This is a genomic window from Chitinispirillales bacterium ANBcel5 (assembly GCA_029688955.1).
Lineage (GTDB): Bacteria > Fibrobacterota > Chitinivibrionia > Chitinivibrionales > Chitinispirillaceae > Cellulosispirillum > Cellulosispirillum alkaliphilum.
In genome coordinates this window covers 57672-148007 of record JARUKZ010000009.1, presented here as the reverse complement: position 1 = coordinate 148007, position 90336 = coordinate 57672, and the positions used below count along the sequence as shown (strand labels likewise).

At 39.1% G+C, this 90336-nt stretch carries 88 protein-coding genes and 1 tRNA gene (1 of these 89 cut by a window edge); 46 read left to right on the top strand and 43 right to left on the bottom strand.

The window, feature by feature from the left end:
- On the bottom strand, positions 1-1521 hold a 1521-nt coding region (locus QA601_07175; protein MDG5814851.1), incomplete at its 3' end, for a hypothetical protein.
- 669 nt (positions 1522-2190) lie between these two features.
- Between QA601_07175 and QA601_07170 the strand changes: the two genes are divergently transcribed.
- The 4 genes from QA601_07170 to QA601_07155 all read left to right on the top strand — a co-directional run bounded on the left by QA601_07170 (position 2191) and on the right by QA601_07155 (position 4751).
- The gene (locus QA601_07170) at positions 2191-2694 is read left to right on the top strand and encodes a ferritin family protein (protein ID MDG5814850.1); all 504 of its coding nucleotides are present in this window, start codon (positions 2191-2193) and stop codon (positions 2692-2694) included.
- Positions 2695-2750: 56 nt separating this feature from the next.
- Positions 2751-3302 (top strand): 8-oxo-dGTP diphosphatase, encoded by a 552-nt coding sequence (locus QA601_07165; GenBank protein ID MDG5814849.1) that lies wholly within the window; start codon positions 2751-2753, stop codon positions 3300-3302.
- A 305-nt stretch (positions 3303-3607) separates the two neighbouring features.
- Complete coding sequence (locus tag QA601_07160; GenBank protein ID MDG5814848.1) at positions 3608-4036, top strand: peptidylprolyl isomerase; 429 nt, start codon at positions 3608-3610, stop codon at positions 4034-4036.
- Between the two features lie 142 nt (positions 4037-4178).
- Positions 4179-4751 carry a hypothetical protein gene (locus QA601_07155; GenBank protein ID MDG5814847.1) on the top strand — a complete coding sequence of 191 codons (573 nt, stop codon included), beginning with the start codon at positions 4179-4181 and terminating at the stop codon, positions 4749-4751.
- An 11-nt stretch (positions 4752-4762) separates the two neighbouring features.
- On the opposite strand, the gene QA601_07150 is transcribed toward QA601_07155, so the two are convergent.
- The 3 genes from QA601_07150 to QA601_07140 form a co-directional block, all read right to left on the bottom strand.
- Positions 4763-5389, bottom strand: coding sequence for a hypothetical protein (locus QA601_07150; protein MDG5814846.1), 627 nt, complete (start codon positions 5387-5389; stop codon positions 4763-4765).
- A 108-nt stretch (positions 5390-5497) separates the two neighbouring features.
- The gene (locus tag QA601_07145; GenBank protein MDG5814845.1) at positions 5498-8692 is read right to left on the bottom strand and encodes a tetratricopeptide repeat protein; all 3195 of its coding nucleotides are present in this window, start codon (positions 8690-8692) and stop codon (positions 5498-5500) included.
- A gap of 38 nt (positions 8693-8730) precedes the next feature.
- Entirely contained in the window at positions 8731-9693 is a 963-nt protein-coding gene (locus tag QA601_07140) for an HAD family hydrolase (protein ID MDG5814844.1), read from the bottom strand.
- 293 nt (positions 9694-9986) lie between these two features.
- Here QA601_07140 and QA601_07135 point away from each other — a divergent pair, with 293 nt between their 5' ends.
- Entirely contained in the window at positions 9987-10877 is an 891-nt protein-coding gene (locus QA601_07135; GenBank protein MDG5814843.1) for a hypothetical protein, read from the top strand.
- Between the two features lie 39 nt (positions 10878-10916).
- Positions 10917-11150, top strand: a complete 234-nt coding sequence (locus QA601_07130; protein ID MDG5814842.1) for a hypothetical protein — start codon at positions 10917-10919, stop codon at positions 11148-11150.
- A gap of 59 nt (positions 11151-11209) precedes the next feature.
- On the opposite strand, the gene QA601_07125 is transcribed toward QA601_07130, so the two are convergent.
- Positions 11210-11458: a SemiSWEET transporter gene (locus tag QA601_07125; GenBank protein MDG5814841.1), complete on the bottom strand. Its 249-nt coding sequence runs from the start codon at positions 11456-11458 to the stop codon at positions 11210-11212.
- 228 nt (positions 11459-11686) lie between these two features.
- On the opposite strand from QA601_07125, the gene QA601_07120 reads away from it, so the two are divergent.
- Together QA601_07120 and QA601_07115 are read left to right on the top strand one after the other, a co-directional pair.
- Positions 11687-13654: a tetratricopeptide repeat protein gene (locus tag QA601_07120; GenBank protein MDG5814840.1), complete on the top strand. Its 1968-nt coding sequence runs from the start codon at positions 11687-11689 to the stop codon at positions 13652-13654.
- A gap of 10 nt (positions 13655-13664) precedes the next feature.
- Positions 13665-15554: a DUF5011 domain-containing protein gene (locus QA601_07115; protein ID MDG5814839.1), complete on the top strand. Its 1890-nt coding sequence runs from the start codon at positions 13665-13667 to the stop codon at positions 15552-15554.
- Positions 15555-15598: 44 nt separating this feature from the next.
- Here the strand turns inward: QA601_07115 and QA601_07110 are convergent, their stop codons facing one another.
- A complete protein-coding gene (locus tag QA601_07110; GenBank protein ID MDG5814838.1) occupies positions 15599-16138 on the bottom strand; it encodes a hypothetical protein in 540 nt (179 codons plus the stop codon).
- A 221-nt stretch (positions 16139-16359) separates the two neighbouring features.
- Here QA601_07110 and QA601_07105 point away from each other — a divergent pair, with 221 nt between their 5' ends.
- Positions 16360-16884 (top strand): hypothetical protein, encoded by a 525-nt coding sequence (locus tag QA601_07105; GenBank protein ID MDG5814837.1) that lies wholly within the window; start codon positions 16360-16362, stop codon positions 16882-16884.
- A 325-nt stretch (positions 16885-17209) separates the two neighbouring features.
- The gene (locus QA601_07100) at positions 17210-17788 is read left to right on the top strand and encodes a hypothetical protein (GenBank protein ID MDG5814836.1); all 579 of its coding nucleotides are present in this window, start codon (positions 17210-17212) and stop codon (positions 17786-17788) included.
- A gap of 14 nt (positions 17789-17802) precedes the next feature.
- Here the strand turns inward: QA601_07100 and QA601_07095 are convergent, their stop codons facing one another.
- Positions 17803-18669, bottom strand: coding sequence for an RNA polymerase sigma factor RpoD/SigA (locus QA601_07095; GenBank protein MDG5814835.1), 867 nt, complete (start codon positions 18667-18669; stop codon positions 17803-17805).
- 113 nt (positions 18670-18782) lie between these two features.
- Here QA601_07095 and QA601_07090 point away from each other — a divergent pair, with 113 nt between their 5' ends.
- Both QA601_07090 and QA601_07085 read left to right on the top strand, forming a co-directional pair.
- Complete coding sequence (locus QA601_07090) at positions 18783-19799, top strand: helix-turn-helix transcriptional regulator (protein ID MDG5814834.1); 1017 nt, start codon at positions 18783-18785, stop codon at positions 19797-19799.
- Entirely contained in the window at positions 19799-21163 is a 1365-nt protein-coding gene (locus tag QA601_07085; GenBank protein MDG5814833.1) for an aspartate kinase, read from the top strand. Before QA601_07090 ends, QA601_07085 begins: the two co-directional genes overlap by 1 nt.
- 247 nt (positions 21164-21410) lie before the next feature.
- Here the strand turns inward: QA601_07085 and rapA are convergent, their stop codons facing one another.
- Together rapA and QA601_07075 are read right to left on the bottom strand one after the other, a co-directional pair.
- Positions 21411-24320, bottom strand: coding sequence for an RNA polymerase-associated protein RapA (gene rapA / locus QA601_07080; GenBank protein ID MDG5814832.1), 2910 nt, complete (start codon positions 24318-24320; stop codon positions 21411-21413).
- Between the two features lie 83 nt (positions 24321-24403).
- On the bottom strand, positions 24404-24637 hold the full coding sequence (locus QA601_07075; protein ID MDG5814831.1) for a ferredoxin: 234 nt from the start codon (positions 24635-24637) through the stop codon (positions 24404-24406).
- A gap of 169 nt (positions 24638-24806) precedes the next feature.
- Here QA601_07075 and eno point away from each other — a divergent pair, with 169 nt between their 5' ends.
- From eno to QA601_07060, 3 genes are all read left to right on the top strand, one after another.
- A complete protein-coding gene (gene eno / locus QA601_07070) occupies positions 24807-26069 on the top strand; it encodes a phosphopyruvate hydratase (GenBank protein MDG5814830.1) in 1263 nt (420 codons plus the stop codon).
- 164 nt (positions 26070-26233) lie between these two features.
- Positions 26234-26473 carry a DUF2795 domain-containing protein gene (locus tag QA601_07065; GenBank protein MDG5814829.1) on the top strand — a complete coding sequence of 80 codons (240 nt, stop codon included), beginning with the start codon at positions 26234-26236 and terminating at the stop codon, positions 26471-26473.
- A gap of 120 nt (positions 26474-26593) precedes the next feature.
- Positions 26594-27016 (top strand): response regulator, encoded by a 423-nt coding sequence (locus QA601_07060; GenBank protein MDG5814828.1) that lies wholly within the window; start codon positions 26594-26596, stop codon positions 27014-27016.
- A gap of 6 nt (positions 27017-27022) precedes the next feature.
- Here QA601_07060 and QA601_07055 read toward each other — a convergent pair whose 3' ends face one another.
- The 4 genes from QA601_07055 to QA601_07040 form a co-directional block, all read right to left on the bottom strand.
- Positions 27023-27808, bottom strand: coding sequence for a DNA-formamidopyrimidine glycosylase family protein (locus QA601_07055; protein MDG5814827.1), 786 nt, complete (start codon positions 27806-27808; stop codon positions 27023-27025).
- 48 nt (positions 27809-27856) lie between these two features.
- On the bottom strand, positions 27857-29308 hold the full coding sequence (gnd, locus tag QA601_07050; protein ID MDG5814826.1) for a decarboxylating NADP(+)-dependent phosphogluconate dehydrogenase: 1452 nt from the start codon (positions 29306-29308) through the stop codon (positions 27857-27859).
- Between the two features lie 2 nt (positions 29309-29310).
- A complete protein-coding gene (locus tag QA601_07045; GenBank protein MDG5814825.1) occupies positions 29311-29826 on the bottom strand; it encodes a gluconokinase in 516 nt (171 codons plus the stop codon).
- Between the two features lie 95 nt (positions 29827-29921).
- Positions 29922-31064 carry a 4-phosphoerythronate dehydrogenase gene (locus tag QA601_07040; protein ID MDG5814824.1) on the bottom strand — a complete coding sequence of 381 codons (1143 nt, stop codon included), beginning with the start codon at positions 31062-31064 and terminating at the stop codon, positions 29922-29924.
- A 215-nt stretch (positions 31065-31279) separates the two neighbouring features.
- Here QA601_07040 and QA601_07035 point away from each other — a divergent pair, with 215 nt between their 5' ends.
- Positions 31280-32215, top strand: a complete 936-nt coding sequence (locus tag QA601_07035) for a sugar kinase (protein ID MDG5814823.1) — start codon at positions 31280-31282, stop codon at positions 32213-32215.
- Positions 32216-32226: 11 nt separating this feature from the next.
- On the opposite strand, the gene QA601_07030 is transcribed toward QA601_07035, so the two are convergent.
- The 8 genes from QA601_07030 to rfaD all read right to left on the bottom strand — a co-directional run bounded on the left by QA601_07030 (position 32227) and on the right by rfaD (position 42581).
- Complete coding sequence (locus QA601_07030; GenBank protein ID MDG5814822.1) at positions 32227-33795, bottom strand: TonB family protein; 1569 nt, start codon at positions 33793-33795, stop codon at positions 32227-32229.
- 14 nt (positions 33796-33809) lie between these two features.
- Positions 33810-35180: a HAMP domain-containing protein gene (locus QA601_07025; GenBank protein MDG5814821.1), complete on the bottom strand. Its 1371-nt coding sequence runs from the start codon at positions 35178-35180 to the stop codon at positions 33810-33812.
- Between the two features lie 33 nt (positions 35181-35213).
- A complete protein-coding gene (locus QA601_07020) occupies positions 35214-36569 on the bottom strand; it encodes a sigma-54 dependent transcriptional regulator (GenBank protein ID MDG5814820.1) in 1356 nt (451 codons plus the stop codon).
- A 30-nt stretch (positions 36570-36599) separates the two neighbouring features.
- Complete coding sequence (locus QA601_07015) at positions 36600-37850, bottom strand: ATP-binding protein (GenBank protein ID MDG5814819.1); 1251 nt, start codon at positions 37848-37850, stop codon at positions 36600-36602.
- 2 nt (positions 37851-37852) lie between these two features.
- On the bottom strand, positions 37853-38128 hold the full coding sequence (locus QA601_07010) for a hypothetical protein (protein MDG5814818.1): 276 nt from the start codon (positions 38126-38128) through the stop codon (positions 37853-37855).
- A 157-nt stretch (positions 38129-38285) separates the two neighbouring features.
- Entirely contained in the window at positions 38286-40208 is a 1923-nt protein-coding gene (locus tag QA601_07005) for a tetratricopeptide repeat protein (GenBank protein ID MDG5814817.1), read from the bottom strand.
- 4 nt (positions 40209-40212) lie between these two features.
- Positions 40213-41595, bottom strand: a complete 1383-nt coding sequence (locus QA601_07000; GenBank protein MDG5814816.1) for a FapA family protein — start codon at positions 41593-41595, stop codon at positions 40213-40215.
- A gap of 11 nt (positions 41596-41606) precedes the next feature.
- The gene (gene rfaD / locus QA601_06995; protein MDG5814815.1) at positions 41607-42581 is read right to left on the bottom strand and encodes an ADP-glyceromanno-heptose 6-epimerase; all 975 of its coding nucleotides are present in this window, start codon (positions 42579-42581) and stop codon (positions 41607-41609) included.
- Between the two features lie 317 nt (positions 42582-42898).
- Between rfaD and QA601_06990 the strand changes: the two genes are divergently transcribed.
- A complete protein-coding gene (locus QA601_06990; GenBank protein ID MDG5814814.1) occupies positions 42899-43645 on the top strand; it encodes a YIP1 family protein in 747 nt (248 codons plus the stop codon).
- Positions 43646-43690: 45 nt separating this feature from the next.
- Positions 43691-43954, top strand: a complete 264-nt coding sequence (gene fliN / locus QA601_06985; GenBank protein ID MDG5814813.1) for a flagellar motor switch protein FliN — start codon at positions 43691-43693, stop codon at positions 43952-43954.
- Between the two features lies 1 nt (position 43955).
- Here fliN and QA601_06980 read toward each other — a convergent pair whose 3' ends face one another.
- The 7 genes from QA601_06980 to QA601_06950 all read right to left on the bottom strand — a co-directional run bounded on the left by QA601_06980 (position 43956) and on the right by QA601_06950 (position 51058).
- Positions 43956-45023 carry a hypothetical protein gene (locus tag QA601_06980; protein MDG5814812.1) on the bottom strand — a complete coding sequence of 356 codons (1068 nt, stop codon included), beginning with the start codon at positions 45021-45023 and terminating at the stop codon, positions 43956-43958.
- A gap of 4 nt (positions 45024-45027) precedes the next feature.
- On the bottom strand, positions 45028-45435 hold the full coding sequence (locus QA601_06975; protein MDG5814811.1) for a secondary thiamine-phosphate synthase enzyme YjbQ: 408 nt from the start codon (positions 45433-45435) through the stop codon (positions 45028-45030).
- Positions 45436-45616: 181 nt separating this feature from the next.
- Complete coding sequence (locus QA601_06970) at positions 45617-46549, bottom strand: M23 family metallopeptidase (GenBank protein MDG5814810.1); 933 nt, start codon at positions 46547-46549, stop codon at positions 45617-45619.
- 306 nt (positions 46550-46855) lie between these two features.
- Entirely contained in the window at positions 46856-47857 is a 1002-nt protein-coding gene (locus QA601_06965; GenBank protein MDG5814809.1) for a DUF21 domain-containing protein, read from the bottom strand.
- Between the two features lie 105 nt (positions 47858-47962).
- On the bottom strand, positions 47963-48955 hold the full coding sequence (locus QA601_06960; GenBank protein MDG5814808.1) for a phosphotransferase: 993 nt from the start codon (positions 48953-48955) through the stop codon (positions 47963-47965).
- A 1-nt stretch (position 48956) separates the two neighbouring features.
- Positions 48957-49880, bottom strand: a complete 924-nt coding sequence (locus tag QA601_06955; GenBank protein MDG5814807.1) for an NDP-sugar synthase — start codon at positions 49878-49880, stop codon at positions 48957-48959.
- A complete protein-coding gene (locus QA601_06950) occupies positions 49877-51058 on the bottom strand; it encodes a DUF1343 domain-containing protein (protein ID MDG5814806.1) in 1182 nt (393 codons plus the stop codon). Before QA601_06950 ends, QA601_06955 begins: the two co-directional genes overlap by 4 nt.
- A gap of 187 nt (positions 51059-51245) precedes the next feature.
- Here QA601_06950 and rpsU point away from each other — a divergent pair, with 187 nt between their 5' ends.
- The gene (gene rpsU / locus QA601_06945; GenBank protein MDG5814805.1) at positions 51246-51455 is read left to right on the top strand and encodes a 30S ribosomal protein S21; all 210 of its coding nucleotides are present in this window, start codon (positions 51246-51248) and stop codon (positions 51453-51455) included.
- Between the two features lie 78 nt (positions 51456-51533).
- On the opposite strand, the gene QA601_06940 is transcribed toward rpsU, so the two are convergent.
- On the bottom strand, positions 51534-52094 hold the full coding sequence (locus QA601_06940) for an RNA methyltransferase (protein ID MDG5814804.1): 561 nt from the start codon (positions 52092-52094) through the stop codon (positions 51534-51536).
- A gap of 187 nt (positions 52095-52281) precedes the next feature.
- Between QA601_06940 and QA601_06935 the strand changes: the two genes are divergently transcribed.
- From QA601_06935 to QA601_06895, 9 genes are all read left to right on the top strand, one after another.
- Positions 52282-53250: a transposase gene (locus QA601_06935; protein ID MDG5814803.1), complete on the top strand. Its 969-nt coding sequence runs from the start codon at positions 52282-52284 to the stop codon at positions 53248-53250.
- A gap of 334 nt (positions 53251-53584) precedes the next feature.
- Complete coding sequence (locus QA601_06930; GenBank protein ID MDG5814802.1) at positions 53585-54850, top strand: glutamate-5-semialdehyde dehydrogenase; 1266 nt, start codon at positions 53585-53587, stop codon at positions 54848-54850.
- 299 nt (positions 54851-55149) lie between these two features.
- Complete coding sequence (gene hisI / locus QA601_06925) at positions 55150-55506, top strand: phosphoribosyl-AMP cyclohydrolase (protein ID MDG5814801.1); 357 nt, start codon at positions 55150-55152, stop codon at positions 55504-55506.
- The gene (gene alr, locus QA601_06920; GenBank protein ID MDG5814800.1) at positions 55476-56663 is read left to right on the top strand and encodes an alanine racemase; all 1188 of its coding nucleotides are present in this window, start codon (positions 55476-55478) and stop codon (positions 56661-56663) included. The genes hisI and alr overlap by 31 nt, the downstream gene beginning before the upstream one ends.
- An 18-nt stretch (positions 56664-56681) precedes the next feature.
- Positions 56682-57125 (top strand): hypothetical protein, encoded by a 444-nt coding sequence (locus QA601_06915; GenBank protein ID MDG5814799.1) that lies wholly within the window; start codon positions 56682-56684, stop codon positions 57123-57125.
- A 43-nt stretch (positions 57126-57168) separates the two neighbouring features.
- Complete coding sequence (locus QA601_06910) at positions 57169-58749, top strand: tetratricopeptide repeat protein (GenBank protein ID MDG5814798.1); 1581 nt, start codon at positions 57169-57171, stop codon at positions 58747-58749.
- 4 nt (positions 58750-58753) lie between these two features.
- On the top strand, positions 58754-59341 hold the full coding sequence (locus QA601_06905) for an epoxyqueuosine reductase QueH (protein MDG5814797.1): 588 nt from the start codon (positions 58754-58756) through the stop codon (positions 59339-59341).
- A gap of 56 nt (positions 59342-59397) precedes the next feature.
- A tRNA-Pro gene (locus tag QA601_06900) sits at positions 59398-59471 on the top strand.
- Positions 59472-59661: 190 nt separating this feature from the next.
- On the top strand, positions 59662-59823 hold the full coding sequence (locus tag QA601_06895) for a hypothetical protein (protein MDG5814796.1): 162 nt from the start codon (positions 59662-59664) through the stop codon (positions 59821-59823).
- A gap of 174 nt (positions 59824-59997) precedes the next feature.
- On the opposite strand, the gene QA601_06890 is transcribed toward QA601_06895, so the two are convergent.
- On the bottom strand, positions 59998-61164 hold the full coding sequence (locus QA601_06890; protein ID MDG5814795.1) for an HD domain-containing protein: 1167 nt from the start codon (positions 61162-61164) through the stop codon (positions 59998-60000).
- Positions 61148-61615 (bottom strand): dual specificity protein phosphatase family protein, encoded by a 468-nt coding sequence (locus QA601_06885; GenBank protein ID MDG5814794.1) that lies wholly within the window; start codon positions 61613-61615, stop codon positions 61148-61150. The genes QA601_06890 and QA601_06885 overlap by 17 nt, the downstream gene beginning before the upstream one ends.
- Positions 61616-61883: 268 nt before the next feature.
- Between QA601_06885 and QA601_06880 the strand changes: the two genes are divergently transcribed.
- The 9 genes from QA601_06880 to QA601_06840 all read left to right on the top strand — a co-directional run bounded on the left by QA601_06880 (position 61884) and on the right by QA601_06840 (position 73148).
- Positions 61884-62495, top strand: coding sequence for a DUF445 family protein (locus QA601_06880; protein MDG5814793.1), 612 nt, complete (start codon positions 61884-61886; stop codon positions 62493-62495).
- Complete coding sequence (locus tag QA601_06875) at positions 62495-63469, top strand: hypothetical protein (protein MDG5814792.1); 975 nt, start codon at positions 62495-62497, stop codon at positions 63467-63469. Before QA601_06880 ends, QA601_06875 begins: the two co-directional genes overlap by 1 nt.
- Complete coding sequence (locus QA601_06870; GenBank protein ID MDG5814791.1) at positions 63459-64463, top strand: VWA domain-containing protein; 1005 nt, start codon at positions 63459-63461, stop codon at positions 64461-64463. Before QA601_06875 ends, QA601_06870 begins: the two co-directional genes overlap by 11 nt.
- A 9-nt stretch (positions 64464-64472) precedes the next feature.
- Entirely contained in the window at positions 64473-65495 is a 1023-nt protein-coding gene (locus QA601_06865; GenBank protein MDG5814790.1) for a VWA domain-containing protein, read from the top strand.
- Positions 65492-66292, top strand: a complete 801-nt coding sequence (locus tag QA601_06860; GenBank protein ID MDG5814789.1) for a tetratricopeptide repeat protein — start codon at positions 65492-65494, stop codon at positions 66290-66292. Before QA601_06865 ends, QA601_06860 begins: the two co-directional genes overlap by 4 nt.
- A gap of 2 nt (positions 66293-66294) precedes the next feature.
- Positions 66295-67065 (top strand): alpha/beta fold hydrolase, encoded by a 771-nt coding sequence (locus QA601_06855; GenBank protein ID MDG5814788.1) that lies wholly within the window; start codon positions 66295-66297, stop codon positions 67063-67065.
- Positions 67062-69644 (top strand): BatD family protein, encoded by a 2583-nt coding sequence (locus QA601_06850; GenBank protein MDG5814787.1) that lies wholly within the window; start codon positions 67062-67064, stop codon positions 69642-69644. Before QA601_06855 ends, QA601_06850 begins: the two co-directional genes overlap by 4 nt.
- A 257-nt stretch (positions 69645-69901) precedes the next feature.
- Positions 69902-71791: a response regulator gene (locus QA601_06845; protein ID MDG5814786.1), complete on the top strand. Its 1890-nt coding sequence runs from the start codon at positions 69902-69904 to the stop codon at positions 71789-71791.
- Positions 71792-71924: 133 nt separating this feature from the next.
- Positions 71925-73148 carry an LL-diaminopimelate aminotransferase gene (locus QA601_06840; GenBank protein MDG5814785.1) on the top strand — a complete coding sequence of 408 codons (1224 nt, stop codon included), beginning with the start codon at positions 71925-71927 and terminating at the stop codon, positions 73146-73148.
- 18 nt (positions 73149-73166) lie between these two features.
- Here the strand turns inward: QA601_06840 and QA601_06835 are convergent, their stop codons facing one another.
- Positions 73167-73514, bottom strand: a complete 348-nt coding sequence (locus QA601_06835; protein ID MDG5814784.1) for an STAS domain-containing protein — start codon at positions 73512-73514, stop codon at positions 73167-73169.
- Between the two features lie 231 nt (positions 73515-73745).
- Here QA601_06835 and QA601_06830 point away from each other — a divergent pair, with 231 nt between their 5' ends.
- Complete coding sequence (locus QA601_06830; GenBank protein MDG5814783.1) at positions 73746-74354, top strand: L-threonylcarbamoyladenylate synthase; 609 nt, start codon at positions 73746-73748, stop codon at positions 74352-74354.
- A gap of 30 nt (positions 74355-74384) precedes the next feature.
- Positions 74385-75164, top strand: coding sequence for a nucleoside triphosphate pyrophosphohydrolase (gene mazG, locus QA601_06825; protein ID MDG5814782.1), 780 nt, complete (start codon positions 74385-74387; stop codon positions 75162-75164).
- A gap of 20 nt (positions 75165-75184) precedes the next feature.
- Here the strand turns inward: mazG and QA601_06820 are convergent, their stop codons facing one another.
- Positions 75185-75703: an isoprenylcysteine carboxylmethyltransferase family protein gene (locus QA601_06820; protein ID MDG5814781.1), complete on the bottom strand. Its 519-nt coding sequence runs from the start codon at positions 75701-75703 to the stop codon at positions 75185-75187.
- A 197-nt stretch (positions 75704-75900) separates the two neighbouring features.
- Between QA601_06820 and QA601_06815 the strand changes: the two genes are divergently transcribed.
- Genes QA601_06815 through QA601_06800 form a run of 4 tightly spaced genes read left to right on the top strand, consistent with a single transcriptional unit; the run spans position 75901 to position 79899 of the window.
- A complete protein-coding gene (locus QA601_06815) occupies positions 75901-77118 on the top strand; it encodes a U32 family peptidase (protein ID MDG5814780.1) in 1218 nt (405 codons plus the stop codon).
- A gap of 35 nt (positions 77119-77153) precedes the next feature.
- Positions 77154-77411 carry an acyl carrier protein gene (gene acpP, locus QA601_06810; GenBank protein MDG5814779.1) on the top strand — a complete coding sequence of 86 codons (258 nt, stop codon included), beginning with the start codon at positions 77154-77156 and terminating at the stop codon, positions 77409-77411.
- The gene (locus QA601_06805) at positions 77408-78763 is read left to right on the top strand and encodes a beta-ketoacyl-[acyl-carrier-protein] synthase family protein (protein ID MDG5814778.1); all 1356 of its coding nucleotides are present in this window, start codon (positions 77408-77410) and stop codon (positions 78761-78763) included. The genes acpP and QA601_06805 overlap by 4 nt, the downstream gene beginning before the upstream one ends.
- A gap of 56 nt (positions 78764-78819) precedes the next feature.
- Positions 78820-79899: a type III polyketide synthase gene (locus QA601_06800; GenBank protein ID MDG5814777.1), complete on the top strand. Its 1080-nt coding sequence runs from the start codon at positions 78820-78822 to the stop codon at positions 79897-79899.
- A gap of 2 nt (positions 79900-79901) precedes the next feature.
- On the opposite strand, the gene QA601_06795 is transcribed toward QA601_06800, so the two are convergent.
- The 7 genes from QA601_06795 to QA601_06765 form a co-directional block, all read right to left on the bottom strand.
- Positions 79902-80648 carry a tetratricopeptide repeat protein gene (locus QA601_06795; GenBank protein MDG5814776.1) on the bottom strand — a complete coding sequence of 249 codons (747 nt, stop codon included), beginning with the start codon at positions 80646-80648 and terminating at the stop codon, positions 79902-79904.
- Between the two features lie 76 nt (positions 80649-80724).
- Positions 80725-81045, bottom strand: coding sequence for a hypothetical protein (locus tag QA601_06790; GenBank protein ID MDG5814775.1), 321 nt, complete (start codon positions 81043-81045; stop codon positions 80725-80727).
- A gap of 59 nt (positions 81046-81104) precedes the next feature.
- Positions 81105-81452 (bottom strand): STAS domain-containing protein, encoded by a 348-nt coding sequence (locus QA601_06785; GenBank protein ID MDG5814774.1) that lies wholly within the window; start codon positions 81450-81452, stop codon positions 81105-81107.
- Positions 81453-81514: 62 nt separating this feature from the next.
- A complete protein-coding gene (locus QA601_06780; protein MDG5814773.1) occupies positions 81515-81697 on the bottom strand; it encodes a hypothetical protein in 183 nt (60 codons plus the stop codon).
- The gene (locus tag QA601_06775; protein ID MDG5814772.1) at positions 81697-82359 is read right to left on the bottom strand and encodes a hypothetical protein; all 663 of its coding nucleotides are present in this window, start codon (positions 82357-82359) and stop codon (positions 81697-81699) included. Before QA601_06775 ends, QA601_06780 begins: the two co-directional genes overlap by 1 nt.
- 591 nt (positions 82360-82950) lie before the next feature.
- The gene (locus QA601_06770; GenBank protein ID MDG5814771.1) at positions 82951-83382 is read right to left on the bottom strand and encodes a hypothetical protein; all 432 of its coding nucleotides are present in this window, start codon (positions 83380-83382) and stop codon (positions 82951-82953) included.
- Between the two features lie 584 nt (positions 83383-83966).
- Positions 83967-84779 carry a carboxypeptidase-like regulatory domain-containing protein gene (locus QA601_06765; GenBank protein MDG5814770.1) on the bottom strand — a complete coding sequence of 271 codons (813 nt, stop codon included), beginning with the start codon at positions 84777-84779 and terminating at the stop codon, positions 83967-83969.
- A gap of 569 nt (positions 84780-85348) precedes the next feature.
- Here QA601_06765 and QA601_06760 point away from each other — a divergent pair.
- Positions 85349-86365 (top strand): hypothetical protein, encoded by a 1017-nt coding sequence (locus tag QA601_06760; GenBank protein ID MDG5814769.1) that lies wholly within the window; start codon positions 85349-85351, stop codon positions 86363-86365.
- A gap of 534 nt (positions 86366-86899) precedes the next feature.
- The gene (locus tag QA601_06755) at positions 86900-87421 is read left to right on the top strand and encodes a hypothetical protein (GenBank protein ID MDG5814768.1); all 522 of its coding nucleotides are present in this window, start codon (positions 86900-86902) and stop codon (positions 87419-87421) included.
- A gap of 35 nt (positions 87422-87456) precedes the next feature.
- On the opposite strand, the gene QA601_06750 is transcribed toward QA601_06755, so the two are convergent.
- On the bottom strand, positions 87457-88860 hold the full coding sequence (locus QA601_06750) for a TolC family protein (protein MDG5814767.1): 1404 nt from the start codon (positions 88858-88860) through the stop codon (positions 87457-87459).
- A 288-nt stretch (positions 88861-89148) separates the two neighbouring features.
- Between QA601_06750 and QA601_06745 the strand changes: the two genes are divergently transcribed.
- The gene (locus tag QA601_06745) at positions 89149-90009 is read left to right on the top strand and encodes a polysaccharide deacetylase family protein (protein ID MDG5814766.1); all 861 of its coding nucleotides are present in this window, start codon (positions 89149-89151) and stop codon (positions 90007-90009) included.
- Positions 90010-90042: 33 nt separating this feature from the next.
- On the opposite strand, the gene QA601_06740 is transcribed toward QA601_06745, so the two are convergent.
- Both QA601_06740 and mtnA read right to left on the bottom strand, forming a co-directional pair.
- Entirely contained in the window at positions 90043-90255 is a 213-nt protein-coding gene (locus QA601_06740; GenBank protein ID MDG5814765.1) for a cold shock domain-containing protein, read from the bottom strand.
- Positions 90248-90336 carry the 3' portion of an S-methyl-5-thioribose-1-phosphate isomerase gene (gene mtnA, locus QA601_06735; GenBank protein MDG5814764.1) on the bottom strand. It continues 961 nt past the right edge of the window, so 89 of the gene's 1050 nt are visible here — the last part of the coding sequence; its start codon lies off the right edge, out of view — the gene reads right to left on this strand; its stop codon occupies positions 90248-90250. The genes QA601_06740 and mtnA overlap by 8 nt, the downstream gene beginning before the upstream one ends.

Genomic DNA, 90336 nt, shown 5'->3' with positions numbered 1-90336 from the left:
ATCATCTATCAAAAGATAGGAGAGAGGTATTGGTTCTGGTAAGGGGCTTGTTAAAATATCGATGGTGTAATCTTTATCGATAAATGTAAAAACATAGTGATCCAGGGGACCCATAGAAACAGAATCAATAATCACATCTTCTATTAAATGCGACGAAATCGCTTCGAAATTAATCAGATAACTGGTGCTTTCGGGCAAGGTATAAACTTGTTGCGACGGAGAGATAACTGTTGAGTCATAATTAAAAGTTAATGACCATGTTACTGTATCAAATACAGCATGTAGTTCATGTGAGGCAACAACATTCTCAAAAACAAACGTGTCTGTGACCATCACAGGTAGGCTGTCTACAAGCAACTCTTTTAGGTAAGGTTTTAGCAGGTTTTCGCGTACTTCTGTAATGGCAAAACTCTGATCAACTCCCTCAGGTACCGAAACATTTCCCTGTGGAGTTATGGTGCCAGATCCGGAGGTGCTTGTGGTTATAGTATGAATATTTAAAGAATCTTCAATGAAAAACGCCTCAATGTCGTAATCATTTGAAATATCTGTCAGTGTGAATTCAGTGACCGCCCCATAGTGCATCCCATTTACCACAAAATCTAAAACCTGAAAACCTGAATCAGGAATTATCGATATCGGGACATCGGTTCTGGTTTCTACATCATAAACAATGGATCCTGTATCTTGTATGCTACCATGGGCGGTAAGTGCATTGATACCGGCATCATCAATGTGATGAATTTCTACAGTTCCGTTTTGACCGGAATTTAGCGTGATTTGACGGTATATTGGTACAGATGAATATGCGTAAATATTATCGATGATAACAGTGTAGTTCTGATCGTAATTAGTAGAGGTGCCAATTTCAAAGGTTAAGGCATCAACGTTTTCTGGTACAACATCGGGAGTAGAAGGAGGGAATACAATGTGTGGTGAAAAGGAGGAATAAGGGATAGTATAAGTATTCCATTCCGGTCCAACTTCTATTGAAGTTGCGAATATTTCCAGATGTCCCGGTGTTAAATGAACAAGTATCTCTGCTGAACTATCTGAATATGCCTGAAATGTAATACCCTCTGTTCCGGAAAGATTAACACCTGTATTGATTTGGCTGTATAGATAATAATCATCACTTATGATACCGGTGACGTGGTTAATGCTTTTTCGAATTTGATATCCTATGTAACTTGACCAGACTCCCTGGGTAGAAGAGTGTTGATCCAATGGGTTTGTACCGCTTGCAAAACTAAGGCTTGTTGAACTGTTGCCTGGTTGTACAGTATTCCAGCATAATCCCACTGAAGCATCATTTACTCTAATCCATCCTCTACCAATACCTGTTGTACCACCACTCTCGAAATCATCTATTGTAATCAGGTATAAAGGAGTATCGGTGATCTCCGCCCCGAAATAGCCATTATGAAGCTGTAATACCTGTGGTGCACTGGTAAGTTCGCTTGAGTGTGCGAAGATAACACACAACAGAAAGAGCAACGCAGTCGCTTTAACTGGGTTCATAGTTTATTCTCCTATTTTATTAGTACACACGATCGACTTACAACACCCAACGTTTTAGTTATAAAATTTGCATGTAATTTATTTCAGAGTAATAATAGTTCACCAGCTTAGTAAACAAAAATTCCTTCTCACTATGGCAACACATTTAAATTAATAATAAAAGCATCATTTGGAAACAAACCAGATTGTTAAAAATTGTTAAAACTTTATTTCTCCTGTAATATCAACTACTTGCAATGTGTTTCGGATAAAAAAAACGGTGATATCAGGATGCAAACTATCCCAGCGTGAATAAACTGCTCGTGAACAGATCATTAGAAAAAGCTCTCTTTCACTTCTTTTTCCCAACTCTTTGTTACCGTTTGCACCATTGACCAACACCGAGAACGTTCTCTATGCAAAAACTCACCGGCTACAGGGAGTTGATTGCGGTGAACGATAACTGAGGCACACTCTCATTCCTGAGCTTTAGCGACTTGAACCCTTTTTACTTTTTTGGAACAAAGCACAACAATGCTCACCACCAGAACCTGATTTATCAATAGTGCCACCTCTTCACCAACCTACTTAGTACTCCCCTAACCTCTTCAACTAACGTATTTGACCAGTGTCGCAACATTCGTTATTTTAAATTTGATAATTAATAGGTACATAAAACGGAGGAACCGGATGAGTATAGTGTTCAATGCAGATGAAATTTTTTCTATGGGAGTGCAGATTGAAAAAAACGGTCAGCTATTCTATAAAACAGCAGCAGCGCGTACGAGCGAACCCCAAATAGCCAAACTCTTCTCCACTCTGGCAGATTGGGAGAGCAAACATGTTAAAACATTTGAAGAGCTGAGAGGTCAGGTAAAAGACCACAACGAAGAGGAGAATCTGTATGATCCGGATAATATCATTCACCAATACCTTAAAGCTGCCGCCAGCCAATATGTTTTTGTCGATGAAAACAGCATTGTAGAAAAAGCCACTGCTTGCACCAGCACCAGCGAGGCACTCTCCATGGCCATAAGCTTCGAAAAAGATTCGGTGGTTTATTATTCTTCAATGAAAGAGATGGTCAGAGGAGACCTGGGCAAAGAGCACATCGACAAGCTTATACGGGAAGAGCTCTCTCACATTGGACAGTTAAACGAAGAGCTGAGCAAATTAAAAGAGAACAATAGATGAAATATCATCTAAAGATGTTTAACAATAAACTCTAATCCTCTTTCGGAATTACTAGTATGAAAAACCAAAATACTCCCAAAGTTTCATCTCACCCTGTTTCGCACTGCTCAGTCTGTGATATCGACTGGCCCAACTGGTCCTTTACCGAGAAAGCGGTACTCTGTTTTGTTATGAGTGGTGATGAAGTGATGCTTATTCATAAAAAAACGGGGCTTGGGAAGGGAAAAATTAATGCCCCTGGCGGCAGAATCGAAAAGAATGAGCGGGCAATAGATGCTGCGGTACGGGAAACCATCGAAGAAACAGGGGTAACACCTCTAAACCTTGAGCATATGGCAGATCTGCAGTTTATTTTCACCGATGGTTACTCGCTTATGGGCACAGTGTTTGTTGCTACAGCATTCAGTGGCAATGCTAAAAATACCTTTGAAGCAGACCCTTTTTGGTGTAAGCTAAAATCTATTCCCTACGAAAAAATGTGGGCAGATGATATCCATTGGCTACCACTGGTACTCGAGGGAAAAAAGGTTACCGGGCAATTTATCTTCAAAGAAGATACAATGCTTAGTCATCAGGTTTTTACGGGTCTTTCAGACACTGTTCTTTAAGTCTCTAATTTCCTAAAATAACGTATTCTGTACTCAGGACCTTGACCCAGAAATGATAAAGTGCTATATTAAGTTTAAACAGTAAGAGAATTTTGTTACTTGAACTTTCAACAATTTCTTCAATTTTCTTTTCTTCTCCTGTGCGTTTTCGCAGGACTCATTAAAAAGCTCTTTACAATATCTGTATTCCCAATAAGTATTCAATAAAATCACTCTCAGACTGGCAATCAGTTCTGTTTTTTTAAATCAGTGCCTCCACACCTGCACAGACAGGTTCGGCCGGTACGGAATTAAAGGAGGAAAGTATGGCTTCAGCACAGAGCGGAAATACTGTTCGAGTCCATTACACAGGAAGATTGGAAGACCAAACAGTCTTTGATTCTTCAACAGACCGCGAACCACTTGAGTTCACCCTCGGGGAAAACCAGGTGATTGGAGGGTTTGAAAAGGCGGTCGAAGGCATGCAGATTGGGGATAAAAAAAACGTTCAAATTGATTCACAGGACGCTTATGGTCCCCATCTTGATGAATTGGTGATGTCTGTGGGAAAGGAACAATTTCCTCCGGAAATCACCCCTGAAGTTGGCAAAAATGTTAATGTACAGGATAATCAGGGCAGTCAGTACACCATGAAAATAACTGACACCAATGATTCAAGTGTCACTCTGGATGCTAATCACCCCCTTGCAGGCAAAAACCTCAACTTTACCATAGAGTTGGTTGAAATACTGTAATACGGTTTACCTCCCGCGCCTTTTTCTAAGGCGCGGTAACCCCTTCCCCATCAAATCAAAAGATTCTACCATCGCCCCCCTTCTGGTATAATGATTGCAACACCCTCTTTTTAAAGTGTAATTCTTTTTTGGGGAGGGATGGATGTCACAAGGTCAAAAGTTTATAGTTACTCTACTTTCGCTGTGTGTAATTTCTTTCAGTTCATTTGCCACAGACACTACCGGTATTTACTTTGTTCCCGACACATCCGAAAATGTTGTACAGGAAGAAGTGGAGCCACAAACAACAGAAACTGAGTTCTCTGCTGCTGGCTTTGGGCCCGCTTCAATGAGCAATATTACTTCAAGAGATCTTGCGTACTCATTTTTTGTAGCACGGTTTTGGGATGTTAACCCTAATGCCGCGATTCGGGTTTCTGCCGATGCTACAACGGATTTCCAGAACTCTTTGCTTGCGAGCCTTAATTTGGGTTTAAATCTCTTTCCTTTTCAGGATGAAATTGCACCTTATGCAGCAGCCGAGTTTGGATTTGGGTACGGAAGAGAGAGTAATTCCAATCTTTTTGGCTTCAATACCGGTGCTGGAATTGGAGTGATACTGTTTAGATCTGCATCCATTCAAATGCTTATTGAAGGAAAAGTGAATCTGTTATTTGACAGCTTTGAAAATTCTTTCCCTACAGTGTATACCGCAAGAGTAGGCATTTTGTATTAGTAAGTTAAAATTCAATAGGTGGGGTTCTCTCTCACAGTCCACAGTGTATCCTCATCTGCGACAATAATTATGTGAACCCCTTCACTACTTTCAGTACCCAAAAATTTATACACTGAATCAAAATAACCCTCAGGGGAACTATAGGAGTCCAGTTTTTTCTCAAGCGGCAGAAATGGTATCGATCTTCGCAGTGTAAAGTGGTGGGAGAGATCGAAAAGATTTCTCCTAAGCCTCTGCCTTACAACAAACTCACTGTTCTCAACCTCATAATACTTAACGGCAGTTTGGGGAAACGTAGCATGAGGAATAGAAAATGCGCCTGCCCAGGGAATAACAAAAACAACAAAAGCGCTTAATCCCACAATGGTAAAAACGATTTTCACCTTTAGATTAGTTAACTTTTTATGCAAATACCAAAATAGTTCTGAGAGCACAAACAGTACAACCATAGTAAATACGCTGAATAAATACAGGTTACTAAAAGAGAGACCCGAAAGATCAAAAATAAAAGCAGTAAACAAAATCAACATATAAGCCGCGGTTCGAAATGTACCCAGTGTACACTTTTTAAAAACAAGGTAGCTTACACTTATATTCAAAATTAGTACTAACCAGATTGCAATAGTTCCAAAACTCATTTTTCAGGTACCTTTTCTTTTCCAGATAATAGAAGTATGTCTGAATAAAGTGATTTTTATTCAGTTTTAGTAACAACAGACTGTAGCAGTATATTAGAACAAAACACCCTATCTTTCGTAGTATTTTTGTTCTTCGATAATAATAGTTTCACTTAGTTGCTGAAGCATTTGGTTATCAGGGTTATGTCCAAGTCCCAGCATCACCCACCTTCTTGCTTCGGAGAATTTTTCGAGTGCCATGTAAACATTGATGAGATTCGCGTATATCTCGGGATTATCGAAACGTCTCTCCAATGCTTTTAGATAAGCTTTTTCAGCTTTTTTTAAATCACCTCTGGCCCCGTACAATGCGCCAAGATTATTCCATGCAAGACTGTATCGTTCATCAATTTCTACAATTCTTAAATAGATTTCTTCAGCTTCGCGGTCATCTCCCGCATTCTGCAGTGCAACAGCTTCGTTGTACAGAATATCCAATGAATCCAACCCCGATAATTGAGTTGAATCAGGGGGATTTTTGAACAAATAATATCTCATCTCAATATCTTTATTTTCAATAGACATATCTAATTCACGTGCTCTTTTATAGAAGTTATGAGCATTTTCAATTTCATCGAGATTATAGTTAGCTACTGCGAGATTGTAAAGCACGACCGGGTTTCTCATCTCCATTCTTGAGAGCTGCCTATACCATACCCGTGCTTCATCCCAGCGATTGAGAGCGAAAGCAGAATTTCCGGCTAAGCGCAACACATCAGCCCTGTCACTTCCATCAGTTTGCGCCACCAGTGCCTCGGCCATTGAAAGCGCATCTTCGTATTTTTCATCCTTGTAGGCACTAAGAGCAAGATTGTACCTACCACTAAAAGTGGTATCATCAATGGCTTTAAAGAGTTGATGAGCCTTACGGTATTCACCGGCATAAAATGCGAGTGAAGCCATCACAAAGTCTCTTTCTCTGTCCCACTGAGCATCTGAAGGCAACTGTGCCAATGCTGCAGTAGTTTTTTCTCTTTGTTGACTTGAGGCATAAATTCTGGCGAGAGCTAACCAGTCATAGCTATCTTTTTCATCCAGTCCCTCAAGAATATTGAGAGCCTTTACAGTGTCGCCCATCCAAAATTTCATCTCCGCCTCAGCTCTTCTGGTATGCATTGAAGAGGGAAATTCAGATGTAAGTAACTCAAGCATCCTGTCTGCTCGCTGTTTTTCCTTTCTCCGTTGGGCAATGAGGAAAATATTATAAGCGGCAACATCACGTTTATCGGATTTTAAGCCATGGGAATAGGCCTCCAGTGCTTCAGTGTATTGTTCCATTCCGGCGTATGCGTTGCCGATATTGATGTAAAGAGCATATTCATCGGGCTTATGCATCTGAGCCCTTCTGTAATGATCCAAAGCCTCTGAGAACCTGCCCTCTTTTTCAAGGGAAAGTCCCATGTTGATCCATAACACACTGTTTTGGGGATCCTCCCTTAGGTTTCGCTGCCATAAATCACGTGCTTTATCGATATCTCCCATTCTGTTCAACACAAACGCTAAAAGTGAGCGAGGTGCGGTATTTCTGTTGTTTGCGTTCATACTACGCTCAAGGTACTTTCTGGCATTTACAAGATCATTCTGTTCAAGATAAGCATAACCAAGCTGATAATACAAACGCCAGGGATTATCCCTCCACCTTGGAATTAAATTCTTTATGGTAGCGGCGGCTTTGGAGGGAAAACCAGCCATCATATAGGTCTCCGCGAGTTCATACTCCGTTCTTGCTTCAGTTATAAACCGTTCAACAGCAGTTTCAAGTACATCGATGGCCTTATGAAGCTCTCTTTTTTCCCGATAAAAAATGCCAAGATGGCGGTACACCCGTTCATTTTTATGTTCTTCCTCGATTGAGTTAAGAATCGTTATTGCCTTATCGGTATTTCGTTTAAAATAGTGCATTATAGCCAATTGAAAGGTAATCTCCGCACACGCCTCACCAGAACATCGCTCCAGTATCTGCTCTAACTGCTTTATTGACTCCTGAATCTCTTGCTGTGATTTTGATCTGAGTGCAAGATTAAGCTGTGCACTTGCCAGGTTCGGGTCAATCTTCAGTGCTTCACGAAAGTACTGTTCGGATTTAGCGCTGTCACCACGTTCATGATGTATTACCCCCAGTAAATCGTAATACTCAGCTCTTCTGTCCATTTGTATTGCTCTGTTAACGAGCTTTTCGGCAGTGGTAAGGTCATCTCGATTACGGGCATTGAGAGCACGCTGGTAGTAGAGTGAAGGTTCCTGAAGTGAGTCTGAAAGCCCCTGCCACTTCGTTTCTGCTTCATCAAATTTTCCATGGTGATGATATAGTTGCCCAAGATTGTATCTGATAAGCGGATCGCGCGGATAATTAGCAGCGCCTTTCTCCAAATATTTCATTGCGCTTTCAAGATCTGAACTTTTTCTGGCAGCCACCCCTGCAAGAAGAAAGGAGTTCGCGCAATGTTTGACATTTAAGCTGAAGTAAGAATCAAGAGTAGCAATAGCGTCAGTATATTTTTCAGCTTCAATCTGCACGGTGGCAAGCTCAACCAGCACAGACTCATCGGCGTCTCTGGCAACAGCTTTTGAGAGGTGATCTATGGCCCGATTATAATTTCCTCTGGAAGCCTCGATTCTACCAAGTTGGCTCAGGGCATCTTTATGGTCTTTACCTTTAAGTACTTGGACCGCTTTTGCGGTATCTGAATCTAATATTAAAGAGTAAGCATAAAAATTCCATACGTCCTGCTGTTCAGGATCGATCTCATATGCTCTTCTAAAGAAGGTACTGGCGGTATTGTATTCACCTTTTTTAAGATGAACGTATCCCATTCGAACCATAGCTTCAACAAAACGATTGTTATTTCTAAGGGCAAGCTCAAAATAGTCTAAAGCCTGTTTATACTTATTTTCGTGAACAGAAATCAGACCCAGATTGTAATATGCTACGGCATACTCCGGGTCCAACTCAATAAGACTTTCCCAGGTTTCCTGAGCCCCAACCACATTACCTCTTCTGAAATAAACGACTCCCCTGTTATTGAGAGCATCACTGTAATCAGGCAAAATATTAAGCGCTTCATCAAAGTAGGACATCGCCGGGCCAAGTTCGCCCCTCTGCAAAGCTTCGATACCCTGCATGTTAAAATCATAAGCTTCATTTACTGCCTTAATAATGGCGGATGGAAGTCCACCTTCAGCTTCAATTTCAAATTCAAATTCAATTGAGAACCCTTTTACAGCAAAGAATATGAGCAGTAAAACCATTTTCTTGTTAATCATAGCACTGAATCCATAGATTTAAATTTTGTTCGACGACATCATTCACCATGAAACGATACTTTTGGTGGTAATTCTTCATAGTCATTAATACACAAATCCGGTATAATCGTTCCTCTTTTATCATGAAAATAGGCACTGTTTTGATCTCCTGTAAAAAAGGCTGTTTTCATACCAGCCGATGAAGCAGGTTCTATATCCATTACCAGATCGTTTCCTACAAAGAGAGTCTGAGAGGGTAGAATGTGCATTTCATAAAGAGCATCAAAGAGCTTACGAAACAGCAGTTCCCCAGGTTTCCTAACCCCATACTCATAAGAATAAAACACCAGATCAACATCAAAAAGCTCATAGTAATCATCTATTTCCCCACCAGACTGATCCCGCAGCATAAGCGTAAGATCGATAGGGGTATAAAACTGAGCATTAGATACAATTCCAAGAACAATATGCTTCTCTTTTAAAGCTTTGAGTGCGGTATACACATTAGGATACAGCTGGCGGCCAAGGGCGTGAAAGTTATAGGTAAAAGCCAGATACCGGTTGAATTCACTGCAATCGCCCGGACAGTGGTGCTCAGCTTTATACCCGTGACGCTTAAGCATAAGCAAAATAAGGTTCCATACCTCCTCTATTTTCACTTCAGCAAACATATTTCCACTTTTTTGAGCCTTTTCCTGACTTAAAACAATAAGGCCATGGTAAAATTCACTAAGAGTTTTCTCTGGTGGCTGCTGAGGGTTAATTTTTGCAAACGTGCTGCCCATGCCAAATTTTTCGCATATAACTGAAAAGGTATCGCTAAGGGTTTTTTCCTTCATTTGTGGTGTTTCAAACCCAGGACGCCAGTAATTGATCAAAGTTCCGTAAACATCAAAAATCACAGCCCGTATACCTGAGAGCTGCTCCTGAGAGGATTGGTAATAGATAGGGTTTAACTCTTTAGGTTCAGTATAGGCTTCCTTTTGATGAAGCTTTGCCGCATATTCAGCTAACTGAGACAATTGTTCTCCTGTGTTTAAAATTCTACTGGTTAGTTTATCAGTTAAAAATATATTCAAGAAACACACGATCCCACAATTATGAATTTCTACTCAATTACATCCTTAAACCAAAACCATCGGTGCGAGTTCTTTATGGCTGCCTGCATTCAAAAAACTTTGTCATAACCCACATACCTATGCGTATTGATCCGGATTACATCAGCTCCCTTGGTTTGTAACCTGACTTTTTTCTTTGTTCCTTGGAACAGCCAATTATCCGGAATGTGGCTGTAATAACTTTAGGATAGGTGACGATGAAGTTTATCCCGATTCCTTTCTCTGTTATATTATTCCTGTTTTCTCTTTCTTACGCACAGGAGAACTGGCTGCTTTCATCAGAATTCAGTCTCTCAGCCACTTTCAACAGCAATTCTCAAAACTGGAACTCAAGGGATGCCGGATCAGTCGTATGGATAGGAAGACTGGATAATACGATAGAAAAACAGCTTTCAAGTAAAATCCACTCTGAAAACACTATACGACTGGGCTTTGGTCAAACCATGGTAAAATCAAAAGATGACCAGAGCTGGTCATCACCACAAATTTCAACGGATCTACTGGATATTCAATCCATCTTAAAGTACTCGGTAAACGGTATTATTGACCCCTTCACAAGTTTCAGGGCAACCAGCCAGTTCTATGATGAGCGAGATGAAAACAACATCAGATTTTTAAACCCATTAACACTAACACAAAGCTTTGGAATGAGCAGGGATATAATAAAAAGTCCCAGTTTGTTTTGGAGAATGCGGTTAGGTGGAGCGTTTAGAACCAAATTCGACAGAGATACTCTCGAATACATCTCTCAAGGCAACCAAAGAATACCCGGCGATAGCTATCAAACATCTATAATCACCGATGGGGGCACAGAGCTGGTCTCTGAATTTAGATTCAGACATGATGAGCTGCTTACATTATCTGCAAAACTTGTGCTTTATGAAGCACTTATGCGTTCTGGTGAACTGAACAATAATTACTGGAGATATCCGGAGATTTCATGGGAAAACAATGTAAGATTATGGCTAACTGAAAATATCACCTTTAACTATCTAATGCAGGTTCTTTATGACAGAGAGGTTCATAAAAAGCCACGATTTCGACAAATCTTTTCCGCAGGGGTAACATTCTCCCTCTCAAATCGCTAATGATCCACATTTTTTTTATTAAATAAGGAGAAGTAAATTATGCAAACAGCAATACGAATCAAAAAAAAGATCGAATCAAAAACGTTGAGGCTCGATTTTCCCGAAATCGATAAATTAATGGATCGGGAAGTAGAGATAATAATTCTTGTAGATGGAAAACTAAGAGACGATTCGACTCCGCACCAGGCTGTTCAAAACTCAACACATGTAGCAGGTTCAACAGTTCTTGATCAGGAAGCGATTGAGCAAATACTGCAAAATCGGCTTAAATAGAAACTCTTACCTTTGATTGCATGGAGAGTATGTTGTAACAATAACAACTCTCCATTTTTTTATTTATATACGATTTTCATTACAAGCAGTGTAAAGGCAAGCACTAAAGTCACCAAGTTAGCGACAATGATCGGTATCTCTCTGAGTCCTATTCCATATAATAACCACATCAAAACACCCATGGTGAAGAGAGAAAACATGGATAGAGAGAGATCTTCAGTAGAACGGGTTTTCCAGGTTTTGATCACCTGGGGCAAAAATGAAATTGTAGTCAAAAAGCCTGCTAATAATCCGATAATTGTAAGCATTTCACCAATCCACTTTTCAGGTTCAATAATCAACGCCTATAAAATAGTTTACGCATACTGGTTCTGTGCCATGAACATCAGTAATTGTTTTGTTCACTATAATTAGTGGCGCATCATGGTTTTTTTAATTATTTTCCTTTTTTAGAGGTATTGTGTGAACTTTTAAGTTCCGGCACAATCGACGTGTTCTTTTTTGAAACGCTTAACTGGATTTAGGAGATCGAGGCGATGCTAAACTCTTGGGTGCTAAGGAAATCTGTTATACTCCTAATGGTGATTGGTGTTTCCATGATGCCATTTGCTTTTGATGATGATCTTCTGGCTGATCTTGAAGCTATGGAAGCAGAAATGCTTGAAGAAGAGGCTGAAATTGAAGGTGCGGAATCTTCTGTTGAAACGCAACAGGCTTCTGCTTCTGCTCCACCACAACAAAGGTCACGGTTCTCCGGTAATTACCGTGTCCTTGTAACGCGGCCTGTATATGCTCCTTATACCGACGAATCAGGGACTCAGTGGATTTCCGCAATAAGTGAAGCCTTTTTTCACTACAAGGTTTCTAGTCTTCCTTCTGCTCATGTTATTAATCCAGAACATGTTAATGAAGTCCTGAGCAATTTTAGAAATTTCGACAGACGAATCTCACGTCAGGCATATATAGAAACTGCTGAGCAGCAGGGAGCGACCCATCTTCTGTATCAGGAATATGAACCCCAAAGCCGTAATGAAGTGCGTTTTACCCTGGAATTGTTTTCCATAGTCGATAACCAGCAAGTTACTCAAACCACCGAAATAATTGATCTATCTGAGCTTGAAAGCGGCTTAATGGAACTTTTGGATCCCATAGCTACTACTATTTACCCTGATGCACAGGTGCTTAGTGCCTATAGGAATAATTTTTTGGGCGATAATCGCAGAGTACTTGAAAATCTGGGGAATTCACTTGTAGATGAAGGATGTTATGCAGAAGGCGGAGCATCGTCGATCTTTGATGCAGTTAACAGAATTGCCAATCAAAATTCAGAACTCCCTGTAGCTCTTTTTACCGCAGCCGCAGTAGCTTCAAGAGCAGGACAGCACTCTGAAGCTATTGAACACCAGCTTAGACTCATAAGTCGCTCCGGAGATCACCCTGCACTTCATTTAGCGATGTCTACCTATTACAGACGTGCAGAACGCTTCTCCGATGCTACCAATTCCCTTTCTATAGCCGAAAATGTACCAGCCCTAAGAGTACCAGTGGCTCTGCAAAGAGCGATTCTGTTCCAGGAGCAAGGTTTCTTAAACAGAGCAAAAGACCAATACAATGTTGTCTTGGAGAGCGGTGAAGCGAGTGGAAGAGTATTTTTTCGTCTTGCTCTTTTAAGTGTTCAACTGGGAAGCTATGATGCGGTCTCAAATTATTTAAACAGAGCCGAAAACGCAGGGTTTGCCCTGGATGACCAGCAGTACTTTGAACTTGGGATGGCTTATGCCGATATCGGCAATCAGGATGAGAACGCGATACAGTATCTTAGACGAAGCCTTGAATTTAATCAAAGTAATGCCGAGGCTTGGAAAAGGCTTGCGGAAATTTATAAGCGTACCGGTAATGAAAAAGATGCTGCTGAATGCTACATCAATCTGTTCCATCTCGATAACAATGCTAACCGTGATATGCTCAGAATTGCTGGTGAAACCTATGAAAGGATAGGAGAAACTGAAAAAGCAAAAGATGTCTACAGCTTGTTTCTTGCCAGACGCTTTAATAACCCTATCGTTTCTTTAAGATTAGCCACTATATACTTCAATGAAGATAATTGTGAGGAAGCAACCAACTTACTTGATGGAATCGATACTCTTGACATTATTCGTCATGAAGCATCGGTGATCATGGATGAGTGTCTTGGTCCTGACAGAGGACGAAGAGTGGTAACTACTGCACCCACTATGGCTTCATCACGTCCCTCAGCATTTAGAACCATCACCAGAATAACTTCAGGGGTTGGACTTGTAGCGGGAATTGCCGGTGGAATTATTATGAATAATGATATTAAAGATCTGGAAGAAGAATACAGTGACGCAAAATCTCAAAGCATAGTGTTAGAAAAGAGAGATGAAATTGAAGATAAAAAACTTCTTCGCAACATTCTCTACAGTGTTGCGGGTGCATCTTCTTTAGCATTCACTCTAACCATAGCGATACCATCCAGAAAGTGAGGCTGATGTCATGAAATACTTTAAATTTATTGGTGGCTCTCTTGCCGCACTGCTATTGATAGTTTTGTACAGTTGTACTAATGTCGAGTTTAATAATGTGCTCGATCCTCAGTATGAAGGTTATATAGGTGATGAAGCAGCTGCTGATGGAGAAAACGGTATTGCCAGAGGCCTAGATCCGGATGATCCGGTGTTTGGTGATACAATTCCTCCTGAGATCATTTTCTACAAAATGGTCGATGGCCAAAGGGTTGAAACGGAAAGTGATACCATCACCATAGACCAGTTTGATGAAGAAGCTTTACATTTGGTTATGAATGACCTTTTTGAAGGCAAAGACAACTGGCCTCCTTATGATCTAACCGATAGTGTACAAATTTCCGGCCAACAGGTTAATGTCAACATCCCGGGTACCTACAGACTTCGATTCTCCGTTTCTGATTCAAGACATCCAGCAGTTAACAGAGACAGATTTGTTGTTGTAGAAGAAGTTGATATTCCCAGTGATAATCCTCCGAGCTTGCATGTAAATGCTGATGACACAATTACCTTCTATGTAGATTCGGAGTTTAGAATGCCTGAAGTTACAGCATGGGATGATGATGGTACTCTGGAAGTGGAGCATGAGGATAACATCGACATGTCCACAGAAGGAGTCTACTATATAACTTTTTGGGCAGAGAATGAGTTCGGCAGAGAAGAAGCGACTGTTTACGTGCGTGTACAACAGAGATCAGGCCAAAATACCGACCCACCAACTATAACTCTTGATGGACCATCAGAACTAACGCTTGATGTTGGTAGCGCGTTCGTTGAGCCCGGTTACAGCGCAGAAGATAATATGGGTAATGATATTACAGACCAGGTTACTATCAGATACCGTCGTCCCGATGTTCAAACGGTCGATGAATTAGATACTGATATACCAGGAGTGTGGAGAGTTATGTACAACGTACGGGATAGCGACGGACGTAGTGCATCTGCTAACAGAACTTTGACTATCCAAAGTGATGGAGAACCTCCTGAACTTACGCTGCTTGGTGAAGCAGAGATGGAATGGCCACAAGGTGAACCATTTGTAGATCCCGGATACGAGTATGATGATTCAGACCCTAATGTAACCGTCAGTGTGACCGGCAGAACTGGCGGCTGGATACATGAAGCAGGGCGCACCCAGGAGATCATCTATACAGCCATTGACGCTTCAACCGGTCATTATACCGAAAGAAAACGCTTAGTTACAGTAGTTGGTGATAACGATAATGGAAACGGTGGGGGCAACGGTGATGTCGGTGAGCCCACAATTGAACTTCTGGGTGATGATCCGTTAACCATTGACCAGTTTACCAACTTCGATGATGTTGATCCAGGTGCTACAGCGGAAGACTATGAAGGAAACAGCCTTACCGTTTCTGTTGGAGGTGATTTAGACACCCGAACACCTGGCGAGTATGAAGTTATCTACACAGCAGAAGACAGCCATGGTAACACTGTGCAGGTTACACGTACGGTGATTGTGGAAGAGGTGGATGGTGACGCACTGTTTGCAAAATATGGGGTACCAAGGGACGGTGCTCTGCCTGCTATAGGCGGACAGTACACCTCAATTACTGTAGAAGGCGACGGGGTCAATTTCAGCAATGTACAAAGCTTTACTTTCGATTGGGACGGAGTTGGTCTTTACGGATTTGCCATCAATACCACGGACGGTAATCCTGATTGGTATATAGCTTTACATAATAGCGCAAACTTTTCTTACAGTTTCAGCTCAGCGCAGCCTAGTTTTACCATAGAATCATCTGGTTTTGATGGCTTTGATGGAGAATACTACGTTAATGTGCATGAAGGAAACCTGGTGTTTGTACATTCTACAGGAGCTCATGCCATAGTTTTTGAATAATTCTTAAAGGATTACAAAGTGGGAGATGAAAACCTAAAAGGTTTTCATCTCTTTTCTTTTTCATAGAGGTAATTTTCCAAATTTTCCTTAAACTTTTTTACTCCCCCCTCTATCATTCTCAAATAGATTCGGTTTAAATTGCCAGCAAATCGTACATCCTGTTTAAAATCAATATAAGTATAACCATCTTTAGTTCTGATATCATACACACTATGCGAATAGATCATCTCCGGAATCAATCCTCTGTTGTGCCAAAAACTATCCAACGAAGCAATTACTCTGTTATCCTCTTTTTTCCTTAGAAAATGTGATCGGGCCTGATAAAAAAACCTGCTAAGCATTACTTCCATGGTGTAATACCCCTCGCCTTCCTCCTTAAAAGTTGTACTACCAGCTTCAAAGGAGTACCTGGAGACATGATCATATTCGTAGAGGATATTTAAAACCGTATCAGAAGGCAAAGAAGTTACAAATGTCGCAGAAACAGAGTACCCACTGTCATTGCGTAAAAAGGTTAGATCATTTGAGCCTGAAACGTATCCTGTAATCAATACAATTGATATTAAACACAGGTGCCATTTCATATGCCACCTCCTTAAACCCACCATTATTAAAGTAGGAAACGTTTCCCTGAAAAAATGTACTGTACATCGTTAGCTATAGTTACTTATGTTTCAAAACACATGCCGCCTTACTTTTGAGTTATAAGAAAAGGTAAAAAGATTAACAGTTTTTTTCTCTTTTAAACTATATTACCTTAACACCTACTTAAAACACATTGAGCATGCAAAAGAGGAGTCCGGATATGCCTGATATCTACTCACTGGTATGTTTTACCGCAGCCCTTTCATTACTCCTGCTATCTCCTTCTCACAGTGATACAGTTGTAATATCAAACGATTCATTGCCATCCACTCTCTCCCCTGCACATTCCGAGATAGATTTTTTTGATATCACCGATCCTTTTACCCTACCAGATCTCTCAGACTCTACTTTAACCCCAAACACCCTAGTGAGTACAGACTCTGCTTACGGCATCTTTTTTCCTGCAAACCCTGTTAATTACAGCTCAGGAAAGGCTGAATTTTCTGTTAATACTTTCGGCCCCTCCACTCTTCAAATAACAATTTTTGATGCCACCGGCAATGCACTTTTTGAATGGAGTTGCCGTACCGATAATAAAGGTTTCAGTGGTCCTATAGTTTGGAATCTCACAAACAAACATCAGCGCAGAGTCGCTGCCGGAAGTTACCTGGTAAGGGTACAAAGCTATAATAAAGAGACTCGAAAAACAACTAACTACTCAGCAATGCTTGGTATTACAAGATAACATCTTCTTTTTTTTTGCGCTAAAGTGCCTTAAATGGGTGATTGAGAGGTAATTTAACTCAGTGTTATATCGTTTCCATACCAAATGTTTTTTTTTAAACAATAATTTATCTACTGCTCCCGTAGTACTTTATAGTGACCTCAAGGGGTTGCTACCTCCTTCTTAAGGGTGAAGGTGCACGGGTCCGTATCGAGCTTAAAATGTTCGGTGCGGACTTTTTTTTTCGGTTCTCCCACAATCTATTTTTATAGATGAATAACCATTTTTTTGGAAAACCAACCATGACCATTGCAGATTTATTTTGCTTTTAAGTAAGGAAGTGGCGATGAAAAACATTATCTCTCTATTATTGATTGCTTTCACTACAGCTATTTCATCTACTACTTTGACTCCTCCTATCGCTATCAATCCCGTAGTAAATGAAATTGGGGACAGTCTAAGGCTTGAGAACAGAAAAAAAGTTTTTGTTGGAGAAATCACCAATAATTCAAGCAGCAGTGATTCTTCAATTATCGGGTATACAAGAACCGGGCGACGTACCAAATCTGCACTGGTATCATCACCACAACCTCAGGAAGTTATTCAAAAGTCCCTTAAAAATGCTTTTTCTTCCCATGGTATCTATGCACCAGATCCTAGTACAGCAGATTTTATTTTAGAAGCCACTCTTTTGGAATTTAAATTAAGTGAAGAGGACAGGTTTTTTCATCAAATCTTGAGGTCAGCTGTGAAAATAGAATTCACCCTCACTGACCCCTACGATTCAACGAATGTACGCGGTTTTACCATACGAAACACAGGAGAAAGAACAGCTTTTAATGCAACCAAACACGCTGAGACTGTGTTGCAACAGACCATTGAAAACATAATCGGAGAATTAATCAACAGAATAGATTCTCTTTGAATTACGTTTATTTTTTAATCACTGTTTCTAAACATCTTTAATCGCTTGCTGCGTGAAGAGTGCTTAAGCCTCTTTAAGGCTTTTTCCTTTATCTGCCTAACTCTTTCTCTGGTGAGATTGAATCTCAATCCGATCTCTTCAAGAGTGTGCGCCACGTCCTCACCGATACCAAAGTAGAGTTTCAGTACCTCTTTTTCTTTTTCAGAGAGAGTATCCAGCGTTCTTTCAATCTCTTCCTGCAGAGAGATATCCATAACACCGTCATCTGGTTTGGCACTTTTTGAGTCTTGAAGAACATCGTAGAGTTTGGAACTTTCCCCCTGAAGAAGTGGCGCATCAAGCGACATATGGCTGTTACCGATTTTTATCGTCTCACCAACCTCTTTTTGGTCTATACTGAGCTCCTGGGCCAATTCCTCCACATTTGGAAGGCGTCTGTACTTTTGCTCCAGTCTGCTCTGAGCTTTTCCGATTTTATGGATTGTGCCGACCCTGTTAAGAGGTAATTTAATAATTCGGGACTGTTCGGCAAGGGCTTGCAGTATAGCCTGACGTATCCACCATACTGCATAGGAGATAAATTTAAAGTTTTTCTTTTCATCAAATCTCTTGGCAGCTCTTATGAGACCAAGGTTACCCTCGTTGATAAGATCATTTAATGGCAGACCCTGATTTTGGTAGTTTCTACACACACTGACTACAAAGCGAAGATTTGCTTTCACCAGTTTTTCCAGAGCCTTTCGGTCCCCTTTTTTGATCTTTACGGCAAGTTCAGCTTCCTCTTCGAGTTTAAGCGACTTATGTTTGCTAATCTCCTTGAGGTAGAGCGCAAGAGAGTTATCATCAGAGATAAAGATTGTGTCCGAGTTTTTGGGAGGCATAGTTTACTTCAGAAGCGTTTAAATGAAAAAAGATAAATTGTAATACTACTAATATAAAATCTGCAAAATCTTATTACCAACACCAACTGGTACATAATGTATTTTATTTGGTCATGTTTTCGAATCGTGATGAATTACTGGCACAATTTAATAGTCCGGTATACAGGGATCACCCTGATTTACCGGGACTTAGTACCTTTTGTTGTCTGCAGAGCTGGCAAGATAAGCCAGTAATTGAGCTTTCGAGGGTAAAAATAGAGATCCATTCCATGGATTACCTGGTATATAATGGATCACCTGCCAAGGCTAATTCTTACTTCCCACTGAAATTCCAACAAAATTGTTACAGACTGTGGTATCAAACTGAAGGTTTTGGAATACTTCAAAATGTCACAAACAGTAGCTTTGGAACTGCAAGGCCCGGACTGCTTGGTATTATGGACCGGGGTGAACGTCATAGCTATCTACACCAGCGAGGCAATTTTCAGTGTTTTCAGATTCTCTTTTCACTCCACCCATCAAATCAAGCTAAGTGCTTCTGGAATAGTGAAATTGAAGGTAAGATAAATCTTGAAGGCAATGAAAAAGCGTATTTTGAAAACCTCATCTTTGATCTGATGCTTGTGCTCTCTAAAGGAAAAGAGATGCTTGGGCTTGCAACCATTTCACGCATTCTTGAAATACTGGTCGTTCTGTTTAAAAAAGGCCTTTTGCTAATTGAGGAAAATCAGTTTCCCAAAAACAAAGCCAAAAGTTTGGTTGCAATGGCCAGAAATTTCATGAAATCAAATTATGCATCCATGGAACACCAGCAAGAGCTGGAACGTGAATGTGCTGTTGATATAAACTACCTTAACATACTGTTTAAAAAAGAAACAGGTCTAACCCTTTATCAGTACATGATAAGCGTACGAATTGAGCATGCAAAACATCTCCTTGAGACAACTACTATACCAATTGTAGATATTGCATACAAAGTGGGTTACCCTAACTGTAATTCATTCACGCGTGTTTTTAAAAAGCATACCGGAATTACGCCCCAAAACTACAGGATCTGCGGGGGGATAAAAACGCCCCCTAAAGGAACCTTGCCCACCTCTAATACATTACAGACATCGGAGCAATTATAATGGATTTTTTAGTATGTAAGTTCGGTGGTAGCTCTGTTGCCACCAGTGAAAAGATGAAAAAAATCGTTTCAATTCTTAAAAAGAATAAGAATCGGCGTTGTGTTGTGCTCTCAGCACCAGGCAAAGCACCAGGTTTTAATGTTAAGGTAACAGACCTACTCATTGAATCTGCTCAAAAAGCGCTTAATGATCAGGATTACAGTGCTACAATCCAAGAGATCAGAAGTCGTTTCATGGCAATTTATGAGCCGTTGGGCGTTCCGGATGATGTTCAGGAGCAAATCTACTCTGAAATCGACAAACGCCTTCAGTCTCCAAAAGATCATGAAGCAAAGTTTCGTGATCTGGTGGTGTCGGCAGGTGAAGACATAAACAGTAAACTCTTTGCTCAATACTTAAACACCCTTGGAATGAATGCCCAATATGTGAGTCCCAAGGATGCAAGTCTGATTGTAACTGATCAGTTTGGTGATGCTCAACCACTGGATGAAGTGGCTATGAGGCTTGCTTCACTTAAACGTATCTGTGCTGAGAAAATAGTTATTTTTCCCGGTTTTTTCGGTTATACAGAAAAAGGTGAAGTTGCTACATTCAGCAGAGGTGGGAGCGATCTGACCGGCGCTATACTGGCAGAAGCAATAGATGCAGCGGAATATGAAAACTGGACCGATGTTGATGGTATCTTTAGCGCTCATCCCGGAATTGTAGATAATCCCTCTCAAATTTCAGCCCTTACCTATAAGGAGATGCGGGAACTTTCTTATATTGGATTCAATGTGCTACATGAAGAAGCAGTAAAACCAATCATGAAAAAGAAGATTCCTATCCGCCTGCGCAACACCAATAATATCGAAAATAAGGGCACGCTCATCGTTTCCGAAAGGCTGCCAAACGAACGTGATATAATAGGAGTGGCATCCGGAGGAGGTTACTGCAGTTTCACCCTTCAAAAATTCCTTATGAACCGGGAAAAGGGATTTGGACGCAAAACACTCTCTATCATAGAAGACATGGACCTCTCCTATGAACACTGCCCCTCCGGAGTAGACAACATCTCAGTTATTCTCGACCAAACACAATTGAAAGCCGAAACCGTAAACAATATTATCCGTGCCTTCGATGAACAACTAACACCAGAGGAAATTAAAACCGAATTTGGTATTGCCCTTGTCTCTTTGGTCGGTGAAGGCCTGATTCACAAAATCGGTGTGCTTGGCCAGGCAGCTACAGCTCTTTCTGAAAGCGGTGTTAACATTAAAATGGTTAATCAGGGAAGCAGCGAGATCAGTATTATCTTTGGAATCGATGCTTCTGATGAAAAAAAGGCAGTAAATGCACTCTATAATGCATTCTTTATTGAATAGCAAATACAAAGCGTTGCTATCCCAACAAGATTGAACTTAAGGGCGTTTTCCTGTTTAAGGGCAAAACGCCCTCATCAATTTTAAAACATTCTTCTTAATTTACATTCCGGGCCTGTATAAAAATTCCAGTGAGAACCAAATGGGTATAGCCTCTTTTAGAAATACAGTAGTACAAACTTTAAGCTATAGTCTGGAGTCTGAGTGTCCTATGTGCCCCCTGAGTAATAAACTATAAGCCCTAAGCAATTTAGCCCTGATGCAAAATAATTAACCGTAAGGCATCAAGTCTTAGAACAGCTCCATCAACAGCCTCAATCAACTCATCTTTCTCTTTTCTTACAGCTTCAAGCTCTTGTTCTGAAACAGATTCATTAAGATCACGTAAATAGTTGAAGCGATCTATCTCATTTCCCAGCGATTTGCTAATCTCCTGGCGGGCCCTTTTAATACGATTAGATGAGATATCAAAAGCAACTTCCTCGGCACTTCTAACCATCTCCGGAAAAAGCATTTTAAGATGCTCGTTTGAAAGTATTGGGTGTGTCTTCAATTGTACCAACTTGTCTTCAGATAGCAGAGCATTAATTTCATCGGTGCAATCATTCATGCTCTGATCGACTGCAATTCGCACAGGTTCTGGAGGAAGAAAACGGCTGGTATTGAGAGAAAGCGGCGCATTACATTCAATGACAAAAACAGTTTCTAATATTAGCTTTTGCTTTTTACCTTTCACTTGTACTAAAGTGCAATTACCACTGGCAGAACCTAAGTAAAGGTCAAACAAACCTCTCACTGACGGATGATCCATTGTAATAAATTCAAAATCTTCCCGATGAAGAGCGGTTGAGCGGTCAAAGGTTATAACAGGACGGGACTCCCGTATTCCGGGAAGTTCCTTTTCACCAAAGGCATCAGCCCACAGTTTATATGTTCTGTTGCCTGTCTGTTCGGCAAAAATCCCCTGTTCCTTTAAAAGTGACATTACAACCCTCTCTAATTCTTTACTCTTCTCGGTTTTCCTGATCAGATCAATAAGTTTTTTTGCCTTAAGTGGTCTGAAAGAATGCTGCTCAAGTAACCGGTCTCTGCTGGACTGAAGTCGCTCAGCAATCTCAGTTTTTACTCTAAAGGTATGAGCGATAAGTTTTTCCAACAGTTCCTCTTTTTCACTCCCTTTTATAACCGCAGCAATAACTTCTCGAAGCTCTTCCCGTACTCGTTCATAAACTTCAAAAGACCCGGCAAAAGAAGTTTCAAGCAGTTCAAGCCCTTCATTATACCACCTGGCAAGTACACTGTATGGTGTATCAATTATAACCGGCAGGTGAATTATGATTGGCCCCTTTTGACCGATACGATCTAAACGGCCTATTCTCTGCTCTAAAAGCGATGGATTATGCGGTAGATCAAACAGTATCAGGTGGTGTGCAAACTGAAAGTTACGTCCTTCGCTGCCAATCTCAGAACACAATAGTAACCTTGCTCCATCCTCTTCAGAAAACCATGCAGCATTTCTGTCTCTTTGGATAAGAGTCATATCCTCATGAAAAAGAGCAGTGTCTACAGAGATTTTCTTTTTCAATGCAGCATCAATGGCAACAGCTTTCTCTTTTGTGGTACAGATAAGTACCATTTTCTGATCTTTAAACTCTTTTAGAATCGAAACGATATAGTCGATTCTTGGATCTGCACTAAGTGAGATCTTTGTGTCTGATGGCACTGGCTCACTATCGAATTTATATTCCCTGATCACCCTTTCTTTTACAGATTTATTCGCCTGAAGAGGCTTGACCATTACCGTACGGGATGGGAATCCGCCGATATTTGCCCGGGTGTTTCTGAAGATTGCTCGCCCCACACCAAAAAGGTCAAGCAGTGTTGCAACCATCTCATCTCTGGTAGTTTCTTTAGCACTGCTTGCTGTTCTTATTTCTTCTGCACTGATTGTTTTATGAGAGGCTGATAAGGTGGTCAAAAATTCGACCTCCTCTTCAGTGAGTTCGTTACCATCCAGAATTTTACCGGTGACGGCGGCTATTTGTGAGTGAAATTTCATCTCTTTAAGGAAAGTATCATACTCACCATACCTGGCACTGTCGAGCAGTTGCAATCTGGCGAAATGTTCTCTGTTTCCATAATGCTCAGGTGTCGCGCTAAGAAATAAAACATCGGAAACAGTAAGGGTCAGCTTTTCAAGGAGTCTGAAAAAGTCACTTCCCTCTCTTGCGTGATGAACTTCATCCACCACCAGAAGATCCCATTTTGCATTCAAAGCCTGCTGAGCAGCAATGGTATTTTTCACAAGTAAGTCTGTAGTACAAAGTACAAACTGCTCTGTAAGAAACGGATTACACTCTTTATCCTCTATGCCGTTTAAATATTGCTCATCAAAGATTTTAAATGTCAGATTGAATTTTCTCAACAGCTCAACAAACCAAAGGTGAACAAGAGCATTTGGTACAGTAATCAATACTCTGTTTACCTTGGCAGTGAGAATAAGTCGGTGAAGAATAAGGCAGGCCTCAATAGTTTTGCCAAGCCCCACCTCATCAGCTAAAAGAACCCTCCGTTTGTACCTGGCTGCCACTTGCTGAGCGATATATAGCTGATGTGGGATAAGTTGAATTCTTGGCCCGGTAAAGCCAAGCGCGTTTGAATTCTCGATTACGCTTTTAAGCTTTTGAGCGTCATAGCGAAGGGTAAAAGCAGAGAGCGGATCAAATTCACCCGCCATTAATCGGTCCAATGGCCCGGCGGCCCTCATGGAATCACTAAGTTCAGATTCTGCAACGACGCCCTCTTTTGTAGTATAGAAAAGCTCCTGGTCTTTTTCTTCTGTTTTTAAAACCAGAAGCTTTTTACCATTCTTGAGCTCAATGTGTGAGTTAGGTCCAAATTGCACCCTCAAAAGAGGAGCATTTTCCTTAGAGTAACGACGCTTATCTGCTCCCCCGTGAAAGGAGATCTCAACAAATCTGCTTTGGGTGGAAGTAATCTTTCCAAGCCCCAATTCAGGTTCCATTTCACTGACCCAGCGTTGGCCCACCTTAAACTGCGCAGTATCTCTTCGACCAGCTGAATACAGCATTTCTTCTCTGCCATAGCTTTCGGGAGAAAATTCATCCCCGCTACTGTTAAACCCTCTTTTTCGAGCCATTCTTTCTAAACCTACCGGTATTTAATGATTAAGAAGTCACTAAAGATAGATCCTGCGCTCACAAGAAGGCCTACAAACCAGGGTTAGAGTTCAAAATTTTGAATTCCGTTGCCCTTTGACTTACGAATATCTCTTATTCTGATGCAATGTCTGGGGCAAAATTGTACCGCCAGAAAACAGTCTCCTTCAGAATCCTGTGGTACATTAAACATCTTTGAGCCTGCTCTTCCATCCGGAGCGAGGCAAAACACTTCCTCACACAAGCTCACACACATCCCACAACCTTCACATGAATCTATGTCTACATACACTCTCATGAGACACTCCCAAGGATTATAATTACCAGCTCCTACCTGTTATAAATCAATTGCAATGAACAGACCAAGACTCTTTTTTCTCATGGACTAATTTTTGCTAGATTTTCTCTGCTACCTTTTACTCTCAAACCTGCGTACTTATAACCCAAAATCAAGAAAGGTGCTCATCATGGCCACAATTAAAGAGATTCGTGGAAGAGAGATTCTCGATTCCAGAGGTAACCCCACCGTAGAAGTGGAAATTACGCTTGAAAATGGTATAAAAGCCATATCGGCGGTGCCTTCAGGTGCATCTACCGGAAGCAGAGAAGCCATTGAACTTAGAGATAAAGACCCCAATCGGTATAATGGAAAGGGTGTTCTAAAAGCTGTGGAAAATGTTAATTCTGTCATCGCCGATGCTTTAAAGGGAAAAGATCCTTCAGAGCAAAAGAAAATTGATGATTTGATGATTGAGCTGGACGGTACGCCCAATAAAGAAAAACTTGGAGCGAATGCGATTCTGGGGGTATCTATCTCTGTAGCAAAAGCAGCAGCACAGGATAAAAAAACCCCCCTGTTTCTCTATTTAAGCGCCGGAAAGATTAATCCTCTTCCAATACCTTTTTTTAATATCCTAAATGGTGGCGCACACGCAGATACTAATGTTGATATTCAGGAATTCATGATAGCACCCGTTGGAGCCCCATCATTTTGTGAAGCTTTAAGGTTTGGTACCGAAACATATCATTCACTTAAATCGGTTCTTAAGTCTGAAAAACTCAATACAGGTGTTGGTGATGAAGGTGGATTTGCACCTGAGTTAAAAACAAACGAAGAAGCACTGGAGCTTATTGTAAGAGCTATTGAAAAAGCTGGATACAGACCAGGTGAAGACATAGCGCTTGCTATGGATGCTGCTGCAAGCGAGTTTTATGAAGATGGAGAGTATGTATTAAAAGCAGATAGAAAACGGCTCCCCGCAAAAGGTATGGTAGAGTATTATCGATCTATACTGAGCAAATACCCGGTAATCTCCATCGAAGATGCACTTTCGGAGCATGATTGGGAGGGCTGGAAACTTCTTACAAAAGAATTAGGAAATAAGGTGCAGTTGGTAGGTGATGATCTCTTTGTAACCAATTCAGAAATTCTAAAAAAAGGAATAGATGAGGGGATTGCAAATTCCATACTTATCAAATTAAACCAAATTGGTACAGTCACCGAAACAATCAAAACAGTTGAAATGGCGCTTGAAGCCTCTTACAAATGTATGTTTTCCCATAGAAGCGGTGAGACTGAAGATTCCTTCCTTGCTGATATTTCCGTTTCTGCAGGAACCGGCCAATTAAAAACAGGCGCAACGGCCCGTTCGGAAAGAATTGCTAAATATAACCAACTGCTTAGAATTGAAGAGATGCTTGGAAGTGATGCTAAGTATTATAAGTACTAAGAGTAATTATACAGGAGCGAAAAAAGCAATATTTCGGTGATTTTATGGAACCCAAAGCACATAAATCCCCTCTTTTGACCGAACTATTAGAGTATAGTTTCGTAAGTTTTAAATTGAGGGGTTTTAGTATATATCCTGATCTCAGTGCCGACAGGGAGGTTTCCATGTCAAAGAAAGTTAATCCAATAGACGTTGAGCAATTTTTAGAAAAAACCAATTTCCCAGCTCAAAAAAATGACATTATTACATTTGCTAAAAATGACCATGCCCCAGAGCCAATATTGGCTGCACTGCAAAACATTCCAGACCGGCAGTATTCAAATCCACAGGATGCCGCAAAAGAGACATTTTCTGCAGAAGATGAGCCTCAGGGCCCAATGGGGATAGATTCGTGTGAAGACTGAGTAGTTTTATGCGTTATCCGCATTAGCCGGATAACGCATATTTCTGTTCTTCGGCAAGGTGTTTGCTGTTTTACTCTTTCGGAAAGGAACTTACAATTAATTCAACTTGGGAGGTTTAATGTGGCAGGCTCCATACTGATTCTTGATGATGTGGAGATCGGTTTAACCGTTATGAAAATGTTTTTGAAAAAATCGGGCTATAGTAACATAGTAACCTTTGACGACCCTCACACTGCTCTTTCCTACATTAAGGATACAGAAGTCCCGTCTCTAATAATTACCGATTACAAAATGCCGAAAATGACTGGTTTAGATTTCTTAAATTTGGTTTCTTCTCTCAAGCCAGATATCGAGGCGATAATTGTAACCGGAGATGCAAAAGCAGTTTCAGGTAAGTGCGGTAAATACACAGTAGTAGAAAAAGGGTGTGTCGATTTTTTTAAGAATATTTTAGCACTGGTTACTTCAAAAATGTCAAAACCAAAGAAAACGCAAACAACATTCGATTCACAAAAAATTAAAATTGGTTCAATGATATCTTAAGTTAACTCAGTTCACATCCTGACACTTAGAGCAGTAGTAAGCGGTTCTTCCAGAAACCTTCTCGCTATTAATATTTGTGCCACATCTTTTGCAAACAGCGCCTTTTTTTCTGTTTTTTAGAATATATGTGGCAGGCAAGTTTTCAAGCTTAGCATCAGCTTTTATTGCAGCGTTGAGAACCTTTTTCATCTCATTAAATAGTTTCCCTTTTTGTGCATCGGTTAGTTCAGATGCAACCAAAAATGGATTAATTTTTGCCTGATAAAGAATCTCATCGGAGTATATGTTACCAATTCCAGCGATTACCTTTTGATCCATTAGCGTTTGCTTTATGTTTACTCTCTTTTTTTCTATGATTTGATTAAACGTGTTCTTTCCTAAAGAGAGGGCATCAACTCCTATATTATGCTCATTCAAATATTCCCTAACATCCCGACACATTCCAATTTTACCAAGCAGCCTCTTGTTAACAAATACTAGTTTATAGTGATTATCAAACAATAATGCAGCTCTATCGTAGGCCTGGAATGGATTATCACTTTTACAGTATTTAACGTAACCGGTCATTCCAAAATGCATATGTAAAAAGATTGATTCTGTGCCTAAGAACAAGTGCTTTCCGTGTCGAATAACAGAAGAGAAGGATTTGTTCAAAAAAGCTTTTTTAAAATCATTTGGGGTACTCGTTTCTAAGATCTTGCTGTTAAGTACCTGCAGATCGGTGATCTTTTTTTTAAGAGCGGTTTTTTCTACGATTCTTCTAAAAACCTCTACATCAGGTAGTTCTGGCATAATTTCTCCTGTTTAAAACAGGTAAGAAAAAAGCAAAGTCTGTTCCTCTTATACCTGATATGATCCGGCAGAAGTATCTCCCCCAGTACCGGTCCAGTTAGTGTGAAAAAACTGCCCCTCCGGCGCATCAGTACGCTCATAAGTATGTGCCCCAAAATAGTCCCTCTGAGCCTGTATGAGATTAGAAGGCAATTTCGCAGATCGGTAGGAATCAAAGAAAGTGAGTGCGGAAGCAAAAGCAGGTACTGAAATACCGGCGTTAAAAGCGGTTGAAACAACTTTTCTCCATGATTGTTGAGCTGATTTGATAATGGTTGAGAAATAAGGGTCAAAAAGAAGACTCTCAAGCGCAGGGTTATTTTGAAAGGCGTCGTTGATTTTCCCCAAAAAGCTACTTCTTATAATACACCCCTCACGCCACATCAAAGCGATGTCACCAAAATCTAGCTTCCATGAGTAGGTCTTTGCTGCTGCTTTAAGAAGCATAAACCCTTGTGCATAAGAGATTATCTTTGAGGCCAGGAGTGCATCTTTAATATCACTGATAAATGAATCAACATCACCAGTGAAATCGAATTCTGATGTCTCAAAAAAACCTGCTGCTTTTACCCGCTCGGCTTTTAGCGAAGAAAGAATTCTGGCGTAAACAGCCTCTGTAATAAGAGTAACAGGAACATTTATATCCAAAGAATTTACACTCGTCCATTTACCTGTTCCTTTCTGCCCGGCTTTATCTAAAATTTTCTCAAGTAGTACTTTTCCATCATTGTCTTTGTGTTGCATGATCCTGGCAGTTATTTCAATAAGATAACTTTGAAGCTCTGTGGAGTTCCATTTATCGAAGATGTCGGCCATTTGGGAATGAGAGAGCTTAAGGAGGCCATTCATCAAACTATATGCTTCACTAATAAGCTGCATATCTCCATACTCTATTCCATTATGAACCATTTTGACATAATGACCGGCACCATCTGATCCTACCCAGTTACAGCATGGTTGCCCTTGTGGTGTATGTGCACAAATTGATTGAAAAATATCTTTAATCAGAGGCCAGGCCTCATACTCCCCACCAGGCATAATCGAAGGGCCGTGCCTTGCCCCCTCCTCCCCACCACTGATTCCTGTTCCAACAAAGTTGATCCCCTTATCCCTAAGATAGTAGGTACGTCTGATTGTATCACCAAAAAAGCTGTTACCACCATCAATAATTACATCACCGGGGGTAAGAAAGGGCAAAAGTTGCTCTACAAAATCATCAATTGCTTTGCCTGCTTTTATCATAAGCATTATTTTGCGGGGTCTTTTCAGCATTGAGCAGAACTGTTGTATATCATAGGTGCCCCGAATGGTTTCTCGTCCTTTTGCTTCTTTATTTAGAAAGCGATCGACTTTAGTGATCGTTCTATTGTAAACAGCAACCGTAAACCCTTTATCATTTATATTCAATATAAGGTTCTGTCCCATCACAGCCAAGCCGATTACACCTATATCTGCCTTCATCTTCACTCCTTAGCTCGTTTTATATCGCAATTGTTAGATGAATAATCAATAATTTTTTCTACAATCTCTTCTGGTTTTGTTTCAGAAGATACTGTCAGGGCATCTTCAGGTTCTTCCAGATCCTTAAACTGGCTTTCAACCAAAGATGAAGGCATAAAATGCTCAGTACGTAATGTACTACGTTTCAAAATGAGCTCATAAGATCCATACAGATAAACGAAAAGTACTAAGCAAAGATTTTGGCCTCGTATGATATCCCTGTAGCGCTTCTTTAATGCCGAACAGGCAATTACAGCATCTTTTTTCAGTTTTACATTCTCACTGACCAAATGTGCAATGCGCTCAAGCCATGGTTGACGATCTTTATCATTTAGAGCAATTCCTGTTCTCATTTTTTTTATATTGTTTGGAGGGTGAAGAGAATCGCCATCATAAAAATTACACCCAAGTCTGCTGGATAGTAATTTCCCTACAGTTGTCTTGCCGCTCGCTGTTACACCCATAATTATATAAACCATGAATTGGTCCTGAAATCAGATGAAAGACTCTCATATTTCAAACACAAGAGCTACTCAGGGCAACATATTGCACATTTTCATTCTTCTACAGAAAGTCATATTTTTTTCTGCTCAACAATAAACCCCAAATCTGAAAGAATACATTTTTCCTCTTTCTGATCAGGTCGCACCAATACTTTATAATGAGTAAACTCATATCTTTTAGGATAGTTTTTTCTCAGCTCTTCAAAAACGGAAGGTTGTTGTTCTTTTTTTACTTTAAGAATGGCCCTAAATTGTTTATCATCCTCACTAATCGGATAAGCACGATGAATAGCCTCAACAACCGGATCTTTTGATTGCCTTAAATCGAGTGTATCATGAATACAAGATATTTCTTCAGGGCATACAGACCAGGAACTTTTAGCAAAAAAGAATGCGTAAGCAGCTTCCTGAATCATCTCCGTCCCCGTCACCTTGCCATCGAAGGAGTATCCGGCGATATGTGGAGTTGCGATATCGACCATTCGAACAGTTTCAGTGTTAATAGCAGGTTCATTTTCCCAAACATCAAGCACAACATTGGAAAAATGATCTCTCATTGAGCGGAGTACTTTTTCATCTATAACTTTTCCTCTGCTTGTATTAATGAGCACAGAGCCCTTACGGGCGGCAGAAATAAACTCACTATTAACCATATGATAAGTACTGTCATCACCCGAAGATATGAGCGGAACGTGAATTGTTGTAAAATCAGCTTCAGCTATAACCTGCTCCAAAGGCAAATAGTACTCACTCTGAGTGAGTCGCTTTTTAGGTGGATCGTTAAGCAAACACTCTATGCCCAACGTCTTAGCGATTCTAAGCACTCTGCTTCCAACGTTACCCACACCGATAATACCCATTTTTTTTCCGGAAAGTTCCCAATAATTCAATCCAGTAGTTGCAAATATCGCTGAAAATATATACTCTGCTACACTATTAGCGTTTGAACCGGGAGCATGGGCGAATCCAATATTATTTTGCTGAAGATACTCCAGATCTACATGGTCAATACCAATTGTAGCACTGGCCACAAATTTTACTTTCGTTCCCTCCAGCAACTCTTTTGTAACAGGTGTTACAGATCTAACAAGCACTACTTCTGCATCTCTCAATTCTTCATTATTGATGCTGTAGCTGGGGATGCAGATAACCTCCCCCAGGTCGGAAAAAGCTTCTTTGGCATAGATAATATTCTGATCAGCTATAATTTTCATTGGTTTTCATCCATTTAAAGTATCTTCAGCATAATATAAAATAACTCATTGCATACGATATTTGAATGGGTTTTTATTATAGCTTTCCTAAGATTTTTTTCTTACTTTTCTTCTTTGATTTTATAGCCCTTAAGACAGATGGCGCGTCGTAATATATTTTATTAAGAGTAGATAGAGAAGAAGAGATTAGAATTATTCACTATTCGGGGCATTTAATGAAACCTGTTCATATACGCGATTATGATCTTCTTGTAATAGGAGAATGTTTTGTAGAATTTCGCTGTGAAGGTGATGTTATACATTGTGACAAATTTGAAAAAGACATTGGTGGATCGGACCTGGTTGTAGCATCAACTTCAGCCCGCTTAGGATCAGGGGTACAGATGGTTTCAGCTGTTGCCCGTGACTCATTTCATACCTTTATTCGTGAGCGTTTACTCTCACAAGGAATCAATATTGACCATGTAGTTACCTGTAGCGGCTATAATGGGTTATATTTTACCAGTTCGAGATATCCAGAAATCAGGGAGTATCTCATCCATCACCCAGGGAGCGCATCACAGCATATCAGTCCCTCTATGATCTATGATGATCTTATCGAAAACTGTAAGATAATCTATGCTTCAAGTGAACTTCAGTCGGTGTCAAAAAGTGCCAGGCACACCATTTTTAAGGCCTTCAATTTTGCACACAGTAACGATATAATGGTAGCTTACGACCCTAATCTTCGTCTTCAGAGATGGTCGCTTGATGATGCAAAGGAGAGTTTGTGGGGAGTTTTGCCCCTCATTGATGTTATTTTCACCTCTGCGCCGGATGAAACAAAAGCACTTTTTGGATATGAACGCCCACTTGATGTTATCGGTTTTTTATGGGACAGAGGAGTACACATAGTGGTGGTTAAGACAGGCCCGGAAGGCTGTGTTGTGGGCTATAATGGTAAGGTAGAAGAATTTCCCACACAAAACCACGATGAAGACATAAAGGATAAAACTCTAATCGGAAGTGCCTTTAACGGTGGTTTTCTTCACTGCATTGCACGGGGGTTTGATCCATTTACCGCAGCCGGATTTGCCAACTCCGTGGCTCTTTTTAAAGGGATGAAGGGTGGCGGGATTGTTTCGTTACCAACTTCAGACGATTTAAAATGATCAGTTCCAGATCAGTTTTCAGAAAATTCAAAGGGGTAATTAATAACCAATTCACCTAATGAGTCTGGTACTGCTCTGAAATTCCATTTTAAAATACTCTGTAGAACATTTTGCTCAAAATTGGGGTCACCCATTGTTGATTGAACGATTCTTGTTGCTGTAACAGTTCCATCGGCAGCAATAGTCATCTCTACCAGCATTTGCCCCGAAATTTTTTCTTCTGTTCTAAGGTGACGATTATAGATAAAGCGCAGCTCAGGAGAATGTTCATCGATAATCCTTTTTATAAAACTTGGTCTTCTGTAGGGGTTGATCGAAAGCTGTTGCCTTCTCTTCAGTTCCAGATATTCAGGACTTTTAGCTTCTGAAGTTTCCTGAATCCTTGTTCTTTGAGATCGTGTTTGATTTTTTGTTGCTACTTTTTGCTCTTCTTCCTTGGTATCGTGCATACCGATTTTACTAATCAAGTTTAGAATCGAATCGTCACTTAGTATTTCGAAGGTATGCTCATCTTTTATCAACTGCTCCCGAAGAGGATCCAGAGTCATCATATGTGAGTATCTTTCAATGTTTCTCATAAAGAGCTGATCCTGATATGCTTCTAGCTGTCTTCTGGCTTCATTTGCCACAGTTTTTTGATGTTCATAGAATTCACCAAGCATAAGCAGGCGTCTGTTAGATAACTTAGCCCATCTCATTTGTGGTGCTTCCCTAATGATTCTTCGATATTCAATTAATGCTTCCTGCGTCTCACCAAGTTCTTCATGTGACCGGGCTTTATAGTATCTTGCTTCCATTTTCTGAGTTTTACTTGTTAAATTGTCGAGATAAATTGAGATATGCCTTATTGCACTTCTATAATCCATCAACAAGTAAAACTGCCTTGCTTTATCTAATCCTGAAATATCCATTGATTCAAGCTCCACACGCTGCTTTTGCATCTTTTCTATAAATTCAAGCAAGCGCCATGAAATAATTCCGGCTTCAGTTTCAGGAAAAGAACTAATGACTTTTTCGTAGTATTTTTTTGCCAATTCGTAATCATTTAGCATAGAGTAGCAAAATGCTTTATGAACTAAAACAGCGGCTCTGGTTTCATCTGGCAAGATATAATCCAGAACATCTGAATATATCTTTATCGCTTCATGATATTTTCGATTTCTCTCCCAAAAATAAGCGATCTCTATTACATTAAATATTTTATCATCTTCTTTTGGATTAATAATTTCTTTACCGAGGAGTATTCTTATTGAATTTAAAACAGTTCTTACAGGAACATTGTATAGTATTTTTTCAAATGTTTGCGCCTCATTTCTAAATCTTTCAGCAGATGTTAGGGCCTGTATACGGGCTTCAAGTTCAAGGGCATCTAAATCGCTATCATCGCCCCTATTCATTCTTTTCTTAATCATCTCATATCTTGCAATTATACCAAAAGCATTTGAAACATCCTGACGTGCAGCATATGAACCAAGAAGGTATCTTACCTCCTCCATTCTAATATCAATTAACCCAGCATTAAATACAGAAGTAAAACCAATTAGAAGCAGTATCAATGCTATTTTCGTTAAAGTTTTCATAGCTGCTTACATTTTCAGGTCATTTTAGATTGCATAGATTTATTTTTTATCCTTGCAGGTTTACCAGATCCGGTTCTTCTATCAATTGCATAACATGAGCCATCTATTGTTTTAACGTACGATTTAACTTCAGCGGCAACCTGAATAATTTCAGCATGTCTTCTAAAAGGACGATTTAAATTAGTTACTACTGCTACAGATACACTCATAATCGGAAACCTTTGTCGTACTCCCATTCTATTAACCGAATCGATATAGCCATTTTTTGCATCTGAATTATTATAAAATTGATATATCCCTCTATCAAAAGTAGTAATTAATGCTTTAGCAATAATTTCCCAATATTCATAAGGGCACACCATTACAAAATCATCACCACCTTCGTGTCCTACAAAAACATTATTTACATCACGCCTTTTAGAAACGCTAAGCAAGCAATCTCTGGTATATAGAAGCGCATCATCTCCCCTTGTAAAACCATATTTATCATTATATGCCTTAAAATTGTCAAGATCGCAATACAGTACACATATTTTTTGATTCTCATTTAAGTTTTTATTGATGTAATTGGCGATAGAGATGTTTCCTGGTAACCCTGTGAGTGGATTTGACTCCTTTGCTTCATTACTCATTCGTTTTAATGCGACACTCATCTCATTAAAAGAAGACGCCAGTTGGCCAAATTCATTTGTTCCAAATTTTGGCACCCGAATATCAAGATCTCCTTTAGCAATAGATTTAGTTGCTTCATTAATTTTCTTGATAGGCAAAATGATCATTTTTATAAACAAGAACGCAAAAAGTATATGAACAACTGCAACCAAAACACCAATTATGACGCATTGTCTGTATAAATACCCCATTTGCTTATCAACACCACTCATATACAATTCTATTCCTGCAACACCGATATTCTCAGTTTCAAAAACAAAAGGTATAAAGAGCATAATTTTTCTGTTATCTTTATCCACATCATGGTAAAACAGTTTATCTTCAAAACCCTGTCGTGTTATAGCCATATTGATTAACCGCAATTCATCCATATCAGCACTTTCACGACCAGTGATATTGTTTTCTACAACTTCTACAAATATTTTTCCACCCTCAGTATAGAGAGTAAGATTGTGAATATTTAATGTAGTAGCTTCTTTGAGTATAAGATTTATATTAGAAGAGTTAAGGAGACCTGTATTATTTACTATATTATCGATTCGGTATTTAAGACTTGAAGCAGTATGTTGACTTGAAAGTATTGCGTTTTTAGCAATAAGATCAAGTTGGTTTTCAAAAACCATTATAATGAAAATGGTAACATTGAGAACAGTTAAAAAGAGGTAGATTACAGCAGTAGTAAAAAATATAGACTTGGTATTATTACCAAACATCAGTTTTCCCTTTTATTAGATTGCAGTGATATTCTATGACTCACTAACACTATTTGTCTCAAGGGCGTACTCATTGAGTTTATTTCTTAGGGTTCTAATTGAAATCCCAAGCAATTGGGCAGCTTTAGTCCTGTTTTGATTGCACGCATCCAAAGTTTTTAAGATGAGATTTCTTTCGGCATCTGCTATAGTCATTCCCACTTCAAGGTTATTGATTTTTGATCCATTTAGATTTCCTGATTTGATATCAAAAACATCAGGAGCTATTAGACCGGTCCGAGTAAGGACCACTGCGCGTTCAACAGTATTTTCAAGTTCCCTAATATTACCAGGCCAGGTATATGAATGGAGATGCTTTATACACTCCTTTTCAAACCCTTCAACACTAAAACCATTCTCATCATTGTACTTAGTAATAAAGTGTCTAACCAACTCTTCAACATCTTCTTTTCTTTCTCTAAGAGGTGGTAGATGTATATGAAACACATTAAGGCGGTAAAAAAGGTCCTCTCTAAAAGTTCCTTTTGAAACAAGCTCCTCAAGATCCCGATTAGTAGTTGCAACAATCCTAACATCTATTTCTATGGTATCATCTCCGCCAACTTTTTGGATTTCTTTTTCCTGAAGCACTCGTAGAAGTTTTGCCTGAGCAGTGAGAGGCATCTCTCCAATCTCATCAAGGAGCAAAGTACCTCCTGAAGCTGATTCAAACTTTCCGGCTTTGCGGTTTATAGCACCGGTAAAAGCACCCTTTTCATGTCCGAACAACTCAGATTCTATCAATCCTTCCGGAAGAGCTGCACAGTTTATTTTAACAAATGGTTTTTGACTTCGAGGACTTTGATAATGGATAGATCGTGCAACGAGCTCTTTTCCTGTACCAGATTCTCCGGTAACCAGTACAGTAGAACGGCTTTCAGCCACTGCTTTTGTTAGCTCTTTTATCTTTGTTATAGATGCTACATTTCCTATATAGCTCCACTTATTTTTGATCTCTTTTTTTAGTCTATAGTTCTCTTTTACTAAAGTTCTAAATTTTAGTGTACGTTCAACCGTTAACTCTAACTCCCTTATAAGGCTATCGGTTTTCTGTATAAAATCGAATGCACCTTTTTTAATTGCCTCTACAGCAGTATCAATTGCTCCATAAGCGGTAATAATCAAAAATGGTACATCATCCTTTATTTTTTTAACATTCTCCAAAAGCTCCATACCACTCATACCAGGCATTTTCATATCTGAGATCACAAGATCAAACTCCTGCTCTGAAAATAATGTTAGAGCAGAAATTCCATCAGGTGCATCAATGACCTGATATTCCTGTCTTCTGAGGGTCTCTACAATAGAATCCCGAAATAACTCGTTATCATCTACAACAAGTATTTTCATTTTTTTTCTCTTTTGATAAATACCTACAAACTAATCTTTTAAATAAGGTAGAAATATTTTTACGCTGGTACCATTACCACTACTACTGTTAACATCTATATGTCCGCTGTGAGATTCAACTATCTTTTTTACTATAGCTAATCCAAGTCCTGTCCCATTTTCTTTTGTGGTAAAAAATGGATCAAATATTTTTTCCAAAACTTCACTTTCCATTCCGCATCCAGTATCAGAAATAGTAAATGCAGAAAACCCCCTCTCCTTTTTCCCTTTTTCAAAGCTTACAGCAAGGGTTCCCCCATCGTTCATAGCCTGCACAGCATTGAGACAAACATTCATAATAGCCTGGCTCATTTTTTCTGGATCAGCAAGTACAAACAGATTTTCAGCGTCTTTAAGTTTTTTATCTACCTTTATATTAACACCGAGCCTCTCAATTTCTATTTCAGTAAAATCAACAATCTCTTCAAGCAGTGCACCCAATTCAAGCTTTCGAAATTCAGTGGTTACGGGACGAGTATAAACCAGTAAATTTGAAACAATTTTATTAAGTCTGGATAAACCTTCGGTTATTTTGTTTAGGGTTTTCCTTCTACTGTCTTTTGGTTCAAGATCTCGTTCGAGCAACCCAGCCCACACTCCCATTGCACCAAGAGGGTTACGAATTTCATGTGCAACCGTAGCAGACATTTCTCCAAGTGCAGCCATTGTCCTGTTCTGTTGCATCTCTCTTTCCATTGCTTTTAATCTGGATATATCACTGAAAATTTCTACAGCTCCTAGTTTTCTTCCATTCCCGTCTTTAAGAATTGCTGTTTGGTAGGAAACGGGCACAGGGTGACCATCTTTGTGCCACAAAACTCTTTCATCACGTAAAAGTTCACAACCACTTTGAAGCGTTTTTAAAAGAGTACTGCCCCGACTCTCTTGAGTTATAAATATTTCGGTATAAGGTCTTCCCATTACTTTCTCAGCATTATACCCTGTAATTATTCCCGCCGCCTTATTGAAGTGAGTTATTTCCCCTGCCGTATTAACCCCGATAACCCCATTATCCATGCTTTCCAAAATACTGTTAAGATATGTTTGTACTTCTTCCTTTTGGGCGAGACTCCCTGCAAGTTGCGCATTTTTTCTATCAAGCTCAATATTTACATTCTTAAAATCTTGCTGCATGGCCTCATATGCAGTACTTAGCTTCTCAGCTCTATTCTGAAACTCAACAAATGCACGGTGTAGGTCTCTATATACATCAACTGAAAACGCATCTTTTACTTCCATCATTTTCACGCCCTGACTCCAGTTTGAGTCCCATAAAGCTTTTCCATATACATCTTTAGTTTTTGCTCATCTTCAAGGAATTCTTTTATTACCATTTCCATGTTTTCCAAGACGTTTTCTAATTCAGAAACAAGATTATTGGTTTTTATTGCTGTTTTTCTTTTTTGCCACTGGATAATATCAGATTCCACACTATTTCTTTGACCCTGTACTTTTTCCAATAACTTGCTTTTATTTTCTATGCCCTCTATAATAACGGATAAATCTCCCCTTGAAAGCACAAGACTGCTTATCATGGATCTAACTGTGTCGCGCAGCGTTTTATAACAGCAAAGTTGAGCATTGAACGACTCAATGAGTCGTTCAACAAGTAATGTATCATTTTTATTCATATATGGTTATTTTAGAATAGGTAAGCGGCGGAGTCAATTATTTTTTTTATCTTCTAAGCACTGATCTGTATTCATGTTCCCAAATGGTATCCTCCAGTTTCCATTCAGCCTGTCTGGCCCAGTAATCTTGTGAGTGATGCTCAATTAATTTTTTATAAACATCAACTGCGTTTTGAAATTCCATGAGATTTCTGTGGATATTTGCAATTTGAAATAACCCCCAGGGTGTTTCGTGGAATGACGGATACTTTCTTGTCACCCTTTGATATAATGGAAGAGCTTTTTGAAAATTTCTTTGCTTAAATTTAAGATCGGCAAGTTTGTAATAAGAGTCAGGTACCCTCAGGTATACATTATTGTCCTCTCCAAGTTTAATGGCCGATTTGTAGGAATCCGCAGCTCTTCTGGAATTTTCAAGTAAGCGAAAAACATTACCTCTTTTATAATATGTATAGACCTTATCAGATACACTTTTGCTAAGATTCAAAGCTTGGTTGTAAGCTTCTATTGCTTTTCTAAGATCAGCAAGGTGAACATAAGTATCACCAAGTCTCTCCCATGCTAAAGGGACCCATTCGTGCTGCCTATATTCACGAATAAAGTGCCTCCAAAGCCTTTCCGCTGTTTCAAAATCACTGCGTTGCTGATAACACATTGTTTTAAGAAACATACTGTTTGGAGCAAACCTATTGTTAGGAAATCGATCAAGAAATTGTTCAAATTGATTTTGAGCATCTTTATAAAGCCTCATTTTATAAAAACATATCCCAATATTATAGATACTATGAGCAGCCAATGAGCCCTGAGGATTTTCTACCAACACCTTCCTAAACTCATTTACCGCTCTATCAAACCTGTCGGACTTAAATCCTCTTATTCCGTTAAGTAATTTCTGTCCCACATCGGTCAGAGTATCAACAGTCATCATGGAAAGAAGGGAATCGATTCTGATTTCTATGGGAGCGTAATGTCGTTTTTCGATCACATCATAACCAACACTGGTTTCTTTAGTTTGGTCATTTTTTCTTGTTGTTTCGCTGACTAAAGGGCTATACTGATCCAGTAATGTCCTTGCTTTCGTTATATGCTTTTCATTTCTTGCATTTTCAATATAAGCTCTGAGGTGTTTTACTGCCTCATTATAGTTTTTTTTCTCACCAAAAATTTTTCCTAAGTAGAAATGTCCATTTATTCCAAGATTAGGGTGATTTAGACCCCTTTGAAAATTGATTCTGGCCATTCTGTTCTGCCCCTTTTTACGCCTGATCAAACCAGCATAGTAGTATGCTCCTGGGTGACCTGGCTTAACTTTTAAACAGGCCCGAATCGCAGCTATTGCAGAATCATATTTATTGTGATTATAGTAATCGACAGCTTTGCTGAATAAACGATCAACTTCCGGGTCTGTATCATCCTCATCCTGTTGTTCTGAATCAGCACTATCTCTATCCACCTGTTCATCAGTGGTATCACGCTTAATGTTGTCGGAGGGTTCTTCAAGTACATTTTGATCTATTTCAGTAGCTTGCTCTACCCCTCCAACTCTGGTTATAAAGCTATCAATGGTAAGTTGAATACTGTCACGCTCCGCAGGATCTGCTGATTGCATATACTGTTGAAGTTCATTTATGGCTCTTTGGATTTGACCATCCTGCTCATAGGCTTGTGCTAACATTTTATGAGCTTTTCCCCACCCTGGATTGTAGGTTAGGGCCTCCTGAAGGTAATAAATGACTAATCTGGGATTATTCTGCAAAGAGTGAATTTCAGCAAGGTGCATGTATGCATTATAATTATCGGGATAAGCAGCTAAAACTTTCCTGAACTCTTCTGTTGCCAGGTCGTATTTTTTTTCATTCTTATATCTAACACCAAGTCTGTAATGAATGTAATCAATTGATTCGTCAGCATTGGTTGTGAATAAACCAAAAAACAGAACTAAGCTAATAAACCAGTATTTAGAATTCATAAAATCATTTACCTCCACCACTAATAGCCCTAATGTCGTTTTTTGTACACGGGGCCTCATCGCTAATCATTTCATAGGTTACGCTTTTTTCAACTTTTTTAATTAAACGTTTTTGATTTCCAAGATTAGCAACAACATTAGGATATACTACTGATGCTTTTATAATTGGACAATTGGGGGAGGTTAAAGAAGATTCCAAATCAGAAATCTGTTTTTGGAGGGAACAGAAATTAATATATAAAAATAGCAAGGAATGCTTCATCTCATCAAAGGTATCTAAATCCTGTATATTACCATTTTGATCCATATGGTTTTTTAAATAATCAAAAAGTATTTTCTTTTCTGTATTTAACTTAGCTTTAGATTCTTTTAGTTTGCTCAGTACTAAAGAACGTTGTTTTTGTTTCATAGCTTTGTGATCAATATCAACGATAGTTTTAGTTTCCGAAACATTTCCAATTTCTTTTGCTCTAATTCCATTTGCAGCAGCAACATATCCACCCACAATATTTTTAGCAGTAACTCTACCATGTGATATTATAGATGAGTGAAGTATATCATCATAAACGGTGCAGTCGGAATCAGTGTTCACAGTAAAGTTTGAAATAAACTTTGCACTGAGTTTTCCCCCACACTCAATTAATCCAGAACCTGATCCGGCGATTCCGTTTCGGACTTGTATACTACCACCACATTTTATTATTGTCTCTTCTGCACACCCATAAACCACAAGAGATCCGGATATATGAACTTCAAAACCGGCTTTAATTGAACCGGTTACCTTTAAATCGCCATCAAGGGAGATGTTTCCTGTAGCATAATCTATGTCACCATTTATTACTTTTTGAGAATGTACTTCTATTGTATCTTCAGCTATTCTCAAATAACCATCTATACTTGCTACCAAAAGATTTGGATCACTAACTGATATCTCAGTTCCGGTTCCAACCCTCAATATTACATCGTTCTCTTGAGGAGCAGGTAAAGTTTTCCCAAAAACAGTTATACCATCCGAACCTCGTACAGAAGGTATTCTTCTGGCCAACGGTGTTCCTTTTTTGACATTTACAATAAGTCCCAGATTTTTGTGATCCACTTTACCGCATTTGAGTTCTTTAGGTTTGCCGATTTTTGATGTATCTATAAGTAATTGAATTTTTCCAGGTCTTCCCCTTTCTACAGGTTTTCCTGAAGCAATTATAGTATATGAACCGATTTTTTTTTCGGAAATCATCTGATGTATGTTCTTCTCTTTTACACCATATACGATTTTTTTTTGTGCAAGAAACTGCATTATGTTATCAAAAGATATGTTCTTACACTCTACTGGAATAAGAAGAGCTGCAGTTAAAAAGTCTGAGCTTATTTTGACATCTAACTGGTCCAAAAACTTCTCCCTTACCAGCCCAATGGAGTTTCTGTAATCAAATGATTGTGAACATAATCTTTTACTGCATCATCAAGTGACATGCATGTATGGTCACATCCAACAGATCTTAATTTTTCCATTTCAGCCTGAGTAAAATACTGATATTTATTTTCGAGACTTGCGGGCATATCTACATACTTTATAACAGTTTCCTTACCAAGAGCATTAAACAGTGCACGCGCCAGGTCGTTCCAGGTTTTGGCCTCCCCTGTACCAATATTATAAATACCCCCTTTTTTGTTTTGTAAGAAGAAAAGAGTCATAGCAGCAACGTCTTTTACGTATATGAAATCTCTTCTCTGTTCTCCATGACTATAATTTGCTCGGTTTGATTTAAATAACGATATTTCACCTTCATCTCTAACCCTTTTAAAAGCCTTTGCTATAAGGCTTCTCATATCACCTTTATGTTCTTCATTTGGTCCAAAAACATTAAAGTATTTAAGACCTACTATTTTTTTTAACCAGCCTTTTTTTTGGGCATAAAGATCAAATACATGTTTAGAGTACCCATACATATTCAATGGTCTTAAATCATGTAAGTCGCTTTCCCGGTCTTCATACCCTTGTCCACCGTTACCATAAGTAGCAGCACTGGAGGCATAAATAAATCTGCACTCCTGATTACGCTCCCACCAATGGCCTATTCTTGCCGTGTATCGGAAATTATTCTCCATTAAATAGGATGCATCTTTTTCTGTGGTAGAAGAACATGCACCAAGGTGAAGAATAGCATCAATTCCAAAATTCAATTCACCAGCTTCAAGACGTGAAATAAAGTCATCTTTGTCCAAGAAATCCTGATATTTGAGCGGAACCAGGTTTTTCCATTTTTCGCTGGTCCCCAATCTATCGACGATCAAAATATCTTCTACTCCACGTTGATTAAGCATCCAAACTAAACAACTTCCAATAAAACCAGCTCCACCTGTAATAACAATCATGAAAAATCCTCCAAATTACATTGCACTTTTTTGATCGGAACCACATATAAAAAAGCGCTTGTTGTAACATCTTCAGTTTATAATAAAATTCGACCAAAATCAATAAATATACAATCCAATTGATATAATAAAAAGGTATCTCCAAGGTTTGTAATCCAATAAAAACTAACGAGATAAATTTAGTACCATCTAATTCTTTAGTGAATAGTCCTGTTAGAGTTTAAATGAAGAAGTTTTTGGGGATTGCAATCAATAGAAAGTATTTTCTAATACTAAAAAAACTTATTTGAATTTAATGACAAGGTAGCTTCTTTACGGTGAAATGTCAAAAGTGTCTTACGCAGAACTATTATGTATCTCCAGTCTGTTCGTTTTGTGGTAATATTACTGTCTTAGATAAGTCTATCATTCCTGCAACAATTCCCTGGGAAACCAGCTTAAGAGAAAAATCACCATTACAGGCTCTCTTTATCTCAATAAAAAACATTTTGTTATTACCCAGCTCTTCTTTCTCTGATTTGGCTCATAACAAAAACATTCTGCCATCAGCAATATTTGCTCTATTTTGTATAGGAGTTGGGCTAAGTGGCCAAATACTTTGGGGGACCTTGGAAATATTTCAGAGTTCGATAACTCATTGGTTTGGCTCAACTCAAAGTTCGTCATTTTCTTTTATCTCTGCACCAGCTACTCAACTCATTCAGCTGTTTATTTCTGCCCTCTATGTACATTTTACAGTATTTGTATTCCGAGCCCAAAAAGCCACCTTTTCTCAGACACTAAAGGTAGTCTTCTATGCTCAAGCAGCTTATCTCTTTTTCCTCATCCCCTTTGCCGGTGGATTTATTTCTACATGTGTTTATTTTTACCTGTTGCTTAAAGGGGCAAGCTGCATACATATTACCTCGAGCTTGAAAATGGTTTTAATTCTTTTATCCCCAGTGTTCCTGTTCGTTTTGATAGTTTTTTTGTTGTTGGCTGCATTTTCCATAGCTTTAGCTGCTCAGCCTTCAAATTTAGAAGTTTTAAGGTACCTTGAGTTTATAAAAGAGTTATTGACCTGATAATCTAAGGATCGTAGAATAATAGAAAAAGGCAGGAATTAATATATGAAAAAAAGAAAAATTGGAATGCTCCTGGATGTGAACGTGCCCATGCGAGTTCTGCTTGGCCAAACGAGTATGACTGTACGTGATCTCCTAAGTTTAAAAAAAGGTAGCCTTGTAAGGCTCAATAGAATGGCCGGTGAACCAGTGGATGTTTTAATCTGCAAAAAACTTATTGCAAAGGGTGAAGTAACAGTAGTCGATGACCGGCTTTCAATTCGAATAGGTCAATTATACGGTGCCAAAGAAAAATTTAAGCATCTTTGATTTAAAAATTAAAACCCATGGTTATCCTCACTGGTGAATACTCCAATTTATCAAAGCGAAATGCATAATCGAGAAAATAGTTTCTAAATTTTACACCAGTTCCCAAAGTCGGCACTTTATCAGATAATCCAACCCTGAAACTAACTGTGTTCCAAAATTCAGCTTCTACCCCAAAATGATATGTCTGGGCGTAATTACGTATAACTGAAACAGTTAAAATCCAATCTGCCCCCCAAAAACCCGAGTAATCTGAATAAGATATTCCAAAGTGTTGTGTGCCATGTACGGGCTCTTTATATTCTCTTTTTCCTGAACCGTCATCTGAATGACTCCACATCATTTTTGATGGAATAACGTTTCTGAGTGATACTCCCAAAGAAATGAATCTGGAGAGCTTTTTATAGTTAAAATCATAGTCCACTCCAAACCTCATCAAAACCCCTAGATCCAAAGTTGCATTCATTCCTACTCTAACCTTATCGTCAATATTGGTAGTCTGCCATGTCCCTTTAAAGTTTACACCAGACCCAACATCCATAACTAAAGGCAAATCACCCGCCGCCGACCTTGGCAATGGAATCGAAAATAACCTTCCAAGCGAAACAACCATCATGGTACTGGTATTGTAAAAATGACCATCAGAAGATCCATCAGCTCTTAAGTCAGGATTATGCAAACGTTGCTGAAAAGTTCCGCTAAGAGTATCCCATTTTTGTATTGTCCCACTGTAAAAAGGTATTAGAAGAGCCGAAAGCCCAATTCCAGCATTTTCCAAAGGCATATGCAAGGCAATTACACCGTGATGAGCAAGTCCCCAAAATAAATTAGCATACTCGAGCGATACTTCAAATTCAGAAAGCATAGAGGACGCAGCGGGATTCCAATAAGCAGAAGTAGCTCTGGTTGCCAGTGAAACTCCAGAATTACCCATAGCAGCAACATCACTCCCTACAGGAAGGTGCATCATTTCACCAGCATATCTTATTTCACTTTCATTAGCATCAATAGAAACAAGCGAAAAGAAAACTGCATACAATACAACATATGGGAATGGTTTTACCATTCTCATACTTCTACTCTCCTATTATAGTGACCGAAAACTTTCGGCCCGAACGCGGACCATCAAACTCACAGAAATACAATGATTGCCAGGTACCAAGAACAAGCTTACCCTTTAGCACCGGAACCTGAGCGCTAAACCCTACAAGAGATGATTTTATGTGACTATCACTATTACCTTCGATGTGATTAAAAGCCGGGTCTTTTGTGATAAGTTGATTCATCTTGTAGAAAAAATCCCTCCCAACATCTGGATCAGCATTTTCATTAAGAGTAATTGCAGCAGTTGTATGTAGGCTTGAAACCATACAGATTCCGTTCTGAACGTTACTTAAGCGAATACTTTTTTCAACTTGACTCGTAATATCTAACCATTCTGTTCTCTTTTGAGTACTTATACCATGTTCTTCATAATGTACCATTGTTTTCATCTCCAATTGTATTTAGATATCAAGTATATATAAGTATATCATTATTTTTTGTATATAGAGAAATATTTTTTGGGAAAAGTAGTTTTAAACACCACAATGGCGCTATTTTTAAGTCCGAGAATAAAATATAATTTCAGACAAAAGGGAATATTAAGAGAAGAGTTACCAAGATTCAATCAACAATTACATCAGATGCTAAGATATACCGCAAAGGGTTAACAGCTCTTCCATTTTGATGTACTTCGTAGTGAAGATGAGGGCCCGTGCTCAATCCAGTGCTCCCTACGTATCCTATTAAGTCACCGCGTTCAACTACTTGCCCTGAAGTAACAGCTGCTTTATGCAGGTGAGCATACAGTGTTTCATACATTCCCTTGTAATGAGAGATGATAACAGTTGTTCCAAAATGATTTCTGTTACCAGAATGCTTAACAATTCCGTCTGCAGTAGTAAATACGGGGGTCCATGTTTTATTGGCAATATCTAATCCGGAATGAAAAATGCGCTGTCCTGTAACAGGGTGAGTTCGGTATCCGAATCTCGAGGTTATTCTCCCAAAGGCAGGCCATATTGATGGTCTATGCGACCATTTATCGTATAACCCAATAACACTTTCTGACATCTGAACAAATGTGGATTCCTGCAATTCAGCTTGGTGAATTAAATTAACGAGATTTTGTTTAACTTCTTGAGATCGTACCACAACCGGATCCATTAAGCTTGAATACATTAGCTCTTCTTTTGTTGGCATTCCACCAACACCAGCTTTTCTTACTTCCTCACTAATTGAATTTAACCCATACCTAAGTCGTGCATTATTCTCATAGCTTACTATTCCATCTATTTTATTTTTTTCTTCTTCAATGATTTTTTCAAGAAACCTTAATTTTGAAAGTAACCCCTGATTTTCACGCCTAATTTCGTACAATCCAAGCCTTGCAATACCAAAAGATGCACCATAATAAACCAGTCTACCAAAACCTGCTACCCCGATTAGTGAAAAAATCAAACACAAAACAATTAAAGTACCAGAGATACTGAAAGGTTTAATTTTTGCACCAGACTCTGAGGATGTAAAAAGAACATTCCATCTGTTTGTTTTCATATTTATATTTCCGTGTCCATTATCTTACTTTAGAATCATACTTCTTATCTTTCTGCCCCTGTATTAAAGGTAAGAAAGAAAGCCTTGAAACCTCTACTCTAATTGTACCAAGCAAAAGTACTTTAACCAAGTGAAAAGTAACTGAGCTAAAGGCACAGTACCTAAATAAAGCGGTTAACTTAAGACTCTAAAAGAAGTTATATATTTGGCCTTTTAATTAAAAAATATGGAATATTTATTAAATATAACTTAATAAGTTAAATTTTATTAGGGTCAAAAGCAAGGAAAAACTATGAAAGATGATTATTAAGTAGATAGGTATTCAGGGCTTATCTTAACAAAAGCCTTTTTAAATAAAATTCTCCGATCCAAAATAGCCGTAGTTTGGCCATTTTTATCCTCAATAAGGTAAAATCTGGGTGCATCTTCTTTAATTTTTCTGACACATTCCAGTAAAGAAACATCATTTTTCATTTTCGGTAATTTTCTTACAATTGAATTCAAATCAGCTCTTTCATCCAAAAATGCAACATCTAATATATTGAAATACCCTACGGGCGTAGTACAATCATCATCAAAAATAACGACCTCTTCATCTTCGGTTATATTCTGAATCAATTCTTTATACCTTAAAGAGCGTCTGATGCACCCATAATCATTTATCCAATCACCAATACTGTAAGCTATCTCACCCACTGTTATGTCTTTTAGATGAAACGCATTATCAATGAGCGTATCAACGGTTTCAAATAAAGTGCCTCTCCTTGCCCCCTCTCCGGCAATCATTAACACCTCCTCTCTTACCTTTGTTTTATAGGATTCACTTCCATCTATGGAACTTCTCCCAAGAATTTTGGTAAATAGTGCAAGTATGTAGGAGAAGGGGTAAGCTAATACATAAACACCTGCAAGGAGTGGAATTGATTTGAAAGTCATTCTAAATGGATATATTCTAAATAAAGTTTTAGGAAGCATCTCACCAAAAAGAACCATCACTGGGGTAAGAAACCAAGATTCCGGAGATGGAATTTGGCCTACATCTAAGGGTAATATCTGGTCCAGGAGAATAAAAATATTTATAAACGCAAGTGTAGCACCGACATTACACAAATTATTGGCTATGAGTATCGTGGTGAGAAATCTCTCCTTATGATTCATAAGATAGAGTGCAAGCCGAGCTTTTAAATTACCCAAACCTGCTCTGTGAGCAACTTTTAGGGTATTCCAAGATATAAACCCGGTTTCCGATCCGGAAAAAAAGAACGAACCTGCTACACAGATCAAAAAAAGCGTAAGCTGATAAGCCATTTAGTTTTGTCTAGTCTAGTTGTTAAACATGTTCAAAATAATGAGAAGAATAATTGATAATGACAATGTATCAGGTACAAGGTGTCTTTATTTTACGAAAATTATTTAGAGTACTTTGCGAACACCTGTTTTGGAAATACATTCTCTTACTATTCTACAGATATAAGTATATTCAGGCAACAAACATAAAACTTTTTCAAGTCTTGCCAATGCTATAGGTATATAGGTTGTATATCTCTTTTTGCCTTTATTCAATGAAAGATTACAGTATGCTCCTAAAGCTTGCATAAGTCTTTGAACAGAACATATTAAATACTGTCGATTATCGAAATCAGGCTTTTTTTTCATATAATAGCAATTAAGTTCATCAAGTACAGTTTTATCAAAAGTATCAATGTAAGGATCCAATAGAAGAGATGCTAGATCATAGTAAGGTGGGCCTAAACGGGCACCTTGAAAATCAACGAATTTAATGTTATCTTCGTGAAGCAGAATATTTTCGGACTGAAAATCCCTGTGAATACAGCATACTTCACCTCGAGTGGCCTCTCGTGCAAGGTTTAATCTCTGTTTTTCCCACTTTTCTGAAAGCAGTTTGGACAAACCAAAATACTCTTTCACACAATGTTCTGCAAAGTATTGTGTTTCCCATAAAAAAACTTTATCATCCATTATTTGTGATGCAAGAACAGGTGTTTTGTTGTAATCTATTTGTTGCCACTCAAACAGTGCATCAATAACTTTCATATACACTGATTTAATAATATTCTGATCATTTTTATATTCCGTACAGATCTTTTTTAAAGTGAAATCTCCTAAGTCTTGTTCAAGAATCAACCCCAAAGAGGCATTACTGCTGAAAATATGTGGTAAATATGGCACGATTTGGTTGAGTTCGGAAGCAATTCCCAAAAACCTTTTCCAGCCTTGATCGCTACTATCCCAAACCATAAGTATTTTTGATACATTTTCTTTTGATATTCTAATAAATTTACGCTGCGATGCAGCCTGTCCGGCCATCTCTATTTTCCAGCAATAAGGATCAAAAGAGCCTAGTGCTTTTTTTATGAATGTAATTTGCTCTGATTGCAGTTTCATCTTAAAAAGAAATTTCCCCCCAGGATCCAATAATTTTTCTTTCCGTTAACCCAGGCTTAAGATTGGAATTTGGTAATATGACGCTCTGACTAACAGTTACATTTTCAGGGATATAATTTTGCTCAACCCAACTTAGCGGTTTTAGTTTCTCGATATTTTTTTTATTCATTTGGTTGTGATAGCAGATTTTTCTATCTCTATCAATAATAAGATCTGAAGGATGATCCATATCTACTACATTTTCAAGCATATCGAAATGAATCTGTGCTAAAGCTTCGGGTGTTCCAACATCTCTCCAATATCCATCAACAAATTGTACACCTACATGCAATCCTTTCTCAACAGCTCTTTTCCACACTGATTTTATGGAAAAATCATCTTCTTTAATCAACTCAAGAAATTCTTTTCGATAGAATGCACATCCTGTAAAGTTTGCTTCAAAGTCTGGTGTATCTTTCTTTTTATTATCTTTTGTTCCTATGAAACAATTATTACCAGGATTATAAATAATAGTTCCGTTGCTCTTGACATTTTGCGATAAAAGAGAACATATATTCTGTGAGGCTTCAAAAATTGAAGCAGCTTTTTTAATATCAAAAGTATTTATGATGTCCACGTTCATTACAAAAAAATAATCATCCTGTTTAAGAAATTCTTTTGCGTAATAAAGTGCCCCACCAGTTCCACGAATCGTTTCTTCATGAAAGAGTCTAAATGGTATGTTAAAACTAGTTGCGAAAATTTTGAGCTGCTCATGCAAATAGTGAGAGTTTACTGCAAATGCCTTGAACTTTTGAGAAGCTAAATACTTTAGATTTCTTTCAAGTAACGGCTTCCCGCACACCGATACAAGCGCTTTGGGGAAAAAATTACTCAAGGGCCTTAATCTTGTTCCAAATCCCGCAGCAAGAACAAACCCTCTCATCCCCTCTCCTCCGGATAGTGAGCTACCGACTTAAAAAGCTCATTATATTCTCCATACTGCGATAACCAATTTTTTCTAAGCTCCTGTGAGGGCACACCATTTTCAATTGATGTTCTAAATGACGTATCTCCAGAAAGAATATCAATGGGCATTTTTTCATGTTCATATTCATATGGTGGTTGTTTCCACTCAAATTCATCTGGAGCAGTTGAAATTACAGCATTTAAAATTGCAGCCGTAGTCTCAACTGGATGAAACAGTGATGGATCTGTAACATGTATTTGAAAACCATTGCAAAAACAGCCATGCCACTTATGAAATGTTGGTATAAAGCCATGATTTCTAAACATGCATCCAGAAAGGTTGGCATCTTTTAGTGATTCTAAAACACTTTCAATTGGTATATACGGGGCACCGCAGAGTTCAAAAGGACGGGTAGTACCTCTTGCCTCAGAAAGATTAGTTGCTTCAAGAAGCACCTGACCTGGGTAGACAAGAGCAGTATCAAGGGTGGGCATATTTGGAGACGGCATAACCCATGGTAGTCCGGTTTGAGACCATAAAGAGTTTCTCCACCAACCATCCATCCAAACAACATTCAACTCACAGTCAGTAACATAGGTTTGTTTAATGATTGTTGCCATTTCTCCCATTGTTAACCTGTGACAAAGAGGTATATTTGCTCCACCGACAAAGGAGAAAAAACGTTCATTAAGCATCGGGCCATCGCAAGGAATCATACCAATGGGATTTGGCCTATCAAGCACCCATAAAGGAATCCCCTGCTGTGCACAAGCCTCCATACAAAGCTTAAGTGTCCATATATAAGTGTATGGCCTTGCACCCACGTCCTGAATATCGAAAATCAGAGCGTCTAAACCCTGAAGCATCATTTTAGTAGGTTTTCTTACAGTTCCATATAAACTGTAGACAGGAATAGAGAGCTTTGGGTGAATTGCGCCCTCCCATTCAACCATATTATCCTGAGTTTCTCCGTGTACACCGTGCTGAGGACCAAAAATTGCTGCTAAAACATATTCATTATGTTGGAACAGAAGGTCAATGATATGTTTATATTCGTGATTTATGGAGGCAGCGTGGCAAACAACCCCGATCTTTTTTCCTCTCAAAGCCTGGGGGGGACTATCAATTATTCTATCAAGAGCAAAATCTATCATTTTTTCCCTCTTAAGTTTGTGTTGTATACCCTTTAAAGATACAATCCTACTACAATGAAATGAAAGTTAACCAAATAAGCAGGATGGAAAAGAACCCAATTTAATCAAATCTTGATTATTAAATATGCAGTATATATTTTTTTGAGTCTGCATAAACCATAAAAATATGGAAAGAAGGTGAAATTGCATGAATGGTATCATAGTACGTGAGGATGAAGCATTCGAAAAAGCTCTACGTCGTTTTAGCAAAACCTGTGAAAGAGCTGGTATTCTTTCGGATGTGAAAAAATATCGACACTACGAGAAACCAAGTGAAGAACGTAAAAGACGTTTGAATTCTTCCAAACGTAAACGTCTTCGTGATGAAAAGCGTAATGCTTGGCGAAGCGATCGATAAACTCTTGGTTAGGATCTTTTAAAAATAACGGTTACATTTTTTTGTAACCGTTTATTTTTTGTGGTATTTATAATCATTTTACGATTTTGCTTCAAACTGCTTCAGTATTTCAAATCCAATGACAGCACATGAGGCTGCCACATTAATTGAGTTTTTAAACCCGTTTAGTGGAATTTCAATAATAGAATCACATTTTTCAAGCACATCCCGACTTACGCCCAAAGCTTCATTTCCAAACACCACCCCTAAAGCCTTAGGGAAATCAACACAATCATATTTTTCTGACCTGGAAGTTGTTTCTGCAGCCCAAACCTCTATTTGGTTAGAATGAAGGTAATCTACGGCATCAACAGCATTTTCAAAGGTTTTCCACGGCACATAATCGATAGTTCCAAGTGATGTTTTTAGTAGTTTCAAATTAGGTGGGCAAGCAGTGTAACCACACAAAAAAAGCCCCGATACTCTCATAGCATCGCAAAGTCTAAAAATTGATCCAACATTAAAAGCACTCCTCAGGTTATCCAGTATTATATACAGTGGTTTTTTGGGTAATTTGTTGTATTCATTTAATGGAATAGGGGCATCAAAACTTCTAACTTCCAAACAAGTTTCTGTATCTCCGATTTTTTGTCTTGGCATTGTATCTCCTGATTAAACCGGTAAGATGGAATATAAAAGATAGAGAATATAGGCTATTAATCGTATGTGGTACAAATTATTTGTAGATTTTAGGGGTGGGGACGGAGTTTGAATTCCATTTCATAAATTTTCGTCTGGTTACTATTATTCCTTTGCCTCCCACTAAATACAGATTTATCTTATAGTTATGCCAATAAAAGCCCGCATCTCTCTTCTCGGAGAGATACACCACGTGATGTCACGGGGTATAGACGGTATTGAGCTTTTCAGAGACAACCATGATAAAGAGAGATTTTTATCAAAAGTTGGAGATGTTTTAACGGAGAGCGGTTGTCAGTGCTTTGGTTATGTTCTAATGGATAACCACTATCAGATGATTTTACGCCCACTTAATGCTCCCCTTTCTACTATAATGCGAAGGATTAATGGCTCTCATGCCAGATACTACAATATCCGTCATAGCAGACATGGTTACTTGTTTCAAGACAGATACCAGTCAACTCTGGTGCAGCACCACTGGTACATCCGGGATCTTATACGGCATGTACATCTCGATCCTCTTAGCTCACGATTACACAAAGACTTAAAAGACCTTTCACAATATCACTGGTCTGGTCACTCATGTATAATAGGAACAGATAACCGAGACTGGTTTTCACTTTCTGATACTTTGCAGTGTTTTGGCAAAACCACAATTGATGCTCGTAAGGAGTACATTGAATGGTTAGAAAATGGAATAAACAAACCTGGTAAAGAGTGGCAGCTCATAGGTTCTTCGTGTGAAATTGATGGTATTAGCAAGGAAAGAGTATTAAGAGATAATAGAATAATCGGCAGTCCTGATTTTGTAAATAAAACAACTATGAAATTCCAAAAAATTCGTTGTATAAAGACTCAATTAATCCAAAACCGCCCATCTTTAAGCACAATTTTCCACAACGTATGTAATAAAAACAAAGCACCTCCTGCAAGAGTAGTAAGCAGAGGGTATAATTGTATAAATTCCAAAACCAAAGCCATTTTTTGCAAAGTCTCTCAAGATGGCTATGGGTATACCATCAATATGATTGCCCAATTCCTAGATATAAATGCCAGTTCAGTGTACAGGCTTATAAAAAAAGGTACATCGGAGAAGTGGCGATACTACCTCATTTAACTATATCAATTTTTACACTCTTTAACTCTTAATTCCTTCGACCCTTATTCCTCCAAAAGCTGGTATGTCCAACTTTTCGTAGCATTGATGCACCCCCTTATCCGATTCAGATTTAGATATCATCTCTTAAAAAAAACTACAGATAAGGGATTATTGAAGAAGTTGAAAAACAACTCCGTCCCAAATAATATCCATTCTCACAAGAAGAATATACGCAACTCCGTCCCCATACTATTGACCCCAAAAAAACCAAAAATTACTTTGTTATCTAATCACTACCACTTTTAACCCAACCAAATATTCTTTACCTAAACTCTGATCAAGGTTTAATACAATGGAAGAAAAAAACACCGAAAACATGGTCGCTGAAATAGCTAATAAAAGTAAAAATGCCGCAATGACTCTTCAAAGCGTAAAGGTAAGTGAAATCAACAAGGCACTGGTACGCATGGCTGAGCTTTTGGAATCACAAAAACAATCCCTTCAAGCTGAAAATAGTAAAGACCTTGAAAATGGAAAAAACAAGGGTCTATCGAATGCTATGCTTGATCGACTAACCCTTTCAGACAAAACTATTACTTCAATGATTAGGGGTTTGGGGGAAGTAGCCGAGTTAAAATCCTGTGTAGGACAAAAGTATGATCGACGAGAACGGCCAAATGGGCTAATTATTGAAAAAATGAGAGTACCTATAGGGGTAATCGGAATTATTTACGAATCCAGACCAAATGTAACCATTGATGCCGCTGCGATATGTTTGAAATCACAAAATGCAGTTATTCTTCGTGGCGGTTCCGAGGCATTCTACTCAAATATGGCACTCGCCTCTCTTTTTAGTCAGGCGCTTGAAGACACTGGGCTTCCTAAGAATGCTCTTCAGGTGATCCCAACTACTGATAGAAGCGCTGTTGAGCATATGCTTAAGTTGGAAAACTTTATAGATTTAATAATCCCAAGAGGTGGTGAAAATCTTATTAGAATGGTAGTTGAAAAGAGCCGTATACCAGTGATCAAACATTATAAGGGAATTTGTCACATCTATGTTTCCCCTAATGCCGATGAAAGCAAGGCTTTACCCATTGTGGTAAATGCAAAAGTTCAAAGGCCGGGGGTATGCAATGCAATGGAAACACTAATTCTTGATAGTCGCCTTTCTGCTGATTTTAAAAAGAAGATCCTTTCTGCTTTGCAGCATAAGGGTGTCAAAATTTTCGGTGATGAAGCTATACTTACATTTGGTGAAAACATCAGTACTGCCAGTGAAAGTGACTGGGCTGAAGAGTACTTGGATCTTAGACTTGCAGTGAAAACGGTTGATAGTATTGATGAAGCAATTGCACATATTAATAACTATGGCTCACATCACACCGATTCTATACTTACAGAATCAAAAGAGGAGATGTCAAAATTTATAACTCTGGTTGATTCCTCTTCTGTAATCGTGAATGCCAGCACTCGTTTTGCCGATGGTGGAGAATACGGAATGGGATGCGAAATAGGTATTTCTACCGATAAGTTACACTCTAGGGGGCCAATGGGAGTAGAAGACCTTACTACCTATAAATGGGTGGTTGAAGGAAATGGGCAAATCAGAGAATAAACAGTTTTAATATTATTCAACGGGGTATTTGTATTACGTGCCCCGTTTTTCTATGGCCTTAACTAGGTTGATTATCTAATTTTTACTTCAGCTTTCTCTTGCATTAAGTATTTTCCAAACTTTCTTGCTTAAAACTTCTTTTAAAGGCGTGTTCAATATACGGTCCCGGACGACTACTTACAGGCTTATGGAGCGTGTTTTGAATACCTGAATGTAATGAATTAAAAATAGAAGTTCATGGAATAAAATTTGCACATTAAGCTTTGTTGATGTATCATTTCTAATGGAGGTTTTTCTTAATGAATTTGCTGGATTTGGTAAAATTTGATGAAAAAGGTCTTGTAACTGCAATAGCTCAGGATGCAACGAGTAATGAAGTGTTGATGCTTGCTTATATGAATAAAGAGACCCTTTCAGAAACTATTGAGTCAGGTGATATGGTCTACTGGAGTAGAAGCAGACAGAAACGCTGGAAAAAAGGTGAAACATCTGGGCATGTTCAAAAGGTCCGTGATATTTTCATAGATTGTGATGGTGATGCACTTCTTTTTAAAATTGATCAAACAGGTGCTGCTTGTCATGAAAATTACCTCTCCTGCTTTTTTAGAAAGAGAGAAGATGGTGAATGGAAGATAGTAGGACAAAAGTTAAAATAAAAGAGATTATTTCTCCCTATTCTCCTCACATAGAGGTTAATCTCGACAATTTATTGCATAATCTTAAAGAAATCAGCTCTTTAATCCCCGATAAAACCGAGGTTATGGCTGTCATTAAAGATTGTGCTTACGGTTGCGGTAGCACTGCTGTTGCACGAACCCTTGAGCGTGATGGTGGGGTTAACTTTTTTGCAGTAGCACGACCTGAAGAGGCGTTTGCTCTCAGAAAAGCAGGCATCGTTGGCTCAATTTTTGTACTGGGTCGTGCAACAGAAGATCAGCTTCGCGTCGGTTTTGATAATAATTTAATTTTCTCTCTAAACGATCCATCAGACTTATACAGATGGAAGTCATATCCGCTTAATGTAAGATTTCATATAAATATCGATACAGGAATGAGTCGAATGGGTTTACTGCCCAACGAACTCGATGAAATAATAAATGTGATTGAAGATTCCCCGTCCCTTAAATTCGAAGGGGTATATACTCACATGGCCTGTGCTGATGAACCAAAGACAACAAGTGTTGATCAGCAACTGAAACTGTTTAGAAACTGCATCATAAATCTGATTGAACGGGGTTCCCCCCCACTCCATATCCATTATGGAAACAGTGCTACCTGCATGCGCTTTAATCCCTATGAATGCACCTTGGTTAGGCCTGGTATAGCTCTTTATGGGTGTAAACCAGACCCGACTCAGAACTTTTCTCTTAATTTAAAACAGGTCGTGTCCTTAAAATCCAGAATAGTAAAAATGAAAAAAGTTCCCGCTCATACTGCGATCTCTTATGGTGGACACTATGTCACTAACTGTGAAACATGGATAGCAACAGTTGCTCTTGGATACGCTCACGGTTACCCAAGGTTCCTAAGTTCCAAAGGTGAACTGCTTATCGGATACAGACGTTATAAGGTGGCTGGTAATGTTACAATGGATTATACAATGGTTGATGCAGGCCCGAATCCAGATATCTCAATTGGGGATGAAGTTGTAGCAATTGGCTCTCAGGGTGAACTCGAAATCCACGCAGATGATATTGCGGTATTAGGAAAAACAATCGGTTATGAAACCCTCTGCAACTTGGGAGCATCTGTCGATCGTGTTTATCTTTTAAATAACAAAATCGTACACTATAGACCAGGACAGACATTTTAACCTCTTTCAAGCTATAATATGATAAAACTTATTGAAAAAGAAAAACGCAGTGGAACGATCTGTAAGATCAATAAAAACAATCTTCTGGTTATACTCCAAAGTGATTGTAATGTATCTGAACCTAAACGAGGCGGCTGTGGTGGTGGGTGTTTATCTTGTGCAGGAAAAGAGAATGCTAAGAAAGCGTCTATTGCTGTAGTTGATACCTCTAACTATAAGCTGGGGCAAACAATTCAATTCACTCACTTTGTCCCACACTCAGGGATTGTAGGATTGGTCGTTTTTGGTATCCCAATTATGATGGCACTTTTAGCCATGATTCTTTGGTATATTGTAAGACCAGATATGATTGAGTCCCCTCTTGTGGTACTAACTACCGTTTTCTCTTTTTTGGGTGGTTTTTGTATACTTAAAATAATGGATCTGTGCTTTAAGAGAAAGTACCCAACATATCTCCTTTAGTAAATAATCAGGCTCTTAAAAATTTGGAGCATAGAGCATAAAAATGGAACAATGGTTAGATTTAGCCCAACTTGTGGATAAAACACAGGAATTACTTGAGCTTTGCCTCTTTGATGATGCCTATGAATTGCTCAATCAATATGAAGATTTCTTCAAAGATGAATGGGAGATCTATTTTCTCTATTCCAGGATCTACATTGAGCAAAACAAACCTAAAGAAGCTTTGCCATTTCTCCATAAAGCACTGGAGTTGAACAGAAACAACATTGATTGCCTGTTAGGGCTATTCTATGCCCATTCAATGTTAAACCAGGTAAAAAGTGGTGGGAAGCATCTTTTAAATGCCCTGAAGTACCAACCCGAAAGTGAACCGGTTCTAACTGCTTTGATTTGGTACTACACTGAAATCAATAACCCACACAGGGCTATCTACTATTTTGAAAAAATAAAGAAACAGGGAAAAATTGAAAATCCCGAAGCATTCAGAAATGCAGCTATCGCTTACAACAGATTAGGTCGTTTTGAAGACGCTGAGGTTTGCTTTGAAGCAGCACTGCAGATTAACCCTAATCTAGATGAAGTAAGGGATCTTTTCGCCGACCACCTCCTTTTTATGGGTAAACCAAATACTGCTATAAAACTGTACCAGAATGCACTGAAAAAATCCCCCAAAAACATTCTGTTTATGTCTCGTCTTGCTTTCTGTCTCTCTCAGGGTAACCAGATAGAAAAAGCCACCTCAATTGCTAAAGAATCAATTAGACTCTACCCTAACTCTCCGGTAGGCTATGTTGATTTAGCCTACGTGTACTTGAGTAGCAACCAAACTGAGCTTGCTGTACGCTCTGCCCAGAAGGCAATCGACATTGCCCCTATAGACTCAGAAGGATACAGGGTAAAAGGCATCGCGTTAACAGAGCAAAAAGAATATGATGAAGCAGAAAAGTGCTTTCAAAAAGCACTTTCCCTTGAATCGGATAATTCTGAAATTCTCAGGGATTATTACATTTTTTTAAGATCATCTGGCTCCTATACTCAAATGGTTAAAATTGTAAAACAGGTGATTGAACAGGAAAAACCTTATTGTACAGAAGATTACTGGTTTCTCGCAGATTTTTATAAAGAACTTGGACAGAACCACACCTCATTTCATTATCTAAACAAGGCTTTTAAGAGTATGCCTGCCGAAAAGGACCTTATACCACCAATGGTAGAAATACTTTTAGAGCAAAATCATACCAGATTCATCCTACCTATGATATTTCATTATGTGCAAAGAAACGGATGGGATGAAATCATGAGTAACTTCTCTAAACACAAGCGACTTAGAAGTAAATCGGCACAGGAAGGATTCCGTTTCTTACGGTTTATTGGGCAAAGTCCTATTGATTATCGAAAATATATTTTCAGCTTCTATATTACCCGCTCTATTATTCTTTGTATGAGCATTGTATTCATCTCTTTGCTTTTCCCTTTTTCTGCTTTCTTTGGCTTTAAAGGTTTTCTGGTAGTTTTGGCCCTATACGCTTCCTTTCTGGGAATCTATAATGTTATAAAATTCAGAAAGAGGAAAAACTCCTTTATTTCACATCTACACTCACACTCCATTGCTCCAGGAGGATAGAGCTATGTCTGTGCTTCCTAAAATAGTGTTACATATATGTTGTGCACCGGATGAAGCTTACGTAATTAATCTATTGAGAGCAGAATATCAGCTACATTGTTTTTTTTGTAATCATAACATATACCCTGTTACAGAGTATGAACTTCGTTTTGCCGAAGCCCAAAAAGTTGCAGAACGCTACAATATACCATTCAGCGCAGATAGTTATGAGCCCTCTTTGTGGACTCAAGTAGTAAAAGATCTTGAGAATACTCCAGAAGGTGGGCAGAGGTGTCGTGAATGCTTTTTACTGAGATTAAGACGTACTGCTTCTTTTTGCAAAAATTTAGGATGGTCTGCTTTTACATCTGTAATGAGTGTGAGCCCTCACAAAAACATTACCATGTTAAATGAAACAGGAGCTTTAGCAGCCAGAGAACAAGAGATGGAATATATTCCTTTCAATTTTAAGAAAAAGGATGGATTTAGAAAAAGTATAGCTCTCAGTAATAGTCTTGGTTTATACCGACAGGATTATTGTGGATGTCAGCTTAGTCTAAAGGAGCGCAATATAAGACTTAAGGAAAAATTATTTAAAAAAGATCATTCTTAAATAATTTAAAAAACAACTGTGCAATCGGTATTTCATGATTTATATTAGGCTCTGTTCGGGGCGTAGCGCAGCCTGGTAGCGTACTTGAATGGGGTTCAAGTGGTCGCTGGTTCGAATCCAGTCGCCCCGATTAAATTCAAAGGCTCTAACTTGCTATAACATGGTTAGTTAGGGCCTTTTTGTTTTACAGCCACACCACAAAATTAAAACCCGTCCATACAGTTTTAATCTGTTTAAGTGCGTGGGCCGTAGTGTAATAAACAACATGAAAATTTGTATTATGCTTGCATTAGGTCTGCATGTTAAGTTTGAGTCAGCAAATGAAAAGTATGACAGAAACCGCTTGTAATGTGAACATTAAAACCTCAAAACCAATCGATATTGCTGAAAGCAAACTTAAAATTTTCTATGTCCAAAACGATTTGCAAAACTACTGGAGTTTTTTGATGAACGCCAGACAAAATGACATGATAAACATATAAGTCTACGTTTACCTTTTAAGGACCTCAACGGTGCAAAAAAAAATGGATCATAATAATCGATATTAACATTACCACATTTTGGGCATTTACAATTTGGTTTATTCCAAAAGGAAATCCAGAGCTCATAAAGTATAAATGATCCTAATTGTTTTTGAATACCCATTTTCCCTCACGTTATATGACCGGTGCTGGCATGAAGAGTTGGGAAAAAACACGCTCTGCATACAAATCAGTCATTCCTGCTATATAATCAGTTATAATACGCCATGATGGTGTTTTTTCGTTGTAATTTGTGTTTTTAATAAAATTAAAGAAATTTTCCATTGTAGGGGTTTCTCTAATAATGTTAATCGCCAGTGAACTATTTTGCCCTCTTTCTGTTTTATCGAATATTTTTTCAAGTTCAGTATAGAGCAACTCAAGCATATAAGTAGCCTTTTTTGATTTTCTTTCAACTTCAGGATGAAGATATATATGAGTATAGTTGAAGTTTTTTAATTGTTTCATCAACTCAAATACTTCTTCGCTCATGATAATTGCATCATGTCCGACACTATTTGCAATTACATTGTTAACAAATGATCCAATTATTTTCCCATTATCACTACCAAGTCCTTTTGAGATTTCCGGAGGGATATCATTTTTCTTAATCAACCCTGCTTTTATAGCGTCTTCTAAATCCCTGCCCAAATACGCTATTCTATCAACCAGCCGTACCAAGCATCCCTCAAGAGTTGCCGGAAGATGACATCTGTCAGTAATTTGTTCAAGCTCCAGAAGACACCGACTGCGATCCGGTGTCACTACTCTATCAAAACTTTCACCACAATGAGTAATGATTCCATCTCTCACTTCGTAGGTAAGATTAAGACCTTTTCCATAATTGGTAAGCTTATCAACAACCCTTAATCCATGTACTTCATGTTTAAAACCGTTCTCAACGCCCCTATTTTTAATAAGTTTATTTAGCACTCTTTCACCAGCATGACCAAATGGTGGGTGCCCAAGATCATGCCCCCTGGCGATTGCATTAATCAGATCGATATTGAGACTCAAACACCGCCCAATAACAGAAGCTATACTGGAAACATGAAGAACATGCTCCATTCGTGTACAAATATGATCATTATTTGGCGAAAGAAACACCTGGGTTTTATGCTTAAGGCGCCTAAAAGGTGGGGAGTGAAGAATCCTTGTTTCATCACGAGCAAATTCGAGTCTAAACGGATCACGTTTTATAGGATGCTGCCTGCCAAACGACTCACTACTTTTTTTAGCATAAGGACTTAATTTTTCCTCGTCCTCAATCAAAAATCTGCTGATATCAAATTCTATTTTCATATTGATTTAAGTAACTCTTTATAAAGTTTTCCTGTTCAACTGTTTCTACTGCACTTCGCACTTTTCTTACCGCCGAAATTGCTGATTTTGAAGTTAGCGAAAAATACCGACCCATAACACATGACAAAACTAAACCCGTTCTACCAATTCCAGCCTGACAGTGTACACTGCAAGGTTTCTTTGCATCAATGCGGTCAATTATAAATTGAACTAAATCATCAAATCTAGCCAAATCAGCCGGGATCCCAAAATCCTGTATCTCAAAGTACTTCCACTCTATAGAGGCATCTCTACATTTTTTCTCCATTAATTTACCTGGCCAACATAACGATACAAGTACCTTCACTCCCTGATTTGAAAGCCATTCGATATCAGAAACTTTTTCTGAAAAAAAAGGTTTAGCACTACCTGCAAGTTTATGGGGTATAACCCACGAAAAATTTAAATTCATCTAAATACCTTAAAATTAACTCTATATATAGTTACCTTCAATATAGTTATCTTCCGACTTTTATTCCAGCTTAGATCCCAGAGTATCCAAAGAGAATATACCAACGTTTATTTAGCTATAGAAAAAAGGGTTTAAATCTTAATTATATATTATTTTAAAACTACTTTCATAGTTGTTTTGAAGTCAGCATTTGCTTTATTTTATAGCCTGCAATAAACTGGCAAACTGATCAATAATAAAAACCTATTTAAATACGTACTCAGATATTATGGAAAACTACTACTTTTATTTTCTTATACCTGTAATTAGCGCCCTCATTGGGTGGCTTACTAATTATGTCGCTGTCAGAATGATCTTTCGCCCAAGACGAGAAATTCGTATTTTGGGTATTAAGTTTATTGGTTTAATCCCAAAGCGAAAACAAGATTTGGCAGAAAAGATTGCCGATACGATTGAGCGGGAGCTTATATCACACAAGGATATTCGTGCAATAGCAGACAGTCCTGAGTTTCACGATAAAACCGGTGCTTTGATAAAAACAAAAATTGATGATTTCATATGCCAAAAAATGGGCTCTAACCCTCTCATTTCTATGTTTGTCCCTCAGGATATGACTTCAAAAATATCTGAGCACCTTGTAATCGAAATGAAAAGAAACCTGCCCGAAATTGTTGAGGGACTTTTTTCATCTCTGGAAAACAAACTGGATTTTAGAAAAATTATTAAAGAAAAGATCGAAAAATTTGAGATTGAACGCCTTGAAAAAATAGTCTACGACATCTCCTCTCGCGAACTCAAATCAATAGAGTATCTTGGGGGTGTTTTGGGGTTTGTAGTTGGAATTGTTCAGGTCACTATCTTTATCGCAGGAGCGAACTAATGAGCCTGAAAATATGCTCAGGTATTATCTTTTCTATTCTCTTTACCTTTAGTGCCTATTCAAAAAACATCCAAACCATAATAGATACAGATAGTATTAGTATAGGCGATTCTATACATTTGACTATAAGGCTCTCTGTACCAGAAAACATTTCTATAATTACTCCTGATCAAAACGAGGCCTTCGGTTCTTTTTATTTAAGACAGCAGTCTGAAGATAGAAGGAAAATACCGGATTCAGATACTGTTGCTTACACTTTTCAATACTTGCTCACTACTTTCACACCTCAAAGCTGTACAATACCTGCCCTGCCATATATACTAAAAACAGATGGCGTTCAGGACACAATATACAGTGAACGTATACCAATTTCTTTCATTTCCCTCTTACCCCATGACATTTCCGAATTAGATGTGAGGGAACTAAAGGCGCAGCAAAGGACCGGACGTTTTCCTTTGTGGTGGATAGGGTTACCTGCCACCTTACTACTCATTTTTGCTCTTATTTTCCTTACCGTTAGATTAAAAAAGAGCAAAACCGAAATTACAGCTACACCACCTCCTCCCCCACCCTATGATGAAGCACTCAGCGCTTTAAAAGCACTTGAAGGGAAAAATTTGATTGAGCTTGGCTATATCAAAGAACATGTCTTTGAACTTTCGGAAATTTTCAAGCGCTATATTGGACGGACCTATAACATTAACGCAAGTGAATTCACAACCGAAGAAATGATTGCCTGGCTTGAAATTTCTGACATCGACAAAGAAAATAAGCAATGTGCCCGGTGGTTTTTCGATACCACTGATCCAGTCAAATTTGCCCGCTTTATTCCAGATAGCAGTACCTTGAATAAGTTTAGCTCTGAAGTCTACAAGTTTCTGGAATCAACAAAACCACAGTTTTCTTCAGAAGAAAAAAAGGAAGAAAAGTCGTTACAAACACAAGACTCAAAAAGGTTAAGTGATGAGGTTTAGAGATCCCTATTTTTTATTACTATTTCTAATCTGGATACCAATGGTGTGGATCTATTTAAGACGCGAAAAAAAACTTAAAGTTTCTATTCGCTTTTCTGATACAACTGTTTTAAAAAAAGTCCCTCCATCATTTTTTCTTAGATTGCGACATTTGGCTGCGCTACTCAAACCCATCGGTATCGGTTTTTTGATAATTGCACTGGCACGTCCTCAAAAATCCACCACTGAGCACGAGGTATCTTCTGAAGGTATTGATATCATGTTAATACTAGATATCTCAAACAGCATGAGAGCACTTGATTTCCAACCGGACGACAGATTGGAAGTTTCTAAACGTACCCTTAATAAGTTTATTAGTAATCGTGTGCACGATAGAATCGGTCTGGTTATCTTTGCTGCACGCGCATACACAAAAGTACCACTTACTCATGATCATAACATACTAAAAGAAATGGTCGGCCAGGTCACCTATACTGATTACAGTAATGGAACAGCAATCGGAACTGCAATCGCTACCGCAGCAAATCGTTTAAAAGATTCAGAAGCAGAAAACCAGGTAATAGTACTTCTGACCGATGGTGCAAATAATACCGGAGAGATTCCTCCTCTCACAGCTGCAAGGGCTGCAGCTGAGCTTGGTATAAGGATCCATGGTATTGGGGTTGCCAGAGAAGGACAGGTGCCATTTCCAGTCCAATCCGTACACCCCTTTACCGGTGAACGTACAGAGAGAATTCAAATGGTTGAATCAGACCTGGATATGGAGCTTTTGAAAGAAATTGCAAAAATCGGCAATGGCATCCATTTTCGGGCAGAGAAAACAGAAGAACTTCAGGAAATTTATGCGAAAATTGACGAACTAGAAAAAAGTGAAATTACCAGCAAAATTTTCACCTCCTACAAAGATTATTTCTTTTTGTGGATAATTATCGGGTTTGCCATATTGTTACTGGAAACAGTGCTTCAAAATACATTTTTTAGAAGAATACCATAGGGTACTTTTATGATTTTCGAAAACCCTGAACTCTTTTCCTTTTTAATTCTAATCCCTCTTTCTGTCCTGTTCTTTCTCTACGTTCAGAAAAGAAAAAGGGAAGCAATGAACCGTTTTGTATCTCTTGAGCTGGCCCCAAAGCTAACCCCTTCTTCTGCAAGGGGAAGATTTCTGCTGAAAAAAACTCTTTTTCTTCTATTTATTTTGTTTACTGTGCTCACTCTTGTGCGTCCCAGGTTTGGTGCAAAAGAAGAGCAAATCGAAAGAAAAGGGGTGGACATTATGGTTGCCCTTGATGTTTCAAAGAGCATGCTTGCACAAGATCTGCGTCCAAACAGGCTTGAGAGGGCAAAACATGAGATTAGAAATCTCATCAGTATGCTTCGGGGTGACAGGGTGGGGCTTATAATTTTTGCGGGAGAAAGTTTTGTTCAATGCCCTTTGACCCTGGATTACGCGGCGTTCCTTTCGTTCCTTCAACCAGTGTCAACCGATTGGGTTCAGATCCAGGGGACGGCTATAGCAGAGGCCATTAATCAAGCCAGAAGAGCTATGAAGTCAAATGACAATAAGCATAAGGTTCTTATTCTTATTTCTGATGGAGAAGACCATGAAGGGGGTGTAATTGAAGCTGCAGAATCTGCTGCAAAGGAAGGAATAATAATACACACCGTTGGAATCGGTTCACAAAGAGGTGTACCTATTCCTGTATCAAATCGTGGCACTTCCGTAGAATACAAAACAGACCGGGATGGTAATATTGTTATGACAAGACTTAACCCGGAAACCCTGGAAAAAATAGCTCTTAAGACCAGTGGTGAATATTTTCACGCCGGAAGTAACTTTGACTTCTCAGCAATTTACGAAAAAATTAGTGAAATGGAAAAAAATGAATATGCTGTTAGTAGAGCTACACACCTTAAGGAACGGTACCAAGTGTTCCTCTTTTTGGCGCTGCTTTTCATTATTACAGAATTTTTTATATCTGAGAGGGTAAAGATCAAACGTGCCTGGAAAGGACGGTTTGAATGATTGCAATTTCTGTTAAGGTTTGTAAAATTTCTCTTTTATTATTGCTCATTGTTTTCATTTCAGGCATTCACTCAGAAGAGATTTTTAGAAAAAACAGAGAAGCAAATCGTCTTTATGAGCAGGGTATGTATGAAGAAGCCCTTAATCTCTACGAAGATGCACTGCTGCTTGAACCAGAAAATGAAAAACTTCGAATGAACAGGGGTTCAACCTTATACAGATTAAATCAATTCGATTTAGCAGAAGAGTCGTACAAAGAAGCATTATCCAATAGAGACCCTAACACCCTCGTCGATGCTCATTATAACCTCGGTAATATTCAGTTTAGACAGGGACAACAGCTTCAGTCTGCAGGTGATCCTTCAGCAATGGAAAAGTATAGTGCTGCCCTTGAGAACTATGTTCAGTCACTAAAAATCAGACCTGATGACAAAGACGCCAAATGGAACCTTCAACTTACACATCAAATGATTGAAGAACTCGAGCAGCAACAGAGTTCACAACAACAAGGCGATGAATCTGAAAACGATGAAGATGGCGATGAATCTAAAAGCTCCCAGCAACAAGACGCAAGTGATGATGAAGGTGATCAGCAAAAAAAGCAGAATTTTGATCAAACCACAGACAACGATCTAAATGAAGAACAAGATTCACAATTACCTGATCAGCTTGAAGAGGATGAGCTAAGGAGAGAAAAAGCCGAAAGGCTTATTGAAATGTATGCTGATGATGCCGACGATCTGCATAAACCCAAACAACAATCTTCCGATATAAGGAAACCAGAGAAGGATTGGTAAACATGTATAGAGATTTTGAACTGGTACAGTGGAATACCTATGATAGCGCAATAACTGGATCAGTTCACCGGCCCAATGATAAAAGTAATACATGGGTGATTGTTTCTCATGGTTTTAGCGGCCACAGAATCGGTCCAGGATATCTGTTTGTTAAACTATCAAAATACCTGTCAAAAAGAAATATCTCTTCGTTACGTTACGATTTTCGTGGTGCTGGAGAAAGTGATGGAAAGTTTTACGACATGACGATTCAAACCATGTCTGCCGATCTCTCTTCTGCCGCTCAGTTCATACGTGCTAACTACCAACCATCAAAAATCATTCTACTTGGACATAGTTTAGGAGGGCTTGTATCTGCTCTATGTGCCCGGGAATTAAATGCCGATGGTCTAATACTGCTCTCTCCCGCTGCGGACACCCGTTCGCTTGTTATGCGCCATAAAAAACTGATTGAACAAGGCCCAAATGAAAGAGGATTATATGAAATCGGACCTCATGAACTGAAGAGATCATTTGCAGACACGATGTATGGAATCGATCCTGTACAGTATATAGAACACTACTTGAACCCAGTAGTTGTAATACAAGGTGATAATGACGAAACGATCTCAATGCAGGAATCTAAATCGTATATTACTAAAGCTATAGAAACTAATCACAGTGATGCATCTTTCAAATGTATCCAGGGGGCAGATCATAATTTCACCAATGCTTCAAGTATCAGAAAGCTTTTTAGCACTATAAATACATGGTTAGAGGAGCGTTTCCTGTGAAATACACTGTTTTAATGATAATTACATTCTCTTCTATTCTCTTTACCGCTTTTGCAGAATACTCCTTCACGGTTACAACAGAACGTACAAATGTTTCTATAGGTAATCAGTTCGATATTGTAGTTACTTTAAAAACAGATCAAAACATTCGCTCTATTCCTGTCCCTGATTTTCCTCAGGTAAATGGATTGCGATTTCTTGGGACCAGTCAACGTAGATCACAGAATATAACGACAGAAATCATTGGTGGAAAAAGAAAACATATTCCCGAATACATTTTCTCTTTTATTTACCGAGTTAGGGCTACCGAAACCGGTAATATTAAAGTTCCTCCATTCAAAATAAATATAGATGACAAAACTCTTAGAACCGATCCACTTTCCTTAAATATATCTGAGGAAGAAATAGCAAATCCTGATATTTATGTAAGGCTTATTCTCAACAAATCAGATCTCTATGTTGGAGAGCAAGCGGTTTTGACACTTAAAGTTTCTCAAAGATCGGGTTCATCAATCCAAGTTCAACGGGGATTTCAAAGTGCTGTTGAACGCATTGAAAGGGTTTTAGCAGATGATTTTTCTATTACCCGCCATTTTACCAGTCAAATTACAAGCGGAAACGAAAGGATTAACGGAGAACTGTATAATACCTACTCCTTAAGCTATTCAATTTTTCCCTTAAATGCAGGTGAGTATACAATAAACCCACTTTTATTTGAATACGAAGAGATAAGAAGAACCCAAAGACGACGGGTAGACCCTTTTTTCAACGATTTCTTCGGCACAGATTTCTTCGGGGGAACTCAAGCTGTCCGACAAAGTACCTACTCAAACTCTGTTAAAATAAAAGTTAAAGCACTACCGCGTCCCGCGCCACAAGGTTTCACTGGTTCAGTGGGTAGTTTCTCAATCAGCTCTTCTGTTGACCAGAATACAATTGCTGCCGGAGAAGCCCTTACACTGAATGTATTCATAACAGGTAACACTCGACCCTCGGGATTATCAGATCCCATGTCACCCCAAATAGAAAATGCGGAAGTCTTTACACCTCAAAGAAAAGTACATGTTGATACTTCAGGCAATGGTGTCTCAACACGCAAAACTTATCAATACCTGATTATCCCTCGCTCAGAAGGTACACTGAATATAAATCCTATCCAATACACCTTTTTTGATCCTAATGCCGAAGCTTACAATACTATAAAAACAAGTTCCGCTACAGTAGACGTTACCCCTGGTAATATTACCAGTGAGCCACAAGCGCGCCATCTCACCCAAGGTGAAATTAGGCAGCTTGGATCTGATATACGATACATCAAACGAGAGATTAATTTACGCAATAAACATCCACAACCATACCGTCAGCCTATTTGGTACATCCTGTTTCCCATACCTTTTCTTTTAATTGCAGGCTCCTTGATTTGTAAAAAACACATTAAGTACAGAAAAGAGAATCATGTACACATCGTTCGTCAAAGAGCTCTCAAAACTGCTCTAAATTCCATTGAAAAACTGAAAAAAGAAGCACAAAAGTCTCAGGTTTCTGATTTTCTAACAGTGATTACCTCCATAATAGAAAAATATATCTCTAATAAGTTTGGTTTTAAAGCTACTGGTCGAACTCTTGAAGAATTAAAAAAAGAGCTGCTCAGAAGAGAAATTCAGGAAAATACTATTAACGAACTTACTATCCTGATGGAAAAAATCGATGAATTCCGTTTTGGAGGTAAAACTTTGGATGAAAAAACACGCAATGAATTACTGGGCAAAATTACAATCTTTCTTAATACACTTGAGAAAAATTCTAAAAACGAAAAATCAACGGTAAAATTTATGCCTTTATTTCTCCTGCTAATCCCATTTATATCCATATTTGCTCAGGAGCATACTTCTGTTGAACAGTGGTTTAATACTGCAAATGACCTCTATGATCAAGAGAAATATGATAGTGCTATAGTATATTATAATAAAATTTTAGATTCTGGCTTGAAAAACAGTGCAGTGTTATACAACTTAGGTAATGTGTATTACAGACTTAATAGACCTGGAATGGCCAGAGTGAAATATGAAAGAGCCGCTCTTTTAAATCCTACTGATGATGATATCCACACTAATCTTAATTTTATTAAAACAGTTCTTGTGGACCGAACCACTACTAGAGAAGAACATTTCATAGTAACAGTTATGAACAATCTAAGCACTCTGTTTCCTCTCAATACACAAATTACGATAGTATTTATCTTACTTCTCACCCTTTCCATTTTAATTTCACTAATCCTTTTTACTTCAGAAGAGAAAAAAGTCCTGTTAATCACTTCTGTTTGTATCCTGCTTATTCCCTTTTTACTGTTTTCAGTATCTACCGTTCATAGAATTCATTACCTTGAAACTACACGATATGCTATTATTCTGGATGAAAACGTAGATGCCAAAAACCAGCCAGAAGGTTCAACTGTACTTTTTACTGCCCATGAAGGAACAAAAGTTGAGCTACGCAGAGAAAGAGAACATTGGTCCCTCGTAAGTTTGTCAGAGGGGCTTAGTGGATGGATACGAAACGAATCATTAGAAGAGATTTAATTATATTATAGAGCTAAAACCTCCTTTTGGACGACACAAAATAAAAAATGACTTGCAATGCTGAGTTATCTAAACTATTCCTATTATCAATACCAACTACTCAAGCACTATCCTTTGAGCACCACTACAAACGTAGCATTGATTTGTAATTGAAAGGCGTTAAATAACTGTAATTATTTAACGCTTGTCGTTTTTGCTTAATTATTGTAATATCAGTATATTACTATACAAAACCCCAGTTTAAACGAGTTTATTAAATGATTACCAGAAGATACTATAAACAACTCATTTTTTCTGCTTTAGTCTTATCAGCAGTATGTAGTGTGTTAATTTTGATCAAAACCTTATCTCTTCAAAGTACATTCCTCCTTTTATTACTTATTGTTTTAATCTCAAGTTTTTCTTTCGTTATCATCTTCTTACATATTTCATTCACTACACCGTTTCGCCTTATATCTGAATCTCTAAACACAAATTCTACAGATCCAATTCGTCCATTGCTAAAGACACAAAATCCTTTTTCTAGTATAGCCACTTTGATTGTTCAGTCATTTAATCAAAACAAATCACTCCTTCATGAAATTAACCAACGTAAAAAAGCACAAAGCACGCTTAAAGAAAAGGAATCATTATACCGTACACTTATTGAGACATCCCCTGATGCCATCATTCTTTTTGATGAAAGCGGTAAAATAGTTTTCTATAACAGTACAGCATCATCGTTACTTGGCTTTGAGTTATCTTCGGGTCCCAATGAACATTTTAAGTTCATGGAACCATTGCAACTCAACATTTTAGTTAATGATGTTAAAGCTTGCAACGAAAAACGTATTCGAGCTCATGAATGCAGCCTATGCAAAGCAAATGGAATCTCATTTCCAGCAGAAATCAGTATATCACTTATTGAACAAATCAACAATGAAGAAACCCGTTTTATTGGCATAGTACGGGACATTTCAAATCGCAAAGAAATGGAAAATGAAAAAAACAAAATAGAACAACAATTTCGTGCTGCACAGAAAATGGAAGCTATAGGTCAGCTTGCAGGCGGTATTTCACATGATTTTAACAACATTCTTGGAGCAATAAGCGGCTATGCTGATATATTAAAACATCAATACCACAACGATGAGAAACTCTCAAAATATGCAGATATGATTTTAACAGCATCAACCCGTGCTGCCGATCTTACCAGAAAACTTTTAACTTTTGCCCGAAGAGGAAAACTACAGTTCTGTGCAATTGATATGCACGAAATGATAGAAGAAACAGTAGACTTACTTAGACATACTACTAATAAACAAGTAAATATAAGGTGCCATTATGATACCACCGAAGCAGTAATCAAGGGTGATCCCGCTCAGATTCAAAGTGCAATAGTTAATGTTGCTGTGAATGCATTTGATGCAATGCCGGAAGGGGGCAATTTTGAAATCAAAACCGAGGTGTGTCAGATGAATGAAGATTCATCGAAAAGCAAAGTTTATGCTGTTACACCCGGCAGATATTTAAAACTTACTCTTAAAGATAACGGAGCTGGAATAGATACGGTTACTCAATCAAAGATTTTCGAACCATTCTTTACTACAAAACCATCCGGAAAAGGTACTGGTCTTGGTCTTTCCAGTGTTTATGGGACTGTCAAAAGCCATAATGGGTACATTGAAGTGGAAAGTGAACCAGGTTGTGGTGCTTCTTTTACGATCTTACTTCCTGCTGTTTCAGAACTACCTTCGAGTTTGAATCATTCTGATGAGAAAATTTCTAATCATTGTTGTAAACAAAAAATCATGATCATAGATGATGAAAGCAGCATATGCAACGCATTAAAGGAGATGCTTTCATGGATGGGTTATTCTGTATGTGTTTTCTGTGATGGATATGAAGCTATTGATTATTACAAATTACACTCAAACGAGATCGATTTGATAATCCTTGACCTGATGATGCCGGGACTTAGTGGCAAAGAGTGTTACAGAAGGTTGAGAAACATTAATCAATCTGTTAAAGTGATTATTTCCAGTGGGAACTGGCTGGAAAATGAGCGAGAAGAGTTACTCTGCGATGGTATCAAGGACATACTTCAAAAACCTTTTCTGTCTTCTCAACTGGCAAAATCGATTCAAAAAGTATTCGGAGATGGTTAACCCAAAAAAACATGCATCCTAATTAAAGCAGAAAGCCAACCCATTTAATCTTCTTTTTCCTTGACATTGAATCCTGCATTTAGTATCATGACTGTGTTTAATATCTGAAAAATCTCTTATTCTGGAGTGAATCATGATCAAAGTCAATGAGAATTTCCTGAAGCTTAAATCATCATATCTCTTTTCTGAAATTTCAAAAAGAGTATCGGGTTTCCAACAAGCAAACCCAGACAAACCAATGATTCGTATGGGAATCGGTGATGTTACACGTGCTCTGCCTAAAGCATGCACAGAAGCATTTCACAAAGCGGTGGACGAAATGGGGGTTGATTCTTCTTTTAAAGGCTATGGACCTGAGAAAGGCTACGGTTTTTTAAGAGAAAAAATAGCCAAATATGACTTCCAGGATCGTAATGCTGATATTGAACCAGATGAAATCTTTGTTAGCGATGGTGCAAAGTGTGATACCGGAAATTTCCAGGAAATACTCTCTGAAGATATCACTGTAGCTGTTCCTGACCCGGTTTATCCTGTCTATGTCGATACTAATGTAATGGCTGGCAGAACAGGAGTAAATAAAGAAGGCCGATACGAAGGTCTTGTGTATCTTGATTGTGTTGAAAGTAACAATTTCATTCCGGCTCTACCACAAAAACATGTCGATTTGATCTATCTTTGCTTTCCAAACAACCCCACCGGTACAGTAGCAACCAAAGAAGAACTGAAAAAATGGGTTGATTATGCTCGCCAGGAAAAAGCACTCATTTTGTATGATGCAGCCTATGAGTCATTCATATCTGATCCGGATATCCCTCACAGTATTTTTGAAATAGAAGGGGCAAAAGAGGTGGCTGTAGAGTTTAGAAGTTTCTCCAAAAATGCGGGTTTCACTGGAACACGCTGTGCCTTCACAGTTGTTCCCAAATCCTGTATGATTAATGATTCAGAGGGTAACTCTCACTCTCTTCATGCACTCTGGAATCGTCGCCAGTCCACCAAATTTAATGGTGTATCCTATCCGGTCCAACGCGCAGCAGAGGCGGTTTACAGTGATCAGGGCCGTCAGCAGATTAAAGAACTTATCGGTTCATACATGGATAATGCTACTATTATAAGAGATCAGATGAGCAAACTTGGATACACTTGCACCGGTGGTCAAAATGCCCCCTACATCTGGATTAATTGTAAAAAAGATTCATGGGAATTTTTTGACACACTCCTCAATAAAGCCGGCGTGGTCTCTACTCCAGGAGCTGGTTTTGGTAAATGCGGTGAAGGCTATATCAGACTAAGTGCTTTTAATTCAAAAGAAAATGTAGAAAAAGCTATGTCTCAAATAGCCCAATCACTCTCATAACAATGCTTAAGAAGCCTCTTACAATTGAGTTACTATTTTCAGGACCCTGTTAAGATTTGTTAAGTCAAAAAGTTTATTTATGTAAGAGGCTTCATCTGTATTTGTGTTCAAAATAGTAAGTTCACGCTTCTCTTTCTGCATAAGGGTATGATAATATACAATCGTACCCAGACCATGACTGTCGATATAGTTAGAGCGACTTACATCTAAAACTATTTCTTTGTATTTTTTCTTATAGAGTTGGTCTAATTTCCTCTGAAATTTCTTTACATCAACATCTATAATGCTTCCAACCAGTTTAAGTATTGGTCTGTCATTTTCGCTGCTCAGTTCTACTTCAAGCGGAATTGATTCTCTGTTCTGCATCAAGCTCTCCTTATTCTTATTTTATCTGACATTAAATACTATAATATTTTTAAAAAAAATCAACCCTAATATCAAATGAACCCTTATCACTATTACATTAAAAAAAATCCAGCAAAACGGGACATTATTTATATTTAACACTGATCTTTTCAATTATTCTCTGGCTCATTCTATTTTAAAATGAAACATAGTTAATATAATTTAAGTAACATCAAAAGGATAAGGGTTCCGATGGTTATTTACAATGTACATTCTAAAAATCCCCAAAGAAGATTCATTGAATCAGCGGTAAAAATCCTCAGAGATCAAAACGGTGTTGCCGTCTACCCCACCGATACGGTTTATGGGATGGGAGCAGCGATAACCAACCCTAAAGCTATAAATAAATTAGTTCAATTGATTCAAAAAGACAAAAAACGTCTTTTTTCATTCATTTGCGGTGATTTTTCTCAAATAAGTGATTATGTACGCCTCAGTAATGCTCATTATCGATTGTTGAAACGATACCTGCCCGGGCCCTATACTTTTATTCTAAATGCAACCAATTTAGTACCCAAAAAAATTATTCCCAAACGAAATACTGTTGGTATCAGAATACCTGATTGTAAAACCACAATGGATCTTGTAAATACGTTAGGCGAACCCCTTGCCAATACATCAATCAATGTGCCTGGATCCTTAAGAGCAATTCCGGATGAAATACAAAAAATCATCTCCCATGAGGTTGATGTGATGCTTGATACAGGCCCTCTTAATGACCCCAGAAACTCCACTATTGTCGATCTGACGGGAGAAGATCCTGTGGTTGTAAGAGAAGGCAAAGGCGAATGGCTGGATTAATTAGTACTTAAACGTTACTTGGAGCAGATCATGAGTTCTCAAATTCAAAGATTAATCGATATAGTAGAGCAATTACGCGCACCAGAAGGGTGTCCCTGGGATAAAGAACAGACACACAAAAGTATTCAATCCGGACTTCTTGATGAAGTCTATGAATTGTTTGAAGCTGTTGAGGAGGATGATTCCAAAAAAATCAAAGAGGAATTAGGGGATATTTTGCTTCAGGTTGTCTTTCATTCCCAAATGGCTAAAGAAGAAAACAAATTCACCTTTGAAGACGTGGCAAAAGACATTAGTGACAAGCTTGTTAGAAGACATCCCCATGTGTTTGGCACCCAGGAGGTATCTTCTTCTGAAGAAGTGATACGCAATTGGGAGCAGATAAAGAAAAATGAAGCAGGAAAAGAGCATCGTAAATACTACGTTGATGATATTGCTGCTGCATTACCAGCCCTGTTTAGAGCCGAAAAAATGCAGCGTCGGGTTGCTAAAGCTGGTTTTGATTGGAAAGAGGTTAAACCTGTCTTAGATAAGGTGGAAGAAGAATTTTCTGAGTTTAGGGAAGCAATACTCGAATGTGACAGAGACCATGCGTCAGAGGAACTTGGAGATATTTTATTTGCCCTTGTGAATGTAGCCCGGCATTATAAAATTTGCGCAGAAGATGCGCTTAGGGCAACAACTTATAAATTTGCAAATAGATTTCGCTATATAGAAGACAAATTCAAAGAGCTTAATAAAGATATCAATACAGCATCACTCCAGGAGATGGAAAATTATTGGCAGGAAAGTAAAAAGTACACAAAATGAACACTGATTTTTGATCTTTGTTACGAGACGAAATTTTGTAGCAAAGATTTTACACTATTTTTTTTAGGAATTATCAATGAACTCCTTTTTCGATACTCATCATAGGCATCCCCATGTTTTTTTGTTAAAAATCTTTCTTCCACAAACGCATGTATAAGCTCAAAAAACATAAAAACCGGAAGTACAACAAATAATAAGCCGCCTGATCCTACTAACACCCCGATTCCAACAAAACATAATGTATAGAATAAATAGATAGGATGTCTCCATACATTATAAACACCCCGTGTAACCAATTTATCGTAAGGCGGAAGGGCTGAAATCGGTAATTTTTTTGCTCCCTTAGAAAACTCAGTTATTGAAAGCCAAAGCATAGAAGCTGAAAGTAGAAATATCAATCCTCCTGTAATTGCTTTAGTATTAGACCTTCTTATACTTAACCCCCTTTTATCAAGCTTATTGGAAGAAAAAAGTATAAAAAACGGCAACAAAAACCAAAATACAATGATGTACACTGTGGTAATTAAGGTTTTTTTCATAGGGACTCCAATCATGTTTTATGATCACCAAATGTGGTTATATAAGCATTTTTTGTTCCAAATACTTCTCCCACCGTTATAAACCGGCATACTTATTGCACAAAAAATCATTCCAATATGAAGCGTGTGCGTTGTAACCCTGTTTTAGCTAACAATCTCTTTCCCTGAACAATAACTTATATAATTGGGAATCAGAAATGGATCTTAGCGTAGCTTATTCGTTCCAACCAAACCTTCTCAAAAAACTTGCAGCTTATCCAAGCGTAAAAGAAGTGTATGCAAAACTCGATACCGACCTCATTGGTGGAGGACGCTCTGGGTACACATTAAAAAAAGTAAACAAAAAAACATTAATAAAAAGTATAGAAGAAGCAAAAAAGCTAAAACTTAGGTTTAATTACCTCCTTAATGCAGCGACTCTTGATGGTTTGGAGCAGACAAGACAGGGGCAAAAGAAAATTCACCGATTCCTCGATTTTTTAACAGAGTGCAATGTAGATACTGTTACAGTTTCGGTTCCCTATTTACTGGAAACCATCAAAAAATTTCATCCTCATTTCAGAACAAAAGTGGGTGTTTTTGCCAAAGTAGATACTGCTGCTTCAGCTAAACAATGGCAAGAAATGGGTGCTGATTGTATATGTGTCAGTGCTATATCCTGTAACCGTGATTTTGACCGACTGATCTCGATTCGCGATGCAACTACCTGCGAACTTCAACTTATCGTAAATGCGTGCTGTGTGCCCTCATGCGCAAGAGAGCTTACTCATATGCACATTCTGACCAAAAGTTCACGGACCAACGATTCTCTTGGCGGGTTCTGTCTTGATCACTGCTTTCTCTCCTGTTCATCTGACAGGTTAAAAAATCCCATTCATCTGATACGCTCTGTTTGGATTCGCCCTGAAGATATTACCATTTACGAATCACTGGGCTACAACTCATTTAAAATAGTGGAAAGAAGTTCTCCGGCTGAACTGATACTTTCCAGAGTCAAAGCGTATAATAACCGCTACTTTGAAGGTAACCTCTTCGAGCTTATCGCACCTGTTGCACTGATAAAAAAGCAACAGGGGGTTAACCTTGCCGATAGACTCAAAACTTTGCGCATTTTTATGTTACCCAGAAGAGTTAAATTTTCAACAATTATGGCCTTCAAGCGCTATGCAGAAAGTGTTATCCCTCATCAGTTCGATAAAATTCATGCCCCAATTTATATCAACAACAGAAATCTTGATGGATACTTGGAGCAATTAAAGCAAAAAGGATGCTCGTCTACAGATTGTAAAAAATGTTCATTCTGTGAAACAACTGCAGCTAATACAGTCTCATTTAATAACGATCTTAAACTCAGAGCACTTTCCTATTATGCGTCATTAAGAGATTCTCTATACAGTACAGAACAGTGGTTATGACCCTTTAATCCTAAAATGCTCAGGAGAAGATGTAAATGAAAAGAGATGAACTATCAGCAAAAATAAAAGAAGTAATAACTGAGGTGCTTCGGGTAAAGGAAGAGAATATAAAGGGTGACAGTAAATTCATTGAGGACCTTGGAGCTGATTCATTGGATATAATATCCCTTTTATTGGCACTTGAAGACCAGTTTGGAACAATACCGGACAGTGCGGCAAAGAACTTCATTACAGTGGATGATGTTTTGAATTATGTCCTGAAAACAGAAAAATCGGAGCAAAAAATCTTATGAAAAGAGTCGTTATTACTGGTCTGGGAATAATCGCTCCAAACGGTATTGGATCTGAACAATTCTGGAGCAATTGTCTTGAACAACATTGCGCAGCAGAGAAAATACCTTCCTACTGGAAAGAATTTGGTGATTATACTTCAAACATTTGGGCTCCACTACCCCAATTTGATTTCACCAGTCTGGGAATAAGCAAAACAGATTTACTCCAGCTGGATAAAAACAGTATTCTTGCACTGATAGCTGCAAATGAAGCATTTCAATCAGCAGGTTTAAAGCCTACTTTAATTGATGAAAAATATAAAATTTCCAAACTAGAGGAAGTTGATAGCCAAAAGTGTGGCGTTTTTGCCGGAACGGGTGCCGGGGGAATCACTTCTCTTATCGAAGCACATTCCAGCCATGTTCTTTATAAAAGCAGAGAAAGAGTACGTAAAATTGCCGAAGAGGTACAGTCAAATGATGTGCGTAAAGCATTAGTGAACACACTACGGTTTATGGATTCTTCGCCACGCCTCAACCCTTATACTGCTTCCATGATGATGCCCAATGCCGTAGCAAACATACTGGGGATACGATACTCAATACGTGGGCCTAATAAATCAATCTGCACCGCCTGCTCTTCAGGAGCAACTGCTATAGGGATGGCCTTTGAGAGTATACAATCCGGCACAATCGACCTTGCTCTCTCAGGAGGATGTGATTATCTTGCAGATGATTACGGAGGCGTATTTAAAGCTTTCGATTCTACCGGTACTTTGAGTAGAGCATCAAAGCCTTCAGAATATGTATCACCGTTTGATAAGAACCGCTCTGGATTTCTTTTCAGTGAAGGAGGAGCAGGCCTGCTTGTGCTTGAGGAACTTGAACACGCCCTCAAAAGGAATGCACCAATTATCGCAGAGATTAAAGACTTCAGTGAATCATTTGAAGCATACAACATGATGTCTATGGACCCGGGCGGCAAAACCATCGAAACTATCCTCAAAAACCTTCTGAAAAATACCAGACCGCAAGATATCGATTATATAAATACTCACGGTACAGGGACAGTGATTAACGATGAAGTAGAGTCTGCAAAGATTCAAGAGATATTTGGTAACACTGTGCTCCTTAACAGTACAAAAGGTTTAACCGGCCACACACTGGGTGCAAGCGGAGCAATTGAAGCTGCGGTATGTGCTTTAAGTATAAGGGACCAAATGTTACACGGAAGCCCGGGACTTACTACCCCTATCAGAGATGTATCGATGGTAAAAAATACACAGCCCTCTGAAATTGATAAATGTATCAATTTATCGTTTGCGTTTGGTGGTAATCTCTGTGGAATGCTGATTGAAAAATTCAAAGGATAATTTGTTTCTATATCAAATGAATAATCACCTGACACCAGATAAGTAGGATACAACTAATGGCAAATAACGTATCAAAAGCACCGGCGAAAATATTAGCCACCGGAAATGCAACCCCACCATTGTGTTTAGAACAAAAAAGAGCATACGAAATAATCGAGCATCTCTATGGGGAAGAACTTAATCCCCGCTCAATCGATTTGATCCAAAAAATTCTCTCTCATGATTCTATCAGGACAAGATATTTTGCCGCCGATGATGAAAAGGAACTGCTATCCTTTAAAAATGAATCACCAGATAAGCGAATTGAACGATTCACCAAATGGTCCATAAATCTTTCCTGTGAGGCAATAAACAATGCTATTAGCGCTGCAGGAATTTCAAAAACTGATATAGAAGCTCTTATCGTTAACACCTGTACCGGTTATCTATGCCCCGGAATTTCCACCTACCTTATGGAAAAGCTGGAGCTGAATAATCAAACCAAAGCTTTTGATCTCCTCGGGGCCGGATGCGGAGGAGCTCTTCCCAATATAGAGCTTGGTAGCTCTATTCTAAAGACCTGTGATGGAGCGGTACTATGTGTGGCCGTTGAGATATGCAGTGCAACCTTTCAAATGGCAAATGACCCAAGCCTTTTGATTTCCAATGCACTCTTTGGGGATGGTGCAGCGAGTGTGGTATTATCCAATTGTAGTAGTTCAAAGGGAGCACAAATAATTTCCCACGCTTCGACTTTTATTCCTCAGGAGAGAGAAAATGTTAGATTCGTCTATAAAAATGGAGAACTTCACAATAAACTGTCATCAAAACTGCCTACTATTATTGCAGAAAACGTAGCTCCTTTTATCAGAGATTTCCTGAACTCTAATAGCTTATCTACATCACAGATAGATCACTGGGCAATTCATCCTGGGGGAGAAAAAATTATTTCCAATCTTCAAAAGATGTTATCGTTAAGTAATAAAAAATTAACAATCACACGTGACATTCTTAGTGAATACGGTAACATGTCTTCCCCCACCGTTTTGTTTCAGCTTGACCGAATTTTAGATTCTGGTGTTAAAAGTGGAGACTTGGGTCTATTGGTAGGATTTGGTGCGGGGCTTTCTATACATCTGATGCTTTTACAGTGGTAAATTTATCTCCTCGAAACAAATTTCCTTCCTTGCGTTCTCCAATTCTGAGGCTCCGGTAAAACCACTTCAGGATAACGACTCATGAGATCTTTTAGATCCATTCTAACATGATTGATATCCAGATCCCCTTTTGGGTTAAGATTCAAATACCGATTGAACCAAACCATTGAAGACTCAGGGTCGTCTTTATAATACCGGAATAAAAACCCCAATTTTTTTGCAACCAAATGATTGGTTGTATCCAGTGACCAGGCCTTTTGTAGAGTTGACGCAGACGTTTGATACCTATCAGTGTGTGTGTATAGCACTCCAAGCGCGAAAAGCGCTTCGGTATCCTCGGGGTAATAGCGCAAAATAGTGTTGTACTTGTTTTCAGCTTCTCGAAAACGCCCCTGCCTGCTATAGAGTGTTCCGAGTAAAAAGAGCGCATCCTTATTGCCCGGATCTGTTTCAAGTACAGAAAGAAAACTGTTTTCTGCTTTTTGTGCAAGCGGAGAGGGAAGCCAGTTATCGGGGTCTGTTCCATAGAACCCCCACTGCTCCTCCTCTAACTCTCGTTGAAGTTTTGAAAGGTAAATTTTCCCCTTAATTATGCTACTTTGAGCATTGGTGCCTCGCTCCATATTCTCTAAAACTGAAAGTGCACTTTCCAAGCGCCCCTGAGCATACAGACGTTCTGCATTTTGTATTGACGGGGTATAACGGGCGATAATAAATCGAATGGAATAAACAGAAACCAGAGAAAGCACGGCTATTATTATTCCACTTAAAAAAATAATTGGTAAAGATAGGCCTTTCTGTTTCTTTTTTGACTTACATATCATATTAATCTATTGATATAGTAGAAATATATTCCAGTGGTATTAAAAAAGTGTCCTCACCAGCATCACCTGTAAGGACATCATTGACGCAAACAAATACACTCTTTTGACCCATACCGTCACTCAAAGTAAGCTCTGCGCTTAGATATAGTTGATTATTGTAAAACAATGTTTCATCAGCGTTTATCTGAAGCATTCTTATGGAGTTTAACGAGACCTTTCTATAAGCACCCCCGTGTACAATTTTCAATGCTGAATAGTTAGCCAGCTGCATTTTTTCTATTCGGGTGGATACATCAGATCGATCCACAACGGTACCTGTCACAGAACACCTGTACTGTATCAGGCACAATAAACACAGCAAAAGACCTACTCGCGAAGTCATTATTCTGCGATCCCCACTGCTTTTTCAAATTCCTGCTGAGAACCATAAGTCTCGATAAGACGAATTATTCCAACCATCTCTAAAACTCTTTTAACCTGGTTGTCTTCCGCAATTATATACACAGAGCCGTCATTTTGCTGTACATCACATAAGCAATGTATAAATATGCTTATCCCCGCACTGTCTAAATAGGTGGTTCTCTCGAGATTAAATACAAAATGGTGATGACCTTTTTCAATCAGCTCAGATATTTTGTCGTCAAGAATTTTAGTACTGGTTTCCGTATCGATGTTGCCAACAATATGAATCATCTTGAATTTGCCAATACTTTCGATCTCATACTTCATTTTATTACCTCCCCTGTAATTTAAGGTGCACTAAACCACGTAATTAGTCTTACTTTAAAATATCAAATACTCACTTCCCTTTCAAAAAAAAGATGCACAAACCCTAACCCATCCTCCATACAGCTATCAACAAGCGCCCATCCCTGACGCACCATCTCGGCAGATACTTTATCGATCTCATCAAATATCTCTTTGGGCTTTCTTCTAAAGCCCACCTTTATCACTTTTTCACTACTCTCTTTCACTACCACTCCCCTACTCCATAGCCGGGTTTAACCGCAGGAATCGAAGCAATCAGATGATCTATGGCACTCTTTATAAAATCCTTATCGGATTTTCTGCCCTGATGGGTGATTCCACGGACCGTTGCTCGCCACACGACTTCAACATTGTCCCTTTTCCAAAGTTCACCCTCAATTTTAATCCTTCGTCTGTTACTTTCGTTTAGGGTACGAATATTTACCCCACTCCTAATTTTAAACACCAGTAACAGCGGAGAATCGAGTTTTGACCATACTGAATCGGCTCCCTTAATCGAAAACAATTCAGATTTATACAGATTTTGATAAAACTCCTCTAAAAGAGTGGAATCACGATTGTTTGCCAGCCTGCTCTCAAATACGTGAGCAGATTGTAACGAAAGGTCTTTTCTGCTTCTCTGCAAGCTCTTTAACAATCGTTCCTGCGATAGACCACCCGACCGCAAACTGCCGTTATTAACCAAAACAGGTGCCAGAACAATGCCTGAGTTACTTAAATCTCTGCCCGAAAATGAAGGTGAAAGGTAACCAGGTTCAAGCAAAAAGCCGGTATTCTGTGCACAATGTATCGAAATCAGTGCAACGCTAATGATCATAAGTGTCAAATGTCGTTTATGCATCACCAGAATACCTTGTTGTTTGGTCATCCTTTTTCACTCCGATCAGAATTGTACATTACTTTCACATATAACGCAATACTAACGATTTGAAGAGATCCTTATCACTTTAATCCGGGTATTTCAGGTGTAGTACTAAGTCAAATAATCAGCTAAGGCGCCGACTTTCAACACCTCAAAATTACAGTACCAGGCCAGAGACTGTTTAGCTAACCCGTGTTGTTCCGACGGGCATCTCTTGGCCGCCCTTCTACTACAGGGATAAGGACACGCACAAACATGGTTTTTTGAGTGAGGTGATTTACCTTTCTCTATATAGGAAATAGGTAAAATGATTTTATGGGGCTAAAGGCGACACCAAAATTACTAATGACTAATGGCCAATTACTAATTATAGAAAAATGTTTAGGAAATAAACATCTTTCCCTCTTCCTGCTCAACGCTCAACGCTCACAGCTCATAGCTAGATTGGGGGGACCCTTGGGCTATTATCGCGGGGAGGAAAGGAGAACGGAATAACATTCCCGCAGTTGGTCCTTCTCTTTTACATTCTTCAATAATAATCTAACATACACAAAAATCTTGACACTCCTCTTAGATATAATAATCTACTGGAACCATTTACACAAAAAAATATACACTCCCGAGAAACATGTTACGAATAGTGAGAAACATGTCACGAATAGTGAGAAACATACCCCGAATAGTGAGAAACATACCCCGAATAGTGAGAAACATACCCCGAATAGTGAGAAACATACCCCGAATAGTGAGAAACATACCCCGAATAGTGAGAAACATACCCCGAACAGTGAGAAACATGCCCCGAACAGTGAGAAACATGCCCCGAACAGTGAGAAACATGCCCCGAACAGTGAGAAACATGCCCCGAACAGTGAGAAACATGCCCCGTACAGTGAGAAACATGCCCCGTACAGTGAGAAACATGCCCCGTACAGTGAGAAACATGCCCCGAACAGTGAGAAACATGCCCCGAACAGTGAGAAACATGCCCCGAACAGTGAGAAACATGCCCCGAACAGTGAGAAACATGCCTTATGCACTCCGTTTTTGAGCGTGTTTCTCACTGAAATGGGTATGTTTCTCAGCGTGCATGCCGTGTTTCTCAGATTTTTAGGTATGTTTCTCAAATTTTTAGGCATGTTTCTCATTGCAAGGGTGATGTTTCTCACTCACACTATGATGTTTCTCACAAATTACCCCGTGTTTCTCAAATTTTGGGCTATAAAACATCTTTTAGGGGGTGTTTGGCAATCACACGGAGAGAAACCCGAAAGAAAAGATTACTTTCACCTGAGCATTAAGTCTTGCTGTGATCGAAACCACAATCAGCAGCAAAGAAACATTCATGGAAATCATGAGTTTGCGCCATGATGTCGAACATCGTCTTTTTTAGCCTGGGGAAAAGGGCCGAATATGCCAAGTCTCTTATAATGAGGCTCTTGAAAGTGTGCCAAAAAAAAACGATAAGAGGCGCCCATCCTTCGTTTGCACGGGTGGCGGCCCTCAGTTTAGTTACGGTTATGGCGTGAGCGGAGAAAAAGAAAATTACTTTTTCCAGAACCGCAGGAATTTTTAGTTGCGACAAGAAAGAGTACTTTTTTTCTGGTCAAATCCTACCTGAGATTGAGATCTCTCACAGCATTACGCTCATCCCCATAGGACCTTATGTAAATTGACGATGAAGCAGGCAGGGTGCCTGAGGAGCTGTGTATGGCTTTTCTGCCATTGAGTGTGAATACTGTGCCGGTTTGATCTCTACCAACATTCCGACCTTTTGTCTGGGGGCTATTCCACACCGATGATGCCTGCCCTAGATACACATTCACTGTATAGGTTACATTCTCACCCAAATCTATTTTGTGAGACCGATCAGAGTAGCCCTCTTTTGAGATGTTTATTGTGTAGCTTCCCGCTATCATATCGGAGAAAGTAACCGATCCGTCTGAATCGGTAAATTTACTGCTCGGGTCTGCCTGATAATCATCGGCTTGAACAACAACTGTCACCCCTTCTATACCCGAACTGTCACCAGCACTGCGCACAACCAAAACAAGCGTACCTGCAGAGGTCCCGGAAGTGGGTGTTAGAGAAAAATTGATGATACTGTTTTGATTGTTAGAAAGGTCGGTGCTTTTTGTCTGAGATTGATACCCGCCACCGCTAACTGCAACGACGTAAAATCCCGCAGCGAGTTCTGTAAAAGAGTACTCCCCTGTTTCATCCGTAAAAACGCTGTCGATCCTTTCAAAAAAGTTGACGCCACCATAACCAGTAGCTGTTCTGATCGTTAGTACTACCTTTGCTTCTGTTACAGGACTATCGGTTTCATTATTTGTAATGATTCCGTTAATAGTGGAATTTTGTGCAGAGACAAAGCAGAATGTACACAACATACAGATCGTTAATTTAATAGCTGTAACAGACATAGTATACTCCATTCTTAATGGTTTTCTTTAAATGTAACAAAACCACAGCCAAATTACAAGGTTTTATTAAGCTAAGCTGGATATGGAACGGCGCGTCTCAAATAATCGCAGTACAACTGATACACGCAGGTTTAATGAGTTGAAAAAAATGAAAGTCGTGGCGCTGATTGACCATGATCGACAACCCCATGTCGTGGAGAACATCCTGAAGCACTATAGCTGTGGAAGGAGCCCATGCAGCGAGGGCCGCCGCCCGTTGCTGTTGCTGATTCCCAGTTCGGGGCACTGACCTGCGTTCCGGGATACTTCACAAAGTATGTATCTGAAACCGACCTGCCGCCAAGAGGCCTCTGCGTGAGCCATACCCGGAACCCAAAATCGTTGCCCTACGGGACAAAAACAGCTATATTAAAACATCGACATGCCCGAGGCCAACGCCGAAAAAAAAACGATAAGAGGCGCCCAACCTTCGTTTGGACGGGTGGCGCCCTCAATTTAGTCTCGGTTATGGCGTGAGCGTAGAAAAAGAAAACCCCTATCCATTATCCATCGGTAAGGAGAAAAACCGAATGAATAAACCTACTCACATCATTTACACAGTCTGTTTTTTTATTTTAGTCCTCCTGCAAAACTGCTGGGCATCCTGCAATTCCTATGTTTTTATAATAGGACTCGATACCATCTCCACTCAGCCTGATCTTCAGGTGGTAAAAAGACATGGTATATATCCTACTGGAACAGAATCTCCGCCCGGAGATACTATCAGCAGAAGTGAAATGCTCGAAAAGATTTTAGATCGGTACAACAGTCATGACAACGTGTTCATTGCAACAGCAGACTCATGTGCTTTGGATTACTCCAACTCAATCAGAATTCGTCTTTGTTTAGATGATGATCCGGATTGTGATCCCTTTGAGTTTGTAAAAGAAGACAGCATCTATGTGCAAATAGAAACAGTACTCAAACAGAAAGACAGTCGAATTCACGATAATTACAGTTTTTCAATTATACAGCGTGACGCTAAACCTTACGCTTCTCTTTGCGGAAACAGGGTTTTAGGTTTTTCAAATGATATTTCTGATGATCTGACAATGCTTGAGGGAAACGTTGGGTACAAAAGCAATTGTCCCCCGGCCCCTGCTGGCTGGGGTATTTGGTCAGGTGGCCGCATAGATAATATATTCATTCCCCCTGATGCCTTCTTTTTAAATGACAATGATGAGATTATCCACAGGGATTATTTGGGTGTTTCTGTCCCGCTTGATATGTTCCTCACTGCGTTAGAAGAAACATCCTCAGTGACTAACCGTGAAATTCGGAGATCTTTTTCAGGTACAGTGCAGGCTTTGCCAAATGGTTCCCTCCAATTTCTACTGCCGGACACAAAGGCAAATGGCACAATCAGGATAGCCGTTTTTAACCTGTCCGGTAAGAGAGTTGGGCAATGGCTTGCAGAACTGAATGATGGTTATTTTGTACTATCACCGGAACAGATGAACCTGTCCGCCGGGTATTATAGGTTTGTTGTAAATGATAGTGGAAGTGGTGATGCTATGCACTCCTTTGGACATCCGATAGTAAGGTAAAAAGTCAGTGTTGAAAGGTGGCCTCTTTCATCACTAAAAAGACAAAACCAGGCCCAGTTAATTCTGCAGAAATAAAGGGCGAACACCAATTGCGCTACTACGGCTTCTACAGCAACAAGAGTCGCGGCATGCGCCAGAAGGTGCTGCGCGAAGCGCTTGTTCGCTGTCCCGCTTCGCATCACACCATTCACGCTTACACGGGGCAAGCACGTTTCATGGCGCCCCCGTGAGGAACCTTCCACTTACCATCAGGCCTCGCTGGGGGGTGGCCACCTTCGCCTCGGGCGACACGTAATAAGAATTTGGAATTTGGAATGAGTGAATTAGGTATTTGAATTTAAATGTGGAGTATATCCTGATTTTGCGGAAAGAATAAACAAAGAAAACAACATAAAAAATCTATATACACAAAAATTATGACACGCCCTTTCGGCCGGGCATCGCACAGGGTGTGAGATACGCAGACAAAACATTGTCCAGCACTACCTCAGGGTGTGGGATCGGGAGACAAACTTTGTCCGGCGACACCTCAGGGTGTGGGATCGGGAGACAAAGCTTTGTCCGGCGATACCGCAGGGTGTGGGATCGGGAGACAAAGCTTTGTCCGGCGATACCACAGGGTGTGGGATCGGGAGACTAAACTTTGCCCGGCGATACCTCAGGGTGTGGGATACAGAGAGAAATTTCCGCAGGGTATCTCACAGGGTGTGGGATACAGAGAGAAATTTCCGCAGGGTATCTCACAGGGTGTGGGATAGGGAGAGAAATTTCCGCAGGGTATCTCACAGGGTGTGGGATAGGGAGAGAAATTTCCGCAGGGTATCTCATAGGGTGTGGGATAGGGAGAAAAATTTCCGCAGGGTATCTCATAGGGTGTGGGATAGGGAGAAAAATTTCCGCATGGTATCTCACAGGGTGTGGGATAGGGAGAAAAATTTCCGCAGGGTATCTCACAGGGTGTGGGATAGGGAGAAAAATTTCCGCCGGGTATCTCTCAGGGTGTGGGATGTGGAGAAAAATTTTCCCCAGGGTACCTATCAGCGTGTGTGGTACTGAGGGAGGCGCCTGTTACCCCTATTGGGTGTTATCAATCAGAAGTTGTTATCACCCATCAGGATTTTAAGCTCAATAAGAGCTGCATGGTAGTCTAACAGTGCTGAATTGTGAGCAATCCTCGCCTTTTTAACTTCAAGCTGGGCGTTTCTCAATTCAAGGATAGTTACTAAGCCGTTTTCATAGGATAAAGCCGCCACCGAGTGGCCTCTATCGGCAAGTTTTTGTATGTTCACTGTTCTCTGCAGTCTTCGCTGACTGTTTTTAAATCGTTCATAGGCACTTTTCATCTTTATCTCAAAATTCTGTTCATTTTCCATTTTGCGCAGATACACTACCGATCGGTCCATGTGAGCCTGACGAAGCCGGTAGGTGCGCTGCATTCCACTGAATATGGTCCATGTTGCTCCGATAAAAACCCTGTGGTCATCAAACCATGTCTCTCTTTGAGCGAAGTTATCAAAATCATCAAACTGACCGACTCTACTTAACGATGCTCCGGCAAACAAAACTGGATGGTAATCAGACCGCGCAAACTTTACCCTCTCATCGGCCAGTTCAGCCGCTCCCCTGAATTCGCTGAGCACCGGACTATACTCATCCATTCGCTCCATAGCGTCCTGAAGAGTTAAATCATAGTTATGATTGGGAATCTCGCCTTTAACGGAAAAATCAGCAACGCTGGTTCTCGAACCGCTTCTGCGGATGAGTGTTTCATAGGCAATTTTCAAATCGCTCTCAGCTTCAGCCAAATCGACATAGGCATTTTCAAGATGCAGTTTTGATGTAAGGGTATCAAGTTCACTACCCACACCTACTTCATACCTTAAGACAGCAAGATCATGGGCCTTTTGAGCAAGTTCCAAATTCTCATGCTCTATTTCTACATTGTTTTGTGCAACTAAAGTAGAGTAAAAAAGCATGGTAGTATTCCCTTTAACCCTGAGTCGTGCCTCCTGATACCTGCACATTAGCATCGATTGCTGCAGTTTAGCACTTCTTACTCCAATAGCTACCTTGCCCTGACTATAGAGGGGCTGAGTTATTGAAAGAGATACAGATGCTGAGTTTTGTTTGGGAAGGGTAAGAGAGCGCATGATACTTTCGGAGCCACCAGGTTCATTCAGTAGTGATGCGCGCTGCGGGATTTGCTGAATAAAACTCACTGAATCATTACTGAAACCGGTCTCCATGAATTCAGGGATCGATGGAGTGTACTGTTTTAAGCTGTGTGAGAGATTAAAGGAGGCAGAGACCTCGGGAAATGCCGTGCCTATGACCTCACTTACCTGAGCATCAGCCTTGTACATCTCCTGCTCTATGGCCCTAAGCTCATGAGATGTGGAAAAAGCTCCCCGAAGAATCCAGTCCAATGTGTATTCTCTTGCCCCTGATACACCAATAACCAAAAGAATCAGTAGTGTTACTTTCGTTCTTACCAATATTTAAGTTAGCCCCTCTTACATTACTACTTTTGATTTTTCCCTATAAACGGGTTATTCTATTCCCATCCAGCAATTTTTGACCCTTAAATCACAAAGATAATCTCTTTTATTCAGTTTCACCCATTTCCTATATTGAAGAAAAATAAACTAATTGATGCAAACAGTAGTGGTAATAGTTAGATTACTAAAAAATGTACTCACTACCAGTACAAACTAATTACCCCCTACTGATCCCATTAACCAGAACCTTATTCTAATATAATTTCATAATAAGCAGCAATTTAAATGAACCTTTTTTTAGCACCGTTTCTAAGTATACTTGCCCCTTTGGTTGCAGGAGCAGCTATATCTGCAGCCAAAAACCCCACCAATACCAGTTTGCCACCGGGCTTGCTTTTCCATTCTATAGTTCCCAAAACCGGCATCGGGCTGTCCCAGCTCTCCTGCAAGTGTTTCAGTGAGTTTTTAACTCTTCTTAAGTCTCAAAACAAACATACTGTTTCTGTTTCGGATCTGAGAGAAAGCATTCACTCGATAAATGACTCTGTAGCTCTGACCTTTGATGATGGACTGGAAGATTTCTACACCCACGCATTCCCGCTCCTTGAAGAGAAAAATATGAAAGCCACACTGTTCCCGGTTGCTTCATTTATTGGAAAGGAGGTAAAGTGGGATGTTTTTGGAAAGAAAAGACACGTTTCAAAAGCCATGCTTCGTGAAATCTCCGACAGAGGGCACTGCATAGGGAGTCACTCGTTAACTCACGCTAATCTCATCTGGCTCGGCTCAAAGATGCTAAAACAGGAGCTGCTTGCCTCAAAACAGATACTCGAAGACATAACCGGCAAAGAGATCGACTGTATTTCTTTTCCATTTGGTGGGTGGAACGCACGGGTTTGGGAGTGTGCAAAAGAGGTAGGGTATAAATCCGCAACAGTGTACCGGGGCCATTCAAAAGCAACTCCGGAACTACTGCCGGTGTATGGTGTTTACCGTTTCGATACAGCATCAGAGATCTTTAAGCGTGCGTTTCCCGGCTCTTCATGGTCCAACTCACGAACGATAGCACTACTTATGTCACACTTTTCCAAAGGTTCACCGCTTTGGACATACAGAAAAGAGTACGATTTGTGGCATCGATCATGACCGATGCCTGCTCTGACGAACTCTGCACCCTTCTCATAACGGTTCTACCTTTTCAGCGCAAAGCCCCTCATCTCTTCTGACCGCAATAAAGGAAACACGCTGTCCTTCATCCAGGATTTTATAGCCGCTACGACAGAGATCAGAGTGCTTGACCTTAAAAAGGGAGTTAGTGTCTGATCTGATATATCCGGTGCCGGTAATATCATTAAATAATACTACTGTTCCGGTTATGTGAGTTTTATCCAAGCACAGCCTTAATAGAATCTTTAAAGGGCTGTTTTATGACACCTTTTTCGGTAATGATTGCGCTGATAAGATTTGCCGGGG

Excerpts from the sequence above, each read along its gene's own strand:
- QA601_07090 (MDG5814834.1), top strand. The coding sequence starts at position 18,783 with ATGTTTTCGAATCGTGATGAATTACTGGCACAATTTAATAGTCCGGTA.
- QA601_06875 (MDG5814792.1), top strand. The coding sequence starts at position 62,495 with ATGAGCCTGAAAATATGCTCAGGTATTATCTTTTCTATTCTCTTTACC.
- QA601_07025 (MDG5814821.1), bottom strand. The coding sequence starts at position 35,180 with ATGTTTGGTAATAATACCAAGTCTATATTTTTTACTACTGCTGTAATC.
- QA601_07035 (MDG5814823.1), top strand. The coding sequence starts at position 31,280 with ATGAAACCTGTTCATATACGCGATTATGATCTTCTTGTAATAGGAGAA.
- mazG (MDG5814782.1), top strand. The coding sequence starts at position 74,385 with ATGAGTTCTCAAATTCAAAGATTAATCGATATAGTAGAGCAATTACGC.
- QA601_07165 (MDG5814849.1), top strand. The coding sequence starts at position 2,751 with ATGAAAAACCAAAATACTCCCAAAGTTTCATCTCACCCTGTTTCGCAC.
- QA601_06845 (MDG5814786.1), top strand. The coding sequence starts at position 69,902 with ATGATTACCAGAAGATACTATAAACAACTCATTTTTTCTGCTTTAGTC.
- eno (MDG5814830.1), top strand. The coding sequence starts at position 24,807 with ATGGCCACAATTAAAGAGATTCGTGGAAGAGAGATTCTCGATTCCAGA.
- QA601_07115 (MDG5814839.1), top strand. The coding sequence starts at position 13,665 with ATGAAATACTTTAAATTTATTGGTGGCTCTCTTGCCGCACTGCTATTG.
- QA601_06890 (MDG5814795.1), bottom strand. The coding sequence starts at position 61,164 with ATGAAAATAGAATTTGATATCAGCAGATTTTTGATTGAGGACGAGGAA.
- QA601_06760 (MDG5814769.1), top strand. The coding sequence starts at position 85,349 with ATGAATAAACCTACTCACATCATTTACACAGTCTGTTTTTTTATTTTA.
- QA601_07145 (MDG5814845.1), bottom strand. The coding sequence starts at position 8,692 with ATGATTAACAAGAAAATGGTTTTACTGCTCATATTCTTTGCTGTAAAA.
- QA601_06950 (MDG5814806.1), bottom strand. The coding sequence starts at position 51,058 with ATGATAGATTTTGCTCTTGATAGAATAATTGATAGTCCCCCCCAGGCT.
- QA601_06800 (MDG5814777.1), top strand. The coding sequence starts at position 78,820 with ATGGCAAATAACGTATCAAAAGCACCGGCGAAAATATTAGCCACCGGA.
- QA601_07085 (MDG5814833.1), top strand. The coding sequence starts at position 19,799 with ATGGATTTTTTAGTATGTAAGTTCGGTGGTAGCTCTGTTGCCACCAGT.
- rpsU (MDG5814805.1), top strand. The coding sequence starts at position 51,246 with ATGAATGGTATCATAGTACGTGAGGATGAAGCATTCGAAAAAGCTCTA.
- QA601_07110 (MDG5814838.1), bottom strand. The coding sequence starts at position 16,138 with ATGAAATGGCACCTGTGTTTAATATCAATTGTATTGATTACAGGATAC.
- QA601_06770 (MDG5814771.1), bottom strand. The coding sequence starts at position 83,382 with ATGTTTCTCACTGTTCGGGGCATGTTTCTCACTGTTCGGGGCATGTTT.
- QA601_07095 (MDG5814835.1), bottom strand. The coding sequence starts at position 18,669 with ATGCCTCCCAAAAACTCGGACACAATCTTTATCTCTGATGATAACTCT.
- alr (MDG5814800.1), top strand. The coding sequence starts at position 55,476 with ATGGAAGATAGTAGGACAAAAGTTAAAATAAAAGAGATTATTTCTCCC.
- gnd (MDG5814826.1), bottom strand. The coding sequence starts at position 29,308 with ATGAAGGCAGATATAGGTGTAATCGGCTTGGCTGTGATGGGACAGAAC.
- QA601_06855 (MDG5814788.1), top strand. The coding sequence starts at position 66,295 with ATGTATAGAGATTTTGAACTGGTACAGTGGAATACCTATGATAGCGCA.
- QA601_06915 (MDG5814799.1), top strand. The coding sequence starts at position 56,682 with ATGATAAAACTTATTGAAAAAGAAAAACGCAGTGGAACGATCTGTAAG.
- QA601_06970 (MDG5814810.1), bottom strand. The coding sequence starts at position 46,549 with ATGAAAACAAACAGATGGAATGTTCTTTTTACATCCTCAGAGTCTGGT.
- QA601_06865 (MDG5814790.1), top strand. The coding sequence starts at position 64,473 with ATGATTTTCGAAAACCCTGAACTCTTTTCCTTTTTAATTCTAATCCCT.
- rfaD (MDG5814815.1), bottom strand. The coding sequence starts at position 42,581 with ATGATTGTTATTACAGGTGGAGCTGGTTTTATTGGAAGTTGTTTAGTT.
- QA601_07015 (MDG5814819.1), bottom strand. The coding sequence starts at position 37,850 with ATGATGGAAGTAAAAGATGCGTTTTCAGTTGATGTATATAGAGACCTA.
- QA601_07170 (MDG5814850.1), top strand. The coding sequence starts at position 2,191 with ATGAGTATAGTGTTCAATGCAGATGAAATTTTTTCTATGGGAGTGCAG.
- QA601_06785 (MDG5814774.1), bottom strand. The coding sequence starts at position 81,452 with ATGAAGTATGAGATCGAAAGTATTGGCAAATTCAAGATGATTCATATT.
- QA601_06975 (MDG5814811.1), bottom strand. The coding sequence starts at position 45,435 with ATGGTACATTATGAAGAACATGGTATAAGTACTCAAAAGAGAACAGAA.
- QA601_06910 (MDG5814798.1), top strand. The coding sequence starts at position 57,169 with ATGGAACAATGGTTAGATTTAGCCCAACTTGTGGATAAAACACAGGAA.
- QA601_06905 (MDG5814797.1), top strand. The coding sequence starts at position 58,754 with ATGTCTGTGCTTCCTAAAATAGTGTTACATATATGTTGTGCACCGGAT.
- QA601_07150 (MDG5814846.1), bottom strand. The coding sequence starts at position 5,389 with ATGAGTTTTGGAACTATTGCAATCTGGTTAGTACTAATTTTGAATATA.
- QA601_06815 (MDG5814780.1), top strand. The coding sequence starts at position 75,901 with ATGGATCTTAGCGTAGCTTATTCGTTCCAACCAAACCTTCTCAAAAAA.
- QA601_06820 (MDG5814781.1), bottom strand. The coding sequence starts at position 75,703 with ATGAAAAAAACCTTAATTACCACAGTGTACATCATTGTATTTTGGTTT.
- QA601_06935 (MDG5814803.1), top strand. The coding sequence starts at position 52,282 with ATGCCAATAAAAGCCCGCATCTCTCTTCTCGGAGAGATACACCACGTG.
- QA601_07055 (MDG5814827.1), bottom strand. The coding sequence starts at position 27,808 with ATGCCAGAACTACCTGATGTAGAGGTTTTTAGAAGAATCGTAGAAAAA.
- QA601_07040 (MDG5814824.1), bottom strand. The coding sequence starts at position 31,064 with ATGAAAATTATAGCTGATCAGAATATTATCTATGCCAAAGAAGCTTTT.
- QA601_07020 (MDG5814820.1), bottom strand. The coding sequence starts at position 36,569 with ATGAAAATACTTGTTGTAGATGATAACGAGTTATTTCGGGATTCTATT.
- QA601_06870 (MDG5814791.1), top strand. The coding sequence starts at position 63,459 with ATGAGGTTTAGAGATCCCTATTTTTTATTACTATTTCTAATCTGGATA.
- QA601_07155 (MDG5814847.1), top strand. The coding sequence starts at position 4,179 with ATGTCACAAGGTCAAAAGTTTATAGTTACTCTACTTTCGCTGTGTGTA.
- QA601_07100 (MDG5814836.1), top strand. The coding sequence starts at position 17,210 with ATGAAAAACATTATCTCTCTATTATTGATTGCTTTCACTACAGCTATT.
- QA601_06775 (MDG5814772.1), bottom strand. The coding sequence starts at position 82,359 with ATGACCAAACAACAAGGTATTCTGGTGATGCATAAACGACATTTGACA.
- QA601_06745 (MDG5814766.1), top strand. The coding sequence starts at position 89,149 with ATGAACCTTTTTTTAGCACCGTTTCTAAGTATACTTGCCCCTTTGGTT.
- QA601_06805 (MDG5814778.1), top strand. The coding sequence starts at position 77,408 with ATGAAAAGAGTCGTTATTACTGGTCTGGGAATAATCGCTCCAAACGGT.
- QA601_07130 (MDG5814842.1), top strand. The coding sequence starts at position 10,917 with ATGCAAACAGCAATACGAATCAAAAAAAAGATCGAATCAAAAACGTTG.
- QA601_06980 (MDG5814812.1), bottom strand. The coding sequence starts at position 45,023 with ATGAGAATGGTAAAACCATTCCCATATGTTGTATTGTATGCAGTTTTC.
- QA601_06840 (MDG5814785.1), top strand. The coding sequence starts at position 71,925 with ATGATCAAAGTCAATGAGAATTTCCTGAAGCTTAAATCATCATATCTC.
- QA601_06765 (MDG5814770.1), bottom strand. The coding sequence starts at position 84,779 with ATGTCTGTTACAGCTATTAAATTAACGATCTGTATGTTGTGTACATTC.
- QA601_07120 (MDG5814840.1), top strand. The coding sequence starts at position 11,687 with ATGCTAAACTCTTGGGTGCTAAGGAAATCTGTTATACTCCTAATGGTG.
- QA601_06955 (MDG5814807.1), bottom strand. The coding sequence starts at position 49,880 with ATGAGAGGGTTTGTTCTTGCTGCGGGATTTGGAACAAGATTAAGGCCC.
- QA601_06895 (MDG5814796.1), top strand. The coding sequence starts at position 59,662 with ATGAAAAGTATGACAGAAACCGCTTGTAATGTGAACATTAAAACCTCA.
- QA601_06880 (MDG5814793.1), top strand. The coding sequence starts at position 61,884 with ATGGAAAACTACTACTTTTATTTTCTTATACCTGTAATTAGCGCCCTC.
- QA601_06885 (MDG5814794.1), bottom strand. The coding sequence starts at position 61,615 with ATGAATTTAAATTTTTCGTGGGTTATACCCCATAAACTTGCAGGTAGT.
- QA601_06960 (MDG5814808.1), bottom strand. The coding sequence starts at position 48,955 with ATGAAACTGCAATCAGAGCAAATTACATTCATAAAAAAAGCACTAGGC.
- QA601_06940 (MDG5814804.1), bottom strand. The coding sequence starts at position 52,094 with ATGCCAAGACAAAAAATCGGAGATACAGAAACTTGTTTGGAAGTTAGA.
- hisI (MDG5814801.1), top strand. The coding sequence starts at position 55,150 with ATGAATTTGCTGGATTTGGTAAAATTTGATGAAAAAGGTCTTGTAACT.
- QA601_06930 (MDG5814802.1), top strand. The coding sequence starts at position 53,585 with ATGGAAGAAAAAAACACCGAAAACATGGTCGCTGAAATAGCTAATAAA.
- acpP (MDG5814779.1), top strand. The coding sequence starts at position 77,154 with ATGAAAAGAGATGAACTATCAGCAAAAATAAAAGAAGTAATAACTGAG.
- QA601_06860 (MDG5814789.1), top strand. The coding sequence starts at position 65,492 with ATGATTGCAATTTCTGTTAAGGTTTGTAAAATTTCTCTTTTATTATTG.
- QA601_06835 (MDG5814784.1), bottom strand. The coding sequence starts at position 73,514 with ATGCAGAACAGAGAATCAATTCCGCTTGAAGTAGAACTGAGCAGCGAA.
- QA601_07105 (MDG5814837.1), top strand. The coding sequence starts at position 16,360 with ATGCCTGATATCTACTCACTGGTATGTTTTACCGCAGCCCTTTCATTA.
- rapA (MDG5814832.1), bottom strand. The coding sequence starts at position 24,320 with ATGGCTCGAAAAAGAGGGTTTAACAGTAGCGGGGATGAATTTTCTCCC.
- fliN (MDG5814813.1), top strand. The coding sequence starts at position 43,691 with ATGAAAAAAAGAAAAATTGGAATGCTCCTGGATGTGAACGTGCCCATG.
- QA601_07005 (MDG5814817.1), bottom strand. The coding sequence starts at position 40,208 with ATGAATTCTAAATACTGGTTTATTAGCTTAGTTCTGTTTTTTGGTTTA.
- QA601_07045 (MDG5814825.1), bottom strand. The coding sequence starts at position 29,826 with ATGGTTTATATAATTATGGGTGTAACAGCGAGCGGCAAGACAACTGTA.
- QA601_07135 (MDG5814843.1), top strand. The coding sequence starts at position 9,987 with ATGAAGTTTATCCCGATTCCTTTCTCTGTTATATTATTCCTGTTTTCT.
- QA601_06965 (MDG5814809.1), bottom strand. The coding sequence starts at position 47,857 with ATGGCTTATCAGCTTACGCTTTTTTTGATCTGTGTAGCAGGTTCGTTC.
- QA601_07075 (MDG5814831.1), bottom strand. The coding sequence starts at position 24,637 with ATGAGAGTGTATGTAGACATAGATTCATGTGAAGGTTGTGGGATGTGT.
- QA601_07030 (MDG5814822.1), bottom strand. The coding sequence starts at position 33,795 with ATGAAAACTTTAACGAAAATAGCATTGATACTGCTTCTAATTGGTTTT.
- QA601_06830 (MDG5814783.1), top strand. The coding sequence starts at position 73,746 with ATGGTTATTTACAATGTACATTCTAAAAATCCCCAAAGAAGATTCATT.
- QA601_07065 (MDG5814829.1), top strand. The coding sequence starts at position 26,234 with ATGTCAAAGAAAGTTAATCCAATAGACGTTGAGCAATTTTTAGAAAAA.
- QA601_07125 (MDG5814841.1), bottom strand. The coding sequence starts at position 11,458 with ATGCTTACAATTATCGGATTATTAGCAGGCTTTTTGACTACAATTTCA.
- QA601_07160 (MDG5814848.1), top strand. The coding sequence starts at position 3,608 with ATGGCTTCAGCACAGAGCGGAAATACTGTTCGAGTCCATTACACAGGA.